The 84,271-nt window shown below is 32.2% G+C and carries 75 protein-coding genes and 1 pseudogene (1 of these 76 running past the window's edge); 37 read left to right on the top strand and 39 right to left on the bottom strand.

The features are described from left to right. Positions 1-78 precede the first annotated feature (78 nt). Together FT986_RS06860 and FT986_RS06855 are read right to left on the bottom strand one after the other, a co-directional pair. Positions 79-879 (bottom strand): hypothetical protein, encoded by an 801-nt coding sequence (locus FT986_RS06860; protein WP_147864452.1) that lies wholly within the window; start codon positions 877-879, stop codon positions 79-81. Between the two features lie 43 nt (positions 880-922). After that, the gene (locus tag FT986_RS06855; RefSeq protein ID WP_147864451.1) at positions 923-1,759 is read right to left on the bottom strand and encodes a UDP-2,3-diacylglucosamine diphosphatase; all 837 of its coding nucleotides are present in this window, start codon (positions 1,757-1,759) and stop codon (positions 923-925) included. A 172-nt stretch (positions 1,760-1,931) separates the two neighbouring features. Here FT986_RS06855 and aroC point away from each other — a divergent pair, with 172 nt between their 5' ends. The 4 genes from aroC to FT986_RS06835 all read left to right on the top strand — a co-directional run bounded on the left by aroC (position 1,932) and on the right by FT986_RS06835 (position 6,432). Continuing rightward, positions 1,932-2,993, top strand: coding sequence for a chorismate synthase (gene aroC, locus FT986_RS06850; protein ID WP_147864450.1), 1,062 nt, complete (start codon positions 1,932-1,934; stop codon positions 2,991-2,993). Between the two features lie 16 nt (positions 2,994-3,009). Then, the gene (locus tag FT986_RS06845) at positions 3,010-4,314 is read left to right on the top strand and encodes a dicarboxylate/amino acid:cation symporter (RefSeq protein ID WP_147864449.1); all 1,305 of its coding nucleotides are present in this window, start codon (positions 3,010-3,012) and stop codon (positions 4,312-4,314) included. A gap of 116 nt (positions 4,315-4,430) precedes the next feature. Then, positions 4,431-5,504, top strand: a complete 1,074-nt coding sequence (locus FT986_RS06840) for a lamin tail domain-containing protein (protein WP_147864448.1) — start codon at positions 4,431-4,433, stop codon at positions 5,502-5,504. A gap of 4 nt (positions 5,505-5,508) precedes the next feature. After that, a complete protein-coding gene (locus FT986_RS06835; protein WP_147864447.1) occupies positions 5,509-6,432 on the top strand; it encodes a hypothetical protein in 924 nt (307 codons plus the stop codon). Here the strand turns inward: FT986_RS06835 and FT986_RS06830 are convergent. Both FT986_RS06830 and FT986_RS06825 read right to left on the bottom strand, forming a co-directional pair. Next, positions 6,429-6,845, bottom strand: a complete 417-nt coding sequence (locus tag FT986_RS06830) for a thiol-disulfide oxidoreductase DCC family protein (protein ID WP_147864446.1) — start codon at positions 6,843-6,845, stop codon at positions 6,429-6,431. The two genes, FT986_RS06835 and FT986_RS06830, sit on opposite strands and share 4 nt — an antisense overlap. Beyond that, complete coding sequence (locus FT986_RS06825) at positions 6,845-9,028, bottom strand: DNA mismatch repair protein MutS (RefSeq protein ID WP_147864445.1); 2,184 nt, start codon at positions 9,026-9,028, stop codon at positions 6,845-6,847. The genes FT986_RS06830 and FT986_RS06825 overlap by 1 nt, the downstream gene beginning before the upstream one ends. A 45-nt stretch (positions 9,029-9,073) precedes the next feature. Between FT986_RS06825 and FT986_RS06820 the strand changes: the two genes are divergently transcribed. Then, the gene (locus tag FT986_RS06820; RefSeq protein WP_147864444.1) at positions 9,074-9,739 is read left to right on the top strand and encodes a uracil-DNA glycosylase; all 666 of its coding nucleotides are present in this window, start codon (positions 9,074-9,076) and stop codon (positions 9,737-9,739) included. Positions 9,740-9,950: 211 nt separating this feature from the next. Here the strand turns inward: FT986_RS06820 and FT986_RS06815 are convergent, their stop codons facing one another. From FT986_RS06815 to FT986_RS06785, 7 genes are all read right to left on the bottom strand, one after another. Further along, entirely contained in the window at positions 9,951-10,805 is an 855-nt protein-coding gene (locus tag FT986_RS06815) for a substrate-binding domain-containing protein (protein ID WP_147864443.1), read from the bottom strand. Continuing rightward, complete coding sequence (gene ppk1, locus FT986_RS06810; protein WP_147864442.1) at positions 10,802-12,853, bottom strand: polyphosphate kinase 1; 2,052 nt, start codon at positions 12,851-12,853, stop codon at positions 10,802-10,804. Before ppk1 ends, FT986_RS06815 begins: the two co-directional genes overlap by 4 nt. Before the next feature lie 71 nt (positions 12,854-12,924). After that, positions 12,925-13,797, bottom strand: a complete 873-nt coding sequence (locus tag FT986_RS06805; protein WP_147864441.1) for a nucleoside phosphorylase — start codon at positions 13,795-13,797, stop codon at positions 12,925-12,927. Between the two features lie 2 nt (positions 13,798-13,799). After that, positions 13,800-14,732 (bottom strand): DUF1835 domain-containing protein, encoded by a 933-nt coding sequence (locus FT986_RS06800; RefSeq protein WP_147864440.1) that lies wholly within the window; start codon positions 14,730-14,732, stop codon positions 13,800-13,802. Further along, positions 14,725-15,054, bottom strand: a complete 330-nt coding sequence (locus FT986_RS06795) for a translation initiation factor (protein WP_147864439.1) — start codon at positions 15,052-15,054, stop codon at positions 14,725-14,727. Before FT986_RS06795 ends, FT986_RS06800 begins: the two co-directional genes overlap by 8 nt. A gap of 5 nt (positions 15,055-15,059) precedes the next feature. Next, entirely contained in the window at positions 15,060-16,019 is a 960-nt protein-coding gene (locus FT986_RS06790; protein WP_147864438.1) for an isopenicillin N synthase family oxygenase, read from the bottom strand. Positions 16,020-16,150: 131 nt separating this feature from the next. Continuing rightward, entirely contained in the window at positions 16,151-17,848 is a 1,698-nt protein-coding gene (locus FT986_RS06785) for a T9SS type A sorting domain-containing protein (RefSeq protein WP_147864437.1), read from the bottom strand. A 217-nt stretch (positions 17,849-18,065) separates the two neighbouring features. On the opposite strand from FT986_RS06785, the gene FT986_RS06780 reads away from it, so the two are divergent. From FT986_RS06780 to FT986_RS06770, 3 genes are all read left to right on the top strand, one after another. Continuing rightward, complete coding sequence (locus FT986_RS06780; protein ID WP_370451144.1) at positions 18,066-20,057, top strand: thiamine pyrophosphate-dependent enzyme; 1,992 nt, start codon at positions 18,066-18,068, stop codon at positions 20,055-20,057. A 111-nt stretch (positions 20,058-20,168) separates the two neighbouring features. Then, a complete protein-coding gene (locus FT986_RS06775) occupies positions 20,169-20,657 on the top strand; it encodes a lipocalin family protein (protein ID WP_147864436.1) in 489 nt (162 codons plus the stop codon). Between the two features lie 15 nt (positions 20,658-20,672). Then, entirely contained in the window at positions 20,673-21,368 is a 696-nt protein-coding gene (locus tag FT986_RS06770; RefSeq protein WP_147864435.1) for an OmpA family protein, read from the top strand. 358 nt (positions 21,369-21,726) lie between these two features. On the opposite strand, the gene hpf is transcribed toward FT986_RS06770, so the two are convergent. From hpf to pelF, 8 genes are all read right to left on the bottom strand, one after another. Continuing rightward, complete coding sequence (gene hpf / locus FT986_RS06765; protein ID WP_111540205.1) at positions 21,727-22,029, bottom strand: ribosome hibernation-promoting factor, HPF/YfiA family; 303 nt, start codon at positions 22,027-22,029, stop codon at positions 21,727-21,729. Between the two features lie 98 nt (positions 22,030-22,127). Then, positions 22,128-22,532: an arsenate reductase family protein gene (locus FT986_RS06760; RefSeq protein WP_146240736.1), complete on the bottom strand. Its 405-nt coding sequence runs from the start codon at positions 22,530-22,532 to the stop codon at positions 22,128-22,130. A 76-nt stretch (positions 22,533-22,608) separates the two neighbouring features. Beyond that, entirely contained in the window at positions 22,609-23,490 is an 882-nt protein-coding gene (locus FT986_RS06755; protein ID WP_147864434.1) for a hypothetical protein, read from the bottom strand. Between the two features lie 20 nt (positions 23,491-23,510). Then, on the bottom strand, positions 23,511-26,597 hold the full coding sequence (locus FT986_RS06750) for a DUF2194 domain-containing protein (RefSeq protein WP_147864433.1): 3,087 nt from the start codon (positions 26,595-26,597) through the stop codon (positions 23,511-23,513). A gap of 5 nt (positions 26,598-26,602) precedes the next feature. Continuing rightward, a complete protein-coding gene (locus FT986_RS06745) occupies positions 26,603-28,573 on the bottom strand; it encodes a hypothetical protein (protein ID WP_147864432.1) in 1,971 nt (656 codons plus the stop codon). A gap of 4 nt (positions 28,574-28,577) precedes the next feature. Further along, a complete protein-coding gene (locus FT986_RS06740) occupies positions 28,578-29,393 on the bottom strand; it encodes an endo alpha-1,4 polygalactosaminidase (RefSeq protein ID WP_147864431.1) in 816 nt (271 codons plus the stop codon). Further along, the gene (pelG, locus tag FT986_RS06735; RefSeq protein WP_147864430.1) at positions 29,380-30,990 is read right to left on the bottom strand and encodes an exopolysaccharide Pel transporter PelG; all 1,611 of its coding nucleotides are present in this window, start codon (positions 30,988-30,990) and stop codon (positions 29,380-29,382) included. Before pelG ends, FT986_RS06740 begins: the two co-directional genes overlap by 14 nt. Then, positions 30,987-32,477 (bottom strand): GT4 family glycosyltransferase PelF, encoded by a 1,491-nt coding sequence (gene pelF / locus FT986_RS06730; RefSeq protein WP_147864429.1) that lies wholly within the window; start codon positions 32,475-32,477, stop codon positions 30,987-30,989. The genes pelG and pelF overlap by 4 nt, the downstream gene beginning before the upstream one ends. 120 nt (positions 32,478-32,597) lie before the next feature. Between pelF and FT986_RS06725 the strand changes: the two genes are divergently transcribed. Continuing rightward, positions 32,598-33,713, top strand: coding sequence for a DEAD/DEAH box helicase (locus tag FT986_RS06725; RefSeq protein WP_147864428.1), 1,116 nt, complete (start codon positions 32,598-32,600; stop codon positions 33,711-33,713). A gap of 52 nt (positions 33,714-33,765) precedes the next feature. Here FT986_RS06725 and recQ read toward each other — a convergent pair whose 3' ends face one another. After that, entirely contained in the window at positions 33,766-35,892 is a 2,127-nt protein-coding gene (recQ, locus tag FT986_RS06720) for a DNA helicase RecQ (protein WP_147864427.1), read from the bottom strand. Between the two features lie 105 nt (positions 35,893-35,997). Continuing rightward, positions 35,998-36,282: a hypothetical protein gene (locus tag FT986_RS06715; protein WP_147864426.1), complete on the bottom strand. Its 285-nt coding sequence runs from the start codon at positions 36,280-36,282 to the stop codon at positions 35,998-36,000. Between the two features lie 149 nt (positions 36,283-36,431). Here FT986_RS06715 and FT986_RS06710 point away from each other — a divergent pair, with 149 nt between their 5' ends. The 9 genes from FT986_RS06710 (at position 36,432) to FT986_RS06670 (ending at position 44,221) form a co-directional block, all read left to right on the top strand. Then, the gene (locus tag FT986_RS06710; RefSeq protein ID WP_147864425.1) at positions 36,432-37,703 is read left to right on the top strand and encodes an MFS transporter; all 1,272 of its coding nucleotides are present in this window, start codon (positions 36,432-36,434) and stop codon (positions 37,701-37,703) included. Then, complete coding sequence (locus tag FT986_RS06705; RefSeq protein ID WP_147864424.1) at positions 37,704-38,273, top strand: Crp/Fnr family transcriptional regulator; 570 nt, start codon at positions 37,704-37,706, stop codon at positions 38,271-38,273. It begins immediately after the preceding gene. Between the two features lie 88 nt (positions 38,274-38,361). Further along, positions 38,362-39,042: a type 1 glutamine amidotransferase domain-containing protein gene (locus FT986_RS06700; protein WP_147864423.1), complete on the top strand. Its 681-nt coding sequence runs from the start codon at positions 38,362-38,364 to the stop codon at positions 39,040-39,042. Then, positions 39,043-40,143: an alkene reductase gene (locus FT986_RS06695; protein ID WP_147864422.1), complete on the top strand. Its 1,101-nt coding sequence runs from the start codon at positions 39,043-39,045 to the stop codon at positions 40,141-40,143. A gap of 11 nt (positions 40,144-40,154) precedes the next feature. After that, complete coding sequence (locus FT986_RS06690) at positions 40,155-41,204, top strand: NAD(P)-dependent alcohol dehydrogenase (RefSeq protein ID WP_147864421.1); 1,050 nt, start codon at positions 40,155-40,157, stop codon at positions 41,202-41,204. Positions 41,205-41,350: 146 nt separating this feature from the next. Then, entirely contained in the window at positions 41,351-42,010 is a 660-nt protein-coding gene (gene upp, locus FT986_RS06685; protein WP_147864420.1) for a uracil phosphoribosyltransferase, read from the top strand. Then, positions 41,988-42,527 carry a GNAT family N-acetyltransferase gene (locus FT986_RS06680; RefSeq protein ID WP_222706188.1) on the top strand — a complete coding sequence of 180 codons (540 nt, stop codon included), beginning with the start codon at positions 41,988-41,990 and terminating at the stop codon, positions 42,525-42,527. The genes upp and FT986_RS06680 overlap by 23 nt, the downstream gene beginning before the upstream one ends. Before the next feature lie 114 nt (positions 42,528-42,641). Next, on the top strand, positions 42,642-44,003 hold the full coding sequence (locus FT986_RS06675; protein WP_147864418.1) for a DEAD/DEAH box helicase: 1,362 nt from the start codon (positions 42,642-42,644) through the stop codon (positions 44,001-44,003). Continuing rightward, positions 44,003-44,221 (top strand): VF530 family DNA-binding protein, encoded by a 219-nt coding sequence (locus FT986_RS06670; RefSeq protein ID WP_147864417.1) that lies wholly within the window; start codon positions 44,003-44,005, stop codon positions 44,219-44,221. Before FT986_RS06675 ends, FT986_RS06670 begins: the two co-directional genes overlap by 1 nt. A gap of 45 nt (positions 44,222-44,266) precedes the next feature. Here FT986_RS06670 and FT986_RS06665 read toward each other — a convergent pair whose 3' ends face one another. After that, positions 44,267-44,761, bottom strand: coding sequence for a MepB family protein (locus FT986_RS06665; RefSeq protein ID WP_147864416.1), 495 nt, complete (start codon positions 44,759-44,761; stop codon positions 44,267-44,269). 11 nt (positions 44,762-44,772) lie between these two features. After that, positions 44,773-45,603 (bottom strand): alpha/beta hydrolase, encoded by an 831-nt coding sequence (locus FT986_RS06660; RefSeq protein ID WP_147864415.1) that lies wholly within the window; start codon positions 45,601-45,603, stop codon positions 44,773-44,775. 78 nt (positions 45,604-45,681) lie between these two features. Between FT986_RS06660 and FT986_RS06655 the strand changes: the two genes are divergently transcribed. The 3 genes from FT986_RS06655 (at position 45,682) to FT986_RS06645 (ending at position 47,440) form a co-directional block, all read left to right on the top strand. Next, a complete protein-coding gene (locus tag FT986_RS06655; protein ID WP_147864414.1) occupies positions 45,682-46,173 on the top strand; it encodes a peptide-methionine (S)-S-oxide reductase in 492 nt (163 codons plus the stop codon). Positions 46,174-46,214: 41 nt separating this feature from the next. Then, complete coding sequence (locus FT986_RS06650; RefSeq protein ID WP_147864413.1) at positions 46,215-47,078, top strand: hypothetical protein; 864 nt, start codon at positions 46,215-46,217, stop codon at positions 47,076-47,078. A gap of 170 nt (positions 47,079-47,248) precedes the next feature. Then, entirely contained in the window at positions 47,249-47,440 is a 192-nt protein-coding gene (locus FT986_RS06645) for a cold-shock protein (protein WP_111540227.1), read from the top strand. 80 nt (positions 47,441-47,520) lie between these two features. On the opposite strand, the gene FT986_RS06640 is transcribed toward FT986_RS06645, so the two are convergent. Then, the gene (locus FT986_RS06640) at positions 47,521-48,018 is read right to left on the bottom strand and encodes a hypothetical protein (RefSeq protein ID WP_147864412.1); all 498 of its coding nucleotides are present in this window, start codon (positions 48,016-48,018) and stop codon (positions 47,521-47,523) included. 179 nt (positions 48,019-48,197) lie between these two features. On the opposite strand from FT986_RS06640, the gene ychF reads away from it, so the two are divergent. After that, complete coding sequence (gene ychF / locus FT986_RS06635) at positions 48,198-49,292, top strand: redox-regulated ATPase YchF (RefSeq protein WP_111540327.1); 1,095 nt, start codon at positions 48,198-48,200, stop codon at positions 49,290-49,292. A 66-nt stretch (positions 49,293-49,358) separates the two neighbouring features. Here the strand turns inward: ychF and FT986_RS06630 are convergent, their stop codons facing one another. Then, on the bottom strand, positions 49,359-50,030 hold the full coding sequence (locus FT986_RS06630; RefSeq protein WP_147864411.1) for a hypothetical protein: 672 nt from the start codon (positions 50,028-50,030) through the stop codon (positions 49,359-49,361). 294 nt (positions 50,031-50,324) lie between these two features. On the opposite strand from FT986_RS06630, the gene FT986_RS06625 reads away from it, so the two are divergent. From FT986_RS06625 to mscL, 4 genes are all read left to right on the top strand, one after another. Then, complete coding sequence (locus tag FT986_RS06625) at positions 50,325-52,451, top strand: ATP-binding protein (protein ID WP_147864410.1); 2,127 nt, start codon at positions 50,325-50,327, stop codon at positions 52,449-52,451. A 90-nt stretch (positions 52,452-52,541) separates the two neighbouring features. Continuing rightward, on the top strand, positions 52,542-54,398 hold the full coding sequence (locus FT986_RS06620) for a DNA topoisomerase IV subunit B (protein WP_147864409.1): 1,857 nt from the start codon (positions 52,542-52,544) through the stop codon (positions 54,396-54,398). Between the two features lie 484 nt (positions 54,399-54,882). Then, the gene (locus tag FT986_RS06615; protein ID WP_147864408.1) at positions 54,883-57,507 is read left to right on the top strand and encodes a DNA gyrase/topoisomerase IV subunit A; all 2,625 of its coding nucleotides are present in this window, start codon (positions 54,883-54,885) and stop codon (positions 57,505-57,507) included. A gap of 3 nt (positions 57,508-57,510) precedes the next feature. After that, positions 57,511-57,966, top strand: a complete 456-nt coding sequence (gene mscL, locus FT986_RS06610) for a large conductance mechanosensitive channel protein MscL (RefSeq protein ID WP_111540322.1) — start codon at positions 57,511-57,513, stop codon at positions 57,964-57,966. Here mscL and FT986_RS16305 read toward each other — a convergent pair. The 4 genes and pseudogenes from FT986_RS16305 to FT986_RS06595 form a co-directional block, all read right to left on the bottom strand. After that, positions 57,963-58,145 (bottom strand): annotated as a pseudogene (locus FT986_RS16305) (TerC family protein); the annotation flags it as partial. The gene mscL and the pseudogene FT986_RS16305 overlap by 4 nt on opposite strands. Continuing rightward, positions 58,075-58,284 carry a hypothetical protein gene (locus FT986_RS16260; protein WP_370451142.1) on the bottom strand — a complete coding sequence of 70 codons (210 nt, stop codon included), beginning with the start codon at positions 58,282-58,284 and terminating at the stop codon, positions 58,075-58,077. The gene FT986_RS16260 and the pseudogene FT986_RS16305, both read right to left, overlap by 71 nt. Continuing rightward, a complete protein-coding gene (locus FT986_RS06600; protein WP_147864407.1) occupies positions 58,284-58,655 on the bottom strand; it encodes a DNA topoisomerase IV in 372 nt (123 codons plus the stop codon). The genes FT986_RS16260 and FT986_RS06600 overlap by 1 nt, the downstream gene beginning before the upstream one ends. A 49-nt stretch (positions 58,656-58,704) precedes the next feature. Then, complete coding sequence (locus FT986_RS06595; protein ID WP_147864406.1) at positions 58,705-59,088, bottom strand: helix-turn-helix transcriptional regulator; 384 nt, start codon at positions 59,086-59,088, stop codon at positions 58,705-58,707. A gap of 277 nt (positions 59,089-59,365) precedes the next feature. On the opposite strand from FT986_RS06595, the gene FT986_RS06590 reads away from it, so the two are divergent. Continuing rightward, a complete protein-coding gene (locus tag FT986_RS06590; RefSeq protein WP_147864405.1) occupies positions 59,366-60,508 on the top strand; it encodes a M14 metallopeptidase family protein in 1,143 nt (380 codons plus the stop codon). A gap of 70 nt (positions 60,509-60,578) precedes the next feature. Then, entirely contained in the window at positions 60,579-61,058 is a 480-nt protein-coding gene (locus tag FT986_RS06585) for an Lrp/AsnC family transcriptional regulator (protein ID WP_111540318.1), read from the top strand. A gap of 77 nt (positions 61,059-61,135) precedes the next feature. Here the strand turns inward: FT986_RS06585 and FT986_RS06580 are convergent, their stop codons facing one another. The 3 genes from FT986_RS06580 to FT986_RS06570 form a co-directional block, all read right to left on the bottom strand. After that, positions 61,136-61,993, bottom strand: a complete 858-nt coding sequence (locus FT986_RS06580; protein WP_147864404.1) for an SdiA-regulated domain-containing protein — start codon at positions 61,991-61,993, stop codon at positions 61,136-61,138. Between the two features lie 120 nt (positions 61,994-62,113). Then, the gene (locus FT986_RS06575; RefSeq protein WP_147864403.1) at positions 62,114-63,382 is read right to left on the bottom strand and encodes a HAMP domain-containing sensor histidine kinase; all 1,269 of its coding nucleotides are present in this window, start codon (positions 63,380-63,382) and stop codon (positions 62,114-62,116) included. After that, the gene (locus tag FT986_RS06570) at positions 63,382-64,056 is read right to left on the bottom strand and encodes a response regulator transcription factor (protein WP_147864402.1); all 675 of its coding nucleotides are present in this window, start codon (positions 64,054-64,056) and stop codon (positions 63,382-63,384) included. Before FT986_RS06570 ends, FT986_RS06575 begins: the two co-directional genes overlap by 1 nt. Before the next feature lie 170 nt (positions 64,057-64,226). Between FT986_RS06570 and FT986_RS06565 the strand changes: the two genes are divergently transcribed. Further along, positions 64,227-64,664 (top strand): PepSY-like domain-containing protein, encoded by a 438-nt coding sequence (locus FT986_RS06565; RefSeq protein ID WP_111540314.1) that lies wholly within the window; start codon positions 64,227-64,229, stop codon positions 64,662-64,664. A gap of 113 nt (positions 64,665-64,777) precedes the next feature. Here the strand turns inward: FT986_RS06565 and FT986_RS06560 are convergent, their stop codons facing one another. From FT986_RS06560 to gcvT, 4 genes are all read right to left on the bottom strand, one after another. Beyond that, positions 64,778-65,497, bottom strand: a complete 720-nt coding sequence (locus tag FT986_RS06560) for a YebC/PmpR family DNA-binding transcriptional regulator (RefSeq protein ID WP_111540313.1) — start codon at positions 65,495-65,497, stop codon at positions 64,778-64,780. A 50-nt stretch (positions 65,498-65,547) separates the two neighbouring features. Further along, complete coding sequence (locus FT986_RS06555; RefSeq protein WP_111540312.1) at positions 65,548-65,835, bottom strand: 4a-hydroxytetrahydrobiopterin dehydratase; 288 nt, start codon at positions 65,833-65,835, stop codon at positions 65,548-65,550. Between the two features lie 40 nt (positions 65,836-65,875). Further along, on the bottom strand, positions 65,876-66,679 hold the full coding sequence (locus FT986_RS06550; RefSeq protein WP_370451145.1) for a sugar nucleotide-binding protein: 804 nt from the start codon (positions 66,677-66,679) through the stop codon (positions 65,876-65,878). 121 nt (positions 66,680-66,800) lie between these two features. Beyond that, complete coding sequence (gene gcvT, locus FT986_RS06545; RefSeq protein ID WP_147864400.1) at positions 66,801-67,883, bottom strand: glycine cleavage system aminomethyltransferase GcvT; 1,083 nt, start codon at positions 67,881-67,883, stop codon at positions 66,801-66,803. A gap of 114 nt (positions 67,884-67,997) precedes the next feature. Between gcvT and FT986_RS06540 the strand changes: the two genes are divergently transcribed. Genes FT986_RS06540 through FT986_RS06530 form a run of 3 tightly spaced genes read left to right on the top strand, consistent with a single transcriptional unit; the run spans position 67,998 to position 72,301 of the window. Further along, positions 67,998-69,524, top strand: coding sequence for an NAD(P)H-hydrate dehydratase (locus tag FT986_RS06540; RefSeq protein WP_147864399.1), 1,527 nt, complete (start codon positions 67,998-68,000; stop codon positions 69,522-69,524). Positions 69,525-69,559: 35 nt separating this feature from the next. After that, positions 69,560-71,074: a histidine ammonia-lyase gene (hutH, locus tag FT986_RS06535; RefSeq protein WP_147864398.1), complete on the top strand. Its 1,515-nt coding sequence runs from the start codon at positions 69,560-69,562 to the stop codon at positions 71,072-71,074. Between the two features lie 24 nt (positions 71,075-71,098). After that, on the top strand, positions 71,099-72,301 hold the full coding sequence (locus tag FT986_RS06530) for a hypothetical protein (RefSeq protein ID WP_147864397.1): 1,203 nt from the start codon (positions 71,099-71,101) through the stop codon (positions 72,299-72,301). A gap of 114 nt (positions 72,302-72,415) precedes the next feature. Here the strand turns inward: FT986_RS06530 and FT986_RS06525 are convergent, their stop codons facing one another. After that, complete coding sequence (locus FT986_RS06525; protein WP_147864396.1) at positions 72,416-74,980, bottom strand: ATP-dependent Clp protease ATP-binding subunit; 2,565 nt, start codon at positions 74,978-74,980, stop codon at positions 72,416-72,418. A 242-nt stretch (positions 74,981-75,222) separates the two neighbouring features. On the opposite strand from FT986_RS06525, the gene gyrA reads away from it, so the two are divergent. Both gyrA and FT986_RS06515 read left to right on the top strand, forming a co-directional pair. Beyond that, complete coding sequence (gyrA, locus tag FT986_RS06520) at positions 75,223-77,769, top strand: DNA gyrase subunit A (protein ID WP_147864395.1); 2,547 nt, start codon at positions 75,223-75,225, stop codon at positions 77,767-77,769. 16 nt (positions 77,770-77,785) lie between these two features. Further along, the gene (locus FT986_RS06515) at positions 77,786-79,036 is read left to right on the top strand and encodes a tetratricopeptide repeat protein (protein WP_255505928.1); all 1,251 of its coding nucleotides are present in this window, start codon (positions 77,786-77,788) and stop codon (positions 79,034-79,036) included. Positions 79,037-79,120: 84 nt separating this feature from the next. On the opposite strand, the gene FT986_RS06510 is transcribed toward FT986_RS06515, so the two are convergent. Both FT986_RS06510 and FT986_RS06505 read right to left on the bottom strand, forming a co-directional pair. After that, a complete protein-coding gene (locus FT986_RS06510; RefSeq protein ID WP_147864394.1) occupies positions 79,121-79,873 on the bottom strand; it encodes a C40 family peptidase in 753 nt (250 codons plus the stop codon). A gap of 21 nt (positions 79,874-79,894) precedes the next feature. Continuing rightward, the gene (locus FT986_RS06505) at positions 79,895-81,073 is read right to left on the bottom strand and encodes an acetyl-CoA C-acyltransferase (RefSeq protein WP_147864393.1); all 1,179 of its coding nucleotides are present in this window, start codon (positions 81,071-81,073) and stop codon (positions 79,895-79,897) included. A 113-nt stretch (positions 81,074-81,186) separates the two neighbouring features. Between FT986_RS06505 and FT986_RS06500 the strand changes: the two genes are divergently transcribed. The 3 genes in view from FT986_RS06500 to FT986_RS06490 are tightly spaced (at most 9 nt apart) and all read left to right on the top strand, a layout consistent with a single transcriptional unit that may run on beyond the window. Continuing rightward, complete coding sequence (locus tag FT986_RS06500; RefSeq protein WP_147864392.1) at positions 81,187-83,244, top strand: HD family phosphohydrolase; 2,058 nt, start codon at positions 81,187-81,189, stop codon at positions 83,242-83,244. Positions 83,245-83,253: 9 nt separating this feature from the next. Then, entirely contained in the window at positions 83,254-84,123 is an 870-nt protein-coding gene (locus FT986_RS06495; protein ID WP_147864391.1) for a DUF72 domain-containing protein, read from the top strand. After that, positions 84,123-84,271 carry the start of an NUDIX hydrolase gene (locus FT986_RS06490; RefSeq protein WP_147864390.1) on the top strand. It continues 280 nt past the right edge of the window, so 149 of the gene's 429 nt are visible here — the first part of the coding sequence; the start codon lies at positions 84,123-84,125; the stop codon falls past the right edge of the window. The genes FT986_RS06495 and FT986_RS06490 overlap by 1 nt, the downstream gene beginning before the upstream one ends.

Genomic DNA, 84,271 nt, shown 5'->3' with positions numbered 1-84,271 from the left:
TTGTCCTTTAAAAATGTTCATATTACATCATATTTATTGACCTTAAAGATAAGTATTTATATACTGACCTCTATAAATTTAATTAATTATATATGATTCAATAGATTGTGATGAATCTATTTTTATAGAATCCATATTAGGAACGCCAAATTGAGAAAGGTCTTCAAAATTATAATTAGCTTGATTTTCACTAAATATAAGTCCGATATTTTCTGCGTAATAATTTGAAGAACTTAACACTTCTTGCTCTTCTAAAAGCGGGATGGAAACTATGATATTAGCATTAACTTCTAAAGTTAATGAAACGCTAGATTTCAAAACATTATCATAAGAAGTTCCACTTACGCTATAACTTTCAAGAATTTCATTTTGCTGTGTATTTAAAGAATATTCTATAACTAAGGGAATTTCTTGCCCTTGGATATTAAAAGTTTGGTCGATGGTATTTGAAATGTTAGATAGATTTTCACCAGCAGAAGCATTGATATCATACACGACCAAATCTGTAAGCGGTATGGTTAAATTGTCTAAATTATAAAGACTAAGATCTACTACATACTCTCCATTATAAACCAATTGGCCGTTTTGTTTTGAAAGACTACCATTTGCCAAAATACCAGTAATGATCCCTCTTTCTAACGGATCTGCAGAAGAATTAAAAGCATAAGCATTATCATTTTCTGATGTTATTGTGAGCTTCTCGTCATTGGTAACTTCTTGCTCTCCTTGAGTCTGGGAGGAGTTGCTGTAATTCCATTCATTTCCCGTAGTTAAAGGGAAGTAATCACTGTTATTGGTATCGTTAACCGATGTATCATCAGATGAACATGAAAATAGACTGATCATCACCAAAGCAATACTTAATATTCGTAGTTTCATAGGGTTATAATTTCCCCAAATATATAGATTTTTTTTAATTTCTTCATTTAGGTGTCGTGATTGTAATGGCAGCTAATAAATCCTGAAATTCGGTTTTTACATCCTTTTCGATTTCTTCTTGGTGAAGGTTTGCATAATCTTCTTTACGGAATTGATGCAACTTCCAACGCTTTTGATGGTACTCTAAAGAAGTAAGGTTTTCTACCCAATCACCTGAGTTTAAATATAAACAAGTACCGTTTCTGTTCACCTTTCGTACAATTTGAGGCTGATGAATATGACCACAGATTACATATTTATAGTTCTTTTCTATTGCTAAATCTGAAGCTACTTCTTCAAAATCATTTATATGTTTTACTGCTTTTTTTACACCATTTTTAATTTTCTTAGAAAGAGAGAATTTTTCTCTTTTAAATTTTAATAACCACCAATTAAGAAACCTATTAATTAAAATAAGAATATCATAGCCCCAACCACCAAGCTTTGCAAGCCATTTTGCGTTTTGTATAGATGCATCAAACACATCACCGTGAAAAAACCATGCTTTTTTTCCGTCAAGGTTAAGCACAACTTTATTTACTAAAGAGATCTTTCCCATTTTAACGTCACAAAACTTCCGAAGTAAATCATCATGATTTCCTGTGATATAAATCACTTCAGTTCCATTAGCCGAAAGATCTATAATTTTTTTTATGACCTCGAGATGAGATTTAGGAAAATATCGTTTTCTAAATTGCCAAATATCTATAATATCCCCATTTAAGATGAGTTTCTTGGGCTTTATGCTATTCAAATAAAGTAAAAGCTCTTTTGCGTGGCATCCAAAAGTACCTAAATGCACATCAGATATTACAACGAGTTCGACTTTTCTTTTTTTCATTAACTATTAATTTGCATGCAAAGATGAGTTTTATTTGAAGGGTTATTATTTCTATAGTATTAAGTGTTGTTAAACAAAAAGTTATATCTAATCTGTATTTTTTAGATTAAAGTTTAGTTAACTAGAACTTTTAATTATCTTTCTAAAAATTTACATTTGTTAAAAATTGCTCATGGCAGGAAATTCTATTGGTACTTTATTTCAACTCACCACGTTTGGCGAATCTCACGGAGAAGCATTAGGTGGTATTATTGAAGGTTGTCCTTCGGGAGTTGTGATAGACTTCGATTTTATTCAGAAAGAATTAAAAAGGAGGAAACCAGGTCAGTCAAAAATTGTTACTCAACGAAAAGAGGCCGATGAAGTAGAATTTTATTCAGGAATTTTTGAAGGGAAAACTACGGGAACTCCAATTGGTTTTGTGGTTAAAAACACCAATCAGAAATCTAAAGACTATGATCACATTAAAGACGTTTACAGACCTAGCCATGCCGATTTCACGTATGACGAGAAATATGGTGAACGTGATTATAGAGGAGGCGGAAGGTCTAGTGCTAGAGAAACCGTTTGTAGAGTAGTTGCAGGGGCAATTGCAAAACTTTTTCTAACCGATATTAAAATTACTGCATATACAAGCGGGGTAGGTGAAATTCAGTTAACAGAAGAAAATCCTATAGATTTTACAGAGATTGAAAACAATGTAGTACGATGTCCTAATGCTAATCTAGCCTCAAAAATGGAATCTTTAATTACTTCTGTTAAAAAAGAGGGAGATAGCCTTGGCGGAATTATTTCTTGTGTCATTGAAAATGTCCCAACCGGTTTGGGAGAACCAGTTTTTGATAAATTACACGCCAATTTAGGAAAGGCCATGCTTTCTATAAACGCTGTAAAAGGATTTGAATACGGTAGTGGTTTTGAAGGTTCAAAAATGAGAGGTAGTGAGCATAATGATGCATTTACATCTGCTAAAAAAACTACAACCAATTATAGTGGAGGTATTCAAGGTGGGATTTCTAACGGAATGCCTATTTATTTTAAAGTAGCTTTTAAGCCTGTTGCTACTTTAATTCAAAAGCAAACTACCATAAACAATAAAGGCGAAACTGTTGAGATGCAAGGCAAAGGAAGACATGATCCTTGTGTAGTTCCTAGAGCTGTTCCAATAGTTGAAGCTATGGCAGCATTGGTTTTAGCAGACTTTATTTTATTACAAAGAAGATTTAATTCATAAAATTATTTTTATTTAAATGAAGAAATTAGCATTACACTGGCAAATATTATTAGGAATGGCTCTCGGAGTTATATTCGCATTGATTTTAAGCAACTTTGAATGGGGTTCGGGCTTTATCAGTAATTGGATAAAACCTTTCGGAACCATTTTTATCAATGCACTAAAACTAATAGCTGTACCGTTAATTTTGGCTTCATTAATTAAAGGGGTATCAGATTTAAAAGATATTTCTAAACTTTCCCAAATGGGAGCTCGAACCATTCTTACCTACATTGCTACTACCATAATAGCTGTTTCTATTGGCTTAGGAGTAGTAAACCTAGTAAAACCAGGAAACACCATTACCGAAGAAACTAGAGAAGAATTAGTGGCAAGTTATGGGGGAGAAGCAGATTTAAAACGACAAGATGCCGAAAAACAAAAAAATGCAGGACCCTTACAGGCCTTAGTAGATATTGTTCCAGGAAATATAATTGGAGCTTCTTCTAGTAACTCTAATATGTTACAAGTTATTTTCTTTGCTATCTTCTTTGGAATTGGACTTATTCTCATCCCCGAAAAAACAGCGCAACCTGTAAAATCTTTCTTTGATGGCTTTAATGAAGTGATTTTAAAAATGATTGATATCATTATGCTTGCCGCACCTTATGGGGTTTTTGCTCTATTAGCTGCTCTAGTAGTTGAATCTCCAAGTGCCGATTTATTTGCCGCCTTAGCCATGTACGCACTATGTGTAATTTCAGGCTTGTTATTGATGATTGGTGTTTATATATTAATCGTATGGATATTTACTAAGAAATCTCCTAAATTTTTTCTTAACGGAATTTCTCCTGCACAACTCTTAGCATTTTCAACGAGTTCTAGTGCAGCTACTTTACCAGTAACTATGGAAAGGGTAGAAGAGCACTTGGGTGTAGAGAAAGAGGTTTCTAGTTTTGTATTACCAATTGGAGCGACAATTAATATGGACGGTACCAGCTTATATCAAGCTGTGGCTGCAGTGTTTATTGCACAAGCATTTGGTATGGATCTTTCATTTACTACCCAATTAGGTATCATAGCTACAGCTACTTTAGCTTCCATAGGTTCTGCCGCTGTTCCTGGAGCAGGAATGGTCATGTTAGTTATCGTACTTGCACAAGCAGGAATCCCTGAAGCTGGTTTAGCTCTTATTTTTGCAATAGATAGACCTTTAGATATGTGTAGAACAACAGTAAATGTAACAGGAGATGCATCGGTATCTATGTTGGTGGCAAAAGCCGTAGGCAGATTAAGAGATCAACCTTTTGTGAAAAACTGGAATGATAATTACAAGAAGTAATTAATCGGCTATTTTAAGGTTTTTATCGTATTTGATTATGTCTTAATTATTTATTTACATTAAGCTAATTAAGCTTAAAGCTAATAATCGTTGTTTTATTACCCTAAATAAAAACAATGAATTTACGCTTTATGGTTCTAATTCTTTTTCTCACATATACCTCGATACTATTTTCTCAAGTGGGAATTAATACAAGCAGCCCTAGCCCTGCTTCTGTTTTAGATGTTCACAGTACTGCAGATAATATTAATTTTGGCGGATTTATGCCTCCAAAAGTATCTTTAGCAGAACGAGATTTAATTCCTGTTACGGTAGTGGATGAAGGAATGATGATTTTTTATTCAGAAGGAAATGATCGTTGCATCCAAATTTATAATAGTGTAGATGATATATGGGAGAACGTATATTGTATGCCAGTCAATGATGTTCCTATAGCTTCAAATTTAACTATACAAGGGACTTTAGCTGACACTGAAACTATAAATGCACAATTTAATTACTTTGACGATGAAAATGATCCTCCAGGAAATCATATTTACACTTGGTATAAATCTGCAAGTAGTGATGGAAGCAATCCTATTTTAATACAATCGGGAACCAGTTCTAATTACACAATCTTAAATTCAGAGGTTGGACTCTACATAGGTTTCTCTGTAGAACCGATAGCTACCCAAGGAAATTCACCAGGAAATATTGTTTTATCTAATTTTGACGGACCCATTTCAAATGCTTTTACTCCTGCGTTAGATTTATTTATTTCTGAGTATATAGAAGGTAGTAGTAATAATAAAATTATTGAAGTAGCAAATTTTACAGGTTCATCCATAAATCTAGCAAATTATCAAATTTCTGGATTTCAAAATGGATCTAGTTCTTCTTCTTATACTTTTCTTTTCCCCAGTGTTAATTTACAAAATGGTGAAGTTTATGTAATAGCTCATTCTTCATATTCAGGATCTAGTAATAAGACATATGCCTTCCCATTTAACGGAAATGATGTAGTTATTTTAGAAGATTTATCCTCTACTACAATAGATATTATTGGTGTAGTTGGGAACTCTTCTGATTTCGCAAAAGATGTAACCTTGAGAAAAAAACCAGGAATAGGTCCATCTACATCATATAATGCTAATGATTACGATTCGTTCCCACAAAATACTTTTACAGGTTTGGGTAATCATAACTTTTAACCAGATGAAAAATATACTAGGTGTTATATTATTATGTTTACCGAATTTATTTTTAGGGCAAGTTGCCATAAATACAACTAATTTAAGTGATGCAGTAGTTCTTCATTTAGAGGCGAAGCAATATCCAACTACCAACTACGGAGGTTTTTTAATGCCCGTTGTAAATGAAATTCAGCAAAGTTCAATTCCTGTGTCTACGGTTGATTTAAGAGATGATGGCTTAATGGTGTACTTATTTGATGAAAATACGGGCAAACAATGTTGGGACATTTACGATGCTGTAGTTAATGTATGGAGGAGTATTACCTGTTTTAACCAAGTGTGTAATGGTGTTATCTTTTCTGAAGATTTTAATTCATATTCAGCCGATAGTGGAATTACAGGAGCTTCTGCTACAAATGGCGATTACCCAACGATGATAAATAAATTTACATTAAGCTCTTTTTCATCAAGCAGAGATGGGAGTTTAGCTTATCCGGGAACTTTAGCGAACGCGAGTGATTATGCTTTAGTGAAGAATGGTCAATTAGAAATTCAAGATGCTAATGGTCCTTTATTGTTTGAAACTCAAAGTATTGATATTTCAGGATATACAAACATTAATTTTTCATTTACCATTTATGAAAATGGCAATTTAGAATACGATAGCGTAGAGCATATAGACGATTTTAATTGTGGTGAAGAATCTATAGGAAATGATTATGTAGATGTATTATATTCTACTAACGGAGGTTCTACTTTTATTGAAGTACCTAATTATAATGGTTTGGGGAATTCTAATCATACTTTAATTGATAATTTAGTTTCGCCAGTAACGGTAAGTGTAAATGGTTTATCTGGCCATGACCTTGTTATTAGAATAAGGTTTCAAAATTGGGCTGGAGCAGAACAATATTTTTTAGATGACATCACTGTTAGTTGCGATTAGTCTAAGAATTTTGCTTTTTCCTCTGGACTTGGCATTCTACAAGTTTCCTTTTTTCCAAACCATTTGTATCGATTTTTAGCGATAATATCATATACGCCATCTCTAAAACTTTGAGGAAGTGGTAAAAAAATCCGCGTAAGCGAAATAATACCTTTTAATCTTTTGAAGATTTGTAATGCAGCGGTAGATTTTATATAATAAGCTTCGCCAGGAATAATTAAAATCATGGAGTCTATTTGGGAAGTATCAATGCCACGTTCTTCTGTGAGCTTTTGGCCAACATCACTTTGTAAAGAAGCAAAAACAAATTGATTTTTATGATCTTTTTTTATGATAAAATCAATAGCATTATTACAGAGAGTACAAACTCCATCAAAAAGGATTATTTTTTTATTTTTTGGTAGATTTTCCATTACTTTTTTTCTCTTTGCACCAATTCTATCTGCTCAATTGGAACAGAAGAGGTAAACATACCGTAATTAATTATAGCTTTGCCTTTTTCAATTTTATCGATTGTTCCTACAGAGCGACTTCCTTCTAAGCGAACACGATCATTTATTTTAAAAGAAACGATTTTCTTCTCTGCTGCTTCTTTTTCAATGATATCTTGTTTAACTTTTTCTTCTTTTTTCTTTTGTCGGATAACCTCTATTTTCTTAACAGCTTCTTTTTTTATCGACTCTTCTTTCTTTTTCTTTTCTTGTATTTTCTTCTTAGACTCTTTCTTTCTCTTAGAATTTTCTATAGCCACAAGCTTTAAAAACTCGGCAATAAGGTCTTTCTTTTTATTGTTTCTAAAGAATTTATCGGCTAGATCATCTAATTTCTGACCTAAATATATATGCTTTTGATTACTATCATATAATTCTTGAAAGCCTTCTAACTTTTGCTGAACTCTAGTATTGATTTCATCTAACTTTTGTTGTTCTTCTTGAGCTTTAAGTTCTTTCTCTTTTAAGTTAGAAGTAGTTTTAGCAAGCTTAGATCGTTCCTGCTGCAATTTAGCAATACTCTTATCGAATCTTATTTTGCCCCGTTCTACTTTCTTTTTAGAACGATTGATTAAACTGTAAGGTATACCGTTTTTTTGGGCCACTTCAAAGGTAAATGAACTACCAGCTTCTCCTAGATGCAATTTAAATAAGGGCTCTAATGTTTTAGAATCGAATAACATATTTGCATTGCTAATCGCTTCGGTTTCTTGAGCCATTTTTTTAAGGTTGGCATAATGCGTAGTGATGATTCCGAAAGATTCTTTTTCGTAAAAAACTTCCAGAAAAGTTTCCGCTAAGGCACCTCCCAGTTCTGGATCACTACCTGTACCAAATTCATCGATTAAAAAAAGTGTCTTATCATTACACTTTCTTAAAAAGTGCTTCATGTTTTTTAAGCGGTACGAATAGGTACTTAAGTGATTTTCAATACTCTGATTGTCGCCAATATCGGTTAGAATCTTATCAAAAAAGCATACTCGAGAATATTCGTGAACGGGTATTAATAAACCAGACTGAAGCATAATTTGTAATAATCCCACCGTTTTGAGCGTAATACTTTTTCCTCCTGCATTAGGTCCAGAAATAACAATTATCCGATTGTCTTTTGATAACTTTATACTTTGCGGATATGTTTTTTCATTCTTCATTTTATTATTCAAATAAAGAAGCGGATGATAAGCTTCCTTAATATCTAACTCTCTCTCATTACTCAATTTTGGCAATACCGCATTCATAGATTTGCCATATTTTGTTTTAGCAGCAATAACATCTATATCACTCAAGAGATTTTGATATTCGATGAGTAGGGGACGGTAAGGCCTAATAATTTCGGTAAGCTGCTTTAAAATGCGATTTATTTCTTCTTTTTCGTCGTATTCTAGGTTGTTGAGTTCACGAGAGTACCTTAATGTATTTTCTGGTTGCATATAAATGATGCTTCCCGTTTTAGAAGTACCTAAAATAGACCCTTTTACTTTTTTTCGATACATCGCATTTACAGCGAGAACCCGAATGTTATCAACTACAGATTCTTTTATATCATCCAAGTATCCATAACTTTGGTATTTAGATAAATCGCTTACAAAACTAGAATTGATTTGGGAGCGAACGCTATTAATAGACCTACGTATGCTTTGTAAAAGGGGAGAGGCGTTATCTTTAATTTCTCCAAATCTATCGATGACTAACTCTATACCTTCGATTATTTCTTTGGTAAATTCTACCTCGTTAGTAGTCTTGTAAAGCGTAGGATAGATTTCTTTATATTTTCTAAAAAATAAAATTTGAGCGTTTGCTGTTTGAGAAATAGCAGCAATACGTCTAAAACTTAGTAGTTCCAAACTACTATCCTCTATGGTGAGAAATTTTATTTCATTAAAAATAGGATCAAATCCGTGATTAGGGATTTTAGCCTCTTGCAAATCTGAAGAAAGATATTCTTGGGTTTGATGTAACGCAAATACCGTCTCTTCTTTAGAAGTGAAAGGTTTTAGATTTAATGCTTTTTCTTTACCTAAATTGGTAATGCAATATTCTTCAACTTGACTACAAACTGTAGTAAATTCTAAATCTTTTAAAGTCTTTTCTGTAATTTTTATCATAGCAATTTTCTACTTTCGTAGTAAGGCAAATTTAACGATAATTTTATGAAGGTAAATATCCATGACAGCTGGAAAAATCAATTAAATGAAGAATTTGAAAAATCTTACTTTAAAGATCTAATTTCATTTGTAAAGAATGAATACCAAACTAAAATTTGTTACCCCAAAGGAAGTGATATTTTTGCAGCTTTTGAGCATTGTCATTTTAATGATGTAAAAGTAGTTATCTTGGGACAAGACCCTTATCACGGGGTTAACCAAGCGAATGGCTTATGTTTTTCTGTGAAAGATGAAGTAAAAATGCCACCTTCTTTAATCAATATTTTCAAAGAAATCGAACAAGATGTTGATCAACCATTTCCCAGTACTGGAAATTTAGAAAGATGGGCTAATCAAGGCGTTTTACTTTTAAATGCCACATTAACTGTCAGGGCCCACGAAGCTGGAAGTCACCAAAAGAAAGGTTGGGAGCAGTTTACAGATCAGGTTATTTCAAAGATTTCTAAAAATAGAGAAAATGTAATTTTCTTGCTATGGGGAGGCTTTGCTAAAAAGAAGGTTAAACTTATAGATACTAAAAAGCATCATATTCTAACTTCTGGTCATCCTTCCCCCTTAAGTGCAAATAGAGGATACTGGTTCGGAAATAAGCATTTTAGTAAAACTAATGCTATTTTAAAGGATACGGGGCAACAACCAATAAATTGGTAATTACTTCACTTCGTATTTCTCAGTATCAATATTTTCATTTTTATTTCTACTGAATAAAAACAAAAAAAGATTAATAAGAAGAAGACTAAATAACACAATTGAAAATATAAACATACCTAAGTTCTTTATCTACTAGATGTAAAAAAGCTGCAAAGGTTGCGTTTATTTTATGATTTATTAACACAAAAGTAATATTAAGTTGTGTTTTTATTTAATCTATTGATTTACAGATGTTTTTAAATTCAGATTTTTGAGTAATTAGGTTTAAATCTTCCAATTGATTTTGAATAACTTCAACTTCTTTAGGATTAATTTGCTTTTGACTCCATTCCGTCAAGTTTAACCATTCTAAAATATCTTCCTCATTTTGCTGATAGTTCTTAGCCAACTGTGTACTTATTTTAGGGATGCTTTTAAAATCTTTAGTGATTCCGTTAAGGGTATCCAGCATATTTTTTAAGTCTGAAGAATTTTCAGCAATAAAATCATCTTTACTAACAATAACAAAACACGGCCAAGGAGTAGGACAGTCGGTTATTCTTCTAAAAGTCCCATTATCTACCAAGGGCTTAGTCGTAAAATGTTCCCACATAAAATATTGAGCATCATTGTTAGGTAAAGCTTTTACAGCTCCTGCTAAATTTTTTACGACTTCAAATTTTAGATTTCTAGTATCCCATTCTTCATTTTTAGCATTTACGTAAGTCATAAGGTGGGAACCAGAACCAAATCTACTGATAGCAGAAGTTGTGTTTTCTAGTTCATTCATATGTTCATAATCAGACTCTGCTGCAACATGAATTCCCCAAATTAATGGTGTAGCAATATATTCTTGTATAATTTTAAAAGGTGCTCCGTCTTCAATTTCTTTAATGATACTTTCGGTTAATACTAGAGCAACATCTATCTCATCATTGTGTAATGCTCTACTTAACTCTCCCGTACCTCCATAAAAATCTTGCCAAGTAACATCTATATTTTGTTCTTTGAATAAACCTTTTTTTAAACCAATATGCCAAGGGTAATTAAAATGTTCTGGTACACCACCAACTCTTATTGACTTCATGCGGAATGTTTTTCTTTTAAATATTGATAAATTTTTGCTTGAGAATTAATTTTTTCCTCTCCCTTTTTAGCTTTTACATATTCATTTGCTTCGGAGGCGTCTTGTATTCTAGCTTTTTGGTTATCCTTTAATTGTATGTCAAGAATATCTTTTAACTCCTTAAATATTTGCTCATCCATTACAGGAGCAAGAACTTCAATTCTTCGGTCTAGATTTCTAGTCATCCAATCTGCACTTCCAAAATACATTTTTTCCTCTCCATTATTATGAAAAAGGTAGATTCTACCATGTTCTAAAAATCGATCTACAATACTTGTAATGTATATGTTTTCACTAATTTGAGGTAAACCTGCGGTTAGACAAGTAAAACCTCTAACAATTAGTCTTATTTTTACACCGCTTTCACTAGCCTTATATAAAAGATTAATGATCTCTGGATCTTCAAGACTATTCATTTTTGCAGTGATTTTAGCTTCTAATCCTGCTTTAGCATAATCTATTTCTTGCAGAATAAGTTTTGTAAAATCTCTTCTTGTATTAAAAGGTGAAATTAACAAGTTTTTAGCTCTAGGGATGATAAGATCCCTCTCTAAAACCTTAAATACTCGTTCTAATTCTTTAGTGATTTTTTTATTTGCGGTAAATAATCCGTGGTCACAATATATTTTACTGGTTTCGCTATTAAAATTACCCGTCCCAATATATGCATACCGTAACTTTTCTCCATTTTCTATTCGTTCTACAAAGAATATTTTTGAATGCACTTTTATTTTGGGGTAGCTATAAATAACTTTAGCTCCTTTCTTCTCGAATTTTCTTCCCCAAGTGATATTATTTTCTTCATCAAAACGAGCTTTCGCTTCAATAAAAACGGTCACTTCTTTCCCTTGTTCTAAAGCTTTTAGAAGCGATGTAGTAAGTTTAGACTCATCGGCAACTCGGTAAAAAGAAATTTTAATTGCGGTGACATCATTATCATTTGCTGCTTTTTCTATAAAATTTTCTACATAAGAAAAAGACATGTAGGGAAAATGAACTAATAAATCCTTTTCTTTAATTGAAGTAAAGTAATCCTCAGAATTTTCTAATTCGCGATGCAGAATTGGAGATAGAGGTTCAAAATTTAATTTTTTATTATCGGAAGGATTCGGAAAACTGAAAAAATCACTAAAGTTATGATACCTTCCTCCAGGCATCATATCTATTTTTCCCAAACCTAAATGCTTTCTCAGTTTTTTCTGAAAATCTTTTGGCATATGGGCATCATACAATAAACGTGTAGGTTGCCCATCTGTTCGTTGGGCTAAAGAATCATAAATCTTTTCGGCTAAAACACCATCATATTGATCATCGATATATAACTCTGCATCTCGAGACATTTTTATTTCATAAATGCCTGTAACTTCTTCATTGGGAAACACCGATGACATTTTATAGCGAACAATATCATCTATAAAAGTGATGTAAAAATCTTTCTTAGAATTAAATGTATAAAATCTACCGTGATCGTTTAATGGAATATTTACAAAACCTACTTTTTCATTTTCTTTAAAAGTCACAAAAAAATAAATCGTATTATTTTCAATAAAAATACGTTTCTCCTTTTCAAAATCTACAATTTGAGGTTGTAGAGATCTTTCAATATTATTTTTATAAAATGTATTTATTTCTTGTTTTTGGTCGGCAGAAAAATCCCTATCATTTATAAGATGAATGTGATTTTTTGCTAATTCAGGAATAATCTGATCATGAAAAATATCACCAAACTCCTGTTGTTGTTGAGAAACTATGCTTAGAATTTCTTTTACTTTTTTAGAAGGTTTTAAGGCAAGCTTTTTACGTAAACTCTTTTTAATTCTTTTAATTTGTCTAAGTTGTGATACCCTAACTCTAAAATACTCATCTAAATTTGAAGAAAAAATAGCTAAGAATTTTAATCTTTCATAAAGCGGATTACCTTCATCTTCCGCTTCTTGTAAAACACGTTTATTGAAGTTCAACCAGTCAAGATCTCTGTGTTTTAGATTATTAAATTCTGGGTCTAGCATAGATTATAATTTCTTCAAAACTACAAATTAAGCCCTCCTTTAGCGGCTAAAGTTCTGTTAAATAAAGCCTATTATATAGTAGCCATTTTGTTTAAAGTAAATATAATGAGGTCTTCTACGGCTTGTAAAGGATCATTACTAAAATCTCCAGTTTCTCTATTCGCTATAATTGCATTCATAGATAGCGCTCTGTGACCTAATAGCTTAGACATACCGTAAATACCACTTGTTTCCATTTCTAGATTAGTGATTTTATAATCTTGATACTTAAAACTGGTTAATTCATCTATGAAATTTTCATCTTGTAAGCTTGCTCTCAAAACACGGCCTTGCGGACCGTAAAAGCCAACGTTTGTACCTGTGATTCCTTTAAAAACCTTTTCGTCTTTCGTAAAATGATCTAAAAGGGTTTTACTAGAATTTACTACATAAGGTGTCGCTTTATGCGGATGTAAATTTAAGTGTTCTTGAAGTTTATTTGCAATCCCTTTCTCTAAGAATTCATCACTCTCGTAATAGTAGAGGAGCCCATCAAAACCAATCGCTTTTTCTGAAGCTAAAAAAGAGTCTACAGGAATATCTTTTTGAATAGATCCCGATGTTCCAATTCTTACAAAAGTAAGCTGTTGATGTTCTTTTTTGACCTTCCTAGTTTCTAAATCTATATTTACTAAAGCATCTAACTCATTAAAAACAATATCAATATTATCAGTACCAATACCAGTTGAAACTACTGTTATTCTTCTGTTTTTATAAGTTCCCGTTTGGGTTTGAAACTCTCTTTTTTGGGTTTTAAATTCAACATTATCAAAATGTTTTGTAATGCTATCTATACGGTCTGGATCACCAACCGTGATGATGTAATTAGATATGTTTTCTGGTTTTAAATTAAGATGATATATACTACCATCTGGATTTAATATTAGCTCAGATTCTTTAATCATATTTATAATTTTAATAGCTTATGAGAGTCTTTATTATAGAGGAAATCATATTTATAGGCTCCACCAAAAACCATAGTATCCTTCATTTCTCTATAAAAGTTTTCTTTGTTATTTATAATAGACATTCCTTTATCATTGAGAATTAACCTATCTTTTGTGTGGACCGTAAAAGTACTTAACTTATCAATTAATTTTTGCATTTGTAAATCCCCATAACCATAATAGCCTTGATATTGTAAACTATAGCCTAACCATTGATGGGCAGAAGTAATATGGTAGTTATTTATTAAATTTAAAAGATTTTCTTCTAATACATTTAATCCTGTTATAGCATTAGGAAATCGTTCTAAATGAGCTCTTAGACAACTTGATAAATATTTAAAATTGGAATCTTTGCTAAGTAACGGAACTATTTTTTTTGGATTTTTCTCGTTGTAAAGCGTCCAAATATGTAAAGCAAGTTCAATATCATCTTTTGTTAATAAAACACGATTCTCATATTCTTGCTTAAATTCTTCTGTAGTTAATTCGGCTAAACCTTTCAATTTGCTTTCGCCTTTTATTCTTCCGCTACAGATAAGATAAATAGGAAGATCAAATTCTAAATCGGATAACAGCTGAATAGCTGCCAGCATATTCATATGACAAAATAGATCATATTCAAACCATAAATTGACTTCAGAGAATTGGTTATCTTCAAGAATAGAAAATTGAGAAATAAATTTATCTTCATAATCCTTTGGCGGAATATCATAATACTTAGATAAAAAAGCTTTTCTAACTTCTTTAAAACTTGAAGTATTAGGATGGATTTCTGTAGGTCCTTCACAAAGCATCTCTCTCCAAACGAATTTTTTTCCGTTAAGGTTTAGATGATTTAATGGAGTTACAACACTATCACCATTTATGATATGTAGTGTACGAGAATTATCCACCAACGCGCTTTACCTGAAAGCCCTTTTCTTTTAACATTTCCATAATCTGGGGACGATAATCACCTTGAATAATGATTTGTTCATTTTTAGTAGATCCTCCAACGCCAAGCGTCGTTTTAAGTTCTTTAGCTAAAATTTTAAAATCTTCATCGGCACCTGTATAACCTTCAATGATGGTGACAGGCTTACCTTTTCTTTTTTCATATTTGCAAATAAGCGGATCGTCTTGTAACCAAATTCCATTTTGGTCCTCCTCATGATTTTCGGGTCCACTGACTTCGTGATCTGGAAAAAGATTTTTTAACTGATCTTTTAAATCCATAATTATTAGGCTTTATCTTCTTTAATTAAACCTATTTCTACCAATCGCTGGTGTAAAAATTCTCCAGCAGTAATATCTTCATATTGCTTAGGATGATTTTCATCAATACATTCTTCTAAACAATCTAATTTCATCTCACTACGAGGATGCATAAAAAATGGAATAGAATATCTAGGTTGTGACCATTGTTCTTTTGGTGGGTTGATTACACGGTGAATAGTTGATCTCAATTTATTATTGGTGTGTCTTTCTAACATATCTCCAACGTTAATCACCAATTCATCTTCTTCAGGAATAGCGTCAATCCATTCTCCATCTTTTCTTAAAACTTGTAAGCCACCAGTAGAAGCACCCATTAGCAGAGTAATAAGATTAATATCACCATGAGCTCCAGCTCTTACAGCGCCTTTAGGTTCTTCAGTAATAGGAGGGTAGTGAATAGGTCTTAAAATACTATTACCATTACTCGCCCAATGATCAAAATAGTTTTCGTCTAAATTGATATATAAGGCTAATGCACGAAGAACATAAATCCCTGTTTTTTCTAGCATTCTATAAGCTTCCATCCCAGTTTTATTAAAGTCTTTTAGCTCTTCAACCTGAACGTTTTCTGGATAATCTTCTATTAAATTTGCATCTTCTGAAGGTTCTTGACCAAAGTGCCAAAATTCTTTTAAATCACCCTCTTTTTTTCCCTTTGCATGCTCCTTTCCAAAAGAGATATAACCTCTTTGTCCGCCTAATCCCTCAATTTCGTATTTCTCTTTAGTTTCTAAAGAAAGATCAAAAAAGGACTTTACTTCTTTATAGAGTTCACTTACAAGATCATCGCTTAGAAAATGGTTTTTTAAAGATACAAAACCTATTTCTTCATAAGCTTTACCTATTTCGTTTACAAACTTTTCTTTACGTTTAGGATCATCAGATAAAAAATCTGAAAGATCTACGCTTGGTATATTATTCATTGACATATGTATTCAAATTCTGGTTATCTAACAAAGTTAATTAAATTCTTTCATTCTTTTATAATTACCCTACTATAACATAAAAAAAGCCTGTATTTAAACAGGCTTTTGAATATAAAGAAGAAAAAAGATTATTCTTTAATGATTTTAAAAGATTTAGTTTGATTATTAATAGTTGCTTTTATAAAATACACACCACTATTTAAGTTAGATAAGTTCATTTCAAAATCTGTTTGGTGGGGTGTTACATTATATACTTCTTTTCCCAGAACATCAAAAACCTTAAGCTCTTGAATATTGGTATTTGCAATAAAATTAACTGTATTTTTAGTTGGATTTGGATAATAACTAAAACCTTCAATAGTGGAAGAATAGGTAGATAATTTTTCATCAATTTCTACATCATCAATCACATTAGGCCTTCCAAAATTATTAATTCCTTCAAAAGCTATTTGATAAGTGCTCGTAGGGTTAGGAAGTGGTAATTCTACTTGTGTCCAAATATCTTCACTTTGATCATAATGTTCTAATTCTACCCAACTATCTTGATCACTTATTCTATAATACACTTTTAAAGTATTATAATCTCCAAAATAATCCTCTTGTGCAAAATAGAACTTTAGAATAGGATTTGTTAGGCTAGACAAGTCAAATACAGGACTAATGTATTTGGTTATAGGATCTCCAACACTAGATTGACTTACAAAAACAATATTTTGAACGCCACTAACAGCTGAATTTATACTTCCTGAAGTTGAACCTTCAGAATAAGTCCAATCAGCGCTTCCTATTTCGTTCACTTGGGACCAACATCCTAGCGATTGACTATCATTTTCAAAATTTTCTAAATAAGGATAAGTCGTAACTGTAGGTGTTGAACAAGAGGCAGAAGTCGTAAAATTAATCATATTTGTCCAATCACTTATTTCAGCATTATCACAATTACTTTGTAAGTAAAAATCATAGCTAGTTAAAGGAGATAATCCTGTAATTTGTAATGTTGATGCCCCTGCTAAGGTTGTACCGCTATCAATTGGAGTGTCCATATTGGGATCGTCACCAGGTTGCATTACTAAATAATTATAGCCCCCAGTTTCTGTAGAAACCACGTTCCAAGAAAAATCAGCAGAGACATCAGTTGTATTATCCAACGTAAGATTGCCAGGAATATAGCAACCTTCATACAACTTAAAATCATCTATAAAAAAGCTAGTATTTAAATCTACTGAATAAAAATCGATAGCACCTAATTGAAGTCCGGGATATGTATGATTAGTAATTAATGAGTTTCCATCTATTTCAATAGATATTTCTGTAGTACTAAAATCTATAGTAGTAATTACTTCAAACCAGCTATCACTTGGATAGGAAACCGTATAAGTAGAGGTAGTACTAGATTCTGTATAGGTTATCACATTGGCAGTACCTCCAGATGCTGTGCTACCTACAAAAATTTCATTATTATGCTGAACGATAGGATTAATACTTGCATTTTCTTGTATATTCCAATATCCTACTTTTCCTGTAGGAACATACATCATCCATTTGACTACCCAAATACCAGAATCTTTATTTCCTAAATTAAATAAGATATCATCTTCAATACCACCAGAAAGCTCTCTTACATTCATAGAATGTGGTGTAGAAAATGAATATGCTGTGGTCACCTGCGGATCGGTAGGACTAGCAGTAGGATCGGGCCATAATTCTAAATAGGTAGATTGACTACTAACATCGCCTGTAGTGAAACTATCAAAGTCGATTTGATATTGGGAGTAACCCGAATATCCAATAAAAATTAGAAAGAAAACTAAGTAAAGATTTTTCATAATAGATTGGTTTTAAATTCCTTCTAATTTAAAAAAAATATATTTAATTAACATAAAGTATTAATTGAATCTCAGCATTGTATGATTTTGAGTACTATATCACCTGTTTTATTTAGATGTTTAAGCTTGTTTAATAAATAAATTATAATTGAAAAAAAATATGCCTCTATGAATTATTTCTTTTTAAATTTGATTAACTAAAATGTAATTATATACTATGCTTCCCGAAATAAGTTATCCTTCCAATACCTTAGATTCTAATCAACTTACTCAACTTTTCTTTAAAATGCTAAAACCTAGGCTTATTGAAGAAAAAATGCTCATTTTACTTCGTCAAGGGCGTATTTCTAAATGGTTTAGTGGGATTGGTCAAGAAGCTATATCGGTAGGAGTAACCAGTTGTTTGTTCCCTGATGAATATGTACTTCCCATGCATCGCAATTTAGGAGTTTTTACAACTAAAGAAGTTCCGCTTCATCGCTTGTTCTCTCAATGGCAAGGAAAAAAATCTGGGTTTACTAAAGGCCGTGATCGCAGTTTTCATTTTGGTACTCAAGAGTATAAAATTATAGGAATGATTTCGCATTTGGGTCCGCAATTAGGTGTAGCCGATGGTATCGCTTTAGCGCATCAATTCCGTAAAGAAAAAAAAATAACTGCCGTTTTTACAGGTGAGGGAGGGACAAGCGAAGGTGATTTTCACGAAGCTTTAAACATTGCATCTGTATGGGATTTACCTGTGTTATTTTGTATAGAAAATAATGGATACGGACTATCAACTCCTACAGCAGAACAATATAGATGTGAAAATCTTGCAGATAGAGGCGCAGGATACGGAATTGAATCTCATATTATTGATGGTAATAATATCATTGAAGTATACACTAAAGTTAATGAGATTGCAGAAAGCATGCGAGAAAACCCTCGACCTGTTTTAATTGAGTTTAAAACATTTAGAATGCGAGGGCATGAAGAAGCAAGTGGTACTAAATATGTTCCGCAAGAATTGATGGATTTTTGGGAAAAGAAAGATCCTATAGAAAATTTTAAAAAGTATTTATTGTCAGAAGGAATCTTAACGGAAGAAAAAATAACACACCAAGAAGACTTAATAAGGGCAGAAATTAGTGCACACCTTAAGATGGCTGATGATGAAGAGGTAATTTCTTCTACTGTAGAGAATGAGATTAAAGATGTTTACCAACACTTTAATTTTACGCCTACGCTCCCTAAAACATCACAAAAAGAAGAAGTTCGATTTATTGATGCTATTTCTCAAGGTTTAAAACAATCTATGCAACGCCATGAAAATCTAATTCTCATGGGACAAGATGTAGCAGATTATGGAGGGGTTTTCAAAATCACCGAAGGCTTTTTGGAGGAATTTGGTCGTGAACGCATAAAAAACACTCCTATATGTGAATCTGGGATTGTAAGTACTGCCATGGGATTGTCTATTAACGGAGTTAAATCTGTCGTAGAATTACAGTTTAGTGATTTCGTTTCTTCAGGTTTTAATCCTATTGTGAATTACTTAGCGAAAGTACATTACCGCTGGAATCAAAACGCCGACGTTGTCTTAAGAATGCCATGTGGTGCCGGAGTAGGAGCCGGACCATTCCATAGTCAAACCAATGAAGCTTGGTTTACCAAAACTCCAGGATTAAAAGTTGTTTATCCTGCTTTTCCATACGATGCTAAGGGTTTGATGGCTACTGCGATTGAAGATCCTAACCCTGTACTTTTCTTTGAACATAAAGCCTTATATAGAAGTATTCGTCAAGAAGTACCTGTAGATTACTACAGTTTACCTTTTGGTAAAGCGGCACAGCTTAGGAAAGGAGATAAAATAAGTATTATTACTTACGGAGCGGGCGTACATTGGGCGATTGAGGTTTTAAATAAAAACTCTCATATTCACGCAGATTTATTAGATTTAAGAAGCTTACAACCTCTAGATAAAGAAGCTATATTTAATTCCGTAAAGAAAACAGGAAAAGTGATTATTCTTCAAGAAGACAGTTTATTTGGAGGGATTGCTTCAGATATTTCGGCGATGATATCAGAAGAGTGTTTTGAATATCTTGATGCTCCTGTAAAAAGAGTAGGGAGTTTAGAGACCCCAATTCCTTTTTCAAAAAATTTAGAAGATCAATATCTCGCTAAAGCAGAATTTGAAACAGAATTAGAAAAACTAATAGTTTATTAGTCCCTCACTCTTTAGGTGTTTTTTAACAAGTTTTCGTTAATTTTTCTTAATTCTAAATTTTAAACTGAAGTTCATAATTATTTTTGAACTCATAACAACCAAATATTAATTATGAAAAAAACAGTTTTATTGCTTTTAGTAGCTATCGTTGCAGTTTCTTGTGGTACTACTAAAATTGAAAGACAAGCAGAAAGAACCTTTAAAGGAGATTGGACGTTAACGAATATTACTTATCCAAATAGTTCTGGATTTGTAGATGTTACTTTATTCCAAGACGCTTCTTCTAAATGTTTTACCAATTCTAGTTGGAATTTTGTATCTAATAATAACCAAGGTAGCTATATGCAAAGCGGTTCTGGTTGCGATACAACTATGAGAGAATTTGTATGGTCGGTACAAGAAATAGATCAAACAACTGGTCTTTATAACTTTACACTTAAAGTGGTAAAAGAAGGGGAAAACGCAAGAAAAGTAGACACAGGTTACCGACTAAAATTAGCAAGTCTAAGCGAAAACAACATGACTTGGGAACAAACTGTTTCTTATGAAGGAAAGCCATTCTTAATTAGAATGGAATTTATTAAAAGCATTAACCAATAAATCTCAATAAAAATTATGAAATACGCAAATAAATCTCTAGCTCTAGTTGTCGCGGTTGCCTTTTTATTAACTGGATGTGACGCTATAAAAAATGCTAATAATACTCAAAAAGGTGGTGCCATTGGTGCTGGTGGAGGAGCTGTAATTGGCGGTGTAATAGGTAATAATGTAGGTGATGGAAATAATACTGCTTTGGGTGCCATTATTGGTGGTGTCGTTGGTGGTGCTGCAGGAGCTTACATTGGTAATAGAATGGATAAGCAAGCGCAAGAAATTGAAAACGAAATTCCTGGTGCAGAAGTGACTAGAGTAGGAGAGGGAATTAGTGTAACATTTGATGAAAATAGTGGTGTTTACTTTGATACCAATAAATCTGGTGTAAATGCAAAATCTCAAGAAACTTTAAATACCCTTATCGGAATTTTTAAAGAATATCCTAATACAAACGTATTAGTTGAAGGACATACAGATAATACAGGAAGTGAAGAATACAACCTTACTCTATCTAAGAAAAGAGCACAATCTGTAACTAATTACTTAACCTCAAGCGGTCTTTCTTCTGGAAGATTTACTACCAAATGGTACGGAGAAACTCAGCCAAAATATGATAACAATACGGTTGACGGAAGAGCAAAAAACAGAAGAGTTGAATTAGCTATTGTTGCTAATGAAGAACTTAAAGAAGAAGCAAAACAACAGTCAGGGAACTAGTAGGATATAAATTATACTTTATCATTAAAACCCACTCATTACATAAGTGGGTTTTTTGTGTCTAATTGCTTTATTTAAACTAAGTGAACTCCTTTAAAATATTGCTCAGACAGTTAAATCCAAATTTTTGATTGAATCTTATTTACGTTATAGTTCTTATGTTTCCAAATCTTTGATTGGTTGATCTTAAAAGGTATAAAGTCTTAGAACAATATAAGACTAAATAATGAATAAAATTGATACTCTTAAAGTTAGGAGATCTCAATTTAATATACAGTAGAACTAAAGCAAAGTTGAATCCATAAAAAAGGTCTTGTAATTACTACAAGACCTTTTCTTAATTAAATATGCGTTACAACTAATGCGTTTGCATTTTCTCTTTTCTCTTTTGAAGCTGAGTTTTTATCTCATTTGTACATTTACTAATTGCCATATCAAAATTCTCTTCATTTGCAGAGGCAAATACTAAAGGACCTGGTAAACTTAGTTTAATTTCACAAATTCTACCTTCATCTGTTGATGATGAATTTTCAGTTTTAAAGTAAACTTCGGCACCAACTAAAAAATCAAATCTGGTTTTTAATTTATTGATTTTTTCTGTTACAACTTCTTCTAAGCGTGTACTCGCTTTTACGTGTACATAATTAAAATTTATATCCATAGTTAAGTTTTTTGTTACCTCTAAGATACATCTATAATGACATTTTTCCTAACTATTTAATAGTCTTTTAGTAAAAATTTGGTAATAAACGAGAGATACTATTTCTTTTCGATTTCTCCAGTATCTGGCTTAAATAGCTTAGATATGTCGGCTGTTTTGCTAGCTTGTAAAGCTTTTTCTCCTCTAATTGCAATTGGATAAACAAGCGTCTCTGGATGATTTTCTAAAACCTTCATTGCATCGTGATCTTCTAAACTCACTTTAGTATCGCCATACTTATTTTTGAAAGTAGGATGGTCTTGCTGTATTAAATCAAAAACATTTTTACCAAGCATTTCTGCAATTTCTGCCCACTCGGTTCCTGTGATTTTAGTCTCTTTTAAATCTATCGTTAAAGCCTTTGCATCTGAAGCTTCGGCTTGTGCTCTACATTGTTTACCCAATTCACTATCAGAATGGAATAAAACGAGTAATTGTCTTTCACTTTTGGCTAGTATGCTCATATCCATATTTTGTGTTTTATCTACAATAACGTAGAAATCTTGTATCTTTCCTAAACATTTATAATACCATTAAGATTTAATTTTTACCTAAATAATATTTTAAACCTAAATTAAAGTTATTAGAGTAGAAATTTTCTAACGTATAAAATTCCGCATTAGCGTTAATAGAAAATCTAGAAGTAACAGGAAGTTTTAAATTACCAATGTAGCGCTGAAAACTATCTGAGTAAGTATCTATAAAAGCGCTAGCATCCAAATTCAATTCAATGCCTGTTGTTTCATTTTTTAAAGTGTAAGTTAATCCCAATCCTCCAAATAAACGTTCTTTAGTACTCCAATAAGGATATCCATCTTCTCTGTTGGTGTTTCCTAACGTACCCGAAATTTCTGAATAGGGTGTAAAGCTATGATCTTTTTGCCATAAAAAGCTTTTACTAAATTTTCCCGTAAGTGTTGCATCTAAAACTCCGTCACTGTAATAATTGGTTTCTAAGTTAGCAATCCCGGTATAATTTTTCTTAAGTGTGAGTTCTTCATAAATATTTAATTGAGTCTGATAAATATTTAAACTATAAGCTGGTCCGGTAATAGCAGGCTGTACTAATAATTGAGCCGAACTGTATAAACTATCTTTAGCATAGCTTACATTTGCAGAGGCCATGACAAAAACGTCATTTTTTTGATCTATTTGCGCTCCTAAGCTACCACTATAATTTATTTTACTTTCTCTTTCCTTTCTTTTAAAAGAATATTCTGCTCCGTATAAATAATGATTAATATCTTCTGGATGATTAGTTTTTAGATGATAAGCATTGAACTGAGTTACCCCAACTTTATGAGTGTTTAAACTTCTATCTCTAAACCCATAAACTACTTTATTACCCAATGTGGTGGGTTCTAACCTGTCGGCTACAAGAACCGATGTAGTTTCTATAAAATCATTTTCATTTTTAATCACTTCCCTCTTTATTTTTTTTGCTACTTGGGGTTGAATAAATTGGGATAATTCTTTAAAAGATATTTTTGATTTTTACTGGAAGCATATATTACATCTTTATTTAAAAGATCTTGGTACTTTAATTTTGTAGGTGAGTTTGGTAAATCATTGACCCATTTCCAAGCGTTTACTATATCTCCTTCTCCTAAATAATAATCTATAAGCATAACATTTGCTTTTGTTTTATCTGGATTAGTGTCTTCCATAGATTTTATCACTAATTCTATAGCTTCAATATTCCCTAATTCTTGATACCAAATAAGTTGATCAATTACATAAAAATCCTCTACACAATGAGACCACTCTAAAGCTTTTCTATGAGTCCCTGTTTCCGCGAAAGAGTAAGCTATATCTTGTTGAAGCGAAGAGGATAGCTGTAAAGTACAAGGCTTATTATTAATAAGCTCTCGCAGTGCTTGTCTAGGTTTGTTATAAAGTAAATATTCTACATATTTAGGATAATTGGTTTCTTTTAAGAAATCAAATTCTCCCGTTTGTATACGCCAATTTTCAATATTTTCTTGATTAATTGTAGTGCATTTAGACCAAGCCACGGCCTTTGAATATTCTTCATTATCGGCGTAAAGCCAAGTGATATTTTCTGCTAAGAATGAATAATTTTTAGCACAAGGAGAAAGATCTTTTATAAGGTCTAAAAATGCCGAAGGATAATTATAAGAAAGTTCATCTAATAAATTTTTGGTCTTATTGTGCTTCGAACTATCTTTTAATAAATTGGTTATACTTAAAATTGAGATTGGTTGATCCTGGTAATAAACGCCAAAATTTGCCAAATAAGTGAGTTGCAAAAGGGTATTTGTAGGGTATTTATTTAGCTGAAGCTGAAGCCATACTTTTGCTACCTCCTTATTGGGAAAAGCCTCTTTTTCACTTATAGAAATACTAACGTTTATTAACTCTTTACTGGGACCAAAATTTTGTAATTGTATATGTAAAGTCTCCCATATTTCAGGGCTTTTACCTTGCCACCCTAAATAGGTATATAAATCTAATAACTCTTTTTTAGAGGCTTTTTTAGCCTTTAGTGTTTGCTTAAGATGATAAATAGCTAAGGGTACATTTCCTTCAGCCAAATATTTTTCGGTTAAAGTATTATAGCTATTTTCTTGACTGAAGAGATTTTTACTTTTAAATGCTAAATATTCTTTATAAAGCTTTAATTTTTTACTCCTTTTTAATTGCCTTGGCGGAAGTTTTAACTGAGCATTAGACGTTTTAATTTGAAATAGAAATCCTTCTAAAAATGGAGTCTTAGAAAACTGCAGGTTATTATTTTTGAGAAAATGTTCTGTTTTGGCAGTATTTTTCTTTTTTACATAATTAAACCAATATTGATCGTTTTCTAAAGTTTCTACATTGCTTACCAAATGAAAATCTTTACAAATTTCTCTATTATAAGATTGTTTTTGCCAATTTTGAGTATTCATCGCTCCTTGGTGAACAGTGACAAAATCTAAAAGTGGAAAGACACCTTGAATTTCTTTTAAATAATTTTCGAATCTAGGAAGTAAACCGGGAGAGCCGTCTTTAGAAATTTTCCATCCGTAGTTTTCTTTATTTCTATATTCATAATTTCCGGCAGCAGCTATACCGTCTTCACTTTTAATTTGGTACACATCATCTGGATGAATAAAGTGATTCCATATTCCTGTATATAAAAAAAGAGATTGCGCATTAAATTGTTCGTCCCCATCCATTACATAACCGCTAGAAATTCTAGGAAAATTATAGAAATGATCGTTATAAGGTTCTACAGCAAACTCTCTATCACCTCCGTCTTTAAAATTTCCTAAGTAAAGACTACAATTGTACTTTATAGACTTAAAAGCTTCTTGTAACGCCTGAAAACCAATACTGTCTATTGTGTTTGAGGGTGGTACATAAGTGACAGGCAATTTACCATACCTACTTCCTTTCCATCGTTTTTTAGCAGTTTTTAAACCTAACTCCATATATTTTTGGTTAGGCCAGTCAGTTTTTACCAGAGATTGATGATTATAACCATGCAAAGCAAGTTCGTGACGGTTACTTTTAAACGACTCCATTAAAATATCTGAAGTATATTTTTTGATTCCATTTTTTTCGGAATAGGACAACTCCCATTCCGAAAACAAAAAAGGAGGTTCAGTTTTGTTACGGTAATCAAAGCAAACATAAGCAGAGTAATCTAATTTATATTTATCTGCCAAAGCAAGCATATCTGGCCACCATATTTTATTATAATATTGTTTTTGAGTAATTCCCATTTCAGATTTTATAGGTTCACTCAAAATAGGATAGAGTGGAGCAGGGAAATCGTCTAAAGCAATGGTGGCTACATTAGCAATGGGATAGGCAATGTTTTCTAGTCCGCTAAGAATAGCTGCAAAAAGTAAACCGCGATCTTGCTTTTCTAGTTCTCCATATTTATTAAAAAGAATAACATTCCCAGTATTTAGTTTATTCTCAACAATGACAGGATAATTATCATCATTAAATGCGGTTACGAGAACAGAAATGTTATCTTTAAAACTTTCTCTTGTAAAACCAACGTGAGTTTGTTTATTATTAGTCTTTTTTCCTTTTAAATTAGGTAAAAAATCAGTTTTAAAATGATATCCTAGAGCAGATGTATTATAGGTTAATTCTCCCTCTTTTTTTATTCCGCTAAGGTATTTTAAAAGCTTTGAGTCATCTAAAGTAGCAAATACCACTGTTCCTCCATTTTCTATAAAAGCAATGGTTTTCTTTATGGCTTGTTCAGAAAAAAATTCTGTGCCAAAAAAAACAAGAACTCTTAGTTGTGCGGGTATCTTTTCTGCTGAATTATATTCATTACCCGTAATAAATCTATGTGGAATTTTAGCATATTCTAAAGTTTTTGAAAATTGCTTACTTGAAAGTAAGTTTTTCTTAGAGGAGCTATTTTTTACAAATGCGACCAAAGGGCTATTAATAGACTCTAGATCTGGTGAGAAATCTTGATCATCCTGGTCTGCTTGGCAACTAACTAAAAAAGAAAGTGCAAGAAGAAAAATAAATTTGTAAGCTATATAAAATTGCTTCATATGTATTAAAAAAGTAACTCTCTTACGTGAGACTGTTTAGGTTCATTTATGATTTCATAAACGCTTACTAAACTGTTTTTATAAAATATACGAATATTTCTCCCTCTTTGTTTTAAAGTTTGTAAAGCTTTTTCTATTTGAATGCTGTTTTCTCGATCTTTATAATCAAATACCAAAATACTCTTAGGAGGTATAATGCCAGGATTGTTTCTTAGATAAATGAGATCTTCTTTGTTTTTAAAATATTCTAGATCTTGGTTTAAATATTCTGAAAAAAAGTAATTATAGGGAAGAAAAAAATGATTCCCCATACTAATTACTTTAGTTTGCTCATCGTTTACCACTCCATAGGAATAGGGCAAAAGATTATTTTCAATCTTATCATAAGCGGCTAAAACTTGTTCATTTTTAACTTCTTTTCTAAAAGGGATTTTCGCAATAGTATCGTCATATAAATAGAAAAGGACCAAACCACTTATCGATAAACTTAGCAATAACTTTACAGCGATAAATTCTCTTTTAGGCTTAATAATAGCTTTAGTAAACATACCAAGCAAGTATAAAGAAATACCAACCATAACAGGAATAAAAACTGTTAATGCTTGATTTAACAAATCTAAATCAATAAAATCTACTTTATATATTGCGGCTAAGAGTAATAAATCCAATTGAATCAATAATACCAATATAAAACTCCATTTTTTAATGTTTTTTACAGCAAAAGGTAAAACTAATGCAGTTAAACTACAGGCGAGATATCCATAAACTAACAATAATTCGTTTATAGGAACTGCTAATTGCGGAGTGTAAGTGTAAGTATTGTAAGCATAAATATTAGAAGCTATAAAATTGAGAAAATCTTGCCCCAATACTAAACTTGCCACATAATGCATTAAAAATATAAAAACGGTTGAAATAGAATAGGCATAAAATGATTTTCGAATGTATACATCTTTATACCTTAACAAAAAGCTTAATAAAACTATTGGGAATAATACATAGATCGCAACAAAGAGATTTATTAAGAAAGTAGCTGTAAAAATATAAATCATCCATCTAAAATATGTCGATATTTTTCCTTTCAGTATTTTAGGAGAATGAATAAACAGGATAGCGGGTAAACCGATTATTAAAGCTAAAAACACAGATTTATGCATAGTAGATAAATCTATATTAATAGGCAGAAACATATAAAAAAATATAAAAAATAGACTTGAACTTAAAGCAGGAAAGAAAGACCTATTAAAAGATCTATAGCAAAACCAAAAAATAACTAAAGCTAGAATTGCTACTTCTATAAGTCCAAAAGATTCTAAAGCAATACTATCACTAAGTCCTGTAAGAGTTCCGTAAAGATTAATTAATAAAAATTCTCCTGTCATGGAACCAGAATGAAAAAACCATACTTGCTCAGAAAGCTCTTTCATTCTAGATAAGTCTTTATACCAAATGTCTGATAATGCATACCGGTCAAATCTATAAAAGTATAGCCGAGAGAAAAAACCTAAAATTGCCATAAGAAATCCTATACCCATTTGCCAATAAATATGAGTAATACTTAATTTTTGCTTGGGGTTTTTAGCAGTTTGTAAAGCCGCTCGTTTCTCCTTAATTTTTTTAAAGCTAATGAGAGGTTGCTTATTTTCAATTGCTTTTACAATATAAATTAGAGATCTGGTCTTTATTATTTTTAACTGGGTTCTTAAAGGGCTTTTTCTATTCAAATTTAAAAAAATAAGAAGCATAAAACCCCAAATAATGGCGAGTAGGATAAATGAATCGTAAGCATTTAACTGAGTAAGAAGAAAACCTGTAATAATAATTACACTCAAAAAAGTAACCAGCCTTGGGATTAAATAATCAAACCCAAATTGAGATTGCTTTTTTGCAGAAACAATTGTTTTTATCACAAATATAATGATGCAAAAACCAATGATTCTCAGTGCACCAATAAATACAGATTCTAAATATAGCATGCCATTAATCTAATGTTTTGGGTATATCTTGTAAATCTATATTACCAATAAAATAAGGCCAGCCTGTTGGTTTTACTCGTTTAGCTACCTTTTTAAATAAAGGTTTAGTAATCGCATATTCTATTAAAATGACAGGGATATCATATTTCTTATGAATACTTTTCAGTTCACTTAGCATTTCCCTAAATTCCTTTTCCTTTCTAAGTCTATAATTATTTTTATCAAAATCGTAATTGGTAGCAATAGATTCAATGGCTATAAAATCTATATAAGGGTTGGTTTCTTCCGTAATAAGTAACCCCGCATTTTGCATGAGTTTTTTACTGGGATATAACTCTTTTATTTCCTTTAGGAAATGAATAAGACTCTCTTTTTTTTCAGGAGTTGGACCGTAAATAGTGTAATTATCAATATTGTCTAAAAACATGCCATCATACCCTTGTACTTCTAAATTGTAAATAAATTCTTTCTTTAAAGCTGCATAAGTTTCTTTGTTTTCAATATCGATAACGTAACTGTTCCAGATTTCATTTTTCTCTAAAACATAGGGTTCAATTTTATTATAAAGAATCCCATCTTTATTTACTTCTCCTAAACTAATGTAAGCAAATACATAAGTGTTATTTTGTTTTAAAATATGGATATCTTCTCGTGAGAAATGTAAAGATTCTACAATGACATAAGTGTAACCTTTTATTTGTTCGGGATAAAAATCGCCATAACAAAATAGTACTTTTTGTTGATCATTGGTTTGAGCGTTACTCAATTTAGGAAAACTCCAAAAAGCCATAAGTATGAATATGATTTTAATATGCTGCATAATAATAGTAATCTAAATTCTTAAAAAATTTCTTAGTGGTTCTAAAGGTTAACACCATAAAAACAAATGAGCCAACCATCATGCCTATAACACTATATTCATAAGAGAAAATTCGACTTAATAAAGCTCCTACGACCAAGTTAATGACAAATGCTACTATAAGCGAAATAAGAGGTTTTTGATGCTGATTTAAAGTATATAAATATAATACATTCAACATTCCTAAGGTGAGAAATAAATATCCAAAACCTCCTATTACACACACTTTGAGACTCAATGCAGACAATTGCTCATCAAATCCTGCTTTATAGCCCCAAGGTTGAGTAATTATTAAATATAAAAAAGTAGCTATAATGATACTGCTGATAAAAAATGTTTTTAACTGATTTTTATAGAGTTTATATAATTTAGAATTAAACTTTTCGATTTCTTGATACTTCAACTTTCGTTGATAATACTCCATAAACCGATTGAAGGATACAATACTATATTCCAATACGCCAGCTAGCAAGAAGAATACCAAAATGGCCAAATCCATACCAATTTCATAATCTTTTTCGTAATAAATAATATACGGTAAATTGGTGTTTAGAGTAGAAGACCAAGCTATAATTCTATCTAAAAAAACAAATAGATACAAGAGAATACCGTAAAAGAAATAATCAAAATTGCGGTAAATCGCCAACATAATTTTCGGCTTCTCATTCGTATAAGCTTCTTTATTTTCTATAGTCTTTTTAAAGAAGTAATTAAGGTAAACAATGGCTATAGTTATAGAGACTAAAATTCCTATCCAATGGATAAAATAAACATGTAATAGTGTAAAAAAATATAATAATAAACTAGTAGTAGAACCCGAAAGAATTGAGACACTAATCATCCAGCGTTGCTTAATCGTGTATAATGGTGCAATAAATAACAGTAAAGCTCCTATAAAAAAAGCATATACAAATACTATTAAAAGGAATAAAAAAGGATATAAATGAATAAAAAAGTTGAAGATTAAGGCGATTATAAAGAGGAAGAGAATAGATTTGAGTCCCATTTTAATAATTCCTAATACGGCATATTTGGTCATATGAAAATCACTATTATACCAGTAAAAGGAAACCTGTTTCCCTATTACTTGTACAAAACCTCCAGTTGTTATTAAACCTAAAATAACTCCCAATACTACCGCTGTAGATTGTAGTCCATTAAAACCGTCATAAGTCCATAGAGAAAAACCAAAAACGATAATGGTAAATATTTGAAAAAAAACTGGGAATAAATGAATAAGTCCAGTGCTATAATCTTTAATAAATAACTTGTTCCTTACAGTGATGTAGCTAGAAACTCTAATTATTTCCTCGTCTTTTTGTTCTAATTGCTTTTGTTTACTGTTTTTTAGATTGGCATAAGCAGGGGAGTCCAGAAGCTCAAAAATGTAAATAGCTAAATCTAAAATAGAAGAGTAGCCATAATCTTCTTTTACATCGACATCTCTAATCCCCAGCGATTCTATTGTTGCGGCGACTGCAAACTTATTAACGGGTTTTCCGTTAAGGTCTTTAATTTGGTGAATTAAATCTTCTAAATTTAGACTTGGATTACTCATATTCTTTCTCTAGAGCCTAATTGATCATAAATAAGTTCATATTCGTCTATTAGATTTTCTAAGGTAAAATGTTCCAAAACTCTATCTCTACATTTTAATCCCATAGAACCTCTTAAGTTCTCATCTTTTAATAACTTAATAACAGCTTCCCCAATTTGTTGATAGTTTTTGGGTTTACAAATAATTCCTGTTTCTTCATTTAAAGCTTCACTCACACCACCCACATCTGTAGCTACAACAGGTATCCCACAACTCATAGATTCTATAACCGTGTATGGAAAACCTTCAGAAATAGAAGTTAAAATAGAAATATCTCCTTCAGGAAATATTAAATGCGGATTGCTTTTAGGTCCCATAAACTTAAAGTTATTCTCTAAATCTAAATCTTTGATCAAACTTTTACAAGAACTTGTATATTCTGGTACCGCTTTATCATCTCCATAAACGAGAAACTGTACTTTCGGGATTTCTTTTACCACTACAGCGCAAGATCTAATCATTGTGTGAATGTCTTTGAGGTCAAACACTCTTGCTAAAGCTACTACCGTGGGAGGCTGATTTTTTTTCTCAGGAAGATCTAAAGGTTTAAAAACATCTTTGTCTACAGCATTATAGATCACTTTAAGTTTGTTTTCATCTGCTCCGTAAAGTTTTTCCCATTTTTGATTGAATTTATTTACCGAAGCTATAACTTCAGATTTATGGTAAGCCAGTCGAGCAATGGTTTCAGAAAATTTAATCAGTAAATTCTTTAAAAAATAAGGATAACCCGATTGATTGATAGCCAACAAGCGCTCTCTTATAAAAACGCCATGCTCTGTCACCATAATTTTAGAACGATGCTTATAATGGGCAATTAAAGCAGGAATAATAGCAAAACCGCTAATGGTTAAATGACAAATATCTACTTTAGGAACATCGACTATAGCCAACGGAATTAGAAATCTATAAATCCAACGAAGGCCAATACTCAAATCAAATAGAGTCGCATTGGAGTTTCGTTCTTCAACAATAGCTTCAGATAAAATCTTTACATAAGTATCCCAAGTAGGTTTACTTTGCATCGTTTTCTTAAAGTCATAATCTTCAAAATATAACCAAAGCTCATAAAACAAATTATCTAAAAGCAGCATATCTTGCTCTTCGCTATATATAACTTCTAACAACGCTTCAAAATAAGGAATAAAACGTTCTGTTACCACCTCATCAGAAGTCCATTCTTTTCTTCCTACCGTTTTATAATACTCATCGCCATAACTTATATAATCATAAGGTTCATCTGGCGTCCATAACGGAACTTGTATAATATCTTTTATATTCGGACTTAATTCATACTTGGGTTTACTTTCAAACACCGCGTTGACTGAATATAAGTAAAAATCAGCATTTTTAATTTCATTACAAAGCGTTTGGCACCAAGTAGAAACACCACCTCCGTTAAACGGAAAAGTACCTTCAGCAATAAGCATCACTTTGTTTTTCTTCATAAATGAAAATAGTTAGAAAGAGTAAAGATATAATACTTAACGTAAACCAATAGTTTTGAGATTTTAATTATTAACGGTGTTGGTGCAAACATTTCGTTTAACTTTGCAAAAAAAAGAGAAATGAATACATTTTTAGAATTAGGAGTAGATAGTAACTTAGTTAAAGGCTTAAAAGAGCTAAATATCATTAACCCAACTCCAATTCAAGAGGAAGCAATTCCTTTATTATTAAACAGTGAAACCGATTTTATTGGTTTAGCACAAACGGGTACAGGTAAAACCGCAGCTTATGGTTTACCTATCTTACAAAAAATTGATACCGAAAAACCACAAATACAAGCGCTAATATTATCTCCTACACGAGAGTTGGTGCTCCAAATAAAGAAGCAGCTTTTTAAGTTTACGAAATACTCCGAAAATAAAATCTTTACGGAAGGGGTTTATGGGGGAGAAAAAATAGACATTCAAATTAGAAATCTAAAACGTCCTACACATATTGTTGTGGCTACACCTGGAAGACTCGTAGATCTAATGGAACGTGGAGATATTAAATTAACCAACGTAAAAACTCTCATTTTAGACGAGGCCGATGAAATGTTGAGTATGGGCTTTAAAGACGATTTAAATAAAATTTTAAAGCAAACGGGAAGACAAAAGTCTACTTGGTTATTCTCAGCCACCATGCCAGAAGGAATTCAGCAGATCGTGAAAAAATATATGTCTCCTCAAGCAGCGCGTGTAGAAACCAATAAAAAGTCGATTATTAATGAAAATATTACTCATCAGTTTGTAAGAGTTTCAAGAGATACCAAAGACTCAGTTCTTATCAATCTCCTGGATTCTAGAAAACAAGAACGCGGGATTATTTTTACCCGTACCAAAGCTAATGCACAGCAAGTGACCAAGCTGCTTAAAGAGGAAGGATTTTCTGTTGAAGCCCTAGAAGGGAATATGCAGCAAAAAGAGCGTGAAAAAGCTATGCGTGCCTTTAAGAATGAAAGCATCCAATTTATGGTTTCAACCGATGTTTCTGCTCGTGGGATCGATGTTCAAGATTTAGGTTTTGTAGCTCATTATCAATTACCAGATCAATTAGAGTATTATACACATAGAAGTGGTAGAACGGCAAGAGCAGGAAAAACAGGTTTTTCTATCGCCTTAGTTCTTCCTCATGAAATAGAATTGATGAAAGAAATTTCAAAAAAATTAGATATTAATTTCGTTGAAAAGAGGTAATTCTCTTATTGAAGTAATGCATTTTAAACGTATAAAAATCAGGAAATTATTTTTAGTCTCCTGATTTTTCTATTACCGCCAGAGCTAAACGAATACTATGGTATGGGACTTGCTCTTCAAAATACTCAAAGTAAGGTTTTAGACCCTCGGGTGATTTTAATTCCGTTTTAGCTTTTTTAATTTTTTGAACCACTTCTTGAGTCACATAATTATAAATTGGGATGTCTTTCCCTTCGGCATATAATTTTGCTAAGTGAGAGTAAATGGTAGTTTCGCTTAAATTTCTTTCTTTAGAAATTACTGCTATAGATTTTTTTTCTTGTAAAAGCTTAAGGGTTTTAAGGTAAGTATCTCCTTTTTTCTTTTTCTTCTTAGGTTTAGATTTAAGATATTCTTTTACTACAGCAATAAATTCGTCTCCGTAAACTTCTAGTTTACGCTGACCTACACCACTAATTTTCACAAATTCGCTCTCACTTAGGGGACGTTCTCTTTCAATTTCTTTTAAGGTAGCATCATTAAACACTAAGTAAGCGGGTATGTTCTCTTCTAAAGAAATTTGATATCGCAATTTTCTCAAACGTTCAAAAAGACTATCGGGCTTAGACTTAGTGGTCTCTTTAGCCGCTTTTTGTTGCTTTTCTTTTTGCTCTTTAAGACTTTGTGGTTTAGTTAAAAATACCTTCTCTTTTTCAAATAATACTTTTTTAGAAAAAGCCGTGAGTTGTAAACTATTATGAAGATGAAAAGCAATCTCACAATATCCTTGATTGATTAACTGAGTTAAATAATGTTGCCAGTCTCTCCAAGAAATATCACTCCCAATGCCATAAGTTTTTAGTTGTTGGTAATTCTTCTCTAAGATGACTTGGTTTTGTGCTCCACGCAATACATCGATCACAATTCCTGCTGGAGCCGCTTCTTTAAGTCGAGCAATGCTAGAAAGTAGTTTTTGTGCGATCACCGTCCCGTTAAAAAATTCTGGAGGGTTTTTACATACGTCGCAATTTCCGCAGTTTTCAGCTAATAATTCTCCAAAATAACCCAATAGTATTTTTCTTCTGCAATCGGTAGCTTCAGAAAATTGTGTCATCCTGTCTAATTTGGCATTTTGTAATTCTTCATTACTTGCACCTTCGGTAAAACGCCTTAGCTGAATTACGTCTGCATACGTATGAAAAAGTAAAGCGTGGGAGGGAAGTCCGTCTCTTCCAGCTCTTCCTATTTCTTGATAGTAGCCTTCCAAATTTTTAGGCATATTGTAATGAATCACATACCTAACGTTAGATTTATCGATTCCCATTCCAAAAGCAACAGTAGCACAAACCACTTTAGTTTTATCAAAAATAAAATCTTCTTGAACCTTAGATCGTTGCTCAAAATTTAAACCTGCATGATAGGCGGTAGCTTCAATACCTTTATTTTGGAGTTTTTCTGCTAAAGTTTCGGTTCCTTTTCGGCTTAAGCAATAGATAATTCCCGATTCTCCTTCTCTTTTTTCTACAAATTGAAGTATTTGTGCCACTCGATTAGTCGCTGGTCGCACTTCAATTTCTATATTTTTTCGATCAAAAGAACTGATAAATTGTTGGGCATGCGGAATGTTTAGCTGTTCTACAATGTCTTGCCGCGTAGCTTTATCCGCAGTAGCGGTAAGTGCAATAATAGGAGTTTCTGGAAAAGTTTTCTTTAAAAATCCTAATTGTTGGTAGGAAGGTCTAAAATCGTGACCCCAAGAAGATATACAGTGCGCTTCATCTATAGCGATACAGTTAAAATAAATAGGTTTTAAAATGTCGCTCAAAGCGGAAAGACTCTCGGGAGCTACATATAAGAGTTTTAATTGTCGCTCATACACTTGCTTGATAATGTCTTGTTGTTCCTCACTACTCTGACTGCTATTAAAATAGGCTGCAGCGATCCCATTTGCTTTTAAACCATCTACTTGATCTTTCATCAAGGCGATTAAAGGGGAAATAACCAATGTAGTACCTTCTAATAGCAAAGAGGGAAGTTGATAGCAAATAGATTTACCACCACCCGTAGGCATAATAACCAGAACATCTTCCTTATTTAAAACATGTGTAATAATATCTTCTTGCTGACTTCTAAACGTGTCATAACCGAAGTATTTTTTTAAAGTAGAATAGAGTTGTTCTTTATAGGTTTGGGCAATCATAAAAATATAGAATAAGATTGCAAAGTTAGCTAAAACAAAGCGGATACATATAAAAAAAGCGTCTCCTAATAAGAGACACTTTGCTTTTCCTTATAATTGAAGTATTTAGTTTTTTGTACTATGGTCTTCTTCCAAATCATTGTTGTTTCCACCTTGACTGTAAATATCGTTTTCTTCATCTTTTAATCCAGTAGTTCCTCTGTTTTTCTTTGCTTTATCTGAGTGAGGAACATCTAGATCTTTCCCTTCAAAATCTGGCTTTCTTTTGCGATTTCTTAAGATTTCATCGTCACCACCATCGGTATGCACGTTTTCGTTATTTAAACGTTCTTTTTCTTGCGGTGTAATTTCACTGTTGTAATCCTCTGGCTTATTATTTTTAGTCTTCATAGTTTTTATTTTTAAATTACAGAAAACTCTATGTATCGTCTTAGACTTTAACTTCCTTTAACAGCAAAATCTAAAGAGAACTTTAATAAGATTTCTAGACATCTTTGAGGTAAAACCCGTAATTTTGATAAGCAATTACTTATATTTAAATGGCCAAAAATGATCCGTACGCAGCTTTGCGTTATAAAGAATTTAATATTTTTTTACTGGTAAGATTTGCCATGGTTTTTGCTTGGTCCATGCAATTTATTGTGATAGAATGGGAGGTGTATAGCATTACTAAAAATCCGCTTTCATTAGGAATCATTGGTCTTATGGAAGTTATCCCTGCTGTTTCTTTGGCTTTATTTGCAGGTCATATTGTAGATCAAAAGGAAAAGAAAAATTTACTTTTCAAGTGCCTACTTGGTTTTTCGGTCATTAGTATAGGCTTATTTATTTTAACCTGGCCTAAGATCATTTCGGGCTACGAACAAAACTATATACTATATACTATTTACGGATTGGTTTTCCTTGGCGGAATTGTTCGCGCCTTTATGGGACCTACGATCTTTTCTCTATTTTCATTAATTGTTCCTAAAAAAGTATACCCCAACGCAGCTACTTGGAGTAGTTCGGTTTGGCAAATGGGAGCAGTTCTAGGTCCGGCATTAGCAGGTTTCTCTATACATTGGATAGGCGTTCATTGGTCGATGTGTCTTATTTTTGGATTTTCATTAGTGGCCTTAATCGGTTTATCTCAAATCTCAACAAAACCTATTTTAAATCCTAATATTGGAGAAAATGTATTTAAAAGTCTTCGGGAGGGAGTAAAGTTTGTTTTTAATACCAAAGTAATTCTAGGGGCTTTAACCTTAGATATGATCGCAGTTCTTTTTGGAGGAGCTGTAGCTTTATTACCCGTTTTTGCGCAAGATATCCTAAAAGTCGGCCCCGAAGGTTTTGGAGTTTTACGGGCAGCTCCAGCGGTAGGTGCATTACTCACTATGTTTACATCGGCTTATTTTCCTTTAAATAAAAATGCAGGATTAAAACTCTTATTAGCCGTATTTTTATTTGGAGCTAGTATTGTTACTTTTGGGATGTCTAATATTTTCTGGATTTCTGTAATGGCTTTATTTTTTAGTGGTATCACTGATGGGATTTCTATGGTAATTCGCCAAACCATACTTCAATTGAAGACACCAGACCATATGCGAGGAAGAGTGGCGTCAGTCAATTCTATGTTTATAGGCTCTTCTAATGAGTTAGGTGCTTTTGAAAGTGGCTTAACCGCAAAACTTATGGGCACAGTAACCGCAGTGGTGTTTGGAGGAACAATGACTATGATAACGGTGATAAGTACCGGGGTTTTCTTTCCAAAATTAAGAAAATTAGATTTACAAAAAGAGATGGAGGATCATAACAAAAACAATATGTAAATGAGTAAAATAATATCTCATGTAGAAAAAATAATATCCCTTTCCGATAAGGAAAAAGAAGAATTTCTTAGCATCTTACGACACCTTAGCTTAAAAAAGAAAACACTTCTAATCAGGCCTGGAGAAAAAGTTGAACACGAATATTATATCTTAAAAGGAAGTCTAATCGCTTATTATCTGGACCAAAATGATAACCAACATATCATTCAATTTTCTATAGAAGATTGGTGGATTAGTGATTTCGAGGCTTTCTTTAAAGAAGAACCTGCAAAATTATATGTACAGGCAAATGAAGATTGTGAACTTCTAGCTATTCATAAAGAAGCTTTAGAAACCCTATACCAACGCATACCCTCGTTCGAAAGATTTTTTAGAATAAAAACTACAGGTGCGTTTGTTTCCTTAAGACAACGTATTTTATCTTCTTTACAAAAAAACGGTAAAGAGCGGTATGTAGAATTTTGTAAACAGTATCCCACTATGGAAAAGCGTTTCGCAAACTATCATATTGCCAACTATTTGGGTATTAAAGCAGAGAGTTTAAGTCGCATTCGTAAAGAATTAGCATAGATTAACATTTTTTAACGCTATCACCTAACTTAAGTCAACCTCAAAAACAGGTTATTCTTTCTACATTTGTTTTAAAAAAAAATTGACTATGAAAAAGATTTTATTTGTACTTACAAGCAACGATAAATTAGGAGATACTGGAAATAAAACTGGTTTTTGGATTGAAGAATTTGCAGCTCCATATTACATGTTAAAAGATGCAGGTTATGAGGTAACATTATCATCACCTAAGGGAGGACAGCCTCCTATAGATCCAAGTAGTGAATCTGACGATGCTCAAACAGAAAGCACAAAACGTTTTTATAACGATAAGGAGACACAAGAAACTCTTGCTTCTACACTTCAACTTTCAGAGGTAGACCAAAAAGATTACGATGCTTTGTTTTATCCAGGCGGACACGGAGTTTTATGGGACTTAGTAGAAGATAAAGATTCTAAAGAAATTATAGAAAGTTTTTACAATCACGATAAGCCTGTGTCTTTTGTATGTCATGCTCCAGCGGTTTTAAAAAACATTAAAAATTCTAACGGTGAACCCTTAGTAAAAGGTAAAAAAGTAACTGGGTTTACAAATCAAGAAGAAGATGCGGTTCAGCTTACTAACGTTGTTCCTTTCCTTTTAGAAGATATGCTAATTGAAAATGGGGGAGAGTATAGTAAAATTGAAGATTGGCAACCTTATGCCGTTCAAGACGGATTGTTGATTACAGGTCAAAACCCTGCATCTTCTGAAAAAGTAGCCGATTTACTTATGAAAACTTTAAGCTAAATGAACAAACAAGCATTATTACAAGATTATAACCTTAACGGATTAAAACTACCTAACAGAATAGCTATGGCTCCCATGACACGGAGTAGAGCTACCAATCCAGAAAAAAAAGCTACGGCAGATTTACAAGGTGAATATTATAAGCAGCGATTCTCTGCTGGGTTGTTGATTACTGAAGGGTCTCAAGTCTCAGAAGAAGCTGTAGGTTATGTAAATACGCCTGGTATTTATTTTAAAGAGCAGGTAGAAGGGTGGAAAGAGGTGACGCAAATGGTACACGAAGTTAATGGAAGAATTTTTATTCAACTTTGGCACGTAGGTAGAATGTCTCACCCAGATTTTCATAATGGTAAAAAGCCCTTATCTGCTTCAGCAATTAATCCCAACTCGCAATCGTACACTCCAGATGGTTTTAAAGATACGGTAACACCTAAGGAAATGAGCTTAGAAGATATTAAAAGAACTATTAAAGATTTTGCGAACGCAGGAAAAAATGCGATGGATGCAGGCTTTGATGGGGTAGAAATTCATTCTTCTAACGGATATTTATTTCACCAATTTTTTAATGCCACTTCCAACACGCGAGAAGATGAATATGGAGGAAGTATCGAGAAAAGAGCTAAATTTTTATTTGATGTCATCGATGCGATGAAAGAAGTAATGCCAGAGCAAAAAATAGGATTACGTTTAAATCCCTCTCTTCACGGTATATTTGGAATGGAAATGGACGAGGAAACTATACCTACTTTTGATTATATTGTATCAAAATTGAATAACTATGATTTAGCTTATCTACACTTATCTGAACCTTTTAACGATGTATCGGAAGTTCCTTATGCCGTAGAAGAAATTGCAAAACATTATAGACCTTTATATAAAGGAACTTTAATGATCAATGCAGGGTTTGATCAAGAAAAAGGAAATAAAGTTATTGAAGATGGTGATGCCGATTTAGTAGCTTTTGGTAAACCTTACATTTCCAATCCAGATTTAGTAGAGCGTTTTGAAAAAGGAGTAGAACTATCCAAATGGGATGAAGATACTTTTTACGTTCCTGGTAAAGAAGGTTATTTAGATTACGAAACGAAAGCAAGAACATAAAATATAAAATTATGAGTCAGGTAAAAGCATACGGTGCACAAGATAAAGACGCCGATTTAAAACAAATAGATATTGAACGTCGAGAAGTAAAAGACAAGGACGTTAAAATACAAATTACGTATTGTGGAGTTTGTCATAGTGATATTCACACCGTAAGAAATGATTGGGGAGGTTCTAAATATCCAGTAGTTCCCGGCCACGAAATTATAGGTAAAGTAGTAGAAGTAGGAAACCAAGTTTCTAACTTTAAAGAAGGAGACTTAGTAGGAGTAGGTTGTATGGTTGACTCTTGTAGAGAGTGTGATCCTTGTAAAAATGACCTTGAACAATTCTGCGAAAGCGGAATGGTGGGAACCTATAATGGAAAAGATAAACATTTAGGAGGTCATACCTTTGGGGGATACTCAGAGATGATTGTGGTAGAAGAACATTTTGTCCTCTCTATTCCAAAAAATTTAGATGAAAAAGCAGTTGCACCACTATTGTGTGCTGGTATTACTACCTATTCACCATTACGTCATTGGAATGTACAAGAAGGAGATAAAGTTGGAGTAATTGGCCTTGGCGGATTAGGACATATGGGAATTAAATTAGCACACGCTATGGGAGCTAAAGTGGTTATGATCACTACTTCCCCAAAGAAAGCAGAAGATGCGAAGAGATTGGGTGCAGATGAAGTACTTATTTCTAAAGATGAAGAGGCTATGAAAAAGCATGCTAATTCTTTTGATTTTCTTTTAAATACAGTTCCTGTAAAACATGATATTAATCCTTACTTAGCCTTATTAAAAATTGATGCCACAATGGTCATGGTAGGGGCAATAGAGCCTTTAGAACCTATGCACGGTGGAAGTTTGATTATGGGTAGAAAACGTGTAGCCGGATCTTTAATTGGGGGGATTAAAGAAACCCAAGAAATGTTAGACTTTTGTGGGGAACACAATGTAGTAAGTGATGTAGAAGTGATTGATATGCAGAATATAAATGATGCTTACGAGCGTGTAGTAAATTCTGATGTAAAATATCGTTTTGTTATTGATATGGAATCCTTGAGAAACTAAGTATATTTCATTCTTAATATTTCAAAATAAAGAGAGGCTGTTGATAAGGTGTATACTTTATAGACAGTCTCTTTTTTACTTCTACTATTAAGGAAAATGTAAGGGAGGCCTTAGATTTTTTTGTAGTTTTAGGCTAAAATTATAAAATGTATATTCATCACCTATTAAGCGAAAACTCGGTCGCCAATACTTTTATTAGTGAATTAAGAAATGTAGAGGTACAAAAAGATCAAATGCGCTTTCGCAGAAATATAGAACGTGTAGGAGAAATTTTAAGTTACGAACTTAGTAAAAAACTATCCTACCAGCCTCAAACCATAACAACTCCCTTGGGAGAATCTACCCTTCAAACTATTAAAAATGAGCTGGTCATTTGCTCTATTTTAAGAGCAGGTTTGCCTTTACACCAAGGTTTACTTAATTATTTTGATAAAGCAGAAAATTCTTTTATTTCGGCTTACCGACACCATCCCAATAACGATGATGAATTTGAGATTAAAGTAGAATATTTAGCTTCTCCTTCGTTAGAGGATAAAACTTTAATTTTAGCAGATCCTATGCTAGCTACGGGTCGGTCTTTTGTAAATGTTTTTAAGGCGCTAAAGGATGTAGGTCAGCCTAAAGAAATTCATTTGGTTGCTGTAATTGGTGCAGAAGAAGGTATTCAACTTTTAGAAAAAGAGTTTCCAGAGCATACCCATTTATGGATCGCTACTATAGATCCGCATTTAAATGACAAAGGATATATCGTACCAGGCCTTGGCGATGCTGGCGATTTATGTTATGGCAGTAAAATGCAACATTAATATGGATTATTTTCAGCAGGAAACCGAACGTTTACATTTTAGAAAATTAACCGAAAATGATATTTTTAGCTGGGCAGAATTTTTCGTGAATAACGACCGACTACAATTCTTTAATTTTGATCTATCTAAAAGTAAAGAAACCTTAGCGGAAGAGTGGATTCAACTTCAGTTAAATAGATATAAAAACGGTCAATACGGTCATTTAGCAGCAGAACTTAAAACCGATGGAACGCTTATTGGTTTATCTGGAATTCTTCCTAGAAATCTTGAAGGACAACAAGAATATGAAGTTGCTTATTCTTTAAAACCCGCTTATTGGGGTAAAGGTTATGGCACCGAAATGGCTACTTGTATAAAAAACTTTGGTTTTAAGAACTTAGACACAAAACGTTTAATTTCTATGATATCTATTGGAAATAAAGCTTCTATTCACGTAGCTCAAAAGAACGGAATGTCGCTTCTTTTTAATACCCAATATCAAGGTGAAGAGGTACACGTATACGGCGTAACCCATTAAAACTCTCTGGATATTATTAGTTATTAAATTGATTTTTATACCCTAGCAACTAAAATTACCTGGAAAACAGCCAGATTGCTGTGAAATACATTACTTTTGCAAAAAATTGAGTTTATGAGTTCTTTTGAAGATTTAGATCTATCCAAACAATTAGGTTATGCTATAGAAGATTTAGGTTTTACACAACCTACACCTATTCAGCAAGAAGCTTTTCCTGTGATTCGATCGGGTAAAGATGTTGTGGGTATTGCACAAACCGGTACAGGGAAAACCTTAGGGTATATGCTTCCTATACTACAAGATTTAAAATTTTCAAAACAAGTTAACCCTCGTGTAATGGTATTAGTTCCTACACGAGAATTGGTTGTTCAAGTCGTAGATGAGATTCATAAATTTGCAAAGTATTTAAATATTAGAGTGTTGGGGATTTACGGAGGCGTAAATATGAATCCTCAAAAAGAAATGCTATTACAAGGCTGCGACATTATTGTAGCCACTCCTGGTAGATTGTATGATTTAGCTTTAGCAAGAGCTGTTCAACTAAAATCAGTTAAAAAACTGGTGATAGATGAGGTCGATGTAATGCTAGATTTAGGCTTTCGTTTTCAACTCAAAAACATTTTTGAATTGTTGCCAGAAAAAAGACAAAACATCATGTTTTCTGCAACGATGACCGAAGAGGTTGATGCGTTAATGGACGATTATTTTGTTTCGCCGCAGCGTATTGCTATCGCTTTAAGCGGAACTCCCTTAGATAATATTTCCCAGAGCGTTTATGCAGTTCCTAACTTCTATACCAAACTTAATTTAGTATCTCAGCTTTTAAAAGACAAAGATACCTTTCAAAAAGTATTGGTCTTTGTTTCTAATAAGAAAAGTGCCGATAGAACTTTTGATGTTTTAACGGAAGAATTTCCAGATGAAGTGTGTGTAATTCACTCTAATAAATCTCAAAATTACCGAATTAGATCTATCCGTCAATTTGATGAAGGAGACAATAGAATTTTAGTCACTACCGATGTGATGGCTCGTGGAATTGACCTCCATCAGATTTCTCACGTAATTAATATCGATACCCCTAAGTATGCCGAAAATTATATGCACCGTATTGGTAGAACAGGACGTGCAGAGAAGGAGGGACGTTCAATTTTATTATATACCGAAAAAGAACAGGAAGATAAAGAAGCGATAGAAGCTTTAATGGATTATCAAATTCCTGTAGAAGAGCTTCCAGAAACGGTAGAGATCAGTAAACTACTAACTCCAGAAGAAAGACCGTTTATAAAGGAACATAACAATCCGCATAAACCTATAGACGGAGAAGAGGCTGGAGCGAGTTTTCACGAAAAGAAAGAGAAGAACCAAAAAACCAATCAAGGTGGTTCTTACCGTAGAGAAATTGCTAAAAAATATAAAAAACCTAAAACTCGAGGAGATAAAAACTATAACAGACGTAACAAAAATAAACGCAGGTAATGGAGTCACAACCTAATAATCCTTTACACGGAGTAAAGTTAGCCAGTATTGTAGATTTTTTGGTGGATCATTATGGCTGGGAAGAATTAGGCGAACGCATACGCATTAACTGTTTTCGGTCTAATCCTACGGTAAAATCTAGCCTCAAATTTTTAAGGAGAACTCCTTGGGCACGAGAAAAAGTAGAGAATCTTTATTTAAGAACTATCAAGAAGTGATAATTCCGCGTAAGCGAATAAAGTTTAAATCCGTTTTACCAACTACTAAGGACTATCGTAAAGTCTTTTAATTCTATTAAAATCGAGAGGTTTTTGGATAGAATAAAAATAATCTAATTGCCATTCTTGCGTCTTTTGAGCTTGTTTATTATTTGCAATATCCCATATAGGATAGACTCTAAAGCCTCTTTTCCCTTCCTTTAATGGAGAAGAAACTATACCTTTTTTAATTAATACAGACTTAGGAAATACAAATTGCCCTAATTCATTTTCCTTTTTTACGTTTACTATATAATAATCAAAAGGAGAAATATATTTTATGGGTTGAGTAATTCCATGTCTATTCCTTTCCCAAAAGCTTACAAACTGTCCTACCTTTTTAGGAGTTATTTTACCGCTTCTACTAATAATACTTTTTTCATTTAACCTAAACCGACAAGCATCATATTCCTGACTTTCTTGTTCTTTTTCAAGATCTAAAATTTCGTAGTCTATAAAATCATAAACTAACGACTTTATTTGAGATAAATTTTTATTCATAAGTAAGTTGACTAATTAGATGTTTTAGTAGTGTCCATAAAATGTAAAATTTCATCATAACGTTTACTCCAAGGCCAGATGTACTGAAGAACCATAGGAACGTGTTTTTTCTTTAAAACGATCTTCTCTAAATTAGGTTGAAACTCTTCTAACGTATTATAAAAATCTTGATTAGCTTCTATGATAGACAAATAAGACTTGCTCCCCCAATACTGTAAAATAGAAGGCGTGTTTTCACTCATATAATTTATAGGTGATGCTTTTTCCCAAGTGTTGGGATCATTACTCCAAGTAGTAAGGTAATTATTCTCGCTCGTAGGCGGATTTTTTTGCAAGTATGAAAACATATCTAATCCTGCAGCATCATTTAAAATTATACCAGAAATATTATTTTGATCTATTCCATATTTTGGGTTCATCACCGCTAATGCTACCAAATGTCCACCTGCAGAATGTCCTGTCACATATATTTGTTGAGGATTACCTCCATAATTTTCTATATTCTTTTTAACCCAAACTATATTTTTTGCAATTTCTTGAGTCATCTTCTCATAGTTTGCTTTGGGACTAAGTGTATAATCTGGTATGACGCTAACCACACCTTTTTTAGCGAAATTTCTTCCTAAAAAGCCATAAGTTTCTTTTTTTCCGCTATTCCAATTTCCACCGTGTACAAAAATAAGGACTGGATGTAGTTTTGTTGTTTCTTTTTTAGGCTGAAAAATATGAGAAGTTAAGTCTGTATTTTCAGTAAGGACATAAGGAATATTTTTATGCTTTGTGACAGCACAACTAGAACAGATTAATAATAGGATACCTAAGAAATAAGAAAATAGACGCATAAAGTAAAATGAGAAAGTCAATATTCAAGCTGCTAAATATAAGATAAAAGCATATCTTATATTTCTGAAAATTAATATATGTCTCAATTTATAAGAATAGCTTTTGGTGGTGGTTGTCATTGGTGTACCGAAGCTGTTTTTCAAGCTTTAAAAGGAGTTGATAAAGTAGAACAAGGTTTTGTAGCTTCAAAAGGAACGCATGATTATTTTTCTGAAGCAGTTATAGTTCATTTTTCTCCTCATATAATTTCGATAGAACAATTAATTGAAGTTCATTTAACGACCCATAAAAGTGAGTCTAAACACCGTATGCGTCATAAATATAGATCGGCTATTTATACTTTCCAATCGTTACAAGAAAATGAAGCTAAACGATGTCTTTCATATTTTAAAAAACAAAATCCTAAAATAATTACAGAGGTGTTGCCTTTTAGTAGTTTTAGACCTAGCCGAGAAGAAATACAGAATTATTATTTTAAAAATCCTCAAAAGCCATTTTGCCGACGTTATATTTCTCCGAAGTTAGAAAACTTAGAGAGAAATTTTAAACAGCTATTGAAAAAAGAGTAAAACTTAAGAAGTTAAATCTTTGTTCTATATACCAGTCAATTATGAAAAATTATATAATTATTTGTCTTTTACTTTACGGATTCTTTAGCCATGCCCAAACTGACTTAGAAGAACAGGTGGTTGGTGTTTACCAAATAAGGCAAGGTCCAGATGATTTTCGTATGTTTATTATTTTTCCAGATCACCGTTATGTTCTTGGTTATTTTGGTGGGATGCAAAAAGGAACTTGGAAGATGAAGGGAGAAGCATTGATTCTTACTCAATCTCCAGAACCTGCTTTTGCACTTTACGGAAGAAAAAGAGCCTCTTTTAAAGATAAAACCACCATCAGGTATAATGTAGAAGCTTCTAATCGAGTATTGGTCAATTGGAAGTCATCTAATGCACATAATTATTATGCTGTTTTCAATGAGAATGCAAACTGTTTTAGTTTTCCCTATATACAGAAACTAGATAGAAATATAGAAAATATATACGTAACCTCATTAGGAAACTTATATGATGATGAAATCTCCCAAGAGGTAAAAATTTTTCATTTTAAAAACCCAAAAGAATATAACGAATTGCTTTTGGTGAATTTATCATCTCAATATACTACTAGTAATCAACTTAAGGCTTTGTTTAAAAATGATAAATTATATTTTGGTCCAAACGATGAAGGGATTCCTAAAAAACCGATTGAAGATCTATCTCCAGATGATGAAGCATTTATAAATCAATATTCAAAAACTTCGTTATTTAAGGATGAATTGAATAGAGGAGAAGAGCTATTTCCTTATACAGAAAATCCAACATTAGAAGAATTAGAAGTTTTTCATCGCATATATGTTCATGAAAAATTGATTATGAAGGCTCCAAAAGCAACAGAAGCTCCTTTATTTATAGCAAAATGTGAAAATAATTAAACCAAATAAAATCAACAAAGTGCCTGAATCTAAGCCCTTAGCACACAATTAAATAGGTTTTAAAATGAGATTCTGACTATATTTGAAAATAAATGAAAATAATAGTTAGATATCCAATTAAATGCATCATATTTGTCAATAATAAATAACAATTTTTTAATTACATTACAATGAATAAAGGAACAGTAAAATTCTTCAATGACACTAAAGGTTTTGGATTTATCACTGAAGAAGGTGCGGACAAAGATCATTTTGTACACGTATCAGGATTAATCGACGAAGTTCGCGAAGGTGACGAAGTTGAATTTGATTTACAAGAAGGAAATAAAGGTTTAAATGCAGTAAACGTTAGAGTTCTGTAATATATATCTCTTTAAGAAAACGAGTAAAGCCCATCTTTTTAGATGGGCTTTTTTTATAATACCTATGAAAATTTTCATTACTATCTAGTAGGTCTTTTCATCATATATTTTTTTAAGATGACATCATCTTTTTTTGGATCATAATTTCCAACAACAAAGTTTCCATCTTCGTCAAAATATCCAAAAGAGTCATATTCCTTGGTGTGTAGTACGTAAGTATCCCTATCGGGCATCTGTCTAATAACACCATACTCTGTTCTTTCCTTCCCATTCATTTTATGAACAACATATCCTTTTCTATCTGGAGATATCATATAGCTATTTTGATCTACCATAAATGAGGTGGAAGTAGAAATTTGAGGTTGATGTCTTCTAACAGCTTGATTAGTCTTATCATTATTTTCAACCCCTAACTCCTGTTGGGCTTTAATAGTTCTCTTTTCAACAGCTACATTTTCGCCTTTATTATCTTTGGTAATTGTTTTTGTAGTAACTGTTTTCTTCATTTTGTCTTCAGTTTGTGCATAATTGGTAAAACCAAAAGTTAAGCACAAAGCAGTAATCATTAATTTTTTCATTTTAATTGTTTTTTTGGTTACTATAAATGTAAATCTATATAGTGTTAATTTTTAATAAGGCAACGGTAAAATTTACTTAAAATAATTCAAAGAAATAATATAGTATCACTTCATTAATAATGCTTTATTAAACCAAATCATTCTGTATATTTGCGGTTCAAAAAGTATTAAGAAAAACTATGAAAGCAGGTATTGTAGGATTACCAAATGTTGGGAAATCAACATTATTTAATTGTTTGTCTAACGCAAAAGCACAAAGTGCTAACTTCCCTTTTTGTACGATCGAACCTAATATAGGAATCGTAAATGTGCCCGATATGAGGTTAGAAAAGTTGGAAGAATTAGTAAAACCTGAAAGAGTTTTACCTGCCACCGTAGAAATTGTTGATATAGCAGGATTGGTAAAGGGTGCAAGTAAAGGAGAAGGGCTTGGAAATCAGTTTTTAGGAAATATTAGAGAAACTGATGCCATTCTACACGTATTAAGATGTTTTGATAACGATAATGTTGTTCACGTTGACGGAAATGTAAATCCCATTAGAGATAAGGAAACTATTGATATTGAACTTCAGTTAAAAGATCTAGAAACCGTAGACAAGAAACTTGAAAAAGTTAAAAGAGCAGCAAAAACAGGAAATAAAGAAGCTATAAAAGAGCAAGAAGTCCTTTTAAAATTAAAAGAAGGATTAGAAGCAGGAATATCTGTAAGAGCAATTGATATTGCAGAAGATGACCGTAAAGAACTTGTAGCGCCATTACAGTTTATTACCGATAAGCCTGTTCTCTATGTTTGTAATGTAGATGAAGATGCTGCAGTTAACGGAAATGAATACGTAGAAAAAGTAAAAGAGGCGGTAAAAGACGAACATGCAGAGGTTTTAGTGTTAGCAGTAGGTACTGAGGCAGACATCACAGAGCTAGATGACTTTGAAGAGCGAAAAATGTTTTTAAATGATATAGGTCTAGATGAAGCAGGTTCAGCTAAATTAATTAGATCGGCTTATAAATTACTAAACCAGCAAACCTATTTTACTGCAGGAGTAAAAGAGGTAAGAGCTTGGACAATTCCTGTAGGAGCTACAGCTCCACAAGCAGCGGGTGTTATTCATACCGATTTTGAGAAAGGTTTTATTCGTGCTGAAGTAATTAAATATGATGATTATGTTTCTTTAGGAAGTGAAGCAAAAGTGAAAGATGCAGGTAAATTAAGTGTTGAAGGAAAAGAATATGTGGTTCAAGATGGGGACGTAATGCATTTTAGATTTAATGTTTAACTGAATTTTCTTATCAAAAAAGGCTTAAAATCAGAATTTGATTTTAAGCCTTTTGTGTTTTACAGATCAATAGCTATACATCATCATGTCAAAGTAAAACTGTCCTGCCCAACAATTTTTATTTTCATCGGCAGAGGTTTGATCTGTTCTTGTAATGTTTACTGTGATTTCTGTTTCATCTGCTGCTGTATAATTTAAAGAAAAAGTATCGGGGTAATTACTGTTATTATACGCTGTGAGGTTAAACCCATTTGGATTAAAAGGTAAATGAGGAGTAAATTGATATTTTACTTGTAACCGTTGTGCTTTTAAAGGGTAATTAGGAATTTCTATTGTACTGGAAGTACTACTCACATTTCCTGAATTATTAGAAACAGAGGTTACCACTGTTTGTGAATTACTAACACTTCCTACGTCTTTAACAATTATTTCCCAGTTTACAGTATAACTTGTGCCGTTAGCCGTTGTGGTAAAACTCCCTGTATCATTTTCATTATAATTTTGACAAATAGGAATTACAAAATTAGAAAGAGCATAGAATCTCGCAGATTTACCTTGTTTTAATTCATTATTATCACCAAGTACTAAGATTTTGTTACTAGATAGATCTTGATCTACTTGCTCGATTCTTAAATTTCCATTAACGTCTAAAGTAGCCTGAGGGTTGGTTGTGCCAATTCCTACTTGAGCATTTATGGTATAGGACATTAAAAAGCTAACTAAAAAAAAGATCTTCATTTTTAATTGTTCTAAATTTTGGGCAAAGCAAATAAAAAAATTTAAAACAACTGCACTTTATCCTATTTATTTACCTTACATCGTTAATATTAAAAGATGTTTAATAGCTTTAAAATATTGAGTTTTGAAAATACATTTACTTCAATATTAAATTAAATTTGTTAAATAGTTTAAAATCAGTATTTTTTTATTTTAAAAATGACATTAATACTTTAAATTTACGATCTCAATAAATTATTTTTTTTGATAAAATTTATTACCTCCTTTTTTTTCTGCCTCGTGTGTTTATTTTCTTTGGCTCAAGAAAAGATATCTCACTTAGAAGAACTTGAGAAAGCCAGCTTGGCTAAATATGATAATTTAAATTTTACCGATTCAAAAAAAATTGCCCTTCAACTTTTAGAGGAATCTTATAAAGAAAAGGCTACTTATTATACAGCTAGTGCATACAATTTATTAGCTTTAAACGATGAAGCTGTAGAGAATTATTCTTCTGCAAAAGAAAAGTATACAAAATCTAAAGACCTTTCTCAACTTTATAATTATCCTACGCTTTTAATGGTTAATTATAATGGTTTGGGGAATGTATGGGTGTTGGAAGAAAAAAACTATGAGGTTTCAGAAATATACTATAAAAAAGCACTTCATATAGCAGATTCTTTAAATCACAGTTTTAAAAGTGATGTACTTATTAATATAGTTTGGAATCGTTTGGATAATAATCAACCTCAAAGAGTAACTGATTATATTGATGAGCTCAAGATAATTTCAAAAAATGTAGATAAAAAATTTAATGAGTATAATAGAACTCTCATTTCTACCGCACATTTGTTATTAGCACGTTATTATGCTCAAACTGATCAGCTAGAACTTGCAGAAGTAAATTTCGATAAATCTATTGAAGTGCTTGAAGCTCATCCTTTATATGAGCAATTGAGTGAAATTTATCTCTATAGAAGTAACTATGAAAGGAGTATTGGTAAATTTGATAAAGCATTTCTCTATCTAGAAAAACACATTTCTAATAAAGATAATTTTATTAACGAAGACCTAAAGAAACGCTTAGCTTTAGAAAATGCACGATATGATTTAAAGGAATATGAGAGAGCTTTAGTAAGCTCTAAACGTGAAAAGGTTCTTATGCAAGATTTAGCAGCATCAAAAACAAGGACTTCTTGGTTATATGCTGTATTATCACTTTTCTTATTTGCAATACTCTTGCTTATTTACAGGGAAAATAAAATAAAAAATAAGTTAATCATCAATTTAAACAAGAGTAATAAAGAACTAAAAAAAGCAAAAAAAGATGCTGATATTGCTGCAGAAGCTAAATCTCAATTTATCTCAAATATTAGTCATGAGATTAGAACTCCTTTACACGGCGTAGTGGGAATAGCGTCTTTACTGCTAGAAAGTGATGATACTTCTAAAGCAAATAAAAAACTTCTCAATTCTTTAAAATTTTCAGGTAACTACTTACTTAATTTAATTAATAACATTCTTTTTCTCAATAAAATTGATAAAAACAAAATAAAAGTAAAGCCAGAGGTTATTACGCTAAGTACCTTTTTTAATAACATCTCTAATGCGGTTCAATTTCTCAAAGAAAAGTACAATTGTGAGGTGGTATACAAAATCGATCCTAATTTACCCGAACAAATAATTTCTGATTCTAATATCCTCTATGAAGTTCTACTTAATTTAACAGATAATGCTATTAAGTTTAGTAAAGGAAAGGTAAGAGTAGAAGTGAATCAAATTAATTGTACAAATAATAAATCTATCATAGAATTTAAAGTTATTGATAATGGTTTAGGTATACCCAAAGACAAGCAAAATATAATTTTCGATAACTTTTCACAAATATCTATAGATAAAAGTATTATGGAGGGGACAGGTATAGGCTTATCTATAGTTAGAAAGTTATTATTGCTTATGAATAGTGAGATTAAATTGAATAGTGAAGTAAATCAAGGGTCTATATTCTCTTTTGAAATAGAATGCGATAATCCTCTTAAACAAAATGTAGTGCAAGCCCAGTCTTTTAACTTTAATCCATTAAAAGGAAAAAAAATAATTCAAGTAGAAGATAATCAAATCAACCGCTTGGTAGTTGAAAAGTTTTTAAAAGGTTATGAGGTTGACCTTAATACATTTGGTGATGGCCAAGACGGGTTAGATGCGTTAATAGAAAATGAATGGGACATTGCTTTAGTAGATATAAATATTCCCACTTTAAATGGTTATGAGATTGTAACCTCTGTAAGAAAAATTCATCCTACAAAACCCATTATAGCCGTAACCGCATCAGAGTTGAGCGAAATTAAAGAAAGAGCTGTAAAAGCGGGAATAACAGATGTTTTAATCAAACCTTTTAGTAAAGAAACTTTAATAAATATCATCTCTAAATACTTGCAATAATAAATTTTTATTTATTGTTGATTATTTTCCCTTGTGCGAGTTTTATTTTTTCTTAATTCGTACTATCTTAGCTTCACACCAACATTATCTATGACAGAAGAAACAAAGTATACCGAGGAAAACATACGTTCTTTAGATTGGAAAGAACATATTAGAATGCGTCCTGGGATGTATATTGGTAAGCTAGGGGATGGTTCTAGTGCAGATGACGGAATTTATATTTTGCTTAAAGAAGTTCTCGACAACTCTATAGATGAGTACGTTATGGGGGCGGGAAAAACCATAGACGTATCTATACAAGGTCAAAAAGTAATAGTTCGAGATTATGGTAGAGGTATACCTTTAGGTAAAGTGGTAGATGTAGTATCTAAGATGAATACGGGTGGAAAGTATGATTCTAAAGCCTTTAAGAAATCTGTCGGACTTAATGGAGTTGGTACCAAAGCAGTGAATGCACTTTCAGGTTTTTTTAGAGTAGAATCTACTAGAGAAGGTAAATCAGCTTCCGCGGAATTTGAAAAAGGAGAACTTAAAAACGAAGAGTTTTTAGAAGAAACTTCACGTAGAAAAGGAACTAAGGTTTCCTTTATTCCAGATGAAACGATTTTCAAAAATTATAAGTACAGGGCAGAGTACGTAGAGAAAATGCTCAAAAATTACGTATATCTTAATACGGGATTAACCATTACTTTTAACGGTGAAAAATTTTATTCAGAAGAAGGTTTAAAAGATTTACTTTCAGAAAGTATTAATGAAGAAGATCGTTTGTTTCCTATAATTCACTTACGAGGAGATGATATAGAAGTAGCAATTACATATAGCAAAGCTCAGTATAGTGAAGAATATCACTCTTTCGTGAATGGGCAACATACCACACAGGGAGGAACTCACCAATCGGCTTTTAGAGAGGCAATTGTAAAAACAGTAAGAGAGTTCTTTGGTAAAAACTATGAAGCTAGTGATGTTAGAAAGTCTATTGTTTCCGCGATAAGCATAAAAGTAATGGAGCCGGTTTTTGAAAGTCAAACTAAAACGAAATTAGGTTCTACCGATATGGGTGGAAACCTTCCAACGGTAAGAACTTATATTCTAGATTTTGTAAAACGACAATTAGATAATTACCTGCATAGAAATCCGGAAACGGCAGATAAAATCCAGAGAAAAATTCTGCAAGCAGAAAAAGAAAGAAAAGATTTATCTGGTATTAGAAAATTAGCTAAAGAAAGAGCTAAAAAAGCTAGTCTTCACAATAAAAAATTGAGAGATTGTCGAATACACTTGGGAGACGTAAAAAAAGAACGTAATCTAGAAAGTACACTTTTTATTACCGAGGGAGATTCGGCAAGTGGTAGTATTACAAAATCTAGAGATGTAAATACACAAGCGGTATTTAGTCTTAAAGGTAAACCTTTGAACAGTTACGGTCTTACCAAAAAAATTGTTTACGAAAACGAAGAATTCAATTTACTTCAAGCCGCATTAAATATAGAGGACTCAATGGAGGACTTAAGGTATAATAATATTGTAATTGCGACAGATGCTGATGTTGACGGAATGCACATTCGTTTATTACTTATCACCTTTTTCTTACAGTTTTTTCCTGAATTAATTAAAGAAGGACATTTATATATTCTTCAAACACCATTATTTAGGGTTAGAAATAAAAAGGAGACCATTTATTGCTATTCTGAAACCGAAAAGAGAAATGCCATTGAAAAACTTTCTGGAAAACAAGAAATAACAAGATTTAAAGGACTTGGTGAAATTTCTCCAGATGAATTTAAACATTTTATAGGGGAAGATATAAGATTAGATCCTGTTATGTTAGATAAAGAAACTGGTATTGAAGATTTACTAAGTTTTTATATGGGGAAAAATACTTCACACCGCCAAGAATTTATCATTGAAAATTTAAAAGTAGAATTAGATATAATAGAGGAAAACTAATTTATGAGGTTTAATAATTCAAAAAATATTAAACTTATACCTATAGTTTATTTCTTTATTATAGTGAGTATAGGCTTGTTTCTTTTCTTAAGTGTAGAGTTACAACACATATATAAAGGAGAGGTTGTTTTTTTTCTTCTCACATTCATTTTACTTTTAATAATTGTATATCTATATAAATCTGGTAAGTATTTTGAGTATGATAGTGATGGAGAAACTCTATGTTTAACAAATAGAGGTGTTTTAATTTCAGAAAAATATAACTATAGAGAGCAAAAAGCTGAATTTCCGAAATATAAATTAAAAAGCTATAAAGTTTCTAATTACTTTTTTTTCAAATATTTGAGTATAAAAGTAATGTCGAAAAATTCTAAATCAGTTAAAAAAATAAAATTTAATATTACTTTTATTAGTAATAATAAGATCAAAGTTTTACAAAAATCTTTACAAAAAATAGTGCACCAAAATAAGCATCGTTGATTACATGGATATAGAAAATGAAAATAACCTAGAGGCGAATAATCAACCAGAAGAACAACAGGCTAAAGAAGTAATTACAAAAATTACGGGCATGTATAAAGACTGGTTTTTAGATTATGCTTCTTATGTGATATTAGAAAGAGCAGTACCAGCACTAGAAGATGGTTTTAAGCCTGTTCATCGACGTATCATGCAATCTATGAAAGATTTAGATGATGGTCGTTATAATAAAGTGGCTAATATTGTAGGTCATACCATGCAATATCACCCTCACGGGGATGCAAGTATTGGAGATGCGATGGTGCAACTGGGACAAAAAGACCTTTTAATTGATACTCAGGGTAACTGGGGAAACATATTAACAGGCGATAGAGCGGCTGCTTCTCGATATATCGAGGCACGTTTGTCTAAGTTTGCTATGGACGTTGTTTATAATCCAAAAATTACAGATTGGCAAGCTTCCTATGATGGGCGTCGTAAAGAACCTATTACGTTACCAGTAATGTTTCCTCTACTTTTAGCTCAAGGAGCAGAAGGAATTGCGGTGGGGTTAAGCACAAAAATACTTCCGCACAACTTTATAGAACTTATTGAAGCTTCTATAAAACATTTACAAGGTAAACGATTTAAACTATTTCCAGATTTTCCTACAGCAGGGATTATGGATGTTAGTAATTATAATGATGGCTTAAGAGGAGGGAAGTTACGTGTACGTGCAAAAATAAGTCAGAGAGATAAAAATACATTGGTTATAAACGAGATACCTTACAGTACTACAACTAGTACTTTAATAGAATCTATCATTAAAGCCAATGAAAAAGGAAAGATTAAGGTTAAGCATATTGAAGATAATACAGCCGAAAATGTAGAAATTCTTATTCATTTACCCAATAATATTTCTCCAGATAAAACGATAGATGCTTTATATGCATTTACGAATTGTGAAATTTCAATTTCTCCGTTGAGTTGTATTATTATTGATCATAAACCTCATTTTATAGGAGTTTCAGAAATTTTGAGACTGAGTACAGATCACACCGTACAGCTTCTTAAAAGTGAACTGGAAATAAAGCTCGAAGAATTCCAGGAACAATGGCATTTTGCTTCTTTAGAAAGAATTTTCATTGAAAATAGAATATACCGAGATATTGAAGAAGAAGAAACTTGGGAAGGAGTAATTAAAGCTATAGATAGAGGCTTACAACCTCATATTTCACACTTAAAAAGAGCTATAACCGAAGATGATATTGTTCGGTTAACCGAAATAAAAATCAAAAGGATTTCCAAATTTGATATCGATAAAGCGCAACAAAAAATTGATGCTTTAGAAGATGAAATTGCAAAAATAAGACATCATTTAGAACATCTTATAGACTATGCTATAAGTTACTTTGATAACCTTAAGAAAAACCACGGGGCAGGAAGAGAAAGAAAAACAGATATCCGACTTTTTGAAGATATAGAAGCTACCAAAGTGGTTATAAGAAACACTAAACTCTATGTGAATAGAAAAGAAGGTTTTGTAGGAACAGCTCTAAAAAGAGATGAATATGTGACCGATTGTAGTGATATTGATGATATTATTTGCTTTACGGAAGACGGAACAATGAAGGTAACCAAAGTAGATGATAAAACCTACATTGGTAAAAACATTATTCATGTTGCTGTTTTTAAGAAGAAAGATAAAAGAACAATTTATAACGTAATTTATAAAGATGGTAAGGCTGGTAACTCGTATGTGAAACGTTTTGCAGTTACTTCTATTACCAGAGATAGAGAATATAGTGTAGGTAAGGCTAAACCAGGTACAAAGATTCACTATTTTTCTGCGAATGTGAATGGGGAAGCAGAAGTGGTAACGGTTTACCTTCGTCAAATGGGGAGTATTAAAAAGTTAAGATTCGAAATAGATTTTGCCGAAATTTTAATTAAAGGAAGAAATTCTAAAGGAAATATAGCTAGTAAGCACCCCATAAAAAAAGTAGAATTAAAAGAAGAAGGTGTTTCTACATTAAAACCAAGAAAAATTTGGTTTGATGAAACAGTCAAGCGTTTAAATGTAGAAGAACGCGGAGAGTTATTGGGAGAGTTTAAAGGAGAAGATAGAATATTGCTAGTTACACAAGATGGTTTACTTTCTACCATCATACCAGAACTTACTACTCGATTTGATATGCCTTATATCGTTATGGAAAAGTGGAAACCTAAAAAACCTGTTACAGCTGTATATTGGGAGGGTGAAAAAGAAAGATATTACGTAAAACGTTTCTTAGTAGAAAATAAAGACAAAGAGGAAAATATAATATCAGATCATCCTAAATCACAGTTAGAATTAGTTTCTACAGATCATATTCCGGTTTTAGAAATTGTGTATAGAAAAGCTAGAGGCAAAGAACAAAAACCTAATGAAGAAATAAATCTAGAAGAGTTTATTAGTATTAAAGGTATAAAAGCCCAAGGGAATCAATTAACTACAGAGTCTGTTACTCAACTAAATCTTTTAGAGCCTATCGCTTCCGCGGAAGATGAGCCAGAAGAAATTAATGAGCTAGATAATGCTATAGATGATTTTACACAAAACATTCAGAAGCCTGATGAAAAATCTCAAACTAAACTCTTTGACGATTAAAAGATGATAAAGAATTTTTTTAAAGAATTTAAAGAGTTCGCCATTAAAGGTAATATGATAGATATTGCCATAGGTGTAATTATTGGAGCTGCATTTAATAAAGTAATCGATGTTCTCGTAAAAAAGGTGATTACACCACCATTGTCCTTATTAACAGACGACTTTAATTTTGAAAACCGAAAGTTGATTCTTCGAGAAGCCTTATCGGCTAACGGAAAAGTAATAAAAGAGGAAGTCGCTATTGGTTATGGCGAGCTTATTACTGTTTTAATCAATTTTTTTATTATCTCCTGCACGGTATTCATTGTAGTAAAGCTATTCAATAGGTTGCGAAATAAAGCTGAAGATACTCAGAATAAGAAAGTAACCACACCTAAAGATATAGAGCTTTTAACCGACCTCAAAGAGATTATGTTAGAACAAAATAAATTGCTAAAAGATAAAGCTAGTAAAAACTAATTAGCACTTGTTTTTCTTTTTCTAAACTTCATATTCAAAAACTCAACCAGTAAAGAAAAAGCAATAGCAAAATATAAGTAACCTTTGGGTATAGCTCCCACATGCTGTTTAAATACTACGGTTTCCGATAAGTGAGTAGCTTTCATAATAAGCATAAATCCTATTAGAATAAGAAAAGATTAAGCCAATATGATCTTTTGGAAGCTTATTCGCAGTAATAGAGATAAAAACAATATTATCTATTCCTAAAATAATTTCAAGAAAAGTTAAGGTCAGCACAGCAACCCAAGCGTCTGGTGAAGTGAAAATCTCGAACATTATTTAATCTTTCTCGCCGTCCCTTTTTGTTTTTTGTCCTCTCCAACGATAGAAAATTCAAAAGTATAAGTATCACCTTCTGTCGTTAGAATTTTCATATGTAAGGGCTTTTCTTCGGCCATACTCTTTGGGTTGAGATTGGTCAACACATATTCACAGTCATTGATCCAGCGAATAGAAGAAGAGTCCACTTTATTATCAAAGTAATCAATCTCTAAAGTATCATTTCTTACAAAACGAGTCTTTTTTAGTTCTCCGTTTAGATAAGACTCAAACTCAAACGTTCCTGTTTTAAAATCTTTACAATTTCTTTCTGGGTTGTAGCAACTGCATAATAATAAGCTAAAAATGATTACAATCAATGGTTTCATTAATGAGGAGATTTTAGTTGTACAAAAATAGAAAATAAACCCTTATTAATTATGAATGATAAGCATCAAATGTACCATCGGTGTAAAAAACAATTACTTTTTCAATTTCTTTGTGTTGCTGACTTTTTATCTTTTTCGGAATTACTTTTTCTTCTAAAATGGGAGAAGAAGGCGCATTTTCATTTTCAGAAATTTTTTGCTCCTCAACAGGAGGGAAGTTTCCTTTTCCGTTAAGTAACCAATACAATTCTACTTCAGGAAAAGTTTGAACTATTTTCATTACAAAATCTAAACTAGGTTTATTTCTGCCAGAAATAATATGTGAAATAGAGGAGCGTCCCACCTGAATTTTATCGGCGAAAGAAGTCGCGCTAAGCTCGTAAAAGCCCATTATCTTTTCTATTCTTTTTGTAAAATCTTCGCTGTTTACCATTGTAAACTTTTTTGATCAATATGTAACATTACAAATGTAAACTAAATAAATACATCACACAAGGATTCTTGTTTTAAAGAATAATATATAAATTAAAACTTTAAGTTGTAAGGTTTAACTAGTTGAAAATAAGCACACAGTTGATGTAAAACATGTGAATTGGAGCTTTTCCAAGAGCGGAAATCCAAATATACGCGTACCTGTTTACAAATGTAACCTATAAATGAATTTGACATGTTTACAAATGTAAAAAAGAGAATGTTTACTTTTGTAAACTATGGAAATAAACAAATTATTAGATACCGCAGGAACATATAAGAACGCCTCTTTTTTAGGTAGGTATATATCACAAGAAACTATAGATAGGTTTATAAATACTTTCCCAGAAACTCATAAAAGTATAATAGGAACATCGGTTGAAAAACGTCCTATCACTCAGTTAAAACTAGGAGAAGGATCAATTAAAGTTCTTATGTGGTCACAGATGCATGGAAATGAAACGACCACTACAAAAGCATTAATCGACTTTATAGGTTTTTTGCAAAGCAATTCCGCGGAAGCGAAAGAAATATTGTCACAAATTTCATTCACAATTATACCGCAATTAAATCCTGATGGAGCTAAGGCTTATACACGAGTAAATAAAAACGCTGTCGATTTAAATAGAGATGCTCAAGATTGCACTCAACCAGAAAGTAAGGCCTTTAAAAAGGTGTATAAAGAGCTTCAGCCTCACTTTTGTTTTAATTTACATGATCAAAGAACTATTTTTGGAGTTGGAGAACCTGCAAAACCTGCTACGGTTTCATTTTTATCTCCTGCATTTAATGAATCTAGAGCTTTAAATGACACTAGAGAGAGAGCCATGAAACTTATAGCATATATGAATCAAAGTCTGCAGGAAACTATTCCTAATCAAGTAGGAAGGTATGATGATGGGTTTAATTTAAACTGTGTAGGAGATACATTACAAAATCTAGGTTTCCCTACGATATTATTTGAGGCGGGACATTTTCAAAATGATTACCAAAGAGAGGAGACGAGAAAATTTATCTTTATTTCTTTACTAAAAGGGAGTTGGGGAATTATCAAAAACAAATATGAAGACGTCGATTACCGTGATTATTTCAAAATTCCTGAAAATAAAAAATGTTTCCACGATATAGTAATAAGGAACATAGGGAATAAAAAAGATTGTTTAGCGATTCAATATAAAGAAGTCTTAAAAGATAATAAGGTGATCTTTTTGCCGTTTTTAGTAAAAGAAATTGCGAAGAAACCTACCTATGGTCATCATGAAATTGATGCTAAAGGAGCCGTACTAACGATTAATAGTATTTTAGACTTTAGCAATATTACTGAAATTCAAGAAATAAGCTTAGATGGTAAGAAATTTTTACTAAATTTAACAAAAACTTAAATTTAACTAATTATATATCAACAAAATTGTACTATTTTTGCATAATCTTTAAAAAAACAAAATTAAATAAATGGCAAAGTTTAGATTAGATGAAGTTGATCATCAAATTTTAGATATTTTAATCGACAACACGAGAACTCCTTTTACAGATATTGCAAAAAAATTGAAAATATCTGCAGGTACTGTTCATGTTCGTGTTAAGAAAATGGAGGAAGCGGGAATTATTGTTGGATCATCTTTAACCTTAGATTATAAGAAACTAGGTTATGCTTTTATTGCTTATGTAGGTGTATTTTTACAAAAAACATCTCAAACGAAATTTGTTTTAGAGCGTATAAATGAAATTCCTTTTGTAACGGTAGCACACGTAACTACAGGTAAGTTTAATATCTTTTGTAAGATTAGAGCAAAAGATACAGAACACGCAAAACAAATTATCTTTGAATTAGATGATATTGAAGGTGTTTATAGAACAGAAACTATGATTTCTTTAGAGGAGAGCTTAAACGATAAAAAGCGTTTAATGCATTCTATTTTCAAGGAACTATAATAAATAGTTATCCATAAAAAAAAGCTGCATAATATTTTATGCAGCTTTTTTTATTTTTCAAATTCAATGTCTTCTCTTTAGTTAAGGTGGACTTTTAAAATATTTCCAGATTCTTTTTTTCCTTCATTAGAGATATATAAATCACCATTGGGGGAGAACGTTAAGCCTTCAGCTTGATTAAAATCATCTTTGTCTAACCTAATTATACTTTTAAACCTACCCTTTGCATCCAATATTAGTAACTTTGGGTTTACACCTTCTAAAACGTAAATATCTCGTGTTTGTGGGTGTATTGCGACCTCAGAAGGTCTAAATGTTTTTTCTATTTTCTTCTCTTTGTAATTTTTGAAAAAATCTTTATTAAAGTCTAACTCATAGATGGGCTCTTTCTTTAATTTCTTGCTACTTAAATCGAACGCATAAATTCCCTTACTTTCTTTAGTAAACGGATCATTATCTTTAACAGAAATTAATAAGCGATTGTTTTTATCATCTAAAGTCAAACTTTCTGTATTGTTTTTACTGTTTAAAAAAGTATCAAATTTCTTGGTTTGGGGATCTTTACTATTATAATTTTCAATCACAAAAATTGTCCCATCACTTCGCAAAGCATATGCCTTATTTTTAGATGTAGCTAAACCTTCAAAGTCGCCAGGAGCACCAAATTTTATTTCTTTTTCTACTTCAGAAGTTTCTAAGTTAAAAATATAAATAACAGCACTTTCATCTTCTATACAAGCAATTTTATTATCTCCTAACCAACTAATCCCAGAAACTTCTTGTAATTCTTTAGGTAAATCCCATTTTTCTATAATAGAATAATTTTTATTACTTAAAGCTTCTTTTTTGGGAGAATAATTAAAAGCAAAGCCAATTCCTGAAACGACTATTAAAACTCCTATAATTATCGCTAACTCTATTTTTTTAAAAAACATGATTTCTAATTTAAAATTTCAAAAATTAAATTAAAACTAGAATCTGTAATGAAACTGGAAAATCGACTTATTTTATAAGACTTTAACAAGTTTAAAATTTTTATACAATTAGCTTATAATTTATAAAAAATTAACTTCAAAGCAGTGTTGGTCTTTATAATAATACCTTAAACCACAAGAATATTTGTTGCTAATCGCTTTAGCAATAGATAAGCCTAAGCCTGTAGAGTTTTGTAAACCGGTTTGTTTATAAAAGCGATTAAATATTTTTTCTCCGTCAAGCGGAATATTTTTTTCAGATTCATTTTTAATAATTACAGTGTTTTTACTAATAAGTATTTCAATTTGAGAATCTTTTTTTCCGTGTTTTACAGCATTTTGAATGAGATTGGTAAATAAAATGACTGCCAAATCTTTATTAATATAATAGTTGAGATCTTCTTGTGAGATGAGTTGAATTGTTAAATTTTTATAATTAGAAAAATCATAAAAATCCTCTACTAACTGTTTAAGTAATTTATTTATATTAATATGTTCTTCAACAATAAATTGATTGTTTTCAATTTTAGTTAATAATAAGAGTGATTTATTAAAGCGTTTTAGTCTTTCTAGATGCTGCAAAACGCTGCTAAAGGTTTTGGCTTGTTCTTCGTTTAAATTATTTTTTTCTAAAATAAGTTCTAATTTGTTAATGCTAATAGCAATAGGAGTTTGCAGTTCATGGGAAGCATTTTCTATAAACTGTTTTTGTTGTTTAAAACTCTCTTGAGATTTATATAGTAATTGTTCTATATTCTTGTTTAAAAGAGAAAATTCTTCAATTTTAGTGGTTTCAAAAGAAATTTTCTCTTCAGTTTCAATATTAAAATTCCTGAGCTTGTCTAATAGATTGTAAAAAGGCTTCCAGGTGTTCTTTAATAAGAAATTATTGAGAATTAAGATACTTAAAATTAAGCCCAGATAGAGCCATAAAATAGAATAGAAAAGATCTGCTATAAGGTCGTCTTCTTCAACCATTGAAGTAATTACCTTTAATTTGTAGTAATTGTCTTTCATTAAAAAAGAAGTTTCGAGTAACCTAACGGGCTCAAAGTCTTCCTCGTTTTGCATAAACATTAGAGTATCTCTATAATGATCTATTCCTAATTTTTTTGGTCTTTGAGATAACTTATGAATCATATAATATCCATCTTCAAATTGTTTTTGCTCAAGTATAGAAGGATTTTTTTTTGCTTTTTGTAGCACTAAACCTTTTTGGTTTTCTAAACCATCATCCATACTATCATAAATTTCATCGAGCATAGAATAATAGAAGAATGTTGCCCATATAAAAATGATGAACAACAAAATAATTACAAAGTATTTACTGGTATAATTTAGAAGTTTCATTAAATGTCTAATCTATAACCTATTCCGTAAACTGATTTAATTTCAATATCTGACTTATGGATAGTTAGTTTTTTACGAAGGTTTTTTATTTGAGAATATATAAATTCAAAATTGTCGGCTTGGTCTATATGATCTCCCCACACGTGTTCTGCTAAAGCTGTCTTGTTTACAAGTCTATTTTTATTAGCAATAAGGTAGAGTAAAATGTCTAACTCTTTTCTGTTTAAATCAATCTTAATATTATTTACCATTACCGTTCTTTCTTCAGGATTAGCTATAAGATTACCAATTTCAATATTCTTATTACCTTCAAAGTTCTTTCTTCTTAAAACGGCTTTAACCCGTGCATTTAATTCGGCCATGTGAAAAGGTTTAGGTAAGTAATCATCGGCTCCTAAATTTAACCCCTTTAGCTTATCGTCTAAAGAATCTTTGGCCGAAACAATGATTACTCCATCATTAATTCCATTATTTTTAAGTTCCTTTAAAATATCAAGTCCGTTGCCATCGGGTAAACCTATATCTAATAAAATACAATCGTAATTATAAATCCCTATTTTCGAAAATGCAGATTGTTTATTTGGTGCAGTTTCTACCAAAAAACCTTCTTTTTCTAAAGATTGTTTCATGTTTTCGAGCATGTCTATTTCATCTTCAATAATCAATATTTTCATAATATTTCTTTTAAAGCAAGGATTTATTTATCTGTTTAGAATTTGAAATTATAAATGTACAATTGAATTCTATAAGAAATTGGGATAATTCCGCTTGACGGATGTAAAAATTCCAAATTGATTACAGTTTTAGGTCTTTAATTTGTAGTATAATTTAAAAAATAAAAGCTATGAAAATCTTAAAAACAAGTTTATTATTTCTTTTTGCAAGTTTTGCAATGCACGCACAAGATTTAAAAAAAGAAGAAGTGCCTGCAAATTTAATTTCTTCATTTGAAAAAGAATTTACCAATGTTAGCGACGTAGAATGGGAAAAAGATATGGATAATTACAAAGTTGAATTTGATTTAGACCGTCAAGAACAAGAAGTTTGGTACGCACCAAATGGAAAAGAAGTTAAAAGAGAAGTAGAAATAATGTCTTCTCAATTGCCTAACAGTATTTTATCTACCTTAAAAAATAAGTTTGCTTCATTTGAAATAGAAGATATTGAAATGACTACTATTAACAATGAGGTTACTTATGAAGTAGAGGTTGAAAATTCTAATAAAGAAATGGTATTGACTTTAGATAAAAACGGAAAAGTTTTGTCTGAAAGATTAGATTAATCTTTAAAGAAAAATTTATCATATTGTCATCTTGAGCGGCGTCAAAATCTTTTCATTAGCGTAAAAATTTTTAGACAACGCTCAAATGACATTTTTATAGATAGTGTGAGATATTAATCTTCACTTTCTTCCATGGTATGATATACGTTTTGTACATCATCATCTTCTTCAATTTTTTCTAAAAGCTTCTCTACATCTTCTTGTTCTTCTTTAGTAAGTTTTTTAGTTACGGTAGGTATACGTTCAAAACCAGAAGAAATAATTTCGATTTCGCGATCTTCTAATTCTTTTTGAATAGCTCCAAAACTTTCAAAAGGGGCGTAAATTAAAATTCCATCTTCATCATCAAAAACCTCTTCGGCGCCAAAATCTATAAACTCTAATTCTAATTCTTCTGCATCTAGACCTTCTGAAGGTATTTTAAAGTTACAGGTATGGTCAAACATAAATTCTACAGATCCCGAAGTGCCTAAGCTACCATCGCATTTATTAAAATAAGAACGAATGTTAGCAACGGTTCTTGTATTGTTATCTGTAGCGGTTTCTACCAAGATGGCAATCCCATGTGGAGCGTAACCTTCAAATAATACTTCTTTATAATCTCCTTGGCTTTTATCACTAGCTCTTTTTATCGCACGCTCAATATTATCTTTGGGCATGTTAACCGATTTGGCGTTTTGTATCACCGCTCTAAGTCTAGAATTAGCATCGGGATCTGGACCGCCTTCTTTAACGGCCATCACAATATCTTTTCCTATTCTCGTAAACGCTTTAGACATAGCTGCCCAACGTTTCATTTTTCGTGCTTTTCTAAATTCAAAAGCTCTTCCCATAATATTCTATATTGATTTGAATGGTAGCAAATTTAATAAAAATACCTTTGTTATTCTACCTCGATTATCTTTTCTATGGTCGCAGCCAATTTAAAGTCTTTTTCGGTCACACCGCCAGCATCGTGAGTGGAAAGAGAAATACTTAAAGTATTGTATACATTGGTCCATTCTGGATGATGTTGTTGGGCTTCTGCTTCAAAAGCAATACGCGTCATAATAGAGAAAGTTTCTTTAAAATCTTCAAATTCAAATTTGGTTTGAATAGAGTTTTCATGAAATTCCCAACCCTCAAATTCTTGTAGCTTATCGCTGATTTCTTTTTCGCTTAATTTTTCCATTTTTGATTTTAATTTTGTTTAAGCTTAAAGGTAATAAAGTCTAATGAAACACTATTGAATCTTCTACAACATCTTCTACGGTAAACTGTAAATTATCGGGTAGCAAATTGTCTTTGGGTAAAACGGCTATAAAACGATCTTCATTAGAGTCGTAAACATTTTTAAACGTAAGATCATGAAGGTCTATTTTCTTGCATATTTCCATCACCAAATCTTTATGATGAATTAAATCTTTACTTCCTAAATGAAAAACTCCTCCTAAATTGTGATTAATTATATAATGAATTTGCTGGGTAAATCGGGTTATGCTAGTAGCATTCATTACTACATTGGGAAAAACCTCTATAGATTCTTCTATTTTATGAAAGGTTTTTAATTCTTCTAAACGCGGAGAATTAGCTCCGTATATCATAGGAATTCTGGCGATAGCATAATTTTTTACTGGCAAACGCAGTAAAGCATTTTCAATTTTAATTTTAAAACGCCCGTATACGCTTATTGATAAGGTTTTGTCGTATTCGTAAGAGGGGTAATTGGAGAAGGCGTCAAACACATTAGAAGAAGATAGAAAAATGATTTTGTTATCGGTTTTCATTACATATTCAATGGCTTCAAAATGTGCGTAAATTTGTGCGTTAAAATTTCCGCGTAAAGCGCAAATGATAAGATCTGGTTGTAACGACTCTAATAAAAAGCTTACACTTTCTGTTTCTCCGTCCCACCAATGAAATTGTTGGTTGTTATCCCAGGTACTATGCGGAGTTCGATAGGTGCCGTGTGTATTAAAATAAGGCAGGAGTTCTTTGTAAAGAGCCTGACCTAAAAAACCGCTTCCGCCAAGGATTAATATTTTTTTTATGTTTTTAATAAGTGCTTTTCTTTTAAAACGTGTAAAAATGAAAAACTAGTGCTAAGAAGGTCTTAAATTTTCTTGAACACTAGTTTTTTATAAATGAAAAGTAGATTTAAGCCTTATAAAAAGGTAATTTTACTACCGTTGCCGGAATGGTTTTCTTTCTAATTTGAATAAAAATAGGAGTGTCTACTGCTTTAAATTCGGTTTTTACATATCCCATTCCAATAGCTTTACCTGTTGAAGGAGATTGCGTCCCAGAGGTTACATAGCCAATCTCATTACCATCTTTATCTACAATAGGATAATCTTTTCTAGGGATTCCTCTTTCTTGCATTTCAAAGCCTACTAATCTTCGTGTAGGACCTTCTTCTTTTTCTTTTTTAAATTTTTCTGAACTAATAAAATCTTTACTGAATTTAGTAATCCATCCTAAACCTGCTTCGATAGGAGATGTTGTATCGTCTATATCATTTCCGTAAAGACAAAACCCCATTTCTAATCTTAAGGTATCTCTTGCTGCAAGTCCTATAGGCTTAATTCCGTAATCTTCTCCTGCTTTTAAAATAGCAGCCCAGATAGCTTCTGCATTTTGGTTTTTGCAATAAATTTCAAATCCGCCACTTCCAGTATAACCTGTAGCAGAGATGATGATGTGCTCTTCTCCTGCAAATTCACCAATTTCAAAATTGTAGAATTTAATCGCTGCTAGATCAATTGGTGTTAAAGACTGCATTGCTTCGATAGCTTTTGGTCCTTGAACGGCTAGTAAACAATATTCTTCAGAAAGGTCTTTAATATCGGCCTCCATCGTATTGTTTTCAGCAATCCAGTTCCAATCTTTATCGATATTAGATGCATTTACAACAAGGAGATATTTTTCTTCATTCATTCTGTAGATAATCAAATCATCAACAATTCCACCATCATGGTTGGGCATACAAGTATATTGTGCTTTCCCATCTACTAATTTAGAAGCGTCATTCGTAGTTATTTTTTGAATAAGCTCTAACGCTTGAGGTCCAGAAACCAAAAATTCCCCCATGTGAGAAACATCAAAAACACCTAAATTCTTACGAACTGTTTCGTGTTCAGCGTTTACGCCTTCATAAGAAACAGGCATGTTATAACCTGCAAACGGAACCATTTTGGCTCCTAATTGTTCATGGATATGTGTAAGTTGTGTGCTTTTCATAGGATAAAATTTTTGCAAATGTAAAGTATTGCATTTATTCTACCAACAATCAAATTGGAGTTTATTTACATCAAGTTTTTAAAGAATGTTATATTTGTGTAAAACAGAAAAACAATGAAAATATTTACTGCTCAACAATTGCACGAAGCTGATCAAATTACTCAAAAAAATCAACAAATTACTTCTTTGGAGCTTATGGAAAGAGCATCTACTAAAATTTTTGAGGAAATCAATAACAGACTAAATGGAGCTGAAATAAAAATTAAAGTTTTCTGTGGAATAGGAAATAATGGAGGAGATGGCCTCGTGGTGGCTAGAAAGTTAATGGAACAAGGTTATCACGTAGATGTTTATGTGGTTAATTACAGTGATAAAAGGTCAGATGGTTTTTTAGCAAACTATAGAGTGGTTAAAGAAGAAACTAAAAGTAGACCTGTTCTTTTGAAATCTGAAGAAGATTTTCCTGAAATTAAATCTAACGATTTTGTGATTGATGCCATATTTGGAATTGGCTTAAACAGACCACTGGTAGATTGGGTGCAAAAATTAATTACTCGTATCAACGATTCAAAAGCCTTTAAAGTCGCCATAGATATGCCCTCAGGTATGCTGGCAGATGGTGTAATTGAAGATCAGCCCATTGTAGAAGCGAATTATACATTGACTTTTCAGGCTCCAAAGTTGGCATTTTTCTTACCAGAAACAGCTTCTTATGCTGGAAACGTTCAAATTATTGATATAGGTATCGATAGAAAGTATTTAGCTGAAACATCCGCGAAAGCGATATTAATAGGAAAGGAGCAAGCGGTAAGTTTATACCAACCAAGGTCTAAGTTTACTCATAAAGGAGATTATGGGCATGCATACATTGTTGGTGGAAGTTATGGTATGATAGGTAGCGTTGTTCTTTCTAGTAAAGCAGCATTAAGAACAGGCGTAGGGAAGTTGACATCGGTAATTCCGCAATGTGGGTATGATATTTTACAAACTAGTTTACCCGAAGCTATGGTGAATGTTGTGCCTCACGACATTCATTTAGTTGAAACTCAATTAGAGCTGAAGGAAGGTGATATTATTGGTTTTGGAATGGGAGCAGGAACTCACGAAAAATCGATTGAACTATTAACCAGTTTGCTTCACCAAGTGAAAACTCCTATGCTTATTGATGCAGACGGACTTAATATGTTGAGTAAGCATCCAGAATTATTGGAGTTAATACCAGAAAAGTCTGTTTTAACTCCTCATCCTAAAGAGTTAGAACGTTTAATTGGTAGTTGGAAAAATGATTTTGAAAAGCTTGATAAGGTACAAGAGTATTCTAAAAAATATAAAGTAACCGTAGTGGTTAAAGGTTCTTATACCATGACTATTTCTAACGATAATATTTATATAAATACCACCGGTAATCCTGGTATGGCAACGGCAGGAAGTGGAGATGTGTTATCTGGGGTAATCACTGGATTATTGGCACAAGGCTATGATCCAGCCATTGCTGCAGTATTTGGAGTTTACATTCATGCGCAAGCAGGAGATATGGTAATAGCTGATTCTGTTCCAGAAGCATTGATTGCTGGAGACATCATAGAATATTTAGGAAAAGCGATTCGCAGTTTGTTTGAAAAACCTGAAACAAAAGCTTAATTTTGCGAATTGACTAACCTATTTACAAATTAACTATGAGAGAAACCCATTATATAAGTAGAGATATATTAGATATACACCATATTCAAAAAATAATTGATGAAAATATTCAATTAGCTTTAAGTGAAGAAGCTAAATTATATATTCAAAAATCGAGAAATTATTTAGATCAAAAAATAGATAATTCAGTTGAGCCTTTTTATGGAATAAATACAGGATTTGGTTCTTTGTGTAATGTAAAAATCTCTAAAGATAAACTCGTTCAATTACAAGAAAACTTGGTTATCTCTCATGCTTGTGGAACAGGGGATAAGGTTAATGACAAGATTGTAAAGATCATGTTGCTTTTAAAAATTCAATCTCTTAGTTACGGACATTCAGGGATCGCTTTACAAACGGTAGAGCGTTTAATTGAATTTTTTAATAACGACATTTTACCAGTAGTTTATGAACAAGGTTCTCTTGGAGCTTCTGGAGATTTGTCACCTTTAGCTCATATGTCTTTGCCATTATTAGGTAGAGGAGAAGTGATGTATAAAGGAAAAGTAGAAACAGCAGCGAAAGTATTAAAATCTAAAAAATGGAAGCCTTTAGCGTTAAGATCTAAAGAAGGTTTAGCTTTGCTTAACGGAACTCAGTTTATGAGTGCTCACGCGGTATTTTCATTGATAGAGGTTTATAAACATTCTTATTTGGCAGATGCCATTGGAGCGGTTTCTGTAGAAGGTTTTGATTGTAATTTATCACCTTTTGATCCTCTGGTTCATGAAGTAAGACCACATCGCGGACAGGTAAAAACTGCGGAGCGAATTTTGAGTTTCTTAGAAGGAAGTGAGATTGCCGAAAAAACGAAAGAAAGCGTACAAGACCCGTATTCTTTTAGATGTATTCCTCAAGTTCACGGTGCTTCAAAAGACACTATTCGTTTTGTTTATCAGACCGTTAAGACCGAAATTAATAGCGTTACCGATAATCCTAATCTTTTTGTAGAGGAGGATAAAATAATTTCAGGAGGGAATTTTCACGGTCAGCCTTTAGCCTTAGCCATGGATTATTTGGCTATCGCTGTCGCGGAATTAGCTAATATATCTGAAAGAAGAATTTATCAGCTTGTTTCTGGATTACGTGGCTTACCCATGTTTTTAGTGGATGATCCTGGTCTAAATAACGGATTTATGATACCACAATATACGGCAGCAAGTATTGTAAGTCAAAATAAACAGTTGTGTACACCAGCGAGTATAGATTCTATTGTTTCTTCAAACGGACAAGAAGATCACGTAAGTATGGGGGCAAATTCAGCTACCAAACTTATCAAAGTGGTAGAAAATTTAAATTCAGTTTTAGCTATTGAATTATTTAATGCTTCACAAGCATTATATTATAGAGAACCTTTAAAATCTTCACCTTTCATAGAACAACTTGTGAGTGGTTTTAGGGAAGAGGTCCCAGTAGTTAAACAAGACAAAGTCATGGCTACCGAAATCGCAAATGCTAAGCGCTTTTTACATCAATTTAGTATTGATAAAGATTTAATGTTTTGTAGTTAGAGTTAAATTTAATAATTAAGAGTTTTGAAATATATATTTAAGTTTATAGTACCACTTTTTTTAGTGGCTTCTTGTAGTAGTGATGATTCTACGGATAATGATTCTAATGAATTTTGTGTTGGCGATATTATACTTACTTCCCAAACAGAAATAAATGAATTTGGAGAGTCTGGTTGCAATTACGTAGATGGTAATTTTTCCATTTATGGAGAGTCTCTCACAGACCCAATAACCGATCTTTCTCCACTTTCTAATTTAAAAGAAGTAACTAAAAACTTTAGTATATCTTCTGTATTAGGTAATGTTTCAATTGTAGATGGTTTTCAGAATTTAGAAAAAGTAGGTTTAGATTTTGTTTATGGGGGTGGTTATGATGGCGATGTGAAAAATCTAATAGAAATTTCTGGATTTAATGCACTTCAAAGTGTAGGGCAAGATTTTATGATAACTCAAACAGGCCCCTTAAAAATAATAACTGGTTTTAATTCTTTAGAGATAATTGACGGAGACTTTGACTTTTGGTGGAATGATTCTTTAGAAGAATTAGCTGGGTTTCAAAATTTAAAACAAGTAGAAGGAAGTTTTAAAATTTATCAAAACGAAGGGAGTTTTAAAATAAACTCTTTTAGTAATTTAGAGAGTGTAGGAGAGGAGTTTTTTATAGATCTTAATACAGGTATTTCTTCTATTTCAGGGTTTAACAAACTGAATTTTGTAGGAAGAATTTTTGAAATTAGTAGAAATGATTCTTTAATAAATGTATCGGGCTTCTTGAATATCGAAAACCTTTGGAATATCCATATTCATAATAATGAAGTTCTTGAAGAAATAGGTGGTTTTAATAACTTAACCTCTACAACATACGAGTTTGTTCTTGAAAGAAACTTCAACTTACATACCGTAACGGCTTTTCAAAATGTAAACAATGTAGAATACGTTTCCATAAATAGCACTTCGTTAGAGAACGTTAGCTTTTTAGATAATTTAAAATTTATTAATGATGGTGGTGTTGGTATTTATAGGAACGACAATCTATTGAATGTAGACGGCTTATCTTCATTAGAAAGCATTAGTGGTAATCTTCTATTGAATATGAACTCTCAATTAACGGATTTTTGCGGACTAGAAAATATTTTACAAAATGGATTTAGCGGGGATTTAATTATAAATGACAATGCTTATAACCCTACCAATCAAGATTTTCAACAAGGGAACTGTAGTTTATAAACCTCACCACTTTATTTGATCTTGCTTACGCGGAATTAATTTTGAAATAATAAAAAACCTCATATAATTTATCTATGAGGTTTTTATTTGGTTAGCTTTTATAGGGTTATATCTTTATTCTGATTCTTCTTTCTTTTTTTCAGCTTTCTTTATCTCAATGGTAAGTTCCTTTTTCTCCTTATCTAAATCCATTTTTACATGATCACCTTCTGCCATTTTTGAAGTAATAATTTCTTCCGCTAAAGCGTCTTCTACATATTTCTGAATTGCTCTGTTTAAAGGTCTTGCTCCATATTGTTGATCAAATCCTTTTTCTGCAATAAAATCTTTTGCAGCATCAGTTAACTCTAAGTTGTAACCTAAATCTTCAATTCTAAAGAATAATTTAGCTAATTCAATATCAATAATTTTATGAATGTGCTCTCTTTCTAAAGAGTTGAAAATAACTACGTCATCAATTCTGTTTAAAAATTCTGGTGCAAATGCTTTTTTAAGTGCATTTTCTATAATACTTCTAGTATTTTCATCGGCTTGAGTTTTTCTCGCTTGAGTTCCAAAACCAACTCCTTGTCCAAAATCTTTTAACTTACGTGCCCCAATATTAGAGGTCATAATGATAATCGTATTTCTAAAGTCTATTTTACGACCTAAGCTATCGGTTAAATAACCATCATCTAACACCTGAAGCATCATGTTAAATACATCTGGATGCGCTTTTTCAACCTCGTCTAATAAAACAACCGCATAAGGTTTACGTCTTACTTTTTCGGTTAACTGTCCTCCTTCTTCATAACCTACGTATCCTGGAGGTGCTCCAATTAATCTGGAAACCGCAAATTTCTCCATATATTCACTCATATCGATGCGTATAAGTGTGTCTTCGTTGTCAAATAATTCTTTTGCTAATACTTTGGCTAACTGAGTTTTACCAACTCCTGTTTGACCTAGGAATATAAATGAACCAATGGGTTTATTAGGGTCTTTAAGTCCGGCTCTATTACGCTGAATCGCTTTTACTACTTTATTAACAGCTTCATCTTGACCGATTACTTTTCCTTTAATTAGATTAGGTAATTCGGCTAATTTGTTACTTTCAGTCTGTGCGATTCTATTTACAGGAATGCTGGTCATCATAGAAACAACATCGGCTACATGCTCATCTGTTACGGTTTCTTTGTGTTGTTTAGATTCCTCTTCCCAACGTTCTTGAGCTACTTCTAGTTCCTTTTCAATTTTCTTTTCGTCATCTCTAAGTTTGGCAGCTTCTTCATACTTCTGCTTCTTAACAACCGTATTTTTAGTTTCTCGAACTTCATCTAATTGGCGTTCTAAGTCTAATATTTTCTTAGGGACTTCAATATTGGTAATATGAACACGAGATCCAGCTTCATCTAAAGCATCAATAGCTTTGTCTGGTAAAAAACGATCGGTCATATATCTATTAGTCAGTTTTACACAAGCCTCAATAGCTTCATCTGTGTAATTTACATTGTGATGAGATTCATACTTTGACTTAATATTGTTAAGAATTTCTATAGTTTCATCTACAGTTGTAGGTTCTATAATTACTTTTTGAAATCTTCTTTCTAAAGCTCCGTCTTTTTCAATATGCTGTCTATACTCATCTAATGTCGTAGCACCAATACATTGCAGCTCACCACGAGCTAGGGCAGGTTTAAACATATTGCTAGCATCTAAACTTCCAGTAGCACCGCCAGCACCTACAATAGTATGAATTTCATCTATAAAAAGGATAATGTCATCATTCTTTTCAAGTTCATTCATTACCGCCTTCATTCGTTCTTCAAACTGACCTCTGTATTTAGTACCTGCTACTAAGCTGGCTAAGTCTAAGGTAACTACACGTTTGTCAAAAAGAATTCTAGACACTTTTCTCTGTACAATTCTTAAAGCTAAACCTTCAGCGATAGCACTTTTACCAACTCCAGGTTCTCCAATAAGTAAAGGGTTGTTTTTCTTTCTTCTACTTAATATTTGAGAAACTCTTTCAATTTCCTTTTCACGACCTACCACAGGATCTAATTTTCCATCGTCGGCCATTTCGGTTAAATCTCTACCGAAATTATCTAAAACAGGGGTCTTAGACTTTTTATTAGCTTTCCCTGCCTTTGGGTTTGATCCACCAAAAGGGTTATTTTTTGGGGTTTCGCTAGAAGCTGTATCATCATCTGGAAAAGACTCTGATGTAGGGCTTTCTAAATAATCATTATCTTGTGTGATCATAGATTTAAATTCGTCTTTAACGTTGTCATAATCTACTTTAAGCTTATTAAAAAGTTTGGTAGTAGGATCATTCTCGTTTCTTAAAATGCATAATAAAAGGTGTGCCGTATTGATCGACGAACTTTGAAAAAGTTTAGCTTCTAAAAAGGTGGTTTTTAAAGCTCTTTCTGCCTGTCTTGTTAAATGTAAATTCTTTTTCTCATTAGAAAGCGTAGAGCTATCCGCGTTAAGCGGACTTAAAATTTCTACTTTCCTTCTTAAATGATCTAAATCTATATTTAAAGACTCTAGTATATCTATGGCTTTCCCATTACCATCTCTAAGTAATCCTAAGACTAAATGTTCTGTCCCAATAAAATCGTGACCTAAACGAAGAGCCTCTTCTTTACTGTATGTTATAACATCTTTTACTCTGGGTGAAAAATTATCGTCCATTTTTGTCTTCTCTCTAAATTAAATTCAACTCATAAGTTCAAAAACCGTACCTCAATAAAGACACTATGCTAATAGACAAAATATCCGCGTAAAATCAAAGAATAGTAGCATTTAATTATTAACGAACGGCTGATAAATATTTGTTAATAAAATATACGTAAAATCTTGCAGAATGGCTTTAAAGAATAGCTGAAATGCTTAAATTGCCACGTTAGAATATTAAATTAACTAAATAAATTTTTATGGCTGAAGGAGAGAAGTTAATTCCTATCAACATTGAAGATGAAATGAAATCGGCTTACATTGACTACTCAATGTCAGTCATTGTGTCACGTGCTCTGCCAGATGTACGTGACGGTTTAAAACCAGTTCACCGTAGAGTATTATTTGGAATGTATGAATTAGGCGTACTTTCCAACCGAGCACATAAAAAATCAGCAAGAATTGTAGGAGAAGTTCTTGGTAAGTACCACCCCCACGGAGATACATCTGTATATGATGCCATGGTAAGGATGGCACAAGAATGGAGTCTTCGCTATATGTTGGTAGATGGTCAAGGTAACTTTGGATCTGTAGATGGCGATAGCCCTGCAGCAATGCGATATACCGAGGCTAGAATGCGTAAAATTAGTGAAGATATGCTTGCCGATATCGATAAAGATACGGTAGATCATTCTCTTAACTTTGATGATACTTTAAAAGAACCAACGGTTTTACCTACACGAGTTCCTAACCTATTGGTAAATGGAGCTAGTGGTATTGCGGTAGGTATGGCTACTAATATGCCTCCTCACAACTTATCGGAAGTAGTTGATGGTACCATGGCTTATATTGATAACCATGATATTGAAATTGATGAACTTATTGAGCATGTAAAAGCTCCAGATTTTCCTACTGGAGGAATTATTTACGGTTACGATGGTGTTCGTGAAGCTTTTAAGACTGGTCGAGGTAGAGTTGTTATGAGAGCTAAAGCCACTATGGAAGAGGTGAGAGGAAAAGAATGCATCGTGGTTACTGAAATTCCATATCAGGTAAATAAAGCCGATATGATTAAGAAAACGGCTGACCTAGTAAACGATAAGAAAATTGAAGGTATTTCCCTTATTAGAGATGAGTCTGATAGAAACGGGATGCGTATCGTTTACATTCTTAAGAGAGATGCTATTCCAAACATTGTTCTAAATACCTTATATAAGCATACCGCGCTGCAATCTTCGTTTAGTGTAAATAATATTGCATTAGTAAAAGGAAGACCTCAAATGTTGAATCTAAAAGACATGATTCAATATTTTGTAGAACACCGTCACGAAGTTGTAGTAAGAAGAACTGAATTTGAATTAAAGAAAGCAGAAGATCGCGCACACATCTTAGAAGGTTTAATTATTGCTTCAGATAATATTGATGAAGTAATAGCCTTAATTCGTGCATCTAGTAATACAGAAGAAGCTCGTCAAAAATTAATAGATAGATTTGAGTTAACAGAAATTCAAGCGAAAGCCATCGTAGAAATGCGTTTAAGACAATTAACAGGTCTTGAGCAAGATAAACTACGTGCCGAGTATGAAGAGTTAATGAAAACGATTGAGGACTTAAAAGATATTCTTGCGAGTAAAGAAAGAAGAATGTCTATCATCAAAGAAGAACTTTTAGAGATAAAAGAAAAATATGGTGATGAAAGACGTTCTGAAATTAACCACGCAGGAGGAGATCTTAGTATAGAAGATATGATCCCAGATGAACAGGTAGTAATTTCTATCTCTCACGCAGGATATATTAAAAGGACTCCACTTTCAGAATATAAAAAGCAGAATAGAGGAGGAGTTGGTTCTAAAGCTACTACCACTAGAAATGAAGATTTCTTAGAATATCTCTTTGTGGGAACTAATCACCAATACATGATTTTCTTTACACAACAAGGAAAATGTTATTGGATGCGCGTTTACGAAATCCCGGAAGGAAGTAAGTCTTCTAAAGGAAGAGCGATTCAAAATTTAATCAATATTGATCCTGAAGATAGAGTAAACGCTTTTATTTGTACTCAAGATTTAAAAGACGAAGAGTATATTAATAGTCATTATGTGATTATGGCTACTAAAAAAGGGCAGGTTAAAAAAACATCCCTAGAGCAATATTCTCGTCCGAGGACAAATGGTATTAATGCCATTACAGTTAAAGAAGGTGACGAATTACTTTCTGCTAAACTTACAACAGGAGATAGTCAAGTAATGTTAGCGCTTAAAAGTGGAAAATGTATCCGTTTTGAAGAGAGTAAAACACGTCCAATGGGTAGAAATGCTTCTGGTGTAAGAGGTATTACTTTAGCTCATGATAAAGATGAAGTGGTAGGAATGATTGCTGTAGAGAAGCCAGAAGAAGAAACCGTTTTAGTAGTTTCTGAAAATGGTTACGGTAAACGTACATTCATCAATGACCCTGAAACCGGAGAGGAGATTTATAGAATCACCAACCGTGGTGGAAAAGGAGTGAAAACCATTTCCATAACCGAAAAAACAGGAGAGCTGGTAACTATCAAAAGTGTAACTGATAATGATGATTTAATGATCATTAATAAATCAGGTATAGCTATTAGAATTGCGGTAGAAAGTTTACGTACCATGGGTCGTGCAACGCAAGGAGTTCGTTTAATTAATTTAAAAGGAAATGATTCTATTGCTGCAGTTGCTAAGGTTGCTAATGAAGATGATGATGAAAATGAGGACATTTTAGATGCTACCGTAAATGAAGATGGCACAACTATTGAAAACACCAACGACGAAGAAGAATAAACAAAAACAAATGACTATGAAAACTAAAGCTCTAACTATTGGTCTTTCCCTTATCGGAATAGTAGCTATTGCACAAAAAAAAGAAATTAGAAATGCAGGTAAAGCTGTGGAGAGTGGTAATTATAAAGAGGCTAAAACTCTTTTAAATTCTGTTGAAGGAGCCGTTTCTAATGAAAAAGAAAAAGTACAAGCAGAATATTACCTTACCAAAGGAAATGCTTTTTTAGCTGCAAAAAATCAAGCCGCGGTAAAAACCGAAGATTTGGTAATTGCAGGTAAATCTTTTGAGCGTGCAATAGAACTGGGAGAAAAAGAAGACGGCGAAAAAGGTTTAATGGATGTAAGGAATGCTTTGATAAATTCAGCTATAGCAGATCAAAAGCAAGAAAAATTTTCTGAATCTGCAGAGAAACTTTATGAAGCTTATGCGTTAAATAAAAAAGATACTATCTATCTTTTTCATGCAGCATCTAGCGCTACTACGGGTAAAGATTACGATAAAGCTCTTACATATTATGAACAACTAAGAGATGTTAATTTTACTGGAATAGGTACTATTTATACTGCAGTTAATAAAGAAACTGGTGAAGTAGAAAATTTTGATACTGAAAATAAAAGAGATATTTACTTAAAGGCTGGAAGTCACATTAAGCCTTCTACAATTAAAGAAGATTCTAAAAGACCAGATATTGTAAAAAACATAGCTCTTATTTATCTACAAAAGGATCAAAAAGATAAGGCAATGATGGCTATTCAACAGGCAAGAAAAGAAAGTCCGGAAGATACTGGTCTTATGCTAACAGAAGCTGACATCTATTACAACTTAGGGAAAATGGATAAATATTCTGCTTTAGTAGAAAAAGTAATAGAAAAGGACCCAAACAATGCAACGCTTTATTATAACCTAGGGGTAACTACTGCTAAAATGGGAGATCAAGAAAAAGCGATTTCTTATTACAAAAAAGCAATTGATATTGATCCAGAAATGGTAAACGCCAATATCAATATCGCCTCAGCTATTTTAAATAAAGAGCAAGCAATCATTGAAGAAATGAATGGGTTGGGGATGTCTAATGCAGATAACAAGCGTTATGACAAACTTCAAAAAGAGAGAAATGAGTTATACAGAGAAGCGGTTCCATATTTGGAAAAAGTAATCCAAAAAGAGCCAAAAGAATCTCCAGAATATAAACAATCTGTTCAGATTTTAACTCAAATATATGGGATGCTTGGAGAAACAGAAAAAGCTGACGCTTTAAAGAACTAAGAATTGTAACCACATATTGATATAAAAAAAGCTTCCAGAAATCTGGAAGCTTTTTTATTTTTTATCAGTAATTTAGTTTAAGTATTATACAATTTTTTTGATTACTCTAAGATTATGTGAGTACTGATTTGTATCTACATTAAATATACCACTATGATCAAGGCGATCTATTCTAACCTTGCCGTGAGCATGAATAATATAGTTTTCTCTCATAATTATACCAACGTGAATAATGTCTCCATCTTGATTATCGAAAAAAGCTAAATCTCCTGGTTCACTTTCTTCTATAAAGCTTAAAGCCTCACCTTGTTTTGCTTGTTGAGAAGCATCCCTGAATAATTGGTAACCATTAAGTTTATAAACCATTTGAGTAAATCCGCTGCAATCAATTCCGAATGGTGTTTTTCCTCCCCATAAATAAGGGGCATGAAGATAGAGAAATGCAGTTTCTAAAAATTGTTCCTTAGTGTTTTTGCCCTGTAATTTGCGTCCTTCATAAGTATAATTCCCAAACTCTACTATTTTATTAATATTAGCACCTAAGGAAATAGGAATGAGCTGATTTTTATCATCTTGAAGAAAATCTATTACATCAGCCACCAATTCGCTAGGAGTTTGATTTATCTCATGATATTGATCTTCCGTAATTTCAAGAAACTGTTTATTATCTACCCATCCTTCATACTTGTCAAAAGCGATACGGATTTTGCTCCATTTTTTTCTTTTTTCTAAAACTTTAAAATGATCCCCAAACAAAAGTTGGGTTACCATTTCACTTGCATCAGCAGGTTCCAGTCTTACAGGAACAATATTAAGGTTGCAAAATCCGTATTGCATTCTAATCTATATATGAAAATATTAATTTCTTTCTATCACCATTGCAGAAGCACCGCCACCACCATTACAAATTGCAGCAGCTCCTAATTTAGCATCATTCTGCTTCAATACATTTAAAAGGGTGATAATAATTCTTACTCCCGAGCATCCAAGTGGGTGACCTAAAGAAACAGCACCTCCATTAACGTTTACATTTTCATCAGATAAACCTAAAATTTTCATATTAGCTAAACCTACTACAGAAAAAGCTTCGTTAAACTCAAAGAAATCGATATCATCTTGTGTAATCCCTGCTTTTTCAATTGCTTTTGGTAAAGCTTTAGCCGGAGAAGTTGTAAACCATTTTGGTTCTTGCGCTGCATCCGCAAAGCTCTTTATAGTAGCTAATGGAGTTAAACCTAACTCTTCTGCTTTTTCTTTGCTCATTAATACTACTGCACCAGCACCATCATTAATCGTAGAGGCATTCGCTGCAGTTACTGTACCTTCTTTACTAAAAGCAGCACGTAGAGAAGAAATTTTATCCATTCTCACATTCTTGAACTCTTCGTCTTCTTTAACTATGAGAGGCTCTCCTCTTCGTTGTGGAACTTCTACAGGAACTACCTCGTCATCAAATCTTCCTTCTTCCCAAGCTTTTTTAGAACGCTCGTAAGATTTTATAGCAAAAGCATCTTGATCTTCTCTAGAAAACTCATATTCTTTAGCACATAAATCTGCACAAACACCCATAGCATTTTGGTCATACGCATCTACTAATCCGTCACGTTGCATTCCGTCTTCCATTTGTTTAGGTCCAAATTTTTGACCGTTTCTTAAATGCATATAATGAGGGATTAAACTCATATTTTCCATACCACCAGCAACAATAATATCAGCATCCCCTAAAGCAATAGCTTGAGCTCCTTGCATAACCGCTTTCATTCCACTAGCACAAACTTTATTAATAGTTGTACAAGGAACCGTTTCAGGAATTCCTGCAGCTAGGGCTGCTTGTCTAGCAGGAGCTTGTCCTACACCTGCCTGCACCACATTACCCATCAATACTTCTTGTACTAGTTTAGGATCTAAATTTATTTTTTCTAAAGCTCCTTTAATTGCAATTGATCCTAATTTAGGAGCGGGTACACTCGATAAACTTCCTAAAAAACTTCCAATAGGAGTTCTTGCTGCACTAACTATAACTACTTCTTTATTCATGGTTTTTTATTTTAAATCAATTTCTGCGAATTTAACTAATTTCTAAAGAACAGACCAATGCTTTGTGAACTTACGATTGTTTTTTTAGTACATTTGAAAGTTAAGTTACACGTATGAGCAATTTTGTAAACGGAATTTATAAAAACCAGGCCTTAATCTATAAGATATTTTTATATCTACTTACCACGGCTATAATTGTTTATCTTTTTCCGAAAGGAAGTAAATTTAAGTATGATATCTCTAAAGGGAAGCCTTGGCAGTATGAAAACCTCTATGCGCCTTTTGATTTTGCTATTTTAAAAACCAATGAAGAGTTAGCAGATGAAAAGGAGCAAATAAGAGAAAATCATACCCCTTATTATAATTACAATACAGCCATCCCTAAACAAATAAAATCTAATCTAGATAAACAAGCTAGATTGGTATTTGGTGATAGTATTATGGCTATTGATGGCGTGAGGTTAATAAAATTCTCTCAAAATACTTTAGATGATATTTACAAAAACGGAATCCTAATTGAGGTTAACCGATTTAATGAAAATAGCATCGTTTATTTAAAGAAGGGTAATGAAGCTCAAGAAGTAGTTTATAATAATATTATTCATCAAGATAATCTCGGGACTTACCTTGATAAAAAGATCACCAATACAAGACTTGCTAAATATCAAAATCAATTAAAAGAACTCTTCTTTAATATTTTAAAGCCCAATGTTAGACTCAATGAAGAATTAACCGAAAAAGATTTACAAATTAAACTCGGAGCTATTTCTTATACCAGAGGTAGTATTTCTAAAGGAAGCAGAATTATTGAAAGGGGAGAAGTAATAGACAACAATAAATACCGAATCCTCATCTCCTTAAAGACAGAATATGAAACCAAGGTCTGGACAGATTCCAGCTATTATGTGGTAGTAGTTGGTTATTTGTTGTTAGTTTCTCTGGCCTTGTTAATGCTTTTTCTTTTTATTCATAAATACAGACCAGATATATTTGAAAATAACACTAAGGTTACCTTTATCTTCTTTAACATTTTACTCACGGTTTTCTTAACCACAACGGTAATGAAAATTAATGTAAATTATGTTTATGTGGTGCCACTTTGTATTCTTCCGCTTACGCTGAAAGCTTTTTTTGACGCTAGGCTAGGGCTTTTTACGCACGTGATTACGGTGTTAATCATCGGTTTTATTGTTCCCAATAGTTATGAGTATATGTTTCTGCAAATTATAGCGGGAATAGTAACCATATTAACCATTTCAGAACTTTATAAAAGAGCCAATCTATTCATTTCTGTAGGTCAAATTACGGCAGTTTATATTTTTGCTTACTTTTCATTTACAATTATTCAAGAAGGTGATGTAAGTAAAATTGATTACGAAACTTTACTTATGTTTCTCCTTGGCGGATTTGCTACGCTATTTGTACAACCTCTTATCTACGCTTACGAAAAGCTGTTTGGTTTAGTTTCAGATATGTCGTTATTAGAACTTTCTGATACCAATTCAAAACTTCTAAAAGAGCTTTCTAATAAAGCACCAGGGACGTTCCATCACAGTTTAAATGTAGCTAATTTGGCTGAAGCTGCAGCAAATGAGATTGGAGGTAATGCCATGCTGGTAAGAGTTGGAGCTCTATACCATGATATAGGTAAAATGGCTAATCCTACCTTTTTTACTGAAAATCAAACCACATCGGTTAATCCCCATGACGAATTGGAACCTCAAGAAAGTGCCGAGATTATCATCAATCACGTCGTTTATGGTATCGAAATGGCTAAACGAAATAATTTACCTGATCGTTTAATAGATTTTATTAGAACCCACCACGGGACTAGCTTGGTCTTTTATTTTTATAAAAAAGCAAAAGATCTAGCTCACGAAAACGGAGAAGAAATTAATGAAGATGATTATAGATATCCTGGACCAACCCCTTTTAGTAAAGAAACTGCCATTTTAATGATGAGCGATAGTGTGGAAGCGGCAAGTAAAAGCTTAAAAGAACCTACAGCACCTTTAATTGATGACTTTGTAGAAAAAATTATTAATAAACAAATGGATGAAGGCCAGTTTTTAAATGCAAACATTACATTTAAAGAAATACAAGCCATTAAGAAGATTTTAAAGAGAAAACTTAAGAATATTTACCATTTAAGAATCGAATATCCAGAATAAACTTTTACTATGAAATTTGGAAAAGTAGAACACCCTGAGCAGATAGATTTTAGTTTACCTCCTAATCAAGAGCAAACCCATAATATCTTACATAAAGTTGAACCTGAAACCTGGGAGGATGTACGTATTGGTTGTGCTAAATGGAACAAGAAAGACCTAAAAAACTTTTACCCAAGAGGAACAAAAGAAGAACTGACTTATTACTCTACTCAATTTAATAGCATAGAGTTAAATGCTTCCTTTTATAGAATGTGGCCCCATGAGCAGTTTCAGAAATGGGAAGAAAAAACAATAGAAAATTTTAAATTCTTTCCAAAAGTTCCCAGGCTTATAAGTCATTTAAAACGACTGCAAGATTGTGACGAACTCGTAACCGATTTTACGGCTAATCTTACGGGGCTTCATCATAAGCTAGGGATGGTTTTTTTACAAATGCCAGATAACTTTCTACCAAAAGATATGGATAGACTCGCTCCGTTTTTTGAAAAATGGCCTAAAGAAATACCATTATCTATTGAGGTAAGAAATGAAAATTGGTTTAAAGATAAAAAGATAGAAGACGACTTTAATGCCATTCTTTTAAAATATAACATTACCAATTTAATTACTGATAGTGCAGGAAGAAGAGATTTACTTCATATGCGGTTAACCACACCTACTGCTTTTATCCGTTACAACGGAGCAAATCATCCTTCAGATTATACACGTTTAGATGATTGGTTAGATAGAATTGAAGATTGGTATACGCATGGTTTAAAAAACCTTTACTTTTTTATTCATCAAAATGTAGAAGAATCTTCGCCCTTATTATCTGCTTATTTTATTGAAAAATTTAATGAGCGTTTTTCTACAAAAATTTCTATTCCTAAAACACTGTAATGTCAAGACCTCAAATTTCAATTACTACCGATGCTGTTATTTTTCAGTTAACTGAAATTAAATATCAGGTACTGCTTATTCAGAGAAAGAATGAACCGTTTAAAGGTCAGTGGGCTTTACCTGGTGGTTTTTTAGAAGATGATGAATT

Origin of the sequence: Mesonia sp. K4-1 (assembly GCF_008017825.1) — a bacterium.
Taxonomy (GTDB): domain Bacteria; phylum Bacteroidota; class Bacteroidia; order Flavobacteriales; family Flavobacteriaceae; genus Mesonia.
The sequence above is the reverse complement of the archived record's forward strand: the minus strand, read 5'-3'. Positions and strand labels throughout refer to the sequence as shown.

Bases quoted from the DNA above. Each gene is read 5' to 3' on its own strand.
- FT986_RS06555 (WP_111540312.1), bottom strand. From the start codon at position 65,835: ATGGAAAAATTAAGCGAAAAAGAAATCAGCGATAAGCTACAAGAATTT.
- FT986_RS06775 (WP_147864436.1), top strand. From the start codon at position 20,169: ATGAAAAAAACAGTTTTATTGCTTTTAGTAGCTATCGTTGCAGTTTCT.
- ychF (WP_111540327.1), top strand. From the start codon at position 48,198: ATGAAAGCAGGTATTGTAGGATTACCAAATGTTGGGAAATCAACATTA.
- FT986_RS06760 (WP_146240736.1), bottom strand. From the start codon at position 22,532: ATGAGCATACTAGCCAAAAGTGAAAGACAATTACTCGTTTTATTCCAT.
- FT986_RS06540 (WP_147864399.1), top strand. From the start codon at position 67,998: ATGAAAATATTTACTGCTCAACAATTGCACGAAGCTGATCAAATTACT.
- FT986_RS06820 (WP_147864444.1), top strand. From the start codon at position 9,074: ATGAAGGTAAATATCCATGACAGCTGGAAAAATCAATTAAATGAAGAA.
- mscL (WP_111540322.1), top strand. From the start codon at position 57,511: ATGATAAAGAATTTTTTTAAAGAATTTAAAGAGTTCGCCATTAAAGGT.
- FT986_RS06745 (WP_147864432.1), bottom strand. From the start codon at position 28,573: ATGCTATATTTAGAATCTGTATTTATTGGTGCACTGAGAATCATTGGT.
- hutH (WP_147864398.1), top strand. From the start codon at position 69,560: ATGAGAGAAACCCATTATATAAGTAGAGATATATTAGATATACACCAT.
- FT986_RS06710 (WP_147864425.1), top strand. From the start codon at position 36,432: ATGGCCAAAAATGATCCGTACGCAGCTTTGCGTTATAAAGAATTTAAT.
- FT986_RS06510 (WP_147864394.1), bottom strand. From the start codon at position 79,873: ATGCAATACGGATTTTGCAACCTTAATATTGTTCCTGTAAGACTGGAA.
- FT986_RS06600 (WP_147864407.1), bottom strand. From the start codon at position 58,655: ATGAAACCATTGATTGTAATCATTTTTAGCTTATTATTATGCAGTTGC.
- FT986_RS06785 (WP_147864437.1), bottom strand. From the start codon at position 17,848: ATGAAAAATCTTTACTTAGTTTTCTTTCTAATTTTTATTGGATATTCG.
- FT986_RS06830 (WP_147864446.1), bottom strand. From the start codon at position 6,845: ATGGAAAATCTACCAAAAAATAAAAAAATAATCCTTTTTGATGGAGTT.
- FT986_RS06825 (WP_147864445.1), bottom strand. From the start codon at position 9,028: ATGATAAAAATTACAGAAAAGACTTTAAAAGATTTAGAATTTACTACA.
- FT986_RS06495 (WP_147864391.1), top strand. From the start codon at position 83,254: ATGAAATTTGGAAAAGTAGAACACCCTGAGCAGATAGATTTTAGTTTA.
- FT986_RS06660 (WP_147864415.1), bottom strand. From the start codon at position 45,603: ATGCGTCTATTTTCTTATTTCTTAGGTATCCTATTATTAATCTGTTCT.
- pelF (WP_147864429.1), bottom strand. From the start codon at position 32,477: ATGAAGAAAAACAAAGTGATGCTTATTGCTGAAGGTACTTTTCCGTTT.
- FT986_RS06560 (WP_111540313.1), bottom strand. From the start codon at position 65,497: ATGGGAAGAGCTTTTGAATTTAGAAAAGCACGAAAAATGAAACGTTGG.
- upp (WP_147864420.1), top strand. From the start codon at position 41,351: ATGTATATTCATCACCTATTAAGCGAAAACTCGGTCGCCAATACTTTT.
- FT986_RS06690 (WP_147864421.1), top strand. From the start codon at position 40,155: ATGAGTCAGGTAAAAGCATACGGTGCACAAGATAAAGACGCCGATTTA.
- FT986_RS06500 (WP_147864392.1), top strand. From the start codon at position 81,187: ATGAGCAATTTTGTAAACGGAATTTATAAAAACCAGGCCTTAATCTAT.
- FT986_RS06715 (WP_147864426.1), bottom strand. From the start codon at position 36,282: ATGAAGACTAAAAATAATAAGCCAGAGGATTACAACAGTGAAATTACA.
- FT986_RS06795 (WP_147864439.1), bottom strand. From the start codon at position 15,054: ATGGATTTAAAAGATCAGTTAAAAAATCTTTTTCCAGATCACGAAGTC.
- FT986_RS06665 (WP_147864416.1), bottom strand. From the start codon at position 44,761: ATGAATAAAAATTTATCTCAAATAAAGTCGTTAGTTTATGATTTTATA.
- FT986_RS06750 (WP_147864433.1), bottom strand. From the start codon at position 26,597: ATGAAGCAATTTTATATAGCTTACAAATTTATTTTTCTTCTTGCACTT.
- FT986_RS06580 (WP_147864404.1), bottom strand. From the start codon at position 61,993: ATGTTTTTTAAAAAAATAGAGTTAGCGATAATTATAGGAGTTTTAATA.
- FT986_RS06860 (WP_147864452.1), bottom strand. From the start codon at position 879: ATGAAACTACGAATATTAAGTATTGCTTTGGTGATGATCAGTCTATTT.
- FT986_RS06505 (WP_147864393.1), bottom strand. From the start codon at position 81,073: ATGAATAAAGAAGTAGTTATAGTTAGTGCAGCAAGAACTCCTATTGGA.
- FT986_RS06845 (WP_147864449.1), top strand. From the start codon at position 3,010: ATGAAGAAATTAGCATTACACTGGCAAATATTATTAGGAATGGCTCTC.
- gyrA (WP_147864395.1), top strand. From the start codon at position 75,223: ATGGCTGAAGGAGAGAAGTTAATTCCTATCAACATTGAAGATGAAATG.
- FT986_RS16260 (WP_370451142.1), bottom strand. From the start codon at position 58,284: ATGTTCGAGATTTTCACTTCACCAGACGCTTGGGTTGCTGTGCTGACC.
- FT986_RS06570 (WP_147864402.1), bottom strand. From the start codon at position 64,056: ATGAAAATATTGATTATTGAAGATGAAATAGACATGCTCGAAAACATG.
- FT986_RS06585 (WP_111540318.1), top strand. From the start codon at position 60,579: ATGGCAAAGTTTAGATTAGATGAAGTTGATCATCAAATTTTAGATATT.
- FT986_RS06815 (WP_147864443.1), bottom strand. From the start codon at position 10,805: ATGAAGTCAATAAGAGTTGGTGGTGTACCAGAACATTTTAATTACCCT.
- FT986_RS06620 (WP_147864409.1), top strand. From the start codon at position 52,542: ATGACAGAAGAAACAAAGTATACCGAGGAAAACATACGTTCTTTAGAT.
- FT986_RS06590 (WP_147864405.1), top strand. From the start codon at position 59,366: ATGGAAATAAACAAATTATTAGATACCGCAGGAACATATAAGAACGCC.
- FT986_RS06525 (WP_147864396.1), bottom strand. From the start codon at position 74,980: ATGGACGATAATTTTTCACCCAGAGTAAAAGATGTTATAACATACAGT.
- FT986_RS06595 (WP_147864406.1), bottom strand. From the start codon at position 59,088: ATGGTAAACAGCGAAGATTTTACAAAAAGAATAGAAAAGATAATGGGC.
- pelG (WP_147864430.1), bottom strand. From the start codon at position 30,990: ATGAGTAATCCAAGTCTAAATTTAGAAGATTTAATTCACCAAATTAAA.
- recQ (WP_147864427.1), bottom strand. From the start codon at position 35,892: ATGATTGCCCAAACCTATAAAGAACAACTCTATTCTACTTTAAAAAAA.
- FT986_RS06670 (WP_147864417.1), top strand. From the start codon at position 44,003: ATGGAGTCACAACCTAATAATCCTTTACACGGAGTAAAGTTAGCCAGT.
- FT986_RS06805 (WP_147864441.1), bottom strand. From the start codon at position 13,797: ATGATTAAAGAATCTGAGCTAATATTAAATCCAGATGGTAGTATATAT.
- FT986_RS06565 (WP_111540314.1), top strand. From the start codon at position 64,227: ATGAAAATCTTAAAAACAAGTTTATTATTTCTTTTTGCAAGTTTTGCA.
- FT986_RS06740 (WP_147864431.1), bottom strand. From the start codon at position 29,393: ATGCAGCATATTAAAATCATATTCATACTTATGGCTTTTTGGAGTTTT.
- FT986_RS06705 (WP_147864424.1), top strand. From the start codon at position 37,704: ATGAGTAAAATAATATCTCATGTAGAAAAAATAATATCCCTTTCCGAT.
- gcvT (WP_147864400.1), bottom strand. From the start codon at position 67,883: ATGAAAAGCACACAACTTACACATATCCATGAACAATTAGGAGCCAAA.
- FT986_RS06840 (WP_147864448.1), top strand. From the start codon at position 4,431: ATGAATTTACGCTTTATGGTTCTAATTCTTTTTCTCACATATACCTCG.
- FT986_RS06640 (WP_147864412.1), bottom strand. From the start codon at position 48,018: ATGAAAAAATTAATGATTACTGCTTTGTGCTTAACTTTTGGTTTTACC.
- FT986_RS06790 (WP_147864438.1), bottom strand. From the start codon at position 16,019: ATGAATAATATACCAAGCGTAGATCTTTCAGATTTTTTATCTGATGAT.
- FT986_RS06615 (WP_147864408.1), top strand. From the start codon at position 54,883: ATGGATATAGAAAATGAAAATAACCTAGAGGCGAATAATCAACCAGAA.
- FT986_RS06645 (WP_111540227.1), top strand. From the start codon at position 47,249: ATGAATAAAGGAACAGTAAAATTCTTCAATGACACTAAAGGTTTTGGA.
- FT986_RS06575 (WP_147864403.1), bottom strand. From the start codon at position 63,382: ATGAAACTTCTAAATTATACCAGTAAATACTTTGTAATTATTTTGTTG.
- ppk1 (WP_147864442.1), bottom strand. From the start codon at position 12,853: ATGCTAGACCCAGAATTTAATAATCTAAAACACAGAGATCTTGACTGG.
- FT986_RS06680 (WP_222706188.1), top strand. From the start codon at position 41,988: ATGGCAGTAAAATGCAACATTAATATGGATTATTTTCAGCAGGAAACC.
- aroC (WP_147864450.1), top strand. From the start codon at position 1,932: ATGGCAGGAAATTCTATTGGTACTTTATTTCAACTCACCACGTTTGGC.
- FT986_RS06655 (WP_147864414.1), top strand. From the start codon at position 45,682: ATGTCTCAATTTATAAGAATAGCTTTTGGTGGTGGTTGTCATTGGTGT.
- FT986_RS06770 (WP_147864435.1), top strand. From the start codon at position 20,673: ATGAAATACGCAAATAAATCTCTAGCTCTAGTTGTCGCGGTTGCCTTT.
- FT986_RS06630 (WP_147864411.1), bottom strand. From the start codon at position 50,030: ATGAAGATCTTTTTTTTAGTTAGCTTTTTAATGTCCTATACCATAAAT.
- FT986_RS06675 (WP_147864418.1), top strand. From the start codon at position 42,642: ATGAGTTCTTTTGAAGATTTAGATCTATCCAAACAATTAGGTTATGCT.
- FT986_RS06835 (WP_147864447.1), top strand. From the start codon at position 5,509: ATGAAAAATATACTAGGTGTTATATTATTATGTTTACCGAATTTATTT.
- FT986_RS06695 (WP_147864422.1), top strand. From the start codon at position 39,043: ATGAACAAACAAGCATTATTACAAGATTATAACCTTAACGGATTAAAA.
- FT986_RS06700 (WP_147864423.1), top strand. From the start codon at position 38,362: ATGAAAAAGATTTTATTTGTACTTACAAGCAACGATAAATTAGGAGAT.
- FT986_RS06780 (WP_370451144.1), top strand. From the start codon at position 18,066: ATGCTTCCCGAAATAAGTTATCCTTCCAATACCTTAGATTCTAATCAA.
- FT986_RS06515 (WP_255505928.1), top strand. From the start codon at position 77,786: ATGAAAACTAAAGCTCTAACTATTGGTCTTTCCCTTATCGGAATAGTA.
- FT986_RS06725 (WP_147864428.1), top strand. From the start codon at position 32,598: ATGAATACATTTTTAGAATTAGGAGTAGATAGTAACTTAGTTAAAGGC.
- FT986_RS06650 (WP_147864413.1), top strand. From the start codon at position 46,215: ATGAAAAATTATATAATTATTTGTCTTTTACTTTACGGATTCTTTAGC.
- FT986_RS06855 (WP_147864451.1), bottom strand. From the start codon at position 1,759: ATGAAAAAAAGAAAAGTCGAACTCGTTGTAATATCTGATGTGCATTTA.
- hpf (WP_111540205.1), bottom strand. From the start codon at position 22,029: ATGGATATAAATTTTAATTATGTACACGTAAAAGCGAGTACACGCTTA.